Origin of the sequence: Nannocystis bainbridge, from assembly GCF_028368995.1 — a bacterium.
Classification (GTDB): Bacteria; Myxococcota_A; Polyangia; order Nannocystales; family Nannocystaceae; genus Nannocystis; species Nannocystis bainbridge.
The window spans coordinates 1556106-1671448 of record NZ_JAQNDL010000002.1; the positions used below are offsets into that span (position 1 = coordinate 1556106).

General features: G+C 72.5%; 92 protein-coding genes, 1 tRNA gene and 1 pseudogene (2 of these 94 cut by a window edge). 46 read left to right on the forward strand and 48 right to left on the reverse strand.

Annotation, left to right across the window (positions count from 1 at the left end):
* A protein-coding gene (locus POL25_RS23770; RefSeq protein ID WP_272088434.1) for a hypothetical protein crosses the window boundary here: on the reverse strand, positions 1–1213 show its 5' portion. Its footprint begins 476 nt before the window's first position; the window shows 1213 of its 1689 coding nt (coding positions 1–1213); the start codon lies at positions 1211–1213; the stop codon falls past the left edge of the window.
* 12 nt (positions 1214–1225) lie between these two features.
* Entirely contained in the window at positions 1226–2086 is an 861-nt protein-coding gene (locus POL25_RS23775; protein WP_272088435.1) for a hypothetical protein, read from the reverse strand.
* A 91-nt stretch (positions 2087–2177) separates the two neighbouring features.
* Here POL25_RS23775 and POL25_RS23780 point away from each other — a divergent pair, with 91 nt between their 5' ends.
* Both POL25_RS23780 and POL25_RS23785 read left to right on the forward strand, forming a co-directional pair.
* Positions 2178–2663, forward strand: a complete 486-nt coding sequence (locus POL25_RS23780) for a protein kinase domain-containing protein (protein WP_272088436.1) — start codon at positions 2178–2180, stop codon at positions 2661–2663.
* A gap of 102 nt (positions 2664–2765) precedes the next feature.
* Entirely contained in the window at positions 2766–4778 is a 2013-nt protein-coding gene (locus POL25_RS23785) for a protein kinase domain-containing protein (protein WP_272088437.1), read from the forward strand.
* A 94-nt stretch (positions 4779–4872) separates the two neighbouring features.
* On the opposite strand, the gene POL25_RS23790 is transcribed toward POL25_RS23785, so the two are convergent.
* The 3 genes from POL25_RS23790 to POL25_RS23800 form a co-directional block, all read right to left on the reverse strand.
* The gene (locus POL25_RS23790; RefSeq protein ID WP_272088438.1) at positions 4873–5745 is read right to left on the reverse strand and encodes a hypothetical protein; all 873 of its coding nucleotides are present in this window, start codon (positions 5743–5745) and stop codon (positions 4873–4875) included.
* A 416-nt stretch (positions 5746–6161) separates the two neighbouring features.
* Positions 6162–6593, reverse strand: a complete 432-nt coding sequence (locus POL25_RS23795) for a hypothetical protein (protein WP_272088439.1) — start codon at positions 6591–6593, stop codon at positions 6162–6164.
* Positions 6590–6892: a hypothetical protein gene (locus POL25_RS23800; RefSeq protein ID WP_272088440.1), complete on the reverse strand. Its 303-nt coding sequence runs from the start codon at positions 6890–6892 to the stop codon at positions 6590–6592. Before POL25_RS23800 ends, POL25_RS23795 begins: the two co-directional genes overlap by 4 nt.
* 113 nt (positions 6893–7005) lie before the next feature.
* Between POL25_RS23800 and POL25_RS23805 the strand changes: the two genes are divergently transcribed.
* Complete coding sequence (locus POL25_RS23805) at positions 7006–7314, forward strand: hypothetical protein (RefSeq protein WP_272088441.1); 309 nt, start codon at positions 7006–7008, stop codon at positions 7312–7314.
* A complete protein-coding gene (locus tag POL25_RS23810; RefSeq protein ID WP_272088442.1) occupies positions 7314–7457 on the forward strand; it encodes a hypothetical protein in 144 nt (47 codons plus the stop codon). Before POL25_RS23805 ends, POL25_RS23810 begins: the two co-directional genes overlap by 1 nt.
* Positions 7458–7691: 234 nt before the next feature.
* Here the strand turns inward: POL25_RS23810 and POL25_RS23815 are convergent, their stop codons facing one another.
* The 11 genes from POL25_RS23815 to POL25_RS23865 all read right to left on the reverse strand — a co-directional run bounded on the left by POL25_RS23815 (position 7692) and on the right by POL25_RS23865 (position 15949).
* Positions 7692–8129, reverse strand: a complete 438-nt coding sequence (locus POL25_RS23815; protein ID WP_272088443.1) for a hypothetical protein — start codon at positions 8127–8129, stop codon at positions 7692–7694.
* Positions 8130–8260: 131 nt separating this feature from the next.
* Positions 8261–8797, reverse strand: coding sequence for a hypothetical protein (locus tag POL25_RS23820; RefSeq protein ID WP_272088444.1), 537 nt, complete (start codon positions 8795–8797; stop codon positions 8261–8263).
* A 4-nt stretch (positions 8798–8801) separates the two neighbouring features.
* Positions 8802–10139, reverse strand: a complete 1338-nt coding sequence (locus tag POL25_RS23825; RefSeq protein WP_272088445.1) for a replicative DNA helicase — start codon at positions 10137–10139, stop codon at positions 8802–8804.
* Positions 10140–10153: 14 nt separating this feature from the next.
* A complete protein-coding gene (locus POL25_RS23830; protein ID WP_272088446.1) occupies positions 10154–10816 on the reverse strand; it encodes an RNA polymerase sigma factor in 663 nt (220 codons plus the stop codon).
* Entirely contained in the window at positions 10810–11592 is a 783-nt protein-coding gene (locus POL25_RS44970) for a helix-turn-helix domain-containing protein (RefSeq protein ID WP_373372105.1), read from the reverse strand. The genes POL25_RS23830 and POL25_RS44970 overlap by 7 nt, the downstream gene beginning before the upstream one ends.
* Entirely contained in the window at positions 11559–12575 is a 1017-nt protein-coding gene (locus tag POL25_RS23840; RefSeq protein WP_272088448.1) for a hypothetical protein, read from the reverse strand. The genes POL25_RS44970 and POL25_RS23840 overlap by 34 nt, the downstream gene beginning before the upstream one ends.
* A complete protein-coding gene (locus tag POL25_RS23845) occupies positions 12575–13381 on the reverse strand; it encodes a protein phosphatase 2C domain-containing protein (RefSeq protein WP_308477900.1) in 807 nt (268 codons plus the stop codon). The genes POL25_RS23840 and POL25_RS23845 overlap by 1 nt, the downstream gene beginning before the upstream one ends.
* 2 nt (positions 13382–13383) lie before the next feature.
* Positions 13384–13731 carry a hypothetical protein gene (locus POL25_RS23850; RefSeq protein ID WP_272088450.1) on the reverse strand — a complete coding sequence of 116 codons (348 nt, stop codon included), beginning with the start codon at positions 13729–13731 and terminating at the stop codon, positions 13384–13386.
* A gap of 75 nt (positions 13732–13806) precedes the next feature.
* A complete protein-coding gene (locus POL25_RS23855; protein ID WP_272088451.1) occupies positions 13807–14298 on the reverse strand; it encodes a hypothetical protein in 492 nt (163 codons plus the stop codon).
* A gap of 26 nt (positions 14299–14324) precedes the next feature.
* Complete coding sequence (locus POL25_RS23860) at positions 14325–15767, reverse strand: tyrosine-type recombinase/integrase (protein WP_272088452.1); 1443 nt, start codon at positions 15765–15767, stop codon at positions 14325–14327.
* 105 nt (positions 15768–15872) lie between these two features.
* Positions 15873–15949 (reverse strand) — tRNA-Arg (locus POL25_RS23865).
* A gap of 175 nt (positions 15950–16124) precedes the next feature.
* Here POL25_RS23865 and POL25_RS23870 point away from each other — a divergent pair.
* The 3 genes from POL25_RS23870 (at position 16125) to POL25_RS23880 (ending at position 19455) form a co-directional block, all read left to right on the forward strand.
* Entirely contained in the window at positions 16125–16736 is a 612-nt protein-coding gene (locus tag POL25_RS23870; RefSeq protein ID WP_272088453.1) for a hypothetical protein, read from the forward strand.
* A gap of 83 nt (positions 16737–16819) precedes the next feature.
* Positions 16820–18478: an MYXO-CTERM sorting domain-containing protein gene (locus tag POL25_RS23875; RefSeq protein ID WP_272088454.1), complete on the forward strand. Its 1659-nt coding sequence runs from the start codon at positions 16820–16822 to the stop codon at positions 18476–18478.
* Between the two features lie 401 nt (positions 18479–18879).
* Entirely contained in the window at positions 18880–19455 is a 576-nt protein-coding gene (locus POL25_RS23880) for a hypothetical protein (protein ID WP_272088455.1), read from the forward strand.
* 90 nt (positions 19456–19545) lie between these two features.
* Here POL25_RS23880 and POL25_RS23885 read toward each other — a convergent pair whose 3' ends face one another.
* A complete protein-coding gene (locus POL25_RS23885; RefSeq protein WP_272088456.1) occupies positions 19546–19842 on the reverse strand; it encodes a hypothetical protein in 297 nt (98 codons plus the stop codon).
* A 295-nt stretch (positions 19843–20137) separates the two neighbouring features.
* Here POL25_RS23885 and POL25_RS23890 point away from each other — a divergent pair, with 295 nt between their 5' ends.
* The 3 genes from POL25_RS23890 to POL25_RS23900 all read left to right on the forward strand — a co-directional run bounded on the left by POL25_RS23890 (position 20138) and on the right by POL25_RS23900 (position 26219).
* Positions 20138–21274: a leucine-rich repeat domain-containing protein gene (locus tag POL25_RS23890; protein WP_272088457.1), complete on the forward strand. Its 1137-nt coding sequence runs from the start codon at positions 20138–20140 to the stop codon at positions 21272–21274.
* A gap of 158 nt (positions 21275–21432) precedes the next feature.
* A complete protein-coding gene (locus POL25_RS23895) occupies positions 21433–22602 on the forward strand; it encodes a metallophosphoesterase (RefSeq protein ID WP_272088458.1) in 1170 nt (389 codons plus the stop codon).
* Positions 22603–22856: 254 nt separating this feature from the next.
* The gene (locus POL25_RS23900; RefSeq protein ID WP_272088459.1) at positions 22857–26219 is read left to right on the forward strand and encodes a serine/threonine-protein kinase; all 3363 of its coding nucleotides are present in this window, start codon (positions 22857–22859) and stop codon (positions 26217–26219) included.
* Positions 26220–26328: 109 nt separating this feature from the next.
* Here POL25_RS23900 and POL25_RS23905 read toward each other — a convergent pair whose 3' ends face one another.
* On the reverse strand, positions 26329–26550 hold the full coding sequence (locus POL25_RS23905; RefSeq protein ID WP_272088460.1) for a hypothetical protein: 222 nt from the start codon (positions 26548–26550) through the stop codon (positions 26329–26331).
* Between the two features lie 21 nt (positions 26551–26571).
* On the opposite strand from POL25_RS23905, the gene POL25_RS23910 reads away from it, so the two are divergent.
* Together POL25_RS23910 and POL25_RS23915 are read left to right on the forward strand one after the other, a co-directional pair.
* On the forward strand, positions 26572–27306 hold the full coding sequence (locus tag POL25_RS23910; protein WP_272088461.1) for an ADYC domain-containing protein: 735 nt from the start codon (positions 26572–26574) through the stop codon (positions 27304–27306).
* A 39-nt stretch (positions 27307–27345) separates the two neighbouring features.
* A complete protein-coding gene (locus POL25_RS23915; protein ID WP_272088462.1) occupies positions 27346–28812 on the forward strand; it encodes an AMP-binding protein in 1467 nt (488 codons plus the stop codon).
* Here the strand turns inward: POL25_RS23915 and POL25_RS23920 are convergent.
* Positions 28799–29272: a hypothetical protein gene (locus POL25_RS23920; RefSeq protein WP_272088463.1), complete on the reverse strand. Its 474-nt coding sequence runs from the start codon at positions 29270–29272 to the stop codon at positions 28799–28801. The two genes, POL25_RS23915 and POL25_RS23920, sit on opposite strands and share 14 nt — an antisense overlap.
* Before the next feature lie 103 nt (positions 29273–29375).
* Between POL25_RS23920 and POL25_RS23925 the strand changes: the two genes are divergently transcribed.
* Positions 29376–30644, forward strand: coding sequence for a DUF4215 domain-containing protein (locus tag POL25_RS23925; protein WP_272088464.1), 1269 nt, complete (start codon positions 29376–29378; stop codon positions 30642–30644).
* A 78-nt stretch (positions 30645–30722) separates the two neighbouring features.
* Here the strand turns inward: POL25_RS23925 and POL25_RS23930 are convergent, their stop codons facing one another.
* A complete protein-coding gene (locus tag POL25_RS23930; protein ID WP_272088465.1) occupies positions 30723–32159 on the reverse strand; it encodes a TIGR01777 family oxidoreductase in 1437 nt (478 codons plus the stop codon).
* Between the two features lie 421 nt (positions 32160–32580).
* On the opposite strand from POL25_RS23930, the gene POL25_RS23935 reads away from it, so the two are divergent.
* The 3 genes from POL25_RS23935 (at position 32581) to POL25_RS23945 (ending at position 37239) form a co-directional block, all read left to right on the forward strand.
* Positions 32581–33432, forward strand: a complete 852-nt coding sequence (locus POL25_RS23935; RefSeq protein WP_272088466.1) for a sterol desaturase family protein — start codon at positions 32581–32583, stop codon at positions 33430–33432.
* Positions 33433–33535: 103 nt separating this feature from the next.
* On the forward strand, positions 33536–36064 hold the full coding sequence (thrA, locus tag POL25_RS23940; RefSeq protein WP_272088467.1) for a bifunctional aspartate kinase/homoserine dehydrogenase I: 2529 nt from the start codon (positions 33536–33538) through the stop codon (positions 36062–36064).
* Positions 36064–37239: a radical SAM protein gene (locus POL25_RS23945; RefSeq protein ID WP_272088468.1), complete on the forward strand. Its 1176-nt coding sequence runs from the start codon at positions 36064–36066 to the stop codon at positions 37237–37239. Before thrA ends, POL25_RS23945 begins: the two co-directional genes overlap by 1 nt.
* 230 nt (positions 37240–37469) lie before the next feature.
* On the opposite strand, the gene POL25_RS23950 is transcribed toward POL25_RS23945, so the two are convergent.
* The 3 genes from POL25_RS23950 to POL25_RS23960 form a co-directional block, all read right to left on the reverse strand.
* Positions 37470–38690 carry a hypothetical protein gene (locus POL25_RS23950; protein ID WP_272088469.1) on the reverse strand — a complete coding sequence of 407 codons (1221 nt, stop codon included), beginning with the start codon at positions 38688–38690 and terminating at the stop codon, positions 37470–37472.
* A 93-nt stretch (positions 38691–38783) separates the two neighbouring features.
* The gene (locus POL25_RS23955) at positions 38784–40034 is read right to left on the reverse strand and encodes an MYXO-CTERM sorting domain-containing protein (RefSeq protein ID WP_272088470.1); all 1251 of its coding nucleotides are present in this window, start codon (positions 40032–40034) and stop codon (positions 38784–38786) included.
* A 444-nt stretch (positions 40035–40478) separates the two neighbouring features.
* Positions 40479–42050, reverse strand: a complete 1572-nt coding sequence (locus POL25_RS23960; protein WP_272088471.1) for an MYXO-CTERM sorting domain-containing protein — start codon at positions 42048–42050, stop codon at positions 40479–40481.
* 166 nt (positions 42051–42216) lie between these two features.
* Between POL25_RS23960 and POL25_RS23965 the strand changes: the two genes are divergently transcribed.
* Complete coding sequence (locus tag POL25_RS23965; protein ID WP_272088472.1) at positions 42217–43971, forward strand: ATP-binding protein; 1755 nt, start codon at positions 42217–42219, stop codon at positions 43969–43971.
* 81 nt (positions 43972–44052) lie between these two features.
* Here the strand turns inward: POL25_RS23965 and POL25_RS23970 are convergent, their stop codons facing one another.
* From POL25_RS23970 to POL25_RS23980, 3 genes are read right to left on the reverse strand one after another with little or no spacing between them, the layout of a single operon-like run.
* Positions 44053–44535 carry a hypothetical protein gene (locus POL25_RS23970; RefSeq protein ID WP_272088473.1) on the reverse strand — a complete coding sequence of 161 codons (483 nt, stop codon included), beginning with the start codon at positions 44533–44535 and terminating at the stop codon, positions 44053–44055.
* A 49-nt stretch (positions 44536–44584) separates the two neighbouring features.
* The gene (locus tag POL25_RS23975; protein WP_272088474.1) at positions 44585–45325 is read right to left on the reverse strand and encodes an SDR family NAD(P)-dependent oxidoreductase; all 741 of its coding nucleotides are present in this window, start codon (positions 45323–45325) and stop codon (positions 44585–44587) included.
* 47 nt (positions 45326–45372) lie between these two features.
* The gene (locus POL25_RS23980) at positions 45373–46710 is read right to left on the reverse strand and encodes an FAD-binding oxidoreductase (RefSeq protein WP_272088475.1); all 1338 of its coding nucleotides are present in this window, start codon (positions 46708–46710) and stop codon (positions 45373–45375) included.
* 47 nt (positions 46711–46757) lie between these two features.
* Here POL25_RS23980 and POL25_RS23985 point away from each other — a divergent pair, with 47 nt between their 5' ends.
* The 4 genes from POL25_RS23985 to hxsB all read left to right on the forward strand — a co-directional run bounded on the left by POL25_RS23985 (position 46758) and on the right by hxsB (position 49713).
* Positions 46758–47369, forward strand: a complete 612-nt coding sequence (locus POL25_RS23985; RefSeq protein WP_272088476.1) for an NADPH-dependent FMN reductase — start codon at positions 46758–46760, stop codon at positions 47367–47369.
* Between the two features lie 135 nt (positions 47370–47504).
* Entirely contained in the window at positions 47505–47984 is a 480-nt protein-coding gene (hxsD, locus tag POL25_RS23990; protein WP_272088477.1) for a His-Xaa-Ser system protein HxsD, read from the forward strand.
* Positions 47981–48208 carry an HxsD-like protein gene (locus POL25_RS23995; RefSeq protein WP_272088478.1) on the forward strand — a complete coding sequence of 76 codons (228 nt, stop codon included), beginning with the start codon at positions 47981–47983 and terminating at the stop codon, positions 48206–48208. Before hxsD ends, POL25_RS23995 begins: the two co-directional genes overlap by 4 nt.
* Complete coding sequence (hxsB, locus tag POL25_RS24000; protein ID WP_272088479.1) at positions 48205–49713, forward strand: His-Xaa-Ser system radical SAM maturase HxsB; 1509 nt, start codon at positions 48205–48207, stop codon at positions 49711–49713. The genes POL25_RS23995 and hxsB overlap by 4 nt, the downstream gene beginning before the upstream one ends.
* Positions 49714–49804: 91 nt before the next feature.
* On the opposite strand, the gene POL25_RS24005 is transcribed toward hxsB, so the two are convergent.
* The 5 genes from POL25_RS24005 to POL25_RS24025 form a co-directional block, all read right to left on the reverse strand.
* Positions 49805–50077: a hypothetical protein gene (locus tag POL25_RS24005; RefSeq protein ID WP_272088480.1), complete on the reverse strand. Its 273-nt coding sequence runs from the start codon at positions 50075–50077 to the stop codon at positions 49805–49807.
* A 70-nt stretch (positions 50078–50147) separates the two neighbouring features.
* Positions 50148–50912 (reverse strand): MFS transporter, encoded by a 765-nt coding sequence (locus POL25_RS24010; RefSeq protein WP_272088481.1) that lies wholly within the window; start codon positions 50910–50912, stop codon positions 50148–50150.
* 15 nt (positions 50913–50927) lie between these two features.
* Complete coding sequence (locus POL25_RS24015) at positions 50928–51896, reverse strand: DUF4215 domain-containing protein (protein WP_272088482.1); 969 nt, start codon at positions 51894–51896, stop codon at positions 50928–50930.
* A gap of 162 nt (positions 51897–52058) precedes the next feature.
* The gene (gene rlmKL, locus POL25_RS24020; RefSeq protein ID WP_272088483.1) at positions 52059–54293 is read right to left on the reverse strand and encodes a bifunctional 23S rRNA (guanine(2069)-N(7))-methyltransferase RlmK/23S rRNA (guanine(2445)-N(2))-methyltransferase RlmL; all 2235 of its coding nucleotides are present in this window, start codon (positions 54291–54293) and stop codon (positions 52059–52061) included.
* Positions 54294–54424: 131 nt separating this feature from the next.
* Positions 54425–56269 (reverse strand): SpoIID/LytB domain-containing protein, encoded by a 1845-nt coding sequence (locus POL25_RS24025; RefSeq protein ID WP_272088484.1) that lies wholly within the window; start codon positions 56267–56269, stop codon positions 54425–54427.
* Between the two features lie 315 nt (positions 56270–56584).
* Between POL25_RS24025 and POL25_RS24030 the strand changes: the two genes are divergently transcribed.
* Both POL25_RS24030 and POL25_RS24035 read left to right on the forward strand, forming a co-directional pair.
* Positions 56585–59800, forward strand: a complete 3216-nt coding sequence (locus POL25_RS24030; RefSeq protein ID WP_272088485.1) for an FG-GAP-like repeat-containing protein — start codon at positions 56585–56587, stop codon at positions 59798–59800.
* Positions 59797–60882 (forward strand): hypothetical protein, encoded by a 1086-nt coding sequence (locus POL25_RS24035; protein WP_272088486.1) that lies wholly within the window; start codon positions 59797–59799, stop codon positions 60880–60882. The genes POL25_RS24030 and POL25_RS24035 overlap by 4 nt, the downstream gene beginning before the upstream one ends.
* 153 nt (positions 60883–61035) lie before the next feature.
* Here the strand turns inward: POL25_RS24035 and POL25_RS24040 are convergent, their stop codons facing one another.
* Together POL25_RS24040 and POL25_RS24045 are read right to left on the reverse strand one after the other, a co-directional pair.
* Positions 61036–61611: a hypothetical protein gene (locus POL25_RS24040; protein WP_272088487.1), complete on the reverse strand. Its 576-nt coding sequence runs from the start codon at positions 61609–61611 to the stop codon at positions 61036–61038.
* A 72-nt stretch (positions 61612–61683) separates the two neighbouring features.
* The gene (locus tag POL25_RS24045) at positions 61684–62373 is read right to left on the reverse strand and encodes a Bax inhibitor-1/YccA family protein (RefSeq protein ID WP_272088488.1); all 690 of its coding nucleotides are present in this window, start codon (positions 62371–62373) and stop codon (positions 61684–61686) included.
* Positions 62374–62468: 95 nt separating this feature from the next.
* Between POL25_RS24045 and POL25_RS24050 the strand changes: the two genes are divergently transcribed.
* The 5 genes from POL25_RS24050 to lnt all read left to right on the forward strand — a co-directional run bounded on the left by POL25_RS24050 (position 62469) and on the right by lnt (position 68764).
* A complete protein-coding gene (locus tag POL25_RS24050) occupies positions 62469–63044 on the forward strand; it encodes a hypothetical protein (RefSeq protein WP_272088489.1) in 576 nt (191 codons plus the stop codon).
* 435 nt (positions 63045–63479) lie between these two features.
* Positions 63480–64226, forward strand: coding sequence for a phosphoadenylyl-sulfate reductase (locus POL25_RS24055; RefSeq protein WP_272088490.1), 747 nt, complete (start codon positions 63480–63482; stop codon positions 64224–64226).
* Between the two features lie 94 nt (positions 64227–64320).
* A complete protein-coding gene (locus POL25_RS24060; protein WP_272088491.1) occupies positions 64321–65217 on the forward strand; it encodes a metallophosphoesterase family protein in 897 nt (298 codons plus the stop codon).
* Positions 65218–65245: 28 nt separating this feature from the next.
* Positions 65246–67054 (forward strand): aspartate--tRNA ligase, encoded by a 1809-nt coding sequence (gene aspS / locus POL25_RS24065; RefSeq protein WP_272088492.1) that lies wholly within the window; start codon positions 65246–65248, stop codon positions 67052–67054.
* 3 nt (positions 67055–67057) lie between these two features.
* Positions 67058–68764, forward strand: coding sequence for an apolipoprotein N-acyltransferase (gene lnt / locus POL25_RS24070; protein WP_272088493.1), 1707 nt, complete (start codon positions 67058–67060; stop codon positions 68762–68764).
* A 198-nt stretch (positions 68765–68962) separates the two neighbouring features.
* Here the strand turns inward: lnt and POL25_RS24075 are convergent, their stop codons facing one another.
* Positions 68963–69802 (reverse strand): class I SAM-dependent methyltransferase, encoded by an 840-nt coding sequence (locus tag POL25_RS24075; protein WP_272088494.1) that lies wholly within the window; start codon positions 69800–69802, stop codon positions 68963–68965.
* Positions 69803–69920: 118 nt separating this feature from the next.
* Between POL25_RS24075 and POL25_RS44975 the strand changes: the two are divergent.
* From POL25_RS44975 to POL25_RS24085, 3 genes and pseudogenes are all read left to right on the forward strand, one after another.
* Positions 69921–70199, forward strand: a pseudogene (locus tag POL25_RS44975) (FG-GAP repeat domain-containing protein); the annotation flags it as partial.
* Between the two features lie 49 nt (positions 70200–70248).
* Positions 70249–72033 (forward strand): FG-GAP repeat domain-containing protein, encoded by a 1785-nt coding sequence (locus POL25_RS24080; protein WP_272088495.1) that lies wholly within the window; start codon positions 70249–70251, stop codon positions 72031–72033.
* Between the two features lie 88 nt (positions 72034–72121).
* Positions 72122–73006 carry a hypothetical protein gene (locus POL25_RS24085; protein WP_272088496.1) on the forward strand — a complete coding sequence of 295 codons (885 nt, stop codon included), beginning with the start codon at positions 72122–72124 and terminating at the stop codon, positions 73004–73006.
* Between the two features lie 152 nt (positions 73007–73158).
* Here the strand turns inward: POL25_RS24085 and POL25_RS24090 are convergent, their stop codons facing one another.
* Complete coding sequence (locus POL25_RS24090; RefSeq protein WP_272088497.1) at positions 73159–74028, reverse strand: hypothetical protein; 870 nt, start codon at positions 74026–74028, stop codon at positions 73159–73161.
* Between the two features lie 399 nt (positions 74029–74427).
* Here POL25_RS24090 and POL25_RS24095 point away from each other — a divergent pair, with 399 nt between their 5' ends.
* Together POL25_RS24095 and POL25_RS24100 are read left to right on the forward strand one after the other, a co-directional pair.
* Positions 74428–78138: a serine/threonine-protein kinase gene (locus POL25_RS24095; protein WP_272088498.1), complete on the forward strand. Its 3711-nt coding sequence runs from the start codon at positions 74428–74430 to the stop codon at positions 78136–78138.
* A gap of 310 nt (positions 78139–78448) precedes the next feature.
* Positions 78449–79342, forward strand: coding sequence for a hypothetical protein (locus POL25_RS24100; RefSeq protein WP_272088499.1), 894 nt, complete (start codon positions 78449–78451; stop codon positions 79340–79342).
* A gap of 138 nt (positions 79343–79480) precedes the next feature.
* Here POL25_RS24100 and POL25_RS24105 read toward each other — a convergent pair whose 3' ends face one another.
* Positions 79481–81175, reverse strand: coding sequence for a choice-of-anchor L domain-containing protein (locus POL25_RS24105; RefSeq protein ID WP_272088500.1), 1695 nt, complete (start codon positions 81173–81175; stop codon positions 79481–79483).
* Between the two features lie 231 nt (positions 81176–81406).
* On the opposite strand from POL25_RS24105, the gene POL25_RS44980 reads away from it, so the two are divergent.
* From POL25_RS44980 to POL25_RS24125, 4 genes are all read left to right on the forward strand, one after another.
* Positions 81407–84115, forward strand: a complete 2709-nt coding sequence (locus tag POL25_RS44980) for an amidohydrolase family protein (RefSeq protein ID WP_272088501.1) — start codon at positions 81407–81409, stop codon at positions 84113–84115.
* A 34-nt stretch (positions 84116–84149) separates the two neighbouring features.
* A complete protein-coding gene (locus tag POL25_RS24115; protein ID WP_272088502.1) occupies positions 84150–86300 on the forward strand; it encodes a HEAT repeat domain-containing protein in 2151 nt (716 codons plus the stop codon).
* 503 nt (positions 86301–86803) lie between these two features.
* Positions 86804–87367 carry a sigma-70 family RNA polymerase sigma factor gene (locus POL25_RS24120; RefSeq protein ID WP_272088503.1) on the forward strand — a complete coding sequence of 188 codons (564 nt, stop codon included), beginning with the start codon at positions 86804–86806 and terminating at the stop codon, positions 87365–87367.
* 47 nt (positions 87368–87414) lie between these two features.
* Positions 87415–87930: a TlpA family protein disulfide reductase gene (locus tag POL25_RS24125; RefSeq protein WP_272088504.1), complete on the forward strand. Its 516-nt coding sequence runs from the start codon at positions 87415–87417 to the stop codon at positions 87928–87930.
* Positions 87931–88121: 191 nt separating this feature from the next.
* Here the strand turns inward: POL25_RS24125 and POL25_RS24130 are convergent, their stop codons facing one another.
* On the reverse strand, positions 88122–89102 hold the full coding sequence (locus POL25_RS24130) for a response regulator (RefSeq protein ID WP_272088505.1): 981 nt from the start codon (positions 89100–89102) through the stop codon (positions 88122–88124).
* Positions 89099–91864, reverse strand: coding sequence for an ATP-binding protein (locus tag POL25_RS44505; RefSeq protein ID WP_272088506.1), 2766 nt, complete (start codon positions 91862–91864; stop codon positions 89099–89101). The genes POL25_RS24130 and POL25_RS44505 overlap by 4 nt, the downstream gene beginning before the upstream one ends.
* Positions 91865–91969: 105 nt before the next feature.
* Here POL25_RS44505 and POL25_RS24140 point away from each other — a divergent pair, with 105 nt between their 5' ends.
* The 8 genes from POL25_RS24140 (at position 91970) to POL25_RS24175 (ending at position 101768) form a co-directional block, all read left to right on the forward strand.
* Positions 91970–92686, forward strand: a complete 717-nt coding sequence (locus POL25_RS24140; RefSeq protein ID WP_272088507.1) for an NUDIX hydrolase — start codon at positions 91970–91972, stop codon at positions 92684–92686.
* Positions 92687–92805: 119 nt separating this feature from the next.
* Positions 92806–93918: a hypothetical protein gene (locus POL25_RS24145; RefSeq protein WP_272088508.1), complete on the forward strand. Its 1113-nt coding sequence runs from the start codon at positions 92806–92808 to the stop codon at positions 93916–93918.
* A 166-nt stretch (positions 93919–94084) separates the two neighbouring features.
* A complete protein-coding gene (locus POL25_RS24150) occupies positions 94085–94813 on the forward strand; it encodes a hypothetical protein (protein ID WP_272088509.1) in 729 nt (242 codons plus the stop codon).
* 434 nt (positions 94814–95247) lie between these two features.
* Positions 95248–95757, forward strand: coding sequence for a hypothetical protein (locus tag POL25_RS24155; RefSeq protein ID WP_272088510.1), 510 nt, complete (start codon positions 95248–95250; stop codon positions 95755–95757).
* A complete protein-coding gene (gluQRS, locus tag POL25_RS24160) occupies positions 95754–96683 on the forward strand; it encodes a tRNA glutamyl-Q(34) synthetase GluQRS (protein WP_272088511.1) in 930 nt (309 codons plus the stop codon). Before POL25_RS24155 ends, gluQRS begins: the two co-directional genes overlap by 4 nt.
* A 108-nt stretch (positions 96684–96791) precedes the next feature.
* The gene (locus POL25_RS24165) at positions 96792–99005 is read left to right on the forward strand and encodes a prolyl oligopeptidase family serine peptidase (protein ID WP_272088512.1); all 2214 of its coding nucleotides are present in this window, start codon (positions 96792–96794) and stop codon (positions 99003–99005) included.
* A gap of 358 nt (positions 99006–99363) precedes the next feature.
* On the forward strand, positions 99364–101004 hold the full coding sequence (locus tag POL25_RS24170) for a vWA domain-containing protein (protein ID WP_272088513.1): 1641 nt from the start codon (positions 99364–99366) through the stop codon (positions 101002–101004).
* A gap of 269 nt (positions 101005–101273) precedes the next feature.
* Entirely contained in the window at positions 101274–101768 is a 495-nt protein-coding gene (locus tag POL25_RS24175) for a hypothetical protein (protein WP_272088514.1), read from the forward strand.
* A 21-nt stretch (positions 101769–101789) separates the two neighbouring features.
* On the opposite strand, the gene POL25_RS24180 is transcribed toward POL25_RS24175, so the two are convergent.
* From POL25_RS24180 to POL25_RS24195, 4 genes are all read right to left on the reverse strand, one after another.
* The gene (locus POL25_RS24180; RefSeq protein WP_272088515.1) at positions 101790–103016 is read right to left on the reverse strand and encodes an ATP-grasp domain-containing protein; all 1227 of its coding nucleotides are present in this window, start codon (positions 103014–103016) and stop codon (positions 101790–101792) included.
* 461 nt (positions 103017–103477) lie between these two features.
* Entirely contained in the window at positions 103478–104263 is a 786-nt protein-coding gene (locus tag POL25_RS24185; RefSeq protein ID WP_272088516.1) for a ribonuclease III family protein, read from the reverse strand.
* Positions 104260–105339, reverse strand: coding sequence for a tRNA 2-thiouridine(34) synthase MnmA (gene mnmA / locus POL25_RS24190; RefSeq protein WP_272088517.1), 1080 nt, complete (start codon positions 105337–105339; stop codon positions 104260–104262). Before mnmA ends, POL25_RS24185 begins: the two co-directional genes overlap by 4 nt.
* A complete protein-coding gene (locus POL25_RS24195; RefSeq protein WP_272088518.1) occupies positions 105336–106529 on the reverse strand; it encodes a cysteine desulfurase family protein in 1194 nt (397 codons plus the stop codon). The genes mnmA and POL25_RS24195 overlap by 4 nt, the downstream gene beginning before the upstream one ends.
* A 112-nt stretch (positions 106530–106641) precedes the next feature.
* On the opposite strand from POL25_RS24195, the gene POL25_RS24200 reads away from it, so the two are divergent.
* Positions 106642–108621, forward strand: coding sequence for a GspE/PulE/PilB domain-containing protein (locus POL25_RS24200; RefSeq protein WP_272088519.1), 1980 nt, complete (start codon positions 106642–106644; stop codon positions 108619–108621).
* A gap of 463 nt (positions 108622–109084) precedes the next feature.
* Here the strand turns inward: POL25_RS24200 and POL25_RS24205 are convergent, their stop codons facing one another.
* From POL25_RS24205 to POL25_RS24230, 6 genes are all read right to left on the reverse strand, one after another.
* Positions 109085–110008, reverse strand: coding sequence for a hydroxymethylglutaryl-CoA lyase (locus tag POL25_RS24205; RefSeq protein WP_272088790.1), 924 nt, complete (start codon positions 110006–110008; stop codon positions 109085–109087).
* 58 nt (positions 110009–110066) lie between these two features.
* Positions 110067–110675, reverse strand: a complete 609-nt coding sequence (locus POL25_RS24210; protein ID WP_272088520.1) for a flavin reductase family protein — start codon at positions 110673–110675, stop codon at positions 110067–110069.
* Between the two features lie 137 nt (positions 110676–110812).
* Positions 110813–112360 carry an outer membrane protein assembly factor BamB family protein gene (locus POL25_RS24215; RefSeq protein ID WP_272088521.1) on the reverse strand — a complete coding sequence of 516 codons (1548 nt, stop codon included), beginning with the start codon at positions 112358–112360 and terminating at the stop codon, positions 110813–110815.
* Positions 112357–113250, reverse strand: coding sequence for a tetratricopeptide repeat protein (locus POL25_RS24220; protein WP_272088522.1), 894 nt, complete (start codon positions 113248–113250; stop codon positions 112357–112359). Before POL25_RS24220 ends, POL25_RS24215 begins: the two co-directional genes overlap by 4 nt.
* Positions 113251–113651: 401 nt before the next feature.
* Complete coding sequence (locus POL25_RS24225; protein ID WP_272088523.1) at positions 113652–114437, reverse strand: ABC transporter permease; 786 nt, start codon at positions 114435–114437, stop codon at positions 113652–113654.
* A gap of 199 nt (positions 114438–114636) precedes the next feature.
* Positions 114637–115343: the 3' portion of an ABC transporter permease gene (locus POL25_RS24230; RefSeq protein ID WP_272088524.1), read on the reverse strand. Its footprint extends 100 nt past the window's final position; the window shows 707 of its 807 coding nt (coding positions 101–807); its start codon lies off the right edge, out of view; it ends in the stop codon at positions 114637–114639.

A 115343-nucleotide genomic window follows, 5' to 3' on the forward strand; every position in this document is an offset into this window, starting at 1 on the left:
GGGGCACGACGACGCCACGTGAACGAATCACCTGATCGATGTCGTGTTTCCCGCTGCTTGCGCCGACCACCCACGCGACGCCGTCGGCGACGACGACGTCGAACGCGAGGTCGTCGAACTCGTGCGGCTCGACCATGTCGTTCGGCGGCAGGTAGTCCCACAGCTTCGCGCTCGCCGTGGCCACGTCCTCGCCGCTCATCCGCCAGTACACGACGTCCATGTCCCCGAGGCCCGATCCGCCGAACCCCACCGCGAAGAAGCCGCCGTCGTCGGTCACGCCGATGCCCCGCACCGTGGCGCCGGGCTCGGTCGGCGCCTCGATGCCGGTCGCGTGGCCGTCGGCGTCGAGCAGGACGATCCGCGGCTGCCACTTCTTGTTCGGGTTCACGACGTTCATCGCCACCCACATCCAACCGTCGGCCCGCACCGCGATCGCGTCCGCCGAGCCCTCGCGCGTGTCGAGAACGATCGTCCCCTCGGCCCACATCTCGCCGCCGTTGGCCGCCGAGCGCTTGCGGATCGCCGGCTTCATCACGCCCTCGACCTCCACCGCGCCGACCTCGATCAAGTCGCCCTCGGCCGTGGCGGCCGCCCGTCGCGTCGTCGAGGCCGGCGGGGCGAGCACCGCCCAGGCTTGCCCGCCGGGCGCCGGCGTCGACACCGTGAACGGCACCGGCGGCCAGCTGGCGGCCAGCGGCCCGTGGGTCGCGCTCACCTCGACCACGTGGTCACCGTTGTCCACGGAGCCGTAGCACGGCGCGAGGCCCAGCCAGACGCCGCCGCCCTGGTCCTCGAACGGCAGCAGCTCGACCCCGTCGAGCGTCGCGCGCACGGCGGTCGCGTGCTCGACCTCCACCAGGACGTCGACGGGCCCGGCCAGGTGAACAGCGGCGGGCACCTCGACGCCGAGGATCCGCGGCGGCAGCAGCTCGGCGTCGCCGACGCTGCCGGCCTCGGCGCCCGTGGTCCCCGTGGACGCGTCGACCGTCGCGCCGTCGCTCGCCGCGCCGTCGCTCGCCGCGCTGTCGGACGCGCTGCTGTCCGTCCCGCTCGTCGGCGAGGTCGGCGGTGCGCCCGTGGTGCTTACTGTCCCGTCGGCCATGTCGGCCGCCGCTGTGAGCGCATGGAAGCCCGGATAGTCGACGAAGCATGCCGACGTGGCGACGGTGGCGACGGCGAGGACAAGAGCGGCAGGGGCACGGCGGGCGGTCATAGGGAGCCTCCGTCAGAATTGATACACCAACGCGGCGCCCGTGGCGCGAAGTCGCGCGCGTGAGTGTGCGCGCGGGCGCGCAAGCAGGACGGCCAGGCCGGCGGCGAGGCTCGCCCCGGCGGCGAGGCCGAGGCCGAGGGCGAGAGGTCCCAGGCGCCGGTAGCGGTCGTTCGCCTCGACCCCCGCGGCGAGCTCGGCGTCGGTCGGAGGTCGCTCGGCCCCCGTGTAAGCCGCGTTGATCGCGTCGATGTCCTCGCCCGCGTTGCGGCGCGCCACGAGGCTCGCGGCCATGCCGACGACCAAGGGCGCGGTCAGCCCCGCAAGCGTTCCACCGACCGCCAGGCGAGCCACAGAGGGCCGAGGCGGGGGGGGACTCGCCGGCGGGGCGGCCGGGCCCTCCGGAGCTGGCTCCTTCTGCGGCTCGGGCTGGACGGCGACCGCCGGCGGGCACTCTACGTCCTTGAGCCCGTCGAGCGCCTCGGCCTTGAGCCCGCCCGCTGGGTCGGCGACCTCCGCCGGGGGCGGCGGGCTGCGCTGCAGGACCAACTCCGCGTCGGCCAGCATGGCGCACAGGTGCAGCCGGGCGTCGCCGGGGACCCGCTGCGCCGCGAGCCGCCGGGCGGCGCCGGCGTACATGAGCAACTCGGCGACGGCGTCGGCATCTTCCGCCACGGCGAGCCGCTTCTCGGCGAGGGTCGCCGCGGCGACGAGCGCCTCGACCGACGCCGGCGTCGTTGTACTTGCAGGATCCGCTGCCACGATGGCCGCGAAGATCGCTGCGTTGTCCGACTCGGGCGACAGCGGCGAGACGGGCGGCGCGGCGAGGCCAGGACCGGCGAGCACCAGGGACACGAGCGCGGCGCGGGCGGGCATGGCCATGTCATCGCCGACTGGCCCCGCGCTGTCTATCCCCGCCTGAGCCGACCGTTGACGACGCCGCGAGGTCGACGGCAGGCTGGCGGCCATGCCCCGCCGCGCCTTGGAATGGAGCGACCCGTCGCGCCCGCCGACACCTCGGGACGACCATACCGGCCGTGTCCTCGCCGATCGCTACCGCCTCGAGGGGGTGCTGGCTCAGACCACGACCTCGACGATCTACCGAGCGCACGACAGCCGGGGGAGCGCTCCTGTGGCGGTGAAGCTCCTTCACCCTGAGATCCACGTCGACCCCGCCCGCGTCGAGCGGTTCAAGCGCGAGGCCAAGTTCCTCGCCAACTTGCGGCACACGCACCTCGCCGACTTCATCGACACCGACAGCACGCCCGAGGGACTGCTGTACATCGTCACCGCTCTTATCGATGGGCGTCCGCTTGTGGAGTGGTGCAGCGGCGACGCTCGGCTGGACGCCGAGACCGTTTGCCGGATAGGCGTGCAGGTCGCCGAGGGCTTGGCCTACATGCACCGGGCGGGCGTGCTCCACCGCGACGTGAAGGCGTCGAATATCATCTAGCCCAAAGACCAGGTCGCAAAGCTCATCGACTTTGGGCTCGCCAAGCTCACCGCGAGCGCGTCGCTTGAGCTCACCCCGCTGCGGCACCCGACAGTCGCCGGAGTGCCGCTCGGGACGCCCGGCTACATGCCGCCGGAGGCGGCCGAGGTCGTCGACGCGCGAACCGACGTGTTCGGCCTCGCCCGCACCCTGTACCGACTCCTGACGCACCTGCCCGCCCAGTCGTGGCCCGAAGGGCTGGACCAGGTGCCCGAGCCGTTGGGCAGGTTGGTGCGGGAAGCCGGCGATCCGCGGGCAGACCTTCGCCCCGCGACGATGGAAGAATTCCGCGGCCGACTCCACGCCGCCCGCGCGCACGTGGTCCCTACCCCCGCCATGCGGCCGGCGCGTCACCTGTGGCCGGTGCCCGCCGACCGCAAGCCGGCGCCACACTCGGAGTCCGGCAACACCGCGACCCCGGCGGGCGACCCGTGTACGACCAGCCCCGCCTCGCAGCTCTTCGAGCGGCGTCTCGAGCTTCGCTTGCGGCTGCGCGCGGGTTCCACGGGCCAGACCTGGCGCGCTTACCACCACGCCCTCGGCGGCGACGTGGTCGTCAAGATCGTCCCGGCTGCCTTGGCGGAGGGCGAGGCGGGCGACAGGCTCCGGCGCGAGGCCGCCGCGCTGTTCAAGCTCCAGCACACCGCGTTCCCTCAGGTCTACGAGAGCGACAGCGCGGAGGCGGACGGCTCGCTGTACCTCGTGGAAGAGTGGATCCGGGGCGAGACGTTCGGCGACATGATGAAGCGCGGGCGGCCCGATCTCCTTCTCGCCGTCGAGCTCGTCGCGCAGGTGGCCGAGGCTCTCGCCCTGGCTCACTCCCGCGGAGTCATCCACGGCGACGTCCACCCGGGCAACTTCATGATCGAGCTCGAGGAGGCCCAGCCACCGCGCGCGCGAGTGATCGATCTGAATCACTGCGTCCTGCTGGACCACTTTTTCGCGCTCTCGGCGGAGCGCTTCGCCACGCCGCCGCACCTGCGCCCCTCCTACCGGCCCAAGCCGGGCGGGCTGCCGGCGTTCCTGCCCCCCGAGGTAGCGAGGGGCGGCCGCCAGACCGCGCTCAGCGATCTGTATGGGCTCGGCTGCGTGCTGTTCTCCCTCATCACGGGCGCCCAGGTGCCCGCGACCGAGCTATCAGCGATCCTCGACGCCGGCGCGCGCGAGGAGTACGGCGAGCGACTCGCGGCGTACCTCGCCGATCGTTTGCCCGACCTCGAAGAGTCCGAACTGCTCGAAGTGTTGCCCGTGGTGCTCGCCCCGGAGCCGGAGCAGCGCGCGCTGAACGTGCTTGGCGCGTTGAACATGTCCGCTTTCGCCTTGGCCCTGCGCACCACCGCCGCCTCGATCCGCGAGACGCGGACGCCCGCGGACCCCGGGCGCCCGTCTCGGCCGCAGGCCAACCCGCCGGCCTCGCCTGCGGCCTCAGCTCCGCCCGCGGCTCCGCGGGGTCCGCTGGCGCGCCGGCTCCTGCTCGCCGCCGTGGGGCTTGTGTTGCTCGGCGGTGTCCTCGGCGCCGCACTCATTACCGGGTCGTCGCGGGAGGCGAGCGCGCCGGCGGCCGAGACGATGCTCGAGCCGAGCCTGCCCCCGCAGGCGCCGTCGCGGGAGGCGAGTACGCCGGCGGCCGAGCTGATGCTCGAGCCGCCCCTGCCCTCGCCCGCGCCGTCGCGCGAGGAGAGCGAGCCGGCGGCTGATCCGACGCTCGAGCCGAGCCTGCCCGCGCCCGCGCTTGGCCAGACGCCGCCGATCCCGCCCGCGCCCGCGACGTCTCGAAAAGCCTCGCGCCGCGAACGGCCGCAGGCGCCGCCCGAGCCAGTCACGATCGACGAGGCGACCGAGGCCGCGGCAGTCGCCCGCGCCGGCATCCGCGACCGCTGTGCGGGTGCGCCGAAGGTGATCGCGGTCGAGCTCGACATCGAGGCCGGGCGCGGCAAGGTCTCGCGGCTCAACTTCAAGCCGGCGGCGGGGTTCAATGCGGACAGCTGGGAAGAGTGCGTCCGCGGTGAGCTCGAACGCGTCGCGTACCCAAAGAGGGCGACGCGGTCGCACGTCGCCCTGCGGCTCCAACGGTAAGGCGAAGGGCCCGCCGGCTGCTACGCCGACGGCCCCTCATGGCGGTGACGGAGCCGGGCGGCGGGTCTCACCGCCGCGGTCGCCGACCTCGGCGTCAAGAGAGCGGAAGCCGGAAATGATGGCCCGATCCTTCTTCTCTCAGCCACAGCGTGTCCCCTTGACGAGCGACCAGACGGAAGTGAGGCGGATCAGCAAAGCGAATTTCCGGAGGCATGCTCGCCGAGAAGACGTGCAGGTTGCTTCGGATGAACTCTTCGACGTTGCGCAGCGTGTGCCGCCAGTGAATTTCACGCTGCACAATCCGCGAGCTGATGCCGGACGTCGCCGGACCTCCTCCAGGCGGCACATACACTTTACCGTTCGACAACTGGAGCGGGATCCCGACGTTCGCGGCCCGAAGTTTGGCTCGTTCGGCCGGGCTCACGGGGGACGCCAGTCCGATTACTCCTTTCATTTCGAATCGCTGGAGTTCGTCTGGCCAGTTCGACAGGACGGTCTCCATCAGATGTTCGTCGGTCCAACTGTCGTGGGGTAGGATGCCGATCATCAAGAACCTCTGCGGCTGGACGAGAGCGAACAATAAGGGGCCCGTCCTCTTGATGAACCCATCACCCTCGACGACGTCCCCGAGATGCAGGTGATGGATGCCCCAATCGTTGATCAAACGATCGTTGAAGTTGAGATCGAGGAGCCGCCTGCTGAGATGCGGGGTGAGGGGTTCGCCCGTTGTCGCCTTCCGCGCAATTTCTTGAAGCGCAGCGTCGTACTGTTGGGGGCATGAGAAGCCGCTCGCTCGCAACACCAGACGTGGAATGGCTTCGATGTCACGGAGCTTTACGTTGGCGTGCTTGAACGCGATCTGTTCGGCCGGCTCGTTCGAGGGCACGGCGTAACCTCGTCGCTGGAGATCCTGCTTGAGCAGTTCGATCCAGTCTGCATAGAGGTTCAAGAGGACTTGAGAAGGCACGGGGGGGACAGGAGCGACGGACATGGATACTCGCCGGAAAGCACTAGGCTTGCCGCGAATCTATCCGAGCGCGAAACCGTGCGGTGTCAACCACTTATGGGGCTCCCCGCCGCGGCGGGGAGCACTATTTTTATCTCCTGGGCGAAATTTTTATCTGCGAGAAGCGAATTGACGCCGTCGCCTACTTCCGGCGGGGCGTCTCCTCGCCGCTCGCCTCTCGTGCGCTAGGCGGGACTGGAACCAAATTTTAGCCCCGCAGAGGGCTCGATGGTGGACGACACGCCCCTCAAGCCGCCTAACGGCACGCTGTAGCGATCCGGCCCGCCCGTCGAGCCGGGCCGGTAGGTCGGCGCAGCCGACGAAGCGGGCCGGCGTCGACGTCGCGGGCGAGGTCCCGGTGCGAGCCGGCCGGCTCGCTACGCGTCGCGGGCGCGTGCCTGCTCTTCGCAGATCGCCACCTGCAGCGCGAACCGGGCCCTTTGAGCCCGGAGGGCGGCGATCTCGTCCTTCGCTTCCTGCAGCTCGGCCAGCCGCTGGCTGTACGAGGCTTCCAGCTCGCGGCGCCTGCCCTCGTGCCACCGACTCGCCGCCCGAGCGCCCTCGTGCGCCATCTGGACCAGCATCGCGTAGACCAAGACGATCAAGAAGAACGCCGACGCGACCGCCGCACCGATCAACGGGCCGCGCGTCATGGCGAGGCCCACGGCGAGGAGGCAGGCGGCGGGCAGCGCCACCCACCGCGCGGGGAGCACCACCCACCGCCACAGCCAACCGAGCACGTGCCAGGCTCGGACGCCGACAGCGAAGAAGGAGTCGCCGAGACGACGGGCGAACGCCCGCGCGCTCACGGTCCGTCCCCCTCGTCCTCGCGCGGCCGCTCCGAGAGATAACCGTCCTCGCGCAGCCCGTACGCCTCCCCGCAGTCGCAGACGAACAGCTCGCGCCCCGCGTCCCATTGGAGCACCTCGAAGATGTCTCGCCCGCAGCCCGCGCACTGGGCCCCCGCGCCGATCTCGTCGAGCTCGGGCGGCGCCCCGGCCACGGGGGCGCGCGCGAGGATCAAGCGCTCGGCATTGACGTAAATGTGGTGCGTAGCGTGGCCGACCCGCGAGGGGTGCCCGTTCTGTTTTTTGAAGGGTTCGCTCATCGGCGGCGACCGACGGCTCCGTCTTCGCCGAATTCACTCTGTCTCAGAAACCTCAATGTCTATTCGGACATGTCCCTGCAGCCCTGGGCTTGACGCGGAACTGGCGGCGACAGATGCTCTCCACCCACGATGAGCGTTTTTTTGAAGCCGTGCAACACCTGACCGTGGTCGAGACGCTGCTCGAAGCAGCACTGCAAAAAAACGGGCGGGTCCGCGAGAGCCTGTGGGCCATAGCCTGGAACCTCGACAGCGCGCTCGTGCAGGAGCTGATTAAGCAGGATAAGTACGCCGCTTTGGGCAGCATGACTCAAAGGCTATTTCAGGGGGTCGAGCCGCCTTCGGACGAGGTGCGGCAAGCGGCTCTGCAAGTACATCGGGACCGGCTGCAGACGGACTATTTGGAAAGACGAGGGAAGTCCTGATGCTGATGCCCGTCTCCTGGATCGACTTCGTTCTCGGCGGGTTCATGGCTCTGTATGCGGCGACGCAATGGCGCGCAGCACTTCAGACGCTCGGGTACCGTCCGACCGGCGACGGGCGACAACCGGAAGGCCCGCCGCAGTGAAACCGGCGGGCCTTTTCGCGTCGCTACGCCGCGCGCTTGGCCGCCCTGCTCACCGCCAGCGGCAGGAGCCGGACGTGCTCGTCGGTGCCGTACGGGACGACGCGCTGCCGGACCACTTCGATCGACCTGCCTTGGCGCTTTCGATGACCGTCGGCGACGCCGAGCGTCCAGCGTGCTTGCCGCCGCTGGAGCGGCGGACGCTGCGGCCCCGGGGGCCGCGCGCCCGGCCTCCGCTTACGCTGCGGCCCGGCTAAGGGCGACCGCCCGAGGGAGCAGGCGGGCGTGCTCGGCGGAGCCGTAAGGCACGATCCGGCGCTCGGTGATCAGCCTGCACTCGGTGATCTCGATCGAGCTGTCCGCCCGCAGGCGCACCTCTCCGGCACCGGCCTTCGGCGCCTCACGTCGGCCCCGGCCTCGCGTTCGATAGTGGGTTCGCGGCGGGACCATCCGGCGCAGCGCCGGCCACTCGCGTTCGCTCCCGGCGTCGCGGTCCCGGCTCGTGCGCAGGCCGCGATCGAAGCGGCTCAGCAAGGACGGCGGCATGCCGATCGCGTGGGCGAAGTCTTTGATCTGTTCCCCGGACTCGCGGAGGCACCGGACGATCGCGGCGACCCTGCCCGGGGCCGTCGTCCATCGACGCCGGCCCCGGGTGTCCTCGCGGATGCTCGCCACCTCCTCACGGGCGCGAGCGATGAAGTTTGTATTCGTAGGGACTTCTCTCATCTGTCTGTCTCTTCGGTCAGGCTGTTAGGGGTTGAAGGCGCCGGCGCGTGCTCGCATGAGCATGTCCGGCCGGACATGAACTAAGAGGCAGGGCGGACGGAGGGTTCGGGCTCGCGCTGCACCTGCTGCAGGCCCACGGGGAGCACGACGCCGGTTAGGATCCCGATCGCCAGGGGCCGGGGATCCTCGCGCTCGTATTCCTCGCCGGCCAGCTCGGCGAGCCGGGCGGGATCGGCCTCGAGCACCCACCGCGCCGCGATCGCGGCGGCCAGATTGGCCCCGAGCTCGATCCCGCGTAGCATGACCGGCTGCGCCGCCCAGGCGGCCCGCCACTCCGCGAGCAGGTCATCGATCACCTGCGTCACCCACTCCGGCGGCAGGCGCACGGGGCGGCCGAGGGCGGCCTCGATCTCTTGGGGGCTGAACTGCGGGGCGTCGTCAACCGCGTCGTCGGTCCAGGCGGCCATCTCCTTCGCGGCGGCGATCCTCGGCGGCCCGTCGCCGGCGGCGGGCCGGATCACGAAGCCACCCGTGGGGTTTCGCTTTCCCACGACCCACTTCTTCCCGCCGAGTCTCACGGCCTGTCCCTCACCGGGCGCGAATGGCTTTTCGGACATGTTCTTACAATCTCCTCTGCAGTACCGCGAAGCGGCGGAGGGCCTTCACGTAGGCCAGCCGGATCACCCCGGTCGCGCCGTGACGGTTCTTGGCGACCAGGATCTCGGCCGTGCCCGCGACCTCCGCGAGCCTTTGCCGGTTCTGGGACGAGCCATCGATCAAGTAGAGCTCTTCACGGAACACGAACAGCGCCGCGGATGCGTCGTATTCGAGCCGGCCGCACTCCCGCAGATCGGCGAGCCCTGGCCGGTGCCCTTGACGTGCCTCGCTGGCGCGGTTCAGGGCCGCGATCACCAGAATGGGGATCGCCAGGTCCTTCGACAGCCGCTTGAGGGCTCGGCTGATCTCGGCGACCTCGAGGTCGCGCCGCTCGTAGCCGCCCGGCGTCTCGGTCGCTTTGACCAGCTGGACGTAGTCCAGAACGATCAGGCCCATCCCGTCGGGGTTGAGCCGCCGCCACTCTCGGGCCCGCTCCTCGATCTGCGTGATCGTGAAGCTCTCGCAGTCGATCGACAGACGCCCGGCCGCGATCCGTTCGGCCGCGTCAAAAATCGCGTCGCTGGATTCGTCGTCCAGGATGCGGGCGGCGACCTTCTTTGCGTCGATGCCCGACTCTTGGGCCAGCAGCGCCTCGACCACCTCGGCCTCGGGCATTTCCAGCTCGATCAGCAGGACCGGCCGCACCGGATCGTCGCCCAGCTCGCGCTGGATGTTCCGGGGCACCGCGAGCGCGCGGGCGACCTGCAGCGCGAGGGAGGTCTTGCCATGCCCTGGCCTCCCACCGAGGACGTAGACGTTGCCCGGCCGCATCCCGCCGACCATCTCGTCGATCTGCGGGATGCCCCACGACAAGCGCGGCGGCGGTCCCTCTTTCCACGCGCGGAAGAGGTCGGCGATCGCATCGCGGGCCGTCCGGAGGCCGGTCCCGTCCCGGCGGGTCTCGGCCACGCGAGCCGCCCGGATCCGCAGCTCGGCCGGGTCGGCGTCGGGCGCCCCGCAGCGTTCGGCGAGGTCGAGCGCGGCGAACCGAAGCTCCCGCAGCGTACCCAGCCGCCGCAACTCGGCGGCGTGGCGCGGGAGCGTCGCGCGCGGCGCAGACGCGTCGGCGAGGCCACTCAGGTACACCAGATCGACGAGCTTGGGGTGGCGCTGGCGCAGCTCGGCGTCGACGGTCACCGGGTCGACCTGCACCCCGCGCGCCGCAAGCTCGCGGGCGGTCATTACGATCTCCGCGAGGCCGCGCGCGGTGAAGTCCTCGGCGGGCCGGAGCGTCGCCACGGCATCGAGCGCCGCGGCACCGAAGACGAGCACCGCGCCCACGACGGCGCGCTCGGTTGGCACGTGTGCCTGGCAGCTCATCGGACCCCCGTCGCCGCTCGCAGCCGGCGCAGACCCGCGGCCCGAAGCACCATCACCCAGTTACGCGACAAGCTCAGGCGGGGGGCCATCTGCGACGGCGTGTCCCCGTGGGCGTGCCACAGCACGATCTGGCGCGTGCGCGGGTCCAGTCGCGAGAACGCCTCCCGCACCTGCTCGAAGCGACGCTGGTCCTCGACTCGTTCATCGAGCGGCCGGGCGTCACGATCCGGCGGCCCGCCCAGACGTTCCTCGCACTCGCGGCTTTCGCCATCGCGGCCCCGGCCCCGCCTGCCCCATGCGCCAGGGCCGATCCGACGCGAGCGCGCCTGATCTTCCTCGGACCGCGACCACCAGGGTTGCGCCGCGCCCTCGCCGAATTGCCTCGCTTGAGCGCGCAGCGCGTCACGCAGGCGCCAGCGCGCCCACGTGGTCCAGCGCGAACCGCAGTCGGGTTGATACGAGCGTGCGGCGCTCAAGAGTGCCTCGCCGACCACCTCCTCGGCCTCGTCCGCGGCGAGGCCGATCCGCGGCGCCAGGGCGCGCGCGTGATTGAGGGCGACGCGATACACCGCGGCGACGAGGGCCGCCTCGCCGCGGCGCCGGTCTACGCGAAGCAGCGCGACCAGGGTCGCCTCGAGCTCTCGCTCCAGGGTCAGCACGGAGGGGCCTCCGCGCGGGGCCACCACGGCCGCGCGAGCAGCCGGTCGGCGAGCATGGACGCTGTCACGGTCGCCCGGGGCTCGGGCGGGGCGCCGGCGAGCCGGGCCGCCCGCCACCCGTCACGCGTCCACCAGCGCACGGCGGCGCGGTCCGGCCGGGGCAACGGCGCGAGCAGGCGGCGCAACCTCTCGAGCCCCACGTGACGGAGCACGCGCACCGCGGCGACCCGCTCGCCCGGCGCATCGGGGACGGCCGCGCCGATCGATTCTGCGGCGCGGAGCGGATCGGAGGCGCCCGCCAGCGTCCACCCGGTCATCAGGCGCCCGCCCACGCGACGCCGATCGCGGACGATCGCCCCCGCGGCTTCAAGCCGGCGCAGTTGCCGGTAAATCGTCGACCTGTCCACCCCGAGATCCTCGGCCATCGACGACGGCGTGGGCGCGGCCCAGCCGTCCGCTAGCCGCAGTCGGAGATAGGCGAGGAGGCCGTTCGACGGCGGCGCTTGCTGCTTTCGTAGGTTCGTAGCGCCAGCTCGCCGCAGGCTCGCGCGGCGCGGCGTGTCCGGGCGGACAGGTCGATCGCCGGGCCGCCGATGCCCCACACGAGCCACGGCCACGGGCCCGGGGCGACCGATCGCGTTTGGACCACATGGGGGCCGTCTACGGGCCCGAGAATCCAGACGCCCGACCCGGGCGCCGACTCCCGCCACGACTGCTTCTTCGGACCTGTCCCTTTGACCACTCACGCGCCCCCCTCGACTTGTGCGCACCGCCACGCCGCAGCGAGCCCGACATCGCGTTCCTCCCAGGGCGACATGCCGCCCAGGGTCCGCGCGAGCCGCTCGGCGACGAGGAGCGCCGACTCCAGATCCGCACACTCCCGCGACCGGAGCGCGCCGTGGCTCGTCGCCGACGCCCGCCACGGCTCGCGGGACTCCGGCGAGGCCGGCCCCCTCACCTCGGCGCGGACGCCCGCGAACACCCGCACCAGCTCGCGCGAGTCGTCGGGCCGCTGCCACCCCGATCCAGGCGCCGACCCGGGCCAGGCCAGGCCCGCCGGGCCCGCCAGATCCCACGCGCGCCGCAACGACGCCGAGACGGCCCCGTCCCCCGCGCTCTCCGCTGCGCCGACGAGCGCGAGCACCTCGGCCTCGGCCTCGGACAGCTCGGGACCGCGACGGGCGGCGATCGTCGACCGGAGGAGGCCGGCCGACATCGCGTTCCGGCTCATACCGCGATCGAGGACCGCCAGCGACGCGACGCCCTCGGCGTCGAGCGGCGTGTCCAGGTCGAGCGTGACGACGTGGCGCCCCCGGAGGCGGCCCGGGTCCAGCTCGCCGTGATAGGCGGTCTCGAAGGTGCCGAGCAGCGCCGACAGCTCGCCCACGCCCAAGGCCCTTGCGAGTTGCTCGCCGCTGCTATCCTCGAACGGCCGCGGGCCGTTGCGGCCGACGAACGCCGGCGAGCGGCGACCGACGAGCAGCGCTCGCGGGGCAACCGGCGCGGGCACTTCCCAAGCCGGCGAGCCGCCGACCTCGACCCAGCCCCACCCCGCGAGGGCCTCGGCGGCGCCCGGGGCTTGCAGGTCGACGTGGCCCAAGCCGAGGAACGCGGACAGGTCGCCACCACGGTCGCCGCCGCCGAGGTCGCGCGCGTGGGCGGGGCTGTAGCGCCCGAGCGGCGCGACGATCAGCCGCGGGGGCGACTCGGCGAGGCCGACCATCCACCAACCGCGCGCGACCAGCGGAGCGCGGACCATCACAGCATCGCCTCCGCGTGCTCCGCACACGTTGCCCGCTGGGCGGCCCACGCGACTCCGAGGTCGTCGCAGTCGTTCGGGCGGGTGAGCAGCGCCCGGGCCATGACCGGGTCGCCGCAGAACGGGCGGAGCAGCCGCTCCGCGAGCGGCGGCTCGTGGCGTAGGCCGTCGGTCGCCACGTACGCGCCGAGGACGGGCCCGTCCGCGTAGAGCATCGTCCGCAAGTCGCGGGCCGCGGCGGTCGGGCCCCGGCGAGCGTTGAGCGCGGCGAGCTCGACGTGGGTCTCGTTGAGCCGCTCGCCCGCCACGGCCTGAAAGTCCGCCCCGATCGGGTGCCGCGTCGCGTCGCCCCGGACGACGGTCGCCGCCGGCGCGACGATCCCCCAGGCCCCATCGCCCGAGCACCAGATCGCCGTCCAGGTGACCGTCACCACCGCGAGGACGATCGTTGTCGCCAGCGCCCGCGCGGCGGTCTCGCGCTGAAGCTCGCTCCAAATCCCATGCAGACCGTGATGAAGCGCCGCGCAGGCTTGCGCCCGCGTGTCGCACGGCCCGGCCCCGCGCCGCAGGGCGGCCATCGCCCCTTCCGCCGTCAGCTCGGCGGCGAGGTAGGCGCCCACGTGCGCATGCGATGCCAGACCGTCCACGAGGGTCACGCCGTCGGCGACCGCGAGCACGACACCCTCGGAATGGGATCGCATCGTCGCATGGTCCTGCGGCACGAGGCCGCGGGCGGCCTTTGCCCCCGGCGCGGTCATGCAAGCCGCGTAAAAGTCGCGGGACAACCTCAGCGGTTCCGGCCACATGGTCACGGGCTCCCGTCGGGTGAGTCGCCGGGCAGCCGCGCCGGCGCGGTGAGGGGGTCGCTCTCGACGCTTGCCCGACGGCCGTCCGCGTCGCCGACGAGGTCCGCCTCGGCGGGGTCCGCCTCGTACATCAACACGGGGAACGCCCGGATCACGTAGCGCTCTTGCGGACCGGCGGGCACCTCGGCGACGACCGCGACGATCGGCTCGTGCAGGTCGGGCAGCTCGTGATCCTCGGCTACTTCGACCGCGGCAGCGCTGGCCGACTCGGCGAACCGGATCTCGTCGATCTTGAACCTCGCGATCGTGACGCGATAGGGACACTCGGGGTTGTCGGGGCAGGAGTTCATGAGCAGCTCTTCCGGTGGGTCACGAATAGCGACACGTCGATCAGGTGTTCGAGGCTCACGACGCGGCAAGGGCATTCAGGCGCCATGCTTTTCCCCGTCCTCGCTGCGGTCCGGCCCTTCGGCCTCCGCTTCGTAAACGACCGCGGGATAGGCCCGAATGCGGAACCGCGACGGCGCCCCCCCCGGCGGCGCGACGGTCACGACCACGGGCCCGAGCACCGCGTCGAGTTCGTAATCATCGGCGACCGCCTCGGCGGCCTCCTGCGGGCTCTCGGCCCGTTGGACCACGTCGATCCCGTGCTTAGGCGCGGTGACACGGAACAGCCGCGGAGCGTCCTTCGGCTCAAGCTCAGGCAAGGCCGCGAGCGGGCCAGCGAGACGCCGCGCCCGGTAGAGGGGCACGGGCAGCACGCTGATCTCGTACATGTAACCCGGCTCGCCCTCGGCGGCCACGTTGACGTGCAGAGTAGCGAGGCTGTCGCCGAGCTCGTGTTTCTCGGCGAAGAGTTCGGCGGCCGCCTCCGGGCTCGCAGCGTCGATCGTCTCGGCGCTGTCCAGAAACGTCACTCGGTAAGGGCGGCACGGGCAGCGGGTCACGATGCCCCCCTCTTGCGCATGCCGAGGGCGGCCACCTGCTCGGCGGCCCGCCTCGCGCCCTCGCTCTCGGCTCCTTCGCCGTAGACGCGGAGCGTCGTCCGGGGGTTCGTGTGGCCAAGCGCCATCATGATCCCCATCAGGTCGACGTTGCACGCCAGTGCTCGATGCGTGAACGTGTGGCGCATGTCGTGCGCCGTCCGCCGCTCGATCCCCGCGAGCGCACAAGCTCTCTCGAGGAAGCGGTTAACCGCCGTCTCCAACGCTTCGAGCGTGCGCCCGTCGAACAGCGGCCCCTCGCCGACGAGGCGACCCTGGAAGGCGGCGACCTCCCGGGCTTCCTCGTCCAGATAGATGATCCGCGCAACGTGGGTCTTGGTCTCGGGCAGGTGGACGCGCCCCTCGGGTCGCAGGTCGGCGACCTCCGTCCGCGAGGTCTCACCGATGCGAGCGCCGCTGAAGAGCAGCAGGCGGGCCACAACTGCGGGCGCGACGTAGTAGGCGAGCGACGGACCGGTGCGTTTCCTCTGCACCCCTTCGCGGATTCGCTGGATCAGCAGAAAGTTAATGGCGTCGCGCAGAGGCGCCATGTCGGTCTCGTCCACGGGCTTTGGCCGCTCGCGGACGTTCCGGGCCTCGACGTTCTCGGTCGGATCGAACCCCAGCTTGATCCGCTTCTTCGTCGCCACGAACGCGAGCAGCGTCCGCAACCGGTGCAGGAGCAGGTAGGCCGTTCCCTTGCTCAGCTCGTGGGCCTTCTCTGCTTCGAGCGTGTTTCGCTTCGGCGAGAGGTAGTGAAACCACGCCTCCACGTTCTCGTCGTTGAGCTCGCCGAGTGGGATGTCGCCAAACAGTCGCCCCTCGGGGTCGCCGACCGGGACGTCCAGCTTGGTCTCGAGGTACCCGTAGCTCTCGGCGGTCTTCTCGGAGGCGTCCTTGCGCTGGGCGCGGCGCTCCAAGCTGTCGACCCAATGCGCTGCCGCGAGGCGCAGCGGCGACGCGATGGTGAGGGGCGCGAGCGCCCGCGGGTTCTTGGGCTTTCGCGGGCGGGGCTGCGCGCCGGGCCTCGGCGCCTGCGGCTGCGGCGGCGTTTCGCCGTCCGGCCGCGCGACGGTCGGCACGGTCTCCACGGGCAAGCCCAGGCGTCGCGCGAAGGCGCAGACCGAGCGCAACTGCGTGAGCGCGGCGTACGCGACCTTCGCCCCCCGGTGCTCCGATAGGTGCGCGTACCAGGCGAGCTCGGTCTTGGGGTTGAGCTGCTCGATCGGCAGGTCCGCGATCGAGCCGGCGGGGTCCTCGCAGCACCGCAGCTTGGGCACGAGCACGCTGCGGCACCACGTCACGGTGGTCCGCTTGACCTCGGCCGGCGTGCCGTCCGCGCGGGGAGCCGCGCGAGACTCCATGTCGGCGAGCCAGCGCGCCGTGGCTTCCCCCACGGTCATGTGCGCGACCTCCGGCGCTTGACCGTGGCGGATCTCCGCGAACAGTCCAGCCAGCCCGGCCGCTTCGATTAAACTGTCCAGCCCCCCTTGAGGGGGACTGGTTCCTGGCGCCCGCACCAGGAATCGAACCTGGGACCTACAGTTTAGGAAACTGTCGCTCTATCCAACTGAGCTATGCGAGCGGGACCGGGAGGGTGGCCGAACTGCCCCGTCTCCGCAAGAGCCGAACGCGGCGCGAGGGGGCCACGGCGGGCCCCCCGGGCGATCTTCGGGCCCGGGCGCGAGCGTCGGAGGGCCGCGACAGGGACCGGCCGGGCGGCCTTGACACGGGCGCATAATTGCGCGCTTCATGATCGTGTGAAATCGCTCGTCCTGCCCCTGGCCCTCTGCGCCGCCCTGCCCGCCTGCGACGTGACCGCGGGCTCGGAGCCCGCCGCGGCGCGATCGACGACCGTGGCGGCGCAGACGCCGTCTCGCGGGCGCCTGGTCGCCGGTGAACGGGTCGAGCGCGTCATCGCCTGGCCTGACCCGGCCTCACGCGACGAGCGAACGCGCGCGCGCCTGTCCCCCGCGGCGCTGGCAGCGGTCGCGGCCTCGCCGGTGCCGGTGCTCGCGCCCGCCGACCCGCTGTGGCGCCCGCCGCAGATCTCGAGCCCGCGGACGCCGGACGGCCCGGGCTTCGGCTTCAGCCTGGCGACGGCGGCGCCCGGGCGGACGCTGACGCTGCACGGATCGCGCCTGGCGACGCTGCTGGCCGACGTCGGCCGCCACGAGGGCCCCGAGCGGCTGCGCGGGGTCCCTGGGTTCGTCAGCGCCAACGAGGGGATCGTGACGGCGACGTGGATCGAGCACGGGGCCGCGTACGCCCTCGACCTCGAGTGCGCGTCGACCCGCGATCCCGCCTGCGCTCTGCCAGCGCTGCGCGCCGAGGTCGAGGCGCTGGTGCTCGTCGGCGGAGGTGAGCGATGACGACGCGGTGGCACATGTCCGATCGGTCATGTCAGCGTAAAGGCCGGCGAACGACATGGCTCAAGGAGCATGTCCGAGGGGTCATGTTCTTCGGGACAGTCCTGCTCGCCGCGATCGCGGGCGAAGCGGCGGCGCAGGAGCCGTTCTATCTGCCGGTCGGCGACTTGATCCCGGGCTCCGGCGAGGGCCTGGCCGATGCCACGGTGTACGCGCCGGGCATGCGGTTCCCGATCGAGGACGGGCCGGCGTACCCGAACTCGCAGGTATACCGGTCCGGCGGCTACATGGGCCCGCCCGGCAGCCAGTGCGACCCGGAGAACTACGCCTATCCGTGGCGCGACAACTACTGCGAAAAGCGCAGCTGGGACATGCCGCTGTGCCCGGCGGGCATCGGTCATCAGGGCCAGGACATCCGCCCGCCGACCTGTGAGAAAGACGTGCACTGGGTGGTGGCCGGGCGCGCCGGCGACGTGACCAATATCGGCAGTTATTCGGTGTACGTCACCAGCGTCGACGGGCAGCGCCTCGATTATCTGCACGGGGCGGTGCCGACGCTGCAAGTGGCGCTCGGCGACGCGGTGGTGCCCGGGCAGCGGCTGGTCGCGGTGTCCAACAACATGGGCGACACGCCGACGTCGATCCACCTGCACTTCAACATCCGCCAGGACATCGGCGGCGTCGGGGTGGCGTTCGTGTCGCCGTACATGTCGCTGGTCGGCGGGTACGAGGAGCTGATGGGCCTCGGCAACTCGCCGCCGGGTGGCTCGCTCGACAAGGCCGACTGCGCGAGCTTGGTCGGCTGGGCCCAGGACCCCGACGCGCCGGAGCAGTCGATCGCGGCGCTGCTGTCGTTCGGCGGGCCGATGGGCGCGCCGGGGGCGACGCTGGTCGAGGTGATGGCCGACGTGCCGCGCGACGATCTCTGCGCGCAGCTCGGCTCGTGTGCGCACGGCTTCGAGGTCGAGGTGCCGCTGTCGCTGCGCGACGGGGCGAGCCACGAGGTGCACGTGTACGCGAAGGACGACGGCCAGGGCGCCCCCGCCGAGGTGGCGCTGTCGCCGGGCAGCTTCGCCTGCGAACCGCCGCCGCTGCCGACCGGCGTGCGCCGGTGGGTCGTCGATCCGGAGTCGCTGGCGGCGTGGAAGCTGTCGCCGTTCTGGCAGATGATCGTGGCGCCCGAGGCCGCCGTGGCGGCGCTGCCCGAGGGGGCCGATCTGCCACCGCTGCCGATCCTGGCGCGCAGCCCGGCGGCGCCCGACACGACCTGGCTGATCGACCAGGGCACGCGCCGTCCGGTGACCGATCCGGCGATCGCCGCGGCGTGGCAGCTCGACCTCGAGGCGACCGAGACGTGGGCGCCGGAGCTGTTGATGGCGCTGCCCGAGGGTCCGCCGCTGCGACCGCTGCCAGTGCTGGTCCAGGGGACAGGTCCGAAGATCTACGTGCTCGACGATCCGCTGTGCATCCCCGGCGAGGAGGAGCCGAGCTGCGCGACGAACGAGAGCAGCTCGGGCGCGGAGGAGCCGACGAGCGGCTCTGCGACGAGCGAGGATGCATCTTCGTCTTCGTCGTCCCCCACCCCCGGCCCAGCGTCGGCGGGAGCGCTGCCTCCCGGCTTCGGCAGCGAGGACGGTTGCGGCTGTCGCCACGCGGAGAATCCCGGCGCGGGCTTGCTGGTGATCGCGAGCCTGGCCTGGCGCCGCCGTCGTCGCGCTGGACAGGAGCGCGTGCGCAGGACATGAGCGGACCCTTGCGATCGTCGATGTCACCGACGCACGCTCGTTGACAGGTCTCGATCGCAGGGTCCAGAGGCCACCCCGCACCGAGAGGCGTCGACAGCGCCGTGCGAGCGAGTCGCTTCGCTCGCGCTGTCGGACGGCATCGCGCGATCCGTCTCGAGTGCTGCCATGTCGTCGGCGACAGTCGGAGCGTGCTCGATCGGACGTCCCGTCACGGTCGAGCACGCTGGCTCGAGCGGCGGACGCCGGGCATTCCGCGCCGGCGCGCTCGGGCAAACCGCGGGTGCGGCGCAAGGGCGCGCAGCGGCATGCAGGAGACATCGGGCGGATCCGCACGTTGATTGCGGTGGCCGGAGTTGGGACAACGATCGAGCATGCGGTCCCGTCACGCTTCCCACGCCCCGATGCTCATCGGTCTGTCTCTCGCGCTCGCCGGGGGATTGGCGCTGTCCTACAGCGTGTCGGCGGCGCAGAAGGAATCGGCGAAGAAGGATTCGCCGGGCGCGGCGCCGGGCCAGACGCTGAGCGGGACCAAGGCGACGCCGGCGCCGGGTGCTGCCGCGCCGTCGACGACGTTGCCCCCGAAGGTGGTCGCCAACGACCTGCGCGACCTGCTGGTGACCTTCAAGGACGCGGGCGGGCTCAAGTTGCGCTCGAGCTTCAACAGCTCGCAGCTCGGGACGAAGTTCGCCTCCGACGTGCTCGAGATCGAGAGCGCGAGCGGCGTGACGGTCAGCGAGCGCGGCAAGTGGAGCTTCTCGCCGCCGACGTTCAAGGTGTCGATCGCCATGAACGCGGAGGCCCGCGCGGCGCTGGACCTGTGTCTCCGCCTCATCACCGCGCCCGCCAACGGTCGGGCGCTGACGCTCGAGTTCATGCGCTTGAACTCGCCGGCGGTCGACGCCTACTCGCTGTCGACGACGGTCCTCGACGTGATCCGCCCGCTCGAGATGGGCTTCATCAACTGTTCGCTCGAGTGACCGCGGCCCGGCTCGCCGGGGCGCGACGGGATGCGCCGGCCGGAGACGGGCTCATCCATGGTTCCCGCCTGGGAGTGTTCGCGCGCCCGTTCAGCGCACTTCCTTGCACTCCCAGACGTCGTCGGTGATCTCCCAGATCCGCTCGCCGCACGCTTCACCGGAGGCGAGGACCTCGCGCGCGTGGCCGGGAGCGAGGCGGACCTCCAGGCTCATCGGTCGCGCGGGCGTCCCGGAAGTGTCGTCCTCGCAGCGCACGCTCCAGCGCAGCTCGCAGCGGACGCTGACCTCGCAGCGATTGGCCACCCGCAGCGACATGCCGCGCGGGCTGGCCTCCGGCTCGACTTGGACGCATTCGGCCACGGACTGCGCGGCGTGGCTGGTAGACATGGAAGCGCCGTACGCGAACGACGCGCACGAAGCCACGAACAAAATTCGACGCATGACAACCCCTCGGCGCGGCGCTCGTGACACGAGGCGCGCGCAGCCCATCGACAGCGTCCCTGGCGAGAGGTTCCACGTTTTGTTCGCGCCGCGAGGGGCGTCCGCATCGGCGGGACAGGGCCGCGATCGCTCCCATGGCCTTCAGGTCATGTCCTTTGGGACATGTCATTCCCTGGACGCACGGAAATCGAAGCTCGCGAGGAGCACGCCCGCTCGCTCGATGTCCAGTAGTATGAGGCGGATGCCGACGAAGCAGCCGGTGCCAAAGACCGCGAAGAAGACTGCCGCGAAGAAGGCCCCGAAGACTTCAGCCAAGAAACCTGCGACCACGAGCCCCGCGAAGACGGCAGCCAAAAAAACAGCGACCACGAGCCCCGCGAAGAAGGCCGCCAAGAAACCAGCAGCCAAGAGCCCCGCGGAGAAGCTCGCAGCGAACCAGTCCGCCGCGAAGAAGAACCCGGCGAAGAAGCGTCCCGAGGTCGACCCGCTGCGCGAGCTCGCGTGGGACTGTTACTGTGCCTTCGACGCCGAGGATCCCACCCCGGCCATGCAGATCGAGTTCGTCGAAGGTTACTTGAGCAGCGCGAGCAGTCGCGGGCTCACCGTCGACTTCGACGCTGCCCTGCCCTACTGCGCCGAGATCCTCGAGCTCGAGATCGACGACCTGCGGGCCACCTGGGAGGCTCACGGGCGCAAGTTCGCTGCGGTCCGCGGCGCCTCCGGTGGGGCCGGCGAGCTCGACGCGCTCGTCGAGCTGTGCCAGACCGAGGGTCGCTTCGGCGCCGCCTTCGAGGACCACGCTGCCAGGGCTCTGGCCGCCGCCTGGCCGCGTCTCGGGCCCGCGTTCGCTCGGCGCCTGCTCGCCGGGCGCCAGGACCTGCGGCTGCGCAACGCCGGGCCGTTCGCCACCCTCGTCGGCTTCGAGGCGGCCACGCGCCTGCGCAGCCTCCAGCTCGACGTCACCCCCGACTGCGACCTCGCCCCGCTCGCCGCGCTCACCCGGCTCACGAGCTTGAACCTGAAGGGCAAGCGCCACGGATTCGGTCCCCTCGCCCGGCTGCCCCGGTTGACGCAGCTCGAGATCGAGGCCGACGCGACCGGCATCGCCGAGCTGGCCGACCTCCCGACCTTGCGGGTGCTCTCCCTGGTCGTCGCCGAGGACGTGTCGATCGCCAGCCTCCTCGATCTCGCGCACCTCGTCATGCTGAAGCTGCTCGCCGGCTCGCGGTCGCTCGACGAAGTCACCGCCGACACCATCGCCAGGCTCGCCCGCAAGAAATCGCGCTGGATCCGGCTGGCCGAGCACGAAGGATGGCCCTTGCAGCTCGCGGTGCCCTTCGAAAGGACCCCGGCCTTCGTCGAGATCAACCGGCGGTGACTCGCGGAGCCCTCCTCCCGATGCGCGTGGGGCCAGGTCCGACCTCTGTCTTTTGAGCCAGGTCCGCCCCTGCCCGCCGCGCCAGCGCACGCGTGCGCGGCTTCCGCAGGGGCAGACCCACGTCGGATCGGTCGCTCGCCCTGCTAAAGATCGAAGCGATGTCGGTCCCCCGGATGCTCGTGTTCCTCGGGCTCGTCCTCACCGTATCGGCGGGGATTCACTACTACCTCTGGGCCCGGCTCGTGCGTGACATCGGCTGGCCGGCGCCGTGGGGGCGCGTGCTCGGCTGGGCCATCGTCGCGCTCGCCCTCGCCTTCCCGCTGGTGCAGATGGCCGGCCGGGCGCTCCCGCGGGAGGTCGCCAGTCCCATCTCCTGGGTCGCCTACAGCTGGCTCGGGCTGATGTTCCTGCTGTTCGTCCTGCTGATCCCGGCCGACCTCGTCCGCGGGCTCGCGTGGCTGATCGAGCGGCTCGCGGGCACCCCGGCCGACCCGGCGCGGCGGCAGTTCCTGGCCCGCCTATTCGGCGGCATCGTCGGCGCCGGCGCGCTCGGGGCCGCCGGTTACGGCATCTGGTCGGTCATGCGGCCGATCGCCGTCAAGCCGGTCCAGGTCCCGCTGCCGAACCTGCCCGACCCGTTCGCCGGCTTCGTCATCGCCCAGATCACCGACGTGCACGTCGGCCCCACCATCGGCCGCGCCTTCCTCGAGGAGCTGGTCGACAAGACCAACGCCATGCAGCCCGACATCGTCGCCATCACCGGCGACCTCGTCGACGGCACCGTCGCCCGCCTCGGCCACCTGCTCGAGCCGCTGTCCCGCCTCAAGGCCAGGCACGGCGTCTACTTCGTCACCGGCAACCACGAGTACTTCTCCGGCGCCGCCGAGTGGGTCGCCCACCTCGGCACCCTCGGTGTGCGGGTCCTGCGCAACGAGCGGGTGAGCATCGAGAAGGACGGCGCTGCGCTCGACGTGGCCGGCATCGACGACCCCACCGGCGGCAATTTCTTGCCGGACCACGGGCCGGACCTCGCCGGCGCGCTCGCCGGCCGCGACCCCTCGCGCCCGCTCCTGCTGCTCGCCCACCAGCCGCGCCAGGTCCACGAGGCCGCCGAGCACGGCGTGTCGCTGCAGATCTCCGGGCACACCCACGGCGGCCAGATCTTCCCCTTCAACTTCCTGGTGCCGCTGCAGCAGCCGTTCGTGGCCGGCCTCCACCGCGTCCGCGACACCGCCATCTACGTCAGCCGCGGCACCGGCTACTGGGGCCCGCCGATGCGCGTCGGCGCGCCCGCCGAGCTGACCCGGATCGAGCTCATCCGCGCGTAAATGCGCCTGGGGTCCAGCGGCCTCACTCGTCGCCGCGGCCGAGATCGCTTCCCGAAAAAAGCGAAATCCGGGGTGAAGCGGCTGGTTCCTGGCGTCCTCGGCGCTCTGGGGCCAGGGCGTGAGACGGAGGGGATTGTCCGACATCTGGGTGCGCGACGCGGTTCACACCCCCGCGGCTTCAGGCTGGCCCCGCTCGCTGGGTCGGAGTGGGACGTACCTGTGACCGGAGTCATACTGTAGGGCTGCTCCGCCCGATGTCTCTGCCCGCTCCGAGCCCGCGTGACTCGCTCAGCAGCGCCGACTTGCATCGGCTCGACCAGGCCGCGTGGTTGCTCGCCCGCAAGGAGCCCACGCCCGATCCCGACGTCCTGCTGAGCGTCGCCGCCGGGCACGTCCTGGCGCACCCCCGGGCCGGGCGCAGCGACCTCGTCATCACCCTCGTCGCGGCGATGATCGATCGCCCGCCGGCCAGCAGCGCCCGCGACGGAGCGCGGGAGGACTGCGCCGCGCGCCGCCTGGCCGACCTGCTCGCCGAGCTCGCCGGCTCTGCCGAACTCGGCTTCGTCCAGCGGGCCATTCGCCGCGGCGGCCTCGACTTCACCCTCGCCTTGCCGGCGGCGCGCCGGATCCGTCGCGCCCTCAAGCGGGCCCTCAGCGACGGCAAAGCCAGCGACGCCGAGGTCGACGCCCTGCGCGGCCTGGCCACCGCCGGCTGGGAGTCGCTGCTCGACGCCCTCGCCCGCTCGCTCGCCCTCGACGGCGACGACGAGGTCCTCACCGACGTCGCCCTCGACGATCCGAGCGACGGCTCCGGCGCCCGGCTAGCCCGCGTGCGGGTCTTGCTCAGCCCGAGCCGGCCGATGCCGGATCTCGAGCTGCTCGCGCGCGCCGGCGAGGCCTCGACGCTGAGCCGGCGGGTGGGTCGCTTCATCCTCCTTCAGCGGATCGGCACCGGCGCCATGGGGGTCGTCTACGCCGCCTACGACGATCGCCTCGATCGCAAGGTCGCCATCAAGGTCCTGCGCCCGCAGGAGCCCAAGCACAGCGCCCGCGCCCAGCTCCGGCTGCTGCGTGAGGCCCAGGCCATGGCCCGGCTGGCGCACCCCAACGTCGTCGGCGTCCACGAGGTCGGCACCGAGGGCACCGATGTCTACGTCGCCATGGAGTTCATCCGCGGCGTCACCGTGCAGGCCTGGCTCGCCGACAAGTCGCGGACCTGGCAGGAGGTCGTCGACGTGTTCGTGCAGGCCGGGCGCGGCCTGGCCGCCGCGCACGCCGTCGGCCTCGTGCACCGCGACTTCAAGCCGAGCAACGTCATGATCGGCGAGGACGGTCGCGCCCGCGTCCTCGACTTCGGCCTGTGTCAGACCGGCGAGGACGCCAGCGGCGAGCACACCCGCTCGACCGGCTCGCTGAGCCGCGATCGCAACGCCGTCTCCGAAAAGGTCACCCAGGGTGGCGAGGTCGTCGGCACGCCCGCGTACATGCCTCCCGAGCAGTTCAGCGGCCGCCTCGTCGGCCCTGCCTCCGATCAGTTCGCCTTCTGCGTCTCGCTGTACGAGGCGCTCTACGATCAATTGCCGTTCCCCGGCGACACCGTGCACGAGCTGGCCCACGCGGTCGCGCGCGGCGACGTGCGCGACCCGCCGCGGCTGACGCGGGTGCCGGCGTGGGTCCACAGCGTCGTCCTGCGCGGGCTTCGACCTGACTCGAAGGACAGGTTCTCCGGCCTCGACGCCCTGCTGCGCGCGCTCGATCGCAAGCACGTCCTCGGCCGTCGCACCTACGTCGGCGCCCTCGCCGTCGCCGGCGTCGCGGCCCTCGCCGGCTTCTTCGCCGCCAAGACGCAGGAACCGCGGGTCGACCCGTGCAGCCACGGCACCGCCGAGATCCACGGCGTGTGGGACGGCGAGCGCCGGCGGGCCGCCGAGCAGGCGTTCGTGGCCGCCGGCCCGGCCTTCATCCACGAGGTGTGGCCGCAGGTCAACGAGCGCCTCGACCTCTACATGAACGACTGGTCGAGCGCGCACGCCGACGCCTGCGAGGCGCGTCGGCGCGGCGAACAGTCGGACGAGCTCGTCGATCGCCGCATGGCCTGCCTGGCCCAGCGCAAGGCCGCCCTGGCCGAGGCCGGCGCGCTGCTGGCCGAGCGCGACCAGACCGTCGCCGTGCACGCGCTCGAGCTCACCTACAAGCTCCCCGCCATCGATCGCTGCAACGACCTCGTCGCCCTCCAGGCCGACGTCGCCCCGCCCGACGACCCCGACGTGCGGCGCCGCGTCGCCGACGTCGAGGAGGGCCTCACCCGCGTCGTCAGCCTCGAGCACATCGGCCGCACCTCGCAGGCCCTCGAGCTCGCCGACCACCTGCTCGCCGACGCCGAGGCCATCGGCTACAGGCCGCTGCTGGCGCGCGCCTTGCTCAACCGCGGCCGCCTCTCGCTCAACCGCACCGCCATGGTCGAGCCGCAGTTCGAGATGCTGCAGGCCGCGCTGCACACCGCGCTCGCCGCCGGCGTCGACGACGTCGCCGGCGAGGCCATGGCCCACATGTTGTTCGTGCGCGGCCGCCTGCCCGGCGGGGCCGCGCGCGCGCTCGAGGACCTCGGCCACTACGCCGCCTTCATCTCGCGCCTGCCCAAGCCCGGCCACCTGCAGGGCCTCCTGCTCAACAACGCCGCGGTCGTCACGGTGGCCAGCGGCGACGTCGAGCGCGCGCGCAAGCTCTACGCCGAGGCGCTGGCGGTCAAGCGGGCCAGCAACGACGCCCCGCTCGAGATCGCCTACAGCCTGACCAACCTCGCGATCCTCGAGGACGACGGCGACGCGCGCGCCCACGACTTGGCCGAGGCCGTGCGGATCTTCGAGCGCGAGCTGGGGCCGGCGCACCCGCAGACGATCGAGGCGCGGCTGACCGCCAGCGCATACATCCGCAACCCCGAGTCCGCGCGACGGATCTTGCGGCCCGGCTGCGACGCGCTGGTCCGCTTCTCGCCGGGCGATCCGGCCTCGCGCGCCCGCTGCCTGGCGATGCTCGGTTATCTCGCCGGCGAGGCCGGCGACGCCGACGAGTCGCGGCAAGTGTTGCGGCAGGCGGCCGCGCTCCTGGACGGTGAACCGTTCGACGGCGACCTGATCCGCGGCGTCGACGTCGCGCTGATCCGGGGCTTCGCCGCGCTCGAGGGCGGCGATCACGACCAGGCTGCCCTCGAGCTGCGGCGGTTCCTCGCCACCCGCCAGGGCGACTCCTGGTGGCGCCAGCGCGAGGCCGCCGAGCTCGAGCTGGTGCTCGGCCTGCACCTGCGTGCGCTCGGCGATCGCGACGGCGCCGCCGCGGCGCTGCGGGCCGCCGTCGACGGTCTGGTCGCCGCCCGGGCCACCGCCCGCGACATCCTCGTCGAGCAGCGCCTCGCTCGCGCCCGCGTCGTGCTCGCCGACGTCTTGCTCGCCGCCCCGCGACCTGCCGCCGACGACCTCGACCGCGCCGCCGTGTCGCTCACCGACGCGATGCGCTGGTACCTCGAGAGCGGCGACGAATACGCGTGGCGACTGGCCGAGATCCGCGCCCTCGACGTCATGCTCGGCCAGCGTCGCAGCGACCGCCGCGCAGCGCCGTAGAAACATCGGCCGACGCGGCGCGTGTGGGCACGGATCACATCCGGCCTCTGCTCGAGCTTGAAAGCAGCCCGACACTGCATAGAGAGGGAGTGGAGGGATTGTCGTGAAATCAAGAAACTGTCATGGATTCGCCGTTGCTGCGGCTTTTTGCGGGCCGGTCACTGCCTGTGATATTGATAATACCCTGATAGGCGAAGAGCCTGGTGTCACCAATCCACGAATCGGCGAAAAAGGCTCCAGTTGCCCGATCTGGCAGTGCGGATTCAACGCTGCGGAGGTCTTCGGCGGCTCGATCCACGAGCTCCACCTCGGCGGTCAGGCCAACGGCCACGGGCTGCAGCTGCTGAAGGTCGTGCCCGGTCCCAAGGCCGCGGCGGCCGGCTACGACCGCCTGGATGTCGTCGGCGACGCCCTCGTCCTCCGCGACGACCGCGGCGCCGCGCTCGCCGGCGCCGCCCTGATCGGCACCCGCCTCCACCTCGGGATGGCCGGTCAGCCGCTGACGACCGTCCTCATCGCCTCCCACGATCGCGTCGCCCGCTGGGCCGACGGCGCGCCGGACGTCGACGCCTACGGCCTCGTCTATATCGACGGTCATCACATCGAGCGGAATGTTTGCACCGGGTCCTATGATTCTCCCCGGGCCCCCATCGCCCTGGTCCTCGGCGGCGAGACCTACGACATGGACGCCAAGGAGGTCCGCCCCGACCCCGAGCGGCAGTGGTTCAGCATCGCTTGCGCCGGCTCGGCCGCGGCCAAGCTGTCGCTGCTCGGCTACGGCCCGCAGAGCAGCAAGACCAGCCCCGCCCAGCGTCAAGCCACCCTCAAGATGATCACCGCCGACTACTGCGGAGACGGTCACAGCTACACTGTCGACGGCACGCCGATCCAGTGGGAGAACGTCCAGGGGACGGTCGGCCTCACCGCCGAGCCGGCCGCCATCGAGGCGGTGTGGACCGCCGCCGGGGCGCTGTGCGTCGACGAGCCGCGGATCGCCGGCACCGTGATCGACTGTTCCTTGCCGCGCTGCGGCGATTTCGACCTCGCCGACGGCGAGTGGATCAGCTACGTCCCGCTCGTGCAGTGACTTGCAACGCGGCCGGGGATTTGCGACACGCAGTGGAGCGTGGACCCTCTCTTCCCCTGCCTCGCGGCTCCCGACGGTCGCATCGTCCTCACCGTCGGCGACGACTCGTTCTCCGATCGCCAGCTGCTCGCCGCCGCCCGCCGCCACGCTCAGGCCCTCGCGCGCGCCGGAATCGCCCCGGGCGACCGCGTCGGCGTGTGGACCCTGCCGTACCTCGGCACCGTCGTCGCCCTGGTCGGCGGCGCCCTCGCCGGCGTCGTCACCGTCCCGCTCAACCCCAGGCTCGGCGAGCGCGAGTGCTCCCACATCGCCGCCGACGCGGCCCCGCGCTGCTGCTTCGCCGCCCGCCCCGCCGAGTGCCCCGAGAGTCCGCTCGGCCCCGCGATCGCCGTCTCCGAGGACATGTCGGATGCAGCATGTCCCGAGGGACATCAAGACTTTCACCGCGCCGACGAGCGCCCGCTCCTCCTCATTTACACCTCGGGCACCACCGGCGCGCCGAAGGGGGCCGTGCTCACCGCCGCGGGCGTGGCCGCCAACATCGACGGCCTCGCCCGGGCCTGGCAGTGGACCGCGCGCGACACCGTCGTCCACGCCTTACCGCTGTTCCACGTCCACGGCCTCGTGCTCGGCCTGTTCGGCAGCCTGCGGATCGGCGGCCGCCTGCACTGGCAGCCGCGCTTCGAGCCCGTCGCCCTCGCGGCGGCCGTGCGTGGCGGCGGCGTGCTGTTCGCCGTGCCGACCATGTACGTCCGCCTCGCCGAGCTCGCCGAGCGCGACGCCTCGATCGCGGCCGACCTCGGCGCCGCGCGGCTCCTGATCTCCGGCTCCGCCGCCCTGTCCGCGCGTGAGCATCGACGTCTCGCCGCGATCACCGGTCGCGGCGTCTACGAGCGCTACGGCCTCACCGAGACGCTGATCGTGTGCGCCGTCCCCACCTCGGGCCCGCCGCGCCCGGGCCTCGTCGGTCCGCCGCTGCCCGGCGTCGAGGTCCGCCTCGTCGACGACGCCCGGCGCCCGCTCGACGTCGCCGACGACGCCACCATCGGCGAGATCGCCGTCCGCGGCCCCAGCGTGTTCGCCGGCTACCTCGGCCGGCCCGAGGCCACCGCCGCCGTGCGCGACGCCGACGGGTGGTTTTACACCGGCGACCTCGCCACCCGCACCGACGACGGCGCCTATCGCATCGTCGGTCGGCGCGCCACCGACCTGATCAAGAGCGGCGGCTTCAAGATCGGCGCCGGCGAGATCGAAGCCTGCCTGCTCGAGCACCCCGACGTCGCCGAGACCGCCGTCGTCGGCCTGCCCGACGACGACCTCGGCGAACGGATCGTCGCCTTCGTCGTCGCCCGCGACCCAGCGCTCCCTCCGCCCGGTGAGCAGCTCGTCGATCACGTCGCGCGCGCGCTCGCCCCGCACAAGCGCCCGCGCGACGTCCGGTTCGTCGAAGCCCTGCCCCGCAACGCCATGGGCAAGGTGATCAAGGCCCGGCTCACCCGCCCCTGAAGCACCCCACCTCGCGGGCCACCGCCTCGACCACCGGCCCGTGTCGGTCCGCGATGTGGCGGTGCATCATCGCGTTGTAGCCACGCGCGTGGCCGACCACCCCCTCGTCGACCCCGCACGCGCCGACGTTGCGGTAGTCGATGTCGTACTCGCTGTGCAGCCGCGCGGCCAGGCGCGCGTGACACGATCGCGGGCGCTCGTACGACTCGAGCGCCAGCTCGCCTCGAGCGAGATCGAGCGCGGCGTCGAGCGCCCCCTCGTCCTCCGCGTCGGTGCTGCTGCGCGCCGCCAGGCGCGGCGCCTGTGAACAATCAGGCGGGCCGGACAATGTCCAGTCCGCCTGCGGCTCCGTCTCCACTGTCAATGTCTCGTGGCCGTGAGGGGCGCAATTGATCCCCATCGTCGCCACCACCATGCATCCTGCCACCTCGACGAACCTTCGCAGCGCGCTCGCTCGCATCGCACGTCCTCCAGGCGCCGAGACAACCGCCGCTCGCCCCGGTTCCGGCCCGTCTGCAAGCGAGCGTGTCGGCCGGCCGAGCCCGCCTGCTATCGTGCAAGGCATGCTTGGCCTGACTTGGTTGCGGGGCAGCGCGTGGATCGTCGTCGTCGCGGGCGCCGGCGGCTGCCAGATCTTGAACCCTGCCTTCGGCTTGCTCACCGACGGCGACAGCGACGGCGACAGCGCGGCCTCGACAGGACCTGTCCTTACGACCAGCAGCGAGCCGACCACCAGCGACACCTCCGCCAGCGCCACCGATCCCGGCACCACCGTCAGCAGCGAGCCGCCCCTCACCACCAGCGTCGACACCGAAGACCTCACCGACACCGGCGTCGCCAGCGAGACGACCCTCGCCACCGATCCTGTCCCGCCCAGCTGCGGCGACGGCGTCCTCGATCCCGGCGAGGAGTGCGACGACGGCGACGGCGTCGACGGCGACGAGTGCACCAACAAGTGCACCCTCGCCGAGTGTGGCGACGGCATCGTCCACGACGGCCAGGAGGAGTGCGACGCCGGCGGCGTCGATGCCGATCCGCTGTGCAACCCCGCGTGCCAGCTCGCCGAGTGCGGCGACGGCTTCATCCAGCCGCCCGAGCAATGCGACGACACCAACGCCGACGAGTTCGACGGCTGCACCGGCGACTGTCAGCTCAGCTGCGGCGACGGCGTGTTCGATCCGGGGCGTGAGGAGTGCGATGCGAGCGACCCCGGCTTCGCCGAGCTCCTCGGCCTGTGCGACGAGCAGTGCGCCCTCAAGGCCTGCTTTCGCCTCACCAACACCGACGACAAGGATTTCCTCGACTCCGGTTGGTTCGACGCCTGCGCCACCGCTCCGGGCGAGCGGATCGCCGTCCTGTTGCGCGATCCCACCGGCGTCCAGTACCTGCGGTTCGGCCACAAGCCGCCCTCGATCACCCCGTGGACCCCCTCGAAGATGACCTCCACCAAAGCGCCGCCCGAGCAGTGGAAGTTCGGCCAGCACGATCGGCCCGTGGTCCTCATCGACCTCCTTTTCGACAAGCCCGGCCCGACCCCCGACGTGCTCTACGCCTTTGGCGACGACAGCCTGCCCAAGGTCAGCGACGCTGCGACTTGCCCCTCGAGCCTCGGCGACGGCTACGCGGTGGCGATCCTGCCCCAGGGCGGCACCACCCAGGCGCGCGTGCTGCTGATGCCCTTCGTCGGCACCAGCAAGGAGCGCAACCTCGGCGGCTGGCTCGCCACCGGCCCCGGCGTCGAGCTCTCGTACGACGACAGCCCCATGCCGCTGTGCAAGGTCGAGGACCCCCCGACCCCGTTCCTCGGCACCGTCGCCGTCGCCGTGTTCTGATCGACATGCCCGCGAGGACATGTCCTCGCGGTCATGCCCCTGAGAACATGCCCGCCGGGACATGCCCGTTCGGCCGCCTCAGCCCGGGCGGGTGCCGAAGCGCAGCCGGATCGCCTGGGCCCGGTACTCGAAGATGTCGCGCAGGCGCGGGCGCACGAACAGCGCGTCGGCGATCCGGCCGATCGGTCCCAGCGGCGGCCGGTAGTAGACCGTATCGTCCATCTGCGTCGCCCCCTCCCCGCGCGGCGTGAAGCGGTGCTCGTGCCACCACGCGGCGAACGGCCCGCGCGTCTGCACGTCGACGAACCGGCGCTCCGGCTCCCACAGCTCGAACTCGGTGGTCCAGCGCCGGCGCACCGGCCCGACCTGCAGCTCGTAGTCGATGTGACGCCCCGCCTCGACGATCAGCGGTCGCGGCGACTTGATCGTCATCACCGCCGCGCGCGGCGTCATGATCCCGAGGTTCTCCGCCCGCGAGAAGAACCCGAACACCGCCGACAGCGGCGCCGCCAGCACCGTCGATTGCTGAAGCACCGTCGTCGGCGCGCGGCGGGCCAGGTACGGGCTCGTCGGCGCCATCTCGGCCCGCGCGAAGTCGGGCCGGTCACGGCCGCCGAACAGGTCGCTCAGGGCTGACGGCAGCGTCGGGAACTGGAACGTGAACCCGAGCGCCAGCGTGCGCGCGGGGATGGCCCGCTGGCTGGCGACCAGCGCGTTCGCGGCCTCGCCCTTGGCGATCCGCAGCGCCAGGTAGGGCACCGGCAGGCGGGCCTTGCGACCCAGCGACTCGGCCAGCGCCTGCGAGAAGGCCAGATTGGTCACCGGCTGGGGCGCCACCGCCAGCACCGGCCCGGTGTAGCGGGCGTCGGTCGCCGCGGTCGTCAGCAGCTCGACGAGATCGTGGAGGTGGATCCATGGGAACCACTGCTCGCCCGAGCCCAGCGGCCCGCCGAGCCCCACGCGGAAGATCGGCAGCAATTGCTCGAGCACCCCACCGCCGTGCCCGAGCACCAGCCCGAGCCGCGGCGTGCACACCCGCACCCCGTGCGCCTCGGCCTTGTGGGCCGCCGCCTCCCACGCCTGGCACATCGAGCCGAGGAAATCGTCGGCCGGGCGCGACGTCTCGTCGAGCTCCTCGTCGCCGCGATCCCCGTAGTAGCCGACCGCCGACGCCGACACGAGCACCTGCGGTCGCGGCTCCGACCTGGCGATCGCTCGCACCAGCATCTCGGTCAGCGCGACGCGGCTGTCCCAAAGTTCACGTTTGCGCGCCGCCGTCCACCGCCCGACCCCGACCGACTCGCCCGCCAGGTGGATCACCGCCTCGCAGCCCGTCAGCGCGCGGACCAGCGCCGCCTCGTCGCCTGCGGCCACCAGATCGACCTCGGCGCCCAGCAGATCGGCCGCGCGCCGCGGCGACCGCACCCAGGCCCGCACGTGGTGCCCGTCTCGCAGCAATCGGAGGACCAGCGCCCGTCCGACGAACCCCGTCGCGCCCGTGACCAGAATGTGCATGAAACCCCTGCTGTCGGCCGGGACCATGACACACGCCGGCCGACCGTCAAGCGCGCACCGACCGGACCGCCTGCAGCGCGTCCCACGGTCGCGGTCGTCGCCACCGCGAACACGAGCCCCGAGCGGCGCGACTCGCCACGATCCTCCGCACGCGCCCGACGCAGCGCAGCGAGCACGAGTCCCGGATGCGAGCCCCGCGATCCTAAGCACTGGCGAGCCATCGCCGCCCGCTCCGCTGCACGCCGACGCTCCGCGCCGCCCGCCGCGGCTCTGTGCGACGAACCTCGCCCGACGTCACCGCCGGGGGCCGGCGGCCGCCTGCGCGCACACGATCGCCGGCCGCACGCTCGCGCGCCCTGGACTGCCCGGGGACCCCCCGCTGGACAGCGCCCCTCCGATCTCATCCACTGTGCGCGCGACGATGCCTCGCCTCACCGACCTCCTCCGTCCCGCCGCCGACGCGGCCGTGTTCTCTGCCCATGGCCGCGGCTTCGCCGGCTCGGTCGACCGCGCCGTCGTCCTGCTCGCCACGGTCGCCGGCCTCGCCTGTCCTTACGGACCTGTCCTTTGGTACAAGTCACTCCTGCTCGCCTTCGCCGGGGTCGCCGGCCTCGTGCTGCTCGGGGCCGGCGGCGCCACGGTGGTCGCCGCCCTGCGCGGCCGGCGGATCCAGGGCCCGCGCAAGCGCGCCGCGCTGATCGGCCGCAGCGCCGGCGACACCGCCCTCGCCGCCTGGATCGCCGCCTGCTTCGCCGCCTGGCCGATGGCCCGCGCCGACGCTGGTGAGCCGATCGGCCTCGTGTGGTCGCTCGCCGAGGCCGGCGGGCTGTCGGCCGTCGTCTGGCAGACCCTGCTCGGCGTGCTCGTCCTCGACGCCTGGCTGTACTGGAAGCACCGCCTGCTGCACACGCGCCTGCTGTTCCCGTTCCACCGCGGCCACCACGTCTACCGCGACCCCACCCCGTTCGCCGGCTTCGCCGTCGGCCCCGTCGAATCGGTCATGACCTTCTGGCCGATCCTCCTGGTCGCGTTCCCGTGGGCCACCCATTTCGGCCCGACCTACGTCGCCCTGGTCGTGGGATTCGTGCTGCTCAATTATTATTTGCACTGCGGCGTCACCTACCGCGCCTTGGAGGCCACGCTGCCGCGCCTGTTCGTCAACACCTCGGCGTTCCACAACCGCCACCACGCCAACGCCGAGGTCAACTTCGGCGAGGCGCTGACGCTGTGGGACCACATCTGTCGCACGCGGGCCGAGGACCGGCGGCGCTAGGGCGGTGCTCGCCGGCCGCGGGCGCTCACTCCAGCACCCGCCCCGGTCGCTGGCGCCGGCGCCGCCTGCCCGTCCGGGCTCGCTTCCGATATCCTGCCGACGCATGACGCCGCAGCACGAACCCGGCCAGGCCCGTCCGTTCCGCGTGATGAAGTTCGGCGGCAGCTCGGTCGGCGCCGCCGATCGCCTGTTCCAGGCCCTCGACCTGATCGCCCGCGAGCGCGACAACGGCCCGGTCGCCGTCGTCGTCTCGGCCATGGCCGACACCACCGATCGCCTGATCGCCGCCGTCGACGCCGCCGCCGCCGGCCTGCCGGGCGACCCCCACGTCGACGCCATCGAGGCGCTGGTCGCCAACGTCGCACATGACCTCACGGACAGGCTCGAACGCGCAGGTCTCTTGAAACATGTCCCCGAGGACATGTCCTCCGCGATCGCCGAGCTGATGCGCCCGCTGCGGCAGCTGCTGCTCGGCGTCGGCCTCGTGCGCGAGCGGACCTTGCAGACCCGCGACCTCGCGCTGTCGTTCGGCGAGCGGGCCAGCGTCCTGGTCGTGCAGCGCCTGCTGGTCGCGCGCGGCGTCGCGGCCGTCGGCGTCGACGCCCGCGACTGGACCGTCACCGACGACCGCTTCGGCCAGGCCACCCCCGATCTGGCCGCCTCGGCGCTGCAGCTCGGCGCCCTGTCGGTCGCGTGGAGCGGCGCCGTCAGCGTGCACACCGGCTTCCTCGGCCGCACCCGCGACGGTCGCAGCACGACGCTCGGCCGCAACGGCTCCGACTACACCGCCGCCCTGCTGGCCCAGATCCTCGGCGCCGCCGAGCTGCAGATCTGGACCGACGTCTCCGGGGTCATGACCGCCGATCCCGAGCTCGTGCTCGAGGCCTACCCGGTCGCCCACCTCAGCCAGGCCGAGGCGCTCGAGCTCGGCGACCTCGGCATGATCTTGCACCCGCGGACCATGTCGCCGCTGATCGAGGCCCAGATCCCGCTGCGCGTGCGCAACACGGCCCGCCCCGACGATCCGGGCACCCTCATCGACGCCGTCGGCAACCGCGACGAGCGGCGCCCGGTCTGCGTCGTCTCGACCGAGGACCTCGCGCTCCTCGACCTCGAGACCCGGCGCCGCCTCGGCCACGAGCGGATCGGCGAGCGAGCCCTGCGCGCGCTCGCCAACGCCGGCGTGCCCGTGTGGGTCGGCACCTCGGCCCCGCGCGATCGGGCCTTCGCCGTCGCCGTCGCCCGCCAGGACGCCGCCCTCGCCGAGGCCGCCCTCGCCGCCGAGTTCGGCCGCGCCGCCGACGGCGAGCCGATCGACCTCGCCCCGATCCGCGTGCGTCAGCCCGTCACCCTCCTCACCCTCGTCGGCGAGGCCATGGGTCGCACCGCCAACGTCGCCGGCCGGTTCTTCGGCGCGCTCGGCCAGATCGGCGTGCTCGTCCGCGCCAGCGCCCAGGGGGCCGGCGAGCGCTCGATCTCCGCCGTCGTCGACGGCGACGACACCGCCACCGCCGTGCGCACCGTCCACGCCGCCTTCAACCTCGCCGCCCAGGAGGTCAACCTCCTCGTCCTCGGCAAGGGCACCGTCGGCCGCGAGCTCCTCTATCAGTTGACCGCCCAGCAGCGCGCGCTGGCCGAGCACCAGGACGTCCTGATCAAGCTCGCCGGCGTCGCCGACAGTCGACGCGTCGTGTTCGACCCCGGCGGCATCCCGCTCGCGCGCTGGGAGGCGCGGCTGCAGGAGTCGCATGTCCCTCCGGACATCTCGGCCCTGCTCGAGCGCCTGCGTCGCCTGCCCGTGCCGATCCTCGTCGACTGCACCGCCGAGGACACCACCGCCGTCTACGAGGCCGCGCTCGCGCTCGGCATCCACGTCGTCAGCGCCAACAAGCGCCCGCTCGCCGCCACCTGGCCCGTGAGACAGGGCCTCATGGACATGGCCCGCAAGCGCCATCGCCGGTGGGAGTACGAGACCACCGTCGGCGCCAGCTTGCCGGTGATCGACACCCTCAAGGGCCTCGTGCGCACCGGCGACACCATCCTCCGCATCGAGGGCAGCTTCTCCGGCACCCTCGGCTACCTCGCCGGCGAGCTGTCGCGCGGCGTCCCGCTGTCGCACGCCGTGCGCGACGCCCGGGCTCGCGGCTACACCGAGCCGCACCCGCGGGACGACCTGTCCGGCCTCGACGTCGCGCGCAAGGCCCTGATCCTCGCCCGCGAGCTCGGCCTCCAGCTCGACCTCGACGCCGTCGTCGTCGAGCCGTTCGCCCCGCCCGAGGCGCTCGGCCACGACGACCTCGAGCGGTTCTTCCTCGCCCTCGCCGAGCACGACGCCGCCGTCGCCGCCCGCATCGAGCGCATGCAGAAGGCCGGCCGCGTCCTCCGCTACCTCGCCCAGATCGATCCATCGGCCCCCGCCGGCGCCCCGGCCGTGCGCGTCGGCCCCGTCGAGGTCGAGCCCGATCACCCCGCCGCTCGCCTGCGCGGCACCGAGGCCTTCGTCGCCTTCACCACCGATCGCCACCGCGCCTACCCGCTGCTCGTCCAGGGCGCCGGGGCTGGCGGCGCCGTCACGGCCGCCGGCGTGCTCACCGACATCCTCAAGATCGCCATGTCCCTGCGTGGTCGCTGATGGCCAACCTCGGCTACATCCAGGTCGTCCGCCACTGCAACCACTTCTGCGGGTTCTGCAGCAACCCCGCCACCCCCTACGTCCACACCCTCGAGTCGATGCAGGCGCTCGTCGACGACCTCGTCGCGCGCGACTACTTCGGCGTCATCCTCACCGGCGGCGAGCCGACGCTGCACCCCGAGCTGCCGGCGATCGCCGCCTACGCCAGCGGTCGCGGCCTCGACGTCCGCCTCATCACCAACGGCACCCGCCTCGCCGATCCGACCTTCGCGCGCGCCCTCGCCGACGCCGGCGTGCGCCGCGTCCACGTCTCGATCTACTCCGTCGTCCCCGAGGTCGAGGCCCGCCTGCGCGGCGCCGCCGGCACCCTCGAAAAGGCCTTCGCCGCCCTCGATCGCGCCCACGAGGTCGGCATCGACGTCCACGTCAACTGCGTCATCAACCGCCTCAACGCCGACCACCTCGATCGCAACGTCCGCCACATCCTCGCCCATCACCCGCACGTCCGTCACTTCGTGTGGAACAACCTCGACCCCTCGATGGGCCGCGCCGAGGTCAACCAGGCCGAGTTCGTCCCCCGCCTCGAACAGTTCGAGCTGTCGCTCGCGCGGGCCCTGCGGCTGCTGCACGCCAGCGGCCGCACCTTCCGCGTCGAGAAGGTCCCGCTCTGCTACATGGGCGAGTTCGCGTGGGCCAGCACCGAGACGCGCAAGATCGTCAAGGGCGAGGAGCGCGTGGTCCATTTCCTCGACGACAAGCAGACCGTGCGCCAGACCGCCTGGGGCCACCTCTACGCGCCCGCCTGCGGCCCCTGTCGCCTGCGCCCGATCTGCGGCGGCCTGTTCGATCGCGGCGCCGCCTATGACCCCGCCGAGCTCGCGCCGCAGTTCGTCGATCCCGAGCCGGTCGTGCGCGCGATCCTCGACGACCCCAGCGACCCCACCGTCTCCGACCGCACGCTCTCGTCCTGGCGCGAGGAGTTCCGCCGCCACGGCGCCGCCCGCACCGCCGTCTCGGCCGAGCCTGCCGCCCCGCCGCGCGCGCCCGAGGCCCCGCCCGTCGGCCAGATCACCGTCGAGGGCGTGCGCCTGTATCAGGCCCGCCGCCGCGCCGAGGCCCGCAAGGCGGGCACCCTCGGCGTGCGCCAGGAGCCCGGCCGCGACGACGACGCTTGACCCATAGGACATGTGTGAACAAACATGTCCGATCTACCATGTCTCTTGCGCCATGGCCTTTGGCCTATGTCCTTCAGGACCTGCACATCAGAGCATGTTCTCTGGGACATGGCCCTTGATCTCCATGCAAAAGGACATGTCCGATAAGACATGTCACATGCGCGGCATCGCCAGCCGCGCCATCCGCTGCCCCTCGCCTCGCTCACCCCGTGAGTGACAGGCCGCGGGCGTCAGCAGTCCTTCGCGACCCGGGAGCGCCGCCGCGACCGCAGCAGCCCGAGCCCCAGCAGCAGCCACGCCCACGGCGCGCTCGGAGCCCGGCTGTCGCACGCGCACCCGTGCTCGACCAGCCCGTCTTGCCCGCCCGACGCCGAGTTCCCCGTCCCCTCCGAGCCGTCGCTCCCGTCCGACCCGTCGCTCCCGGGCCCGCTCGTCGGCCCCTCGGTCGGATCGCCGCTCGTCTCCCCCCCGCCGGGCCACGGCGTGCAGGCCCCCGGATCCCAGCGGTCCCCCGCTTCGCCGATCTCGCACGTATACGCCGTCGACGCGCAGGCCTCGGTCAGCGCCGCCGACGGATCGATCACCTGCTCGCCGAGCTGCGCCACGATCTCGGGCTCGCTGCCGTGGCAGACCGCCTCGCTCGTCACCACCTCGCCGGTCGCCACGTTCGTCAGCCGCACCGCCGTGCAGAACGCCACCTCGCTCCCCGCGCGCAGCGCATCGTCGAGCTCGGGCAGGCCCGGCTCGCCGTCGACCACCGCCTGCCGAACCACCAGCGCCGCCGTCGCCGGCGGCAGCCCGGTGTCGACCTTCATCTCCACCAGCAGCACCCCCAGGCCCCGCGTCACCGCGCAGAAGCCCTCCTCCCAGCCGACGCCTCCCGCCGAGCCGCAGTACGAATCGAACTGCCCCGGCATCGCCCCGTCGCAGCACACCAGGCTCGCCAGCTCTTCGCGCTCGTGCAGGTTCACCTCCGCCGTGCGCTCGACCAGCGGCGGCCCCAGCGGCGTCGAGGGCTCGGCCACGACCGTGAAGTCGAACGCGAGATCGAAGTCGAACGAGCAGTACTCGAAATTGTCGTAGTCCGGGTTGTCGACCTCGCCGGTCACTTTGTAATCACCCGGCGTCAGCGGCTCCGCCGGCCGCCACACCAGCAACCCGTGGAAGCCCGAAGCCTCGATCGCGCCGGCGATCGGCTGGCCGTCGAGCGTGACCGAAAGATCGATCGTGGCGAGCCAGTCCTCGTCCGGTTCGTCCCCGAAGCGCGCCCCCTGCAGCAGCAGCACCCCGTCGGTCGGGATGGCCCCGGCGTTGAGCGGATCGAGTGACTGCCACACCTCCGCGTACGCGCACGGGTCCGGCGTGCACGCGGAGGCCTCGTTGGGAAACACGACCGCCGCGCCGGCCAGCGCCACGGTCATCGCCTGGATCGAGGATTTTTTAAAAGCCATGCCCTCACCGGATGCACGTCGCGGGCCACGGCCCCCGAGGTCCTCGCGCCGGGGCCGCGACGCCGCGGACTCTCACATGTCCTTCGGGACATCTCACCGCCGGCGCCGACGCGGCCCCAGCAGTCCGAGTCCCAGCAGCATCCACGCCCACGAACCACTCGAGCCCCGGCTGTCGCACGCGCATCCGTGGTCGACCAGCCCGTCCTGCCCGCCGGACGCCGAGTCACCGGTGCTCTCCGAGCCGTCGCTCCCCTCGCTGCCGTCCGAGCCCTCGGTCCCCGGCCCGCCGGTCGTCGGCCCCGCCGTCGGATCGCCGGTCGGATCGCCCGTGGGATCGCCGGTCGTCTCGCCGCCGGCTGGCCACGGCGTGCACTTCTCGGCGTCCCACCTGTCCGCGTCGACCTCGCAGGTGTAGGCCGGGCCCGCGCACTGGGCCTTCAACTCGGGCGACAGATCGATGGCGTGATCGCCGAGGGACGCCTCCGCCTCCGGGCCGAACCCATGACATGTCTCTTCGGACAGCACCGTCTCGCCGGTGGCGATGTTGCGCAGCTGGACCACCGTGCAGAACGGCTTCGGGCCGAAGGCCAGCAACCCGTCGCCGAACTGAGCCGCGGTCGACGTGCCGTCGACCAGCAGCTCGCGCACCACCAGCCCCTGCGTCGCCGGCGGCAGATCGAGCTCGGCCGACACCTGCACGTGCAGCGTCCCGAACCCGCGCGCGGAGGCGCAGAACCCCTCGTCCCACTCGACGTACGTCTCCGCGCCGCCGCAGTCGAACGTGTAGGTGTAGGGCATCGCCCCGTCGCAGCACACGAAGTCCGCCAGATCGTCGCTCCTGGCCACCAGCACCTGCTCGGTCGCCGTCGTCTTCGGCGGCGCCAGCGGGGCCGACGGCTCCGCCTCGACCGTGAACCCGAAGTCGAGCATCAGCACGTCGGGCGCACAACCGTCGTAGTAGGGCTCCGCGTCGGGGTTGTCGAGGCTGCCGACCGCCTGATATGCCCCGGGCTGGAGCGGCTCCGCCGGCCGCCACACCAGCACGTCGCGCACGCCCCCCGCCTCGACCGCGCCCGCGATCGGCTGCCCGTCGCGCGTGACCGTCAGCTCGATCTTGTCGAGCCAGTCCGTCTCGGACGAGTCGCCCGAGCGCGCGCCCTGCAGCACCAGCACGCCGTCGACGGGGATCGCCCCCGGGTTGAGCGCCTCGAGCGAGCTCCAGGCGTCGACGAGATAACAGTAGTCCGGCGAGCACGCCTCGGCCTCGTTCGGCACCAGGGCCGCACCGGCCAGCGCGAGGGTCATCGCCGTGATCGAAGCAGAGTTTTTAAGCGAAGAAGCCATGCGCCGACCTTAGCCCAATCGCCTCATGCCTGCACGTATCCGCCGATGCGCGCGACGGCTCGCGCGACGCCCCTACGAACGGCGTCACCCTCACGACGCCGGTGTCAGACCATGATCGCCGGATCCGGTCGACAGGCCCCGACCACGCGCGCTCCAGTCCTGACATGTCCGTGGCGGCTGTGCCATCGGACGTGCCTGACGCGCTCACTCTCCACCATGCGATGGCGCCCGCCCTGGCCTTCGCATCATGTGTGCTCGGACATGTCCGAAGAACAATGTCTGATGCGACATGTCGTGGGGAGCATGGCCTTTCGGGCATGCTCCCAGAGACATATTCTGGGCTACATCTCGCTCGAACACGACCCGGCCGGCCCAAAAAGCCAGGCCGAACCCGATGCGCGGCGGCCTCACCTCCGCCGCCGCTTTCGCCTCCCCTCGCCGCGCTCACCCCCGCCGCGCGCGCCGGCGCAGCGGCAGCAGCCCCGCCAGCAGCAGCAGCCACGACGCCCGCGGGCCGTTCTCCGTGCGGCAGTTGCAGCCGTCGTCGTCGCCTGCGCTGTCGCCGGTCAGCCCTGTCGCGCCGGAGCCCCCGGTGACGCTCGTGACCCCGCCGCTCGGATCGACCGGTCCGGTGTCGTCGCCGTCGCTCGAGCCCGCGCTGGTGGTCGGGTCCGGCTCGCCCGTCGAAGTGTCGCCGCCGCTCGCCGTGTCGCCGCTCGTGCCCGGCTCGCCCGTCGTCGTCCCCTCGGCGGGCACCACCGTCACCGTCAGCGTCTCGCTGTCGGCGTTGCCGTACGCGTCCATCACCTCGACCTTGAAGCTGTACGTCCCGGCCGGCGGCTTGGTGACCTGGATGAAGTCCCACGGATCGTCGACCGCGCGCCAGGCCGGGTACTTGTCGTTGCACACGTCGTTGGTGCAGCGCGAGTAGCCGGTGTCGACGAAGTCGGGCGGCACGCCCTCGATCCAGCTCCACTTGACCCCGACCATGTTCTTGTCGTCGGTGATGTCGGCCGACACCAGGAACGACTCGCCGACGGTGAACACGGTCCCGTCGGCCGGCGACACGCTAAGGATCTCCGGCGCCACCGTGTCGGCCTCGCGCGCCCCGAACACCCCCAGCAGCTCGGTGTGCGAGTTCTGCTGCTCGCCCTGTCCTTCGGGACAGTAGAGCTCGTGCACGTACGTGCACTGCGTGACGCCGCTCCCGGTCGCGTGCGAGATGTCCATGCAGTCATCGCGGAACGAGCTGCCGCCGGCGACGAACGGGTACATCAGGTCCTGCTGCACGTCGGTGTGCTCGAGGCCCCAGTTGTGCGCCGTCTCCTGCGCCGCGACCTCGGCGGTCACGCCGACGCAGCTGTCGGGGAACGACAGCGACACGTGGTTGCGCTTGGCCCCGTCGCAGGCGACGTTGGCGATCCCGCACACGCCGTTGCTCTGGCCGGCGTTCTGCGACGTCCCGCCGATCACCGCCATCGTGTACGGCAGGTAGTCGGGCGGGCGGTTGGTCGTGATCACCAGGTTGAACGGCTCGTAGTAATTCTGCAGCTTCTGCAGCACCACCGCCTTGGTGTTCTCGCCGCCGGGCGGCTTGGGGAACTGCGTCTCCTTGCTGACGAGCGGCGAACAATTGAGCGCCGCGTTGGCCACCTGGGGATGGAACCCGTTGCACTTGGGCCGCAGCGTGATCCCGTCCATCGCCAGGTAGAGGATCCCCGCCGTCGGGTCATGATCGAGCGCCGGCAGCGGCAACCCCTGCTGATCGAGCAGGCTGCGGGCCAGGCTCTCGCCGTCGTAGACCAGGTTGCCGTCGCGCAGCGGAGCCACCAGCGTCGGGTCGTAGTCGGCGCCGAACAGCGATTCGAGGTGGCTGCGCGGGCCGTCGTCGGGCGCCACGGCCCACGGGGTGTTGGCCGAGAGCGGCGCTCCGGGCACGACACGAGGCGCTGCGGCCGCGTCCTCCAACGACAGCGACGCGACCGCGAACGACAGACCAGCGACGAAAGTCAACATGGTCTCACGCTACCTGCGGCAGACGCGGGCGTAAAGACCGGTCGGGGCGTGTCGGCCCCGCGCGGCCTGCATCGCCCGCGGCGGCTTCTCACCGCGATCGCGGGCGGGTACCCTGTCGCCCGGGACCGGCCCGCGCCGGCACCCGCAGCGCCTCGGGCCCACCGCAGTGACAGCCGCCGATCCCCACGTCTCGCCCGCCGTCCTGGTCGTCACCCGCGACCCGGCCCTCTTCGACGACCTCCAGAGCCTGCTGCGCGCCCGCGGTCGCCCCGTCGTGCACGTCACCGATCTCACGACCGGCTACGACCGCGCGCGGATCGGCCTGTCGATCCTCGATACGTGCGACCTCGTCGGCGTCGAAGAGGCGCTGGCCCAGCTCCCGCGGCCGATCCTCGCCCTCACCGACGACGACGGCCGCGCCGAGGTCCTGGTGGGCGCCGGCGCCAGCGACTTCGCCGTGCTCCCGTGCAGCCGCGCCGTCCTCTCGGCCCGGATCTCCGCCGCGCTCAAGCTGCGCGAGCGCGTCGTACCTGCCCTTTCGGACAGCCAAAGCTCGCTCCAGACCCTGCTCGCCAACCTCCCCGGCGTCGTCTATCGCTGCGCCAACGACGAGGAGTGGTCGATGCAGTTCATCAGCGAGGGCTGCTACGACCTCACCGGCTACTCCCCCGAGGAGTTCACCTCCGGCCGCGTCAATTTCCTCGGCCTCATTCACCACGAAGATCGCGACCGCACGCGCGAGCAGGTCCAGCAGGCCCTGACCGACCGCCGCCCGTTCCGCGTCACCTACCGCCTGCACACCGCCACCGGCGCCTGCAAGTGGCTGTGGGCTCAGGGCCAGGGCGTCGCCGGGGCCGGCAGCGAGGCGAACGCGATCGAGGGCGTCATCACCGACCTGTCCGAGCTGCGCCAGACCAAGCGCGAGCTCGAAGAGCGCGAGCTCCTGCTCGAGACCCTGCTCGCCGTCACCGAGACCGCCTACATTTTGTGTGACGAGCACGGCGCCGTCGACTACGCCAACCTGGCCGCGCAGACCTGGCTCAAGATGCCCGACAGCCGCCTGGTCGGGGCTCGCTTCGCCGACCTCTTGACCGGCCTGCCCAACGAGCTGCGCGAGGCCGTCGGCCGCGGCCGCGACTCGATCTTCACCGTCGACCACCAGGGCGGCGACTTCGAGGCCTACCACCTCGTCATGCGCAACGTGCAGATCAGCGGCCGCCCGCACACCGCCTACGCCTTCAAGCGCCTGACCCGCGAGCTCGCGCGCCAGGAGGTCGAGGTGTGGAAGAAGGTCATCCGCCTGATCGCCCACGAGATCAACAACACCCTCGCGCCGATCTCGTCGCTGCTGCACTCCGCCCGCCTGATCAACGCCGCCGAGGCCCGCGACGCCCGCCTCGACCGCATCATCGACACCATCTCCGAGCGCAGCAAGCACCTCGGCGAGTTCCTCAAGGGCTACACCCAGTTCGCTCGCCTGCCCCGCCCGCGGCTCGAGAGCACCAAGTGGCGCAGCCTCATCGACCGCCTCGACGGGCTGGTCCAGTTCAAGATCGACGCCGCGCCCGAAGACCTCAACACCGTCAACGCGGTCGACCGCAGCCAGATCGAGCAGGCCCTCATCAACCTGCTGAAGAACGCGGTCGAGTCCGGCGGCCCGCCCGAAGAGGTCACGCTGCGCCTCCGCGCCCACCGCGAGGGCGACGAGATCCAGGTCCTCGACCGCGGCCCCGGCATCCCGCCCGAGCAGCTGCCCAAGGTGCTGCTCCCGTTCTACTCGACCAAGCGCACGGGCACCGGCCTCGGCCTGCCCCTGTGCCGCGAGATCATCGACGCCCACGGCGGCACCCTCCGCATCGAAGCCCGCGAGGGCGGCGGCACGGCCGTGATCCTGTGGATCCCGCGCCTGGCAGCCGCCTGACCCGAAGAGCATGCGCGAACGGCCATGCTCGAAAGGGCATGTCCCCGAGGACATGCCCTCCGGGACACGCTCAGCCGGCGCCTACAGGTTCGACTGGATCTCCTTGAACAGGCGCTGCCACAGCTCGCGCTCGCCCTCCGGCCCCTCGAGCACCCACACCTTGTCGCCGCTGACGTCGCGCTCGCCCATGAAGACCTTGGGATCCGCGGTGACCGCCGTGCTCGCCCCGTCGCTCGACTCGAGGCGGAGGTAGTACTGGCGGGTGAAGTCGATCGCCTGCGCCGAGTAGTTCCCGCCCACCGCCATCGCGCGGATGAACTTCCGCTCGGTCTTGATGATCCCCTTCTCCTCGTTCGCCACCGCGATGGGATAACCGAGCGTCTTGAGGGCGTCGAGCGTGGCCTTGAACACCTCCGCGGGCGGGTCCGCGAAGGTATGCGTGCCATGGGTCTGGACCTCCTCCGGCGTGATGACCGAGGCCTTGCTACCGGCGCAGCCTGTGAGCAGCGGAGCCCCGGCCAGGGGCAGCGTGAGGACAATGGAACCTACGAGATTACGGAGCATCGCACCGGACGGTATCACCCGTGTCGCCCGGCGCCAATCATCGCGCCCGTCAGAACCCGATCTTGCGCATCACGAAGCGCGGCAGCCAGCGGATCACCAGCATCACCCAGCGCCAGATCGACGGCGTGTACACCACCGGCAGCCCGCCGTCGATCGCCCGCAGCACCTGCTGGGCCACCGCCTCCGGCTCACCCGCGAACGGCGGCGGCTTCAGGCCCGCGGTCATCCCCGTCTTCACGAACCCGGGCTTGACCGTCACCGTCTTCAGCCCTTGCGCGCGGAACTTGTGGTCGAGCCCCTCGAGGTAGCGCGACAGCCCGGCCTTGGCCGCCCCGTACAGCACCACAGGCTTGCGCCCGCGCTCGCCGGCCACCGACGAGAACACGCACAGCGTCCCGCCCCCGCGCGCCAGCAGCCGCTTGCGCGCGTGCTCGCAGAACACCACCGTGCCGGTGAAGTCGACCGCCAGCACCTGCTCCGCCAGCGCCGCGTCGGCCTCCATCGCCTCCTGCGTGGCGAACAGCCCGGCCGTCACCACCACCGTGTCGAACCCGCCGAGCGCCGCCTCGGCAGCGTCGAGCGCCGCCGCGAACGTCGACGACACCGCAAGGTCGCACGCGTGCGTCCCGACGACTGCGTGCTGCGGGTGTCGGGCCGCCAGGTCGGCCGCGCTGCGCTGCAGCTCCTCGGCCTCGCGCCCGAGCAAGAACAGCTGATCGCCGCGCTCGCTCATCCGTCGCGCCAGCGCGCGGCCCATCCCCTTGGTGGCTCCGAGGAACACCACTCGCATGCCCCGCGAGGCTCGCAGGTGCCGCGCACCGGCGCAAGGGCTCGCGCTCAGGGCGGGTCGCCGAACATCCGCACCGACTGGGCCGAGCGGACCACCCGCTGCGGGTCGATGCGATCACGCACCGCCAGGAACTGCGGCAGCCGCGGGTCCATCGCCGCGTAGTGGTCCGGCCGGGTGAACGCGTCCTTCGACAGGTAGATGCGCCCGCCCTCGGCGATCACCAGCTCGTTGAGCGCGTCGATCAACCTCTGCGTGTCGTCGCGGACCGCGAAGTCGACCGCGATCGAGATCCCCGGGCGGAGGAAGCTGAGCATCCCCTGCCCCTCCGCCGCCGCGTCCTTGATCACGCACAGGAACGACGCCCCGCCGCGGCGCGTCAGCAGATCGAGGAAGCGACGGGCCGCGCCGTGACCGGCCTCCTCCGGCAGCACGCACTGGTACTGCGTGAACCCGCGACGGCCGTAGATGCGGTTCCACTGCAGGATCGCGTCGAGCGGGTAGAAGAAGCTGTCGGGGTGGCACAGCTTCTTCTTCACCCGCGGCACGTGGCGCCAGTACCACATCGTGTTGAACGCCTGCGTCGTCAGCTTCCAGCGCAGCACCCACTCGGGGAACATGACCGGCAGCGTCAGCCGGCGCGTGACCGGCAGCGATCGCCCGCCCGTCTCCTCCGGCGTGGCCCAGCGCCCGCGGTCGAGCAGCCCGCGGCCCATGTGCTTGCCGCGCGACAGGCAGTCGATCCACCCGACGGTGAACGGCCACGACTTGCCCGCCTCCTTGAGGCCGGCGATGAACTGATCGATGTCGTCGACCCGCTCGGACTCGCTCCAGATCCACGGCGACGGGATCGCCTGCGTCTGGCACTCGACCTCGAGGATGTGTCCCGTGAGGCCCATCCCGCCGACGGTGGCCCAGAACAGCTCGGGGTCGCGCTCCGGTGAACATTCGACCAGGTCGCCCGAAGGCAAGCGCATGCGCAGCGAGCGGACGTGACGCGATCCGAAGCAGCCGTGGCTGTGATGGCCCTTGCCGTGGACATCGGACGCCACCATGCCGCCGAGAGTCACGAACTGCGTGCCCGGCGTCGAGCCGATGAACCACCCGCGGCGCAGGAACAAGCGGTTGAATTCCCACAGCGAGAAGCCCGCCTCCGCGCGCAGCAGCCCCGTCTGGCCGTCCCAGTGGAGGATGCGATCGGCCAGGCGCGTGCCCACGACCTCGCGGTGCGACGGCGGCGGCAGCGAAGAATCGCCGTAGGAGCGGCCGAGCCCGCGGCTGAGCACTGCCGCACGCGTCGCGCGCTCGAGATCCTCGCTCAACAATTCGCGCCCGGGCACTGCGAGGTTGCCCCATCCCGCCACTGTCGGCTCGCCGCGGTCGCTCACGCGTCTGCAGTGTAGAGCAGCGTTCGCCCGTCCGCTATGCTCGCGCCGTGCCCGCGGACAGCAGCGCCAAGATCACGATCGTAAGCGGCTCCAGCCGGCTCGAGAGCCGCGTTCACGCCGTGGTCGGCATCGCCGCCGACACCGCCCGAGCCGCCGGCGCCGAGGTCGAGGTCGTCTCGCTCCACGACCTCGGCCTCCCCGTGATGGTCTATGGCGACCGCAGCCAGGACGATCTGCCCGGCGTGCAGACGATCCGCCGCCACGCCGCCTGGGCCGACGGCTTCGTCATCTGCACGCCCGAGTACCACGGCAACATGTCGGGCTGCCTCAAGAACTGGTTCGACTTCCTCTACGAAGAGCTCGCCGGCAAGTTCGCCGGCGTGCTCGCCGTCACCGGCGGCGGCGGCGGCGACATGTCGATCACCGCGGTGAAGACCAGCTTCGCCTGGTGTCACGGCTTCACCCTGCCGTACCACGTGGCCGCGCGATCCGTCGATTTCGACGTCGAGGGCAACCTCTGCAACAACCTCGTCGCCGACCGGATCCGCCGCGTCGCCTACGACGTCGTCCGCTACGCCCCGGTCGTGCGCGGCACCTTCGAAGCGGCCCGTCGCCTCGGCCCCGGCGTCGAGGCGGGCGTCGCCGGCGCCCACACGTAGCCGCGACGCGCCTCGCCTCGCGCCACGCCTCGCCGGAGCCTCGCGCGGAGGTCGCCATCGGCCCCGCTCGCGCGTGCTGCAACTCTCGCGGCCGCGATCGTGAGCGCGCGGGCGCGTGATATCGTGCCCGGCGTCATGACCACGTCCATCGAAGGCGCCCCTGCCGGGCTCGTCGTCGCCGACGAGCAGGCCGCCGCCGTCCACTTTCTCGTCGACGAGGAGCTCTACCCGCTCCCCGCGATCTACGGCGCCGCCTACGTCTTCATCGACCGCTGTTATGTCTTTTTGGACAGGCCCGAGCCCGCGCGCGTGCGCGTGGTCCTGACCGCCAAGACGGGCGCGGCCGCCCCCGAGGCCCTGCGCGCGCTGATCGGCGAGTTCGCCAACGAGCTGCTCTCGTGCGCCTTCCGCCACCAGATCGCCCAGGACAACCGCGTCCTCATCGAGACCGCCACCATGCAGGCGCTGGCCGGCGCCATGGGCCAGCCCAGCCTCGACGACCTGGCCAAGTTCGACTTCAGCGACCAGGGCTTCGACGACCCGCTCGGGATCGCCATGTCGTGGGAAGAGAAGCACGGCCGCAAGGCGCCCAAGACCGGCGAGGGCGCGCCGTGACCGACGTGCACGAGCTCCGCTTCTCCCGTCAGCTCTACAGCGGCGAGGCCGTCGACCAGGCCGTCAAGGCGTTCGCCCGCTTCGCCGTCTTCGAGCTCGAGCAGACCGACGACGCCTGGGTCGTGCGCATGACCCCGAGCGACCCGAACCTGGCCCGTCGCCTGCGCGGCGAGCTCGGCAACCACGCTCTCGGCCTCACCGTCCAGCGCGGAGGCGCCAAGTGAACCTGTCCCTTCAGCCAGCCCCCGCGCTCGTGCAGCTGCGCCCGCGCGCCGGCACCCAGGCCTACTTCCGCTGGCGCGCCGTCGGCGACCGGGTCCTCGTCACCAACCTCGAGGGCAACTGGCTGCTGCTGAGCCAGCCCGAGTTCGCCGCCTTCCTCGAGGGACATGTCCCCGAGGACAGCGACCTCCACGCCCGCCTCAAGGCCGGCAACTTCCTGCGCGCCCACTACGACGTGCGCGCCGCCGCCGAGCGGATCCGGGCCCGCAAGAGCTTCCTCGCCGGCGGCCCCAACCTGCACATCCTCGTCGTCACCCTCCGCTGCAACGAGACCTGCGTCTACTGCCACGCCTCGCGCGCCAACATGGATCAGGTCCACACGGACATGACCCGCGAGACCGCCGAGCGCGCGATCGACCTGGTGTTCCGCAGCCCGAGCCCGTTCGTCACCATCGAGTTCCAGGGCGGCGAGCCGCTCGTCAACTTCGACGTCGTCAAGCACGCCATCGAGTACGCCGTCGACCAGAACCGCGTCCACGGCAAGCGCCTGCAGTTCACGATGGTCTCGAACTTCGCCCTGCTCGACGACGCCAAGCTCGAGTACCTGATCGAGCACCGCGTCCAGCTGTGCACCAGCATCGACGGGCCCGAGAAGCTGCACAACGCCCAGCGCAAGCTGCCGACCCAGGACGCCCACCAGCGGGCGATCCGCTGGATCACCCGCATCAACCAGGCTTACGAGGCCGCCGGCCTCGACCCGACCCTCTACCACGTCGAGGCCCTGCTCACGACCACGCGCGAGACCCTGCCGCTGTGGAAGGAGGTCGTCGACACCTACGTCGGCCTCGGCTGCAAGGCGCTGTTCCTGCGCGCCATCGACCCGTTCGGCTTCGCCGACCGCACCCGCAAGCGGCTCGAGTACCCGCGCCACGACTACATGCAGTACTACCGCCGCGCGGTCGACTACATGATCGAGCTCAACAAGCAGGGCGTGCAGATCCTCGAGCGCTACGCCAGCATCTTCCTGACCAAGATCCTGCGCGGCGAGGACCCCAATTTCCTCGACCTGCGCAGCCCCTCGGGCGCCGGCATCGGCGCGCTGGCCTACAACTACGACGGCCAGGTGTTCACCTGCGACGAGGGCCGCATGCTGCACGAGATGGGCGACGACACGTTCCACCTCGGCGACGTGCGCACCAGCAGCTTCCGCGACCTGGTCGGCCACGAGACGGTGCGGGCGATGACCATCGCCTCCAACCTCGACGGCCAGCCCGACTGCGTCCACTGCACCTACCAGCCCTACTGCGGCACCATCCCCAGCTTCAACCACAAGAGCCAGGGCTCGATCTTCGGCCGCATGCGCGAGAGCAACGTCTGCGCGGTCCACAAGGGCATCCAGGACTACCTGTTCGAGAAGCTGGCCGAGGCCGACCCCGAGACCCTGGCGATCTTCGACCGCTGGACCACCGTCCGCAGCCGCGACCACTTCGTCCAGCCGGCCCCGTGACGCCCTGCGCGTTCGGACATGTCCCCGGGGGCATGCCCGAATGAACATGGTCGATCGCACATGTCGTCTGAGCCAGACGACGCCTCGACCGTCAGCCCTTCTCCGCCAGGTAGCGGAGCCAAAAGTCGACGTCGACGATGTTGTCCTCCGCGGTGATCTGCTCCGCGGTGCGCCGCCCGAGCCGCACGTTCAGCGCGTAGGCGGCGAGGTCGGCGGCGATGTGCCCGCGTCGCAGGCACTCGAGCAGATCGTCGATGCCGACCTCTTCCTGGCTCGCGTGCACGATCGTGTTGGCCGCGGCGATATGGTCCAGCGGCGGCCGCTGGGGGTCGCGGATCGCCCGCAACGCTTCTGCCAGCTCCATCCTGTAGTCGCTGTGTTCCCGGCGCCTCGCTCGCCGGCGCGCACGGCTGTGACGGTGGCTCATGCCGCCCTCAGCGCCCGCGCGCCAGCGGCCGCACTGCCAGCGTCAGCGCCAGGCCGACCAGCAGCGCCGCTGCCATGATCTGCAGCGTCGACGCGTAGAGCTCGACCCGCGCGCCGCCCGGCGGCAGCGCCTGCAGCCGCGCCTCGCGGATCGACGTGATGAGGATCGGCCCCGCCACCCCCGCCGCGCTCCAGGCGGTCAGGATCACCCCGTGCACCGCGCCGACGTTGCGGGCCCCGAACATGTCGGCCAAAAACGCCGGGATCGTCGCAAACCCGCCGCCGTACATCGTGAAGATCACGACCACTGCCAGCTGGAACAGCTGCCACTGCCCGCTCGCCGCCAGCTGCGGGATCGCCAGGAACAGCCCCGCCTGGGCCGCGAAGAAGATCGAGAACACCGCCCGGCGGCCGATCCGGTCCGACAGCGAGGCCCAGAAGATGCGCCCGAACGCGTTGAAGCCGGCGATCACCGACACCATCGCCGCCGCCTGCTCGGGCGTGCGCTGGAACAGGTCCTGCATCATCGGCGACGCCTGGGCCAGGATCGAGATGCCGGCGCTGATGTTGATGAACAGCATCCCCCACAGCAGCCAGAACTGGCGCGTGCGGACCGCCATCGGCATCGTCAGCTCCGGCTCGCCGCCGGCCTGGATGGCCTTCGGGACATGTCCATCCGGACACCAGCCGTCGGGCGGGCGGGCCAGCGAGCGCGCCGCGATCATCATCACCACGAAGTACACCGCCGCCAGGATCCACAGCGTCTCGGCCACCCCGACCGCCCGGATTCAGCCGACGACCACCGTCAGCGTCACCGACTCGAGCGTGCCCTTGTCGGCGAACGCCGAGTCGCCGGCGCAGAAGCGCCAGGTGCCCGCGGACGGCTCGCCGGTGAAGTCGCCGAAGTCTTCGCCGGGCCCGGCGCCGGGGCTCGGCGCGAACTCGCAGACCCCGTCGTCGCGGCACACCGCCTCGTCGATGCCGAGCGAGTGGCCCATCAGCTCGGCGTCGGTCCCGTCGTTGTGGAACGTCACCGGCCACACCGGATCGATGTCCGAATTATTGATGCTGTCGGACATCCCGTCGTCGGCCTCCTCGGCGCCGCCCGGCAGGCTCATCAGCGTCAGCACCGTGCCCTCCGGGCTCCACAGCTTGAACACCAGGTCGCCGACGTGCGGGTGGTCGGCCCCGATCTTCATGCGCACGTCGTGCACCACCCCCTCCTTGGCGATCGCCAGGTCGACGCACACCATCGAGCTCTGGTTGCCGTCGTAGAGGTCACTCGGGATCATCAGGCCCAGGTTCTCCAGCACCACCTCGGTGTCCTCGCCCTGGCTCTCGAATTTACAGCTCGGATCGCAGCCGTCGCCGGGGATCAGGTTGCCGTCGTCGCACTGCTCGACGTCGTCGCGCACCAGCCCGTCGCCGCAGGCCGCCAGCTCGCACCCGGCCGTGCAGGCGGCGTCGTCGGCGTTGGCGGCCCCGAGGTCGCACTCCTCTTCGCCCTCGACGATGCCGTTGCCACACATGTCCGAGGGGCCAGGTCCGCTCGAGCTCGTCGTCGCCTCGCTCGTGGTCGGGATCGCGGGGTCGGTCGTCGTCGTCGGCTCCGTCTCCGCGCCGCTGGTCGTGCTCGTGCTCGTGCTCGCCGAGGTCACGCCGCTCGCCGACATGCCGACCGACAGCCCGGTGTCGGCCTGGTCGTCGCCGCAAGCCGAGACCAACAACAGGAACGCGACGATGCTCCGCACGTGCATGCCGCGGCGTATGGCACAGCCCCGCGCGCGTGCCAAGCGTGGCTGCCCTCGCTCGTGACGAGCCTTACGCCTGGCGACGCCGATGTCGGGCATCAACCTCTCGCGCCCATCGCCACGACGTCACCCTGATACCGGACGTGCAGGTCCGCCGGGCTCCAGGTGTCAGCGCCGCGGCGTGATGCGCCAGCACTTGTGGATCTTCGGGCTGCGCGCGAAGTCCTTGGGGATCGTCGTCGCCGACAGGTCCTCGATGTCGAGGTCGGCGAGGGCCTCCTGGTCGAGGCGGAAGCGCCGGTAGTTGGTCGAGAAGATCAGCACCCCGTCGCGCTCGAGCAGGCGCACCGCGGACCGGATCAGCTCGACGTGGTCGCGCTGCACGTCGAGCACGCCCTCCATCCTCTTCGAGTTGGAGAACGTCGGCGGGTCGAGGAAGATGGCGCCGTAGCGGCGCAGCTCGCGGGCCATGAACTCGCGGCACTCGGCCTCGACGACCCGGTGCTGCGGCCCGCGCAGCCCGTTGAGCTCGAGGTTGCGGCGGGCCCACGCGCAGTACGTGGTCGAGAGGTCGACCGTGGTCGTCGACAGCGCCCCGGCCTTGCCGGCGTAGACCGAGGCCGTACCGGTGTACGCGAACAGGTTGAGGAACCGCTTGCCGCGGGCCACCTGGCCGACCAGCGCGCGGGTGTCGCGATGGTCGAGGAACAGCCCGGTGTCGAGGTAATCGGTGAGGTTGACGAGGAAGCGCCCTGGCCCCTCGCGCACCTCGATCAGGTCGCCGGCGTCGTCGCGGCGGCCGTACTGCCCGCCGCCCTTGGCCCGCTCGCGGCGCTTGCAGACCACCTGCGCCGCCGGCAGCTCGAGCGCGTCGGGGATCACGCGCAGCGCCTCGCGCAGGCGCGCCGCGGCCCGCACCGGATCGATCTCGGACGGCGCCGCGTACTCCTGGACCAGCGCCCAGTCGCGGTAGAGGTCGACCGCGACCGCGTACTCGGGGATGTCGGAGTCGTAGACCCGGAAGGCCTCGATCCCGTGGCGCGCGGCCCAGCTGCCGAGCTGCTTGCGGTTCTTCCGCAGCCGATTGAACAGCGCCTCGCCGCCCTCGCTGCGGGTGTACGTGCGCGGCGGCGGGGCCTCGCGCGGGATCTCGAAGCGCAGCAGGTTGACCGCGATCGCCCCGTTGTAGAGCACGTGGCGCCGCTCGGCCCGCAGCCCGATCGCGTGGCCGAGCTCGAGGTCGGGCGCCAGGATCGCCGCCTTCCAGCCGCCGAAGTGGTCGCGCAGGCGCGCGCCGAGCAGCTCGTAGAGCGCCGGCATGTCGGCCCGGACCCCGAGCCGCTCGCCGTACGGCGGGTTGGTGGCGACGAGGCCCGTGATCTTCGGGACATGTCCCGAAGGACCTGTCTCGGCAGACTTGACCTCACGAACATGTCCCGAAGGACCTGTCTCCGGGGCCACCAGCTCGGCGAGCTCGCGCCGCTCGACGCGGATCCGGCCGCCGAGGCCCGCGCGCGCCGCGTTGGCGATCGCCGCCTTGACCGCCGCCGGATCGCCGTCGTAGCCGAAGATCGGCGGCACCTTGTCGATCCCGATCGCCGCCCGCGCGCGCGCCTCGGTCAGCAATTCGTCCCACAGCGCCTTCTGGTGGCCACGCCAGCCGAGGAAGCCGAAGTACTCGCGGCCGAGCCCCGGCGCGCGGTCGCAGGCCATGTGGGCCGCCTCGATCAGCAGCGTGCCCGAGCCGCACATCGGATCGACCAGCAGCGCGCCCGCGGCCGCCAGCGCCGGCCAGCCCGCGCGCATCAGCAGGCCCGCCGCCAGGTTCTCTTTGATCGGCGCCTCGGCCCCTTCTTCGCGGTAGCCGCGACGGTGTAGGCCCTCGCCGGCGAGGTCGATCGAGATCACGGCCTCGTCGTGGGATGTCTCCTGGAACATGCCCTTGATGCCATGTCCCGCCGGCTTGCGCAGGTGCACGCTGACGCGCACGTCGGGCCGCTGCACCGCGACGTCGGGGCGCACGCCGCTGCCGGCATTGAACTGATCGACGATCGCGTCCTTGACCCGCTGCGCGCCGAAGCGGGTGTGCACGATCGCCGCGTTGGCGCCGGTGAAGTCGACCGCCATCGTCCCGCGCGCCGACATGTGCTGGCGCCAGTCGACCCGCTGCACCGTGGTGTAGAGCTCGTCGGCGTCGCGCGCCGGCCCCGTCGAGACCTCGAGCAGCACGCGCCCGGCCAGCCGCGACCACAGGCACGCGCGGTAGCCGATGACCAGCGGCCCGCGGAAATACACGCCCGCCGGTTGGAGCCGGATCGCCGTCGCACCGAGCGCGCGGAGCTCGTCGGCGAGCAGCTCGAGGAGGCCTTGCGGAGCGCTGGCGAAGAAGTTGTGCTCGTTCACGTGGCGCCCGGGCTATAGCGACTTTCGCGCGCGCACGCGAGTCTGCCCGCGCGTGCGTCGACTTGCACCGCGCGTGCGAGCTGACCCCGCGGACATCTGCTGCGGTGCGCCGTCTGCGACGTGGGCCACGCTCACACCCGTCTGCGACGGCGGCGGGCGCCCGCGAGCGCCAGCAGGCCCAACAGACCTGGCGCCAGCCGATCTTCCGATCCGCCGAGCGAGCAGGCGCCGTGCTGGCCGTAGCCTGGTGGCAAGGCGCCGCCGCCGGCCGAGCTCGGGCCCTCGCCGCCGGTCGACGACGACGCGTCGCCGCCGCTGCCGGGGATCCCGTCGGTGGTCGGCACCTCGCCGCCGCTCTCGTCCCCGCCCGTGCCCGTGCTGCCCTCGCTGTCCCCGCCGGTCCCGCCCTCGGGCGGGCACAGCGGATCGGCGGGATCGCCCTCGGGCGCGCATTGCGGGTCGTCGAGCATGTACACCGCCGAACCTGTCCCCTGGACCAGGAACGGCTCCGGCCGCACATCTGTCCCTTGGGGCATGGCCATGAGGTCAGCCAGAGCGATCGCCTGCGCCGTCGCCGGGTCGAACTGCCAGGCCGCCGCGACCTCGGCGCTGGCGATGAGGCGGCGGAACCCGGCGTCGACCAGCCACAGCGTCGGGTCGCCGGCGACCTGGACCAGCGCCGGCGCGCCCGCGATCGCCTGCCACTCGGGGATCGCGTTCAACGTCGGATCGTCGACCTTCGCCATCTGCCAGAACGTCGACAGCGACCACGCCTGCAGCGCCGCCGGGTCGGGCACGTGGCGGCGCACGCCCGGCGGCAGCGGCGGCGGCGGGCAGGCGAACTGGCGCGGGCTGCCGTCGAGCTGCGCCGGTCCGTCGCCGCCGAGATCGACCCCGTAGACGTAGACCGGGTGCGATGCGCCGTCGAGCAGGCTGCGCGGCAGCGGCGACGAGAACCCGTGCGCGCACGAGCCGATCGCCATGCACAGATCGTCGCGGTGCTGGTCGGCCGTCAGCGTCACCTCGACCGCGTTGGCGTCGCCGTGCGCCGCCAGGAAGCTGACGATCGCGTCGACCGGCGCGTCCTTCTGATCCGGATCCCAGGCCCAGCCCTGGATCCCCGCCGCGCAGTCGGCCGCGTCGAACGAGCCCGCGGCCGGCTGGTTCGGCGGCACCACGCACCCTCCTTGCGCCTGCAAGATCTCGATGTCGGCGCCGAAGTAGAAGCGGACGATGTCGACGACTTTGTAGCCCTTCGTGTTCTCGAGGCAGCGCGCGCCCCACTGCGACATGCAGCCGCGGTTCTGCCCGTAACCATTGGTCCCGAGGTTCTCCGGGAACACGAACCCGAGCGACGTCTGGTCGACGTCGTAGACCGTCTTGCCCTCGTTGAAGGTCACGTACTGCTCGGTGCCGGACACCGTCGGATTGTCGGTGTCGATGCAGCTCGCCGGCTGCTTGTTGTCGCCGGCGACGTAAAAGGCGTAGGTCAGCCAGCCGTTGTAGGACAGGTACTGCCCGGCCGTCGCCGCCACCGCGTCGTAGTGGACCTGCTGCGGCTCGGCCCCGCACGTGTACACCTGGCAGCCCTGGCCGTCGCAGATCTGGCCGTCGTTGAACATCGCGTAGTAGGCCACCGAGCGGGCCGCGATCGCCTGGGCCTTGAGCGCCTCGAGGTTGGCCCCGCCGTTCTCGCAGGTGATCACGTGCGGCAGGTAATCGGTCTCCATCGCCCGCGACACCCCCTCGACGACGATGTCGCAGTAGGCCCCGCCGAGCGGGACCGGCACCGCCGTCAGCGGCTCGGGCAGCGGCATCGCCCAGTCCTGCGGCGAAGTCATGCCGCGCGGGGCGCCTGACCTATCGGACAGGTCCGAAAGACCATCCGCGAGCTCGACGCGCTCGACCTCCGCGTCCGCCCGGGCGGGGTCACAGGCCGAGAGCGACAGCAGCACGAAGAGGGCGGCGCGGGGCATGAGAGACACCTCCAACTTTCGCATGATGCCCCGGGCAGTTTCGCGCCACAAGAGAACTCGAGGTGCCGTCGAGGCCCCATCGCGTGCGCGCATCGGTCCACCCGCGGACCTCGCACCTCGCCGACGCGCCGGCCCCAGCCGGCCCCGCGCGCGACCGCGGCCGCACGAGACGCGGAGCCTGACGCCGGCCGCAGCGAGGACGTGGAGCATCACCCGACCTGCAGTTCACGCGTCCGCAGTCCAGGCGCGATGACGGGAATGCTCCGCCTGCGCTACGGTTTCCTGGTCGCTGACGTGATGGTTGCGAACCGACGCGTGACATCGCCTTGGACCTGGCTCGCGCGCGCGCTGGGCCTCGGCGTGTTCGCGCTCGCCTGCGAGCCCGCCGATCCGTGCCAGCGCACCGGCGCCGGCGCGCTGTGCCTCGACCTCGCCAATGCACGGACCTACGGCTGGGGCCTTTCCACAGCCAGCCTCGCTGTCGCCGACCTCGACGCCGACGGCGTGCCCGACATCGTCGGCGCCGGTGACGCTCGCGGCACGGTGGGCGCGATGTGGGGCCGTCCCGGCGCACATGGCGTTCAGGACATGTTCGATGGGACATGGACATCCTGGTGGGTCGGCGCGCCCACGCGCGACCTCGTCGTCGCCGATCTCGACGGCGACGGCCGGCTCGACGTCGCCACCGCCCTGCCCGAGAGCGGTGAGATCGCGGTCCTGCGCGGCCGCGGCGGGCGCGAACTCGGCGAGCCGCAGCGGATCGCCGTCGACGCGGGCCCGCGCCGGCTCGTCGCCGCCGACCTCGACGGCGCGGGGCCGCCCGAGCTCGTGGTCGTCAACGAGACCGCCGGCACGCTGACGATCGTGCGCGACCTCGTCGCCGATCCGCCGCTCGCCGTCGGCCCCGGCGCGCGCGACCTGGCGGTCGCCGACCTCGACGGCGACGGTCACCGCGACGTCGCGGTCGCCGTCACCGAGGCCGGCGCGATCCAGGTTCTGCTCGGCGACGGGCACGGCGGTCTCGTGACCGGCCCTCGGCACGCCGTCGGCCTCGCGCCCACGGACATCGTCGCCGCCGATCTCGACGGCGACGGCGCGATCGATCTCGCCACCCTCGACGTGCTCGCCGACGACGTCACGATCCTCCACGGCGACGGCCGGGCTCGCCTGCGCGCGCGCACCCGCTGGCCCGTCGATCTCGATCCGGTCGACCTCGCGGTCTCGCCCGACTCTACCGGCCAGCCTGTCCTTTACGTCCTGTCCGAAGTGACAGGCAACGTCCAGCGCGTCGACCCGCGCCGCGGCGTGGTCCTGACCGCCAGCCCGCGCACCTCCCCGAGCCAGCTGCTCGTCGGCGATCTCGACGGCGACGGCCGCGACGCCCTCCTTTATGCTCGCGGCGGCGACGGCCTCGGCGAGCTGGCGCCCGAGCGCGGCCTGCGACTCGAAGCGCTGTGGCAGCGCGAGCGCACCGGCACCGCCTTCCCGGTCGACCTCGAGGCTGACGGCGTCGACGAGCTGCTCATCGATCTCGACGATCAGCCCGAGCCCGATCCGGCGACCGAGCCGTCGCGGGTCGTGGCGCTGGTCCGCGGACCCGAACCCCTCGACCTCGAGCTCGAGACCGGCCTCGCGGACGCGCTGCAGGGCGCCGTCGCGGCCGACTTCGACGGCGACGGACGCAACGACCTCGTGCTGTGGACGCGCAGCCATACGGCTGTCCTCCTGCGCCGCCCCGACGGCAGCTTCGCCCCCGGCGTGTCTGCCCCCTACTTCGGCGAGCCGGAGGAGCACGCCGTGGTGCGCGGCGGCGACCGGGCCCGGCTCGTGTTCGCCGGCCCGGGCGGCCTCTCTTTCCTGCACCTCGGCCCCGAGGGCGCGCTCGTCGTCGAAGCCGAGGTCTCGCTGCAAGGCCGCTTCAGAGGCCTCTCCACCATCGATCTCGCCGGCGACGGTCGCACCGACCTCGTGGTCCACGTGGCGGAGTCGCTGGTGTTGGTCGAGGGCCTCGATCCCGACGCGACGCGGGTGATCGAGCTGCCCGCGCTCGCCGACAGCCGCGCGCTCGTCCTCGTGCCTGGCGACCACGCGGGGCCCGACGCGCTGGTCTGCACCTCGGACGGCCTCGTCCACGCGCCCGACCTGTTCGGTCCTTCGCCTGGCGATACGACCCTGCTCGACCCCGATCGCTGCCAGCAGCTCGGCCTCTTCGATCTCGACGGCGACGGCCGACGCACCGAGGTCGTCAGCCTGCGCTCGTCGGCCCTGCTGGGCGACCTCGTGCGCGTCCACATGACGCCGTGGCAGCGCGACGACGGGGCCTGGCGCTCGCTCGCCCCGCGGACCGTCGTCCATGTCCAGGGCTCGCCGCGGCTGATCGCGCAGGACGGCGGTCGGATGGCCCTGCTGCGCAATACGACCGCGAGCGACATGGTCGCGGAGGACATGTCCTTCGGGCCAGCTCTCCTCGCCCGCCCGCGCGCACAGCTCGACGTCTTCAGCGACGCGACGCTCGGTGATTTCGACGGCGACGGCGCCCTCGACGTGTTCGTCCGCGTCGGTCGCCCCGGCAATACCGGCCGCCTCGGCTTCGCGTTCGGCGACGGCGACGGCGGCTTCGGCCCGACCGAGCTGCGCGGCGGCCCGGGGCGCGACGACCTGTTCTCTTATCGAGCCCGCGCTGTCCAGCTCGACGACGACGCCGGCGACGAGATCGTCCTGCTGGTCCATTCGCAGGATCAGACGCGCTCGCTGCTGGTCCGCCTCGATCTCGAGGGCGGCGAGCTGCGACGGCGTGACCTCCTGCAGATCCCCTCGTTCTGGCCTGCGGAGCTGCTGGTCGGCGATCTCGACGGCGACGGTCGGCGCGACCTCCTCGTCCTCGCTACCGTACCGGGTGGCGGGCCGGCCACCGGCGGCGGGCTGCTCCCACGCGCCGCCTTCCTGCGCAACCTGGACGGGGGGCTCGCCCCTGCTCGCTGGCAGGACCTCGACGGCATCGTCGGCTTCAACTCGCAGCTCGCCGATCTCGACGGCGACGGACGCCTCGACCTGTACTCGAACGGCCTCGGCATGCAGGTCGCGTTCGGCCGCGGCGACGGTCGTTTCGGGCCCATGCGGACGTGGAGTCCGCTCGCGCCCGACGAAATCGCCGTCGCCGATATCGACCGCGACGGCCGCCCCGACGTGCTCGCCGTCGTCTTCGACTACGACACCCCGCCCCCGCACAACCTGCAGGTCCTGCACCTGCGCGGCGGCGCCACGGCCGGCCCACCGCGGGCCATTTTCTCCGGCGGTCTCAGCGTCGACGTCGCCGACCTCGACGGCGACGGCGAGCTCGAAGTGCTCGTCGTCGACCTCGAAGGCGCCCTCCAGGTCGGCCATCACCGCGACGGCACGTTCCGCTTCGAACGCCACCCGCTGCCCGGCGCTCTCGGCTACGTCCGCGTGCGTGACCTCGACGGCGACGGTCTGCCCGACATCACGCTCCTCAGCTCCGCCGCGATCACCACCGTGAGACAATTGCCGTGACCGCCCGCCTCCTGACCCTCCTCCTCGTGTTGCTCGCCTGCGACCGCCTGCCCGAGCCGCACCTCGAGGGTCAGCACATCCGCCTCGGCGCCAGCCCAGGCCACGAGCCGTGCGCCGGCAACCTCGCCCACATGGATCGTTTCATCAGCCTCCTGGCCGCCGAGCTGGGCGTGACGCCGCCGACCGGCGACGACCGCTTCACCTTTTACTGGCTCGACCAGGACGACTTCCTCGACCTCTCGCCCTGCCCGCGCGAGGTCACCGCCTGCGCCGTCTTCGGCACCGTCTACTCGCGCGCCGCGATGCTCGACCACGAGTTGGTCCACCTGCTCGACTACGGCACCGCGACCTTCTTCGGCGAGGGCTTCGCCGTCGCCTACGAGGGCCTCGGCGCCGACGTCATGGGCGGACTGCCGCCCCGCGTCGGCCGCCGCGACATCTGGGGCTCGCTGCTCTCGGTCCTGTGGTTCGGCGTCGATTACGACGACGCTGGCGCCTTCGTCGCCTACCTCCTCGATCGCCACGGCCTCGCCAAATTCCAGGCCGCGCTGCCCCGGTTCCCGATGCTCGCCTCGCGCGCCGGCATCGATCGCGTGTTCCGCGAGCAGTTCGGCGTCTCGCTCGAGGACAGCGTCGCCGACTTCATGGACGGGCGCGAGGCTTGCCCGCACATCGCCTACGATCGCAAGCTGATGGAGTGCGACGTCCCGCGGATCGCCTGGGACGGCCGGCACCACGCCGAGTATCGCCGCCTCGCCGCCGACGAGCCCGACGCCGTCGGCCCGTTCGGCGCCTCCGACCTCATGGTGCTGCGCGGCATCGACATCCCGGAGGACGGCACCTACGACCTCGACATCATCGCCGACCTGCGCGCCGACTCCCGGCCGCCGTACACCCGGCCGACGCTCACTCTTGTCGGCTGCGGCGGCTGCGACGACGAGCCGGTCTTTCACGCGATCACGGGTCGGCAACGCGTCGAGCTGCGCGCCGGCCGTCACGCCCTGCGCCTGCACAGCTCCACCGCCGCCGACATCCGCGTCGCCTGGTCGATCACCCGCGTCGACGACACGAAGCCGCGCTGAACCTCGTGGCCCTCCAAGCCGGCTCGCGCGCCAGGTCGTTCCGAGCATGTCCCGAGGGACAGTACGAAATGTCTATCGAGACATGTCTATCGGAGCATGTCCGAATGGCCATGCGACCCGTCCCTCGTACCCGCGGCCAGGGTTCGTCGCGGCTCACGACGGCCGCGGCGTCTTCCTGACCCGCTCCGCCGCCTCGCGCTCCGCCCCGGTCGGCGCCCCGGTCTTGCGCGCGCACGCGTCGATCAGCGCCTGCGCGCGCTCGCGGGCGACCCCCGGCGTCGCCTCGCGGAACGCCCGCGCCTGACAGGCTGCGAAGCGCAGGTTGTCCGCGGCCAGGCAATGGGCCTGCGCCGGATCGAGCTCGACCCCCTTCATCACCGCCCACTTCTCCGCCTCCGCCGCGTCGCCCTGGACCCGCTGCTTCACGAACCCGTCGTAGGCCGCGCGCATCTCGGCGCAGCCGGTCTCGATGTCGGCCGGCAGCGTCCCCGGCACCGTCGCCGCCTCCTCGATAGCCGCCTCGATCGCCTGCGCGCGATCGGCCTCCACCTTCTGCTTCAGCCGGCGCATGTCCTCGCCCGCCTGCCTGGCCTCGGCCGCGGGGTCGCCCTGCTTCTCGAACGCCGCGGCGATGCTCTTCGCTTGCCCGCCCGCCGGCCCTTCACCGCAGGCGAGCAGCAGCGGCGCCCCCAGCAGGGCTGCCCACGGGTGCATTCGTCCAGGTACCATCGTGGCCTCCAGCTTCGTTGCAGGCGCAACCATGCCAGAGGTCCGGGGCCGCGCCAGCCGGCGGCGACGACTTCACTGGCCCGACGTGATTTGCAGCGTCGCCAGCGTGAGGTTGACGTAGTCGAGGTACAGCTTGAGCGCCCCGACGACCGCCAGGTTCTCGCGGCGACCGTGCGTCCGGTACATCTGCTTCACGCGCTGGCCGTCGTAGGCCACGAACCCGGCGAACACCACCGCCAGCAGCGCCTGCAGCAGCACGTGCAGGCCCGGCTGGCGCAGCGCCGCCGCGTCGAGGAACATCGCCACCAGCGCGCCGATGAGGCCGGTCGCCAGGGCCGCGCCCCACGGGCTGAGGTCGCGGCGGCTGTAGAAACCGACCAGCGATCCGGCGACGAACACCCCGGCGGCGACCCCGGCGGCCGTGCCGAGCTGCTCCGCCGACACCCGCGTCGCCGAGCCCAGCCACGCCAGCGCCGCGCCGAGCAGCACCGAGAACGTGAGGAACGCGACGCGCGCGACCGTCGGCGGCAACCGATGGAGACGCGCGCCGATCACCAGCACCGCCACCGCCATCGCCGGCCAGAACAACACCCGCAGCTCGCTCGCCTGGGCCAGCTCGAGCCGCGGCTCGCTGCTCAGCGCGATCGCCGTGGCCGCGCTCAGGCCGACTCCGGCGGCCATCCACGCGTAGACCGAATGCATGAATCGGCCCACGCCGGCGTGCAGGTCGATGCCCAGGGGATCGCGGAGCCGCTCCGACATCGGACCATCTGGCCACAAGCGGCCACCCCCGTCAACGCTGCGCGGCGCCCGACCTCGCCATGGCGCCCGCCCGGCGCTGCGGGCACACTGCCGGCATGTCCACCCGCCTTCGCGTGCTTGCGACCGGCCTCGGCCTCGGCCTCGTCGCCTGCAGTTCCAACCGCGTCACCGTCGGCGGCGGGCCCAGCTATCGCTACCCGCACCAGGAGGCCTACGGGCGGACGATGACCTGCCCCGACGTGCGCCTGCCGCCCCTGCGCGACGGCAACGTCTCGCCGGACGCCGCCCGCTGTTCGTACTCGGACGCCCAGGGATCGCGCGTCGTGCACGTCGGCGGCAAGGTCCTGACCGAGGCCGACGACCCCGCCGAGCCCGGCATCGGCGTCGCCGACGTCGAGGTCGGCATCCACCGCCTCGCCGGCGTCTCGCTCAACCTCGACAACCCGGGCACGAAGATCGCCCACGCGCGCACCGACGCCCAGGGCCGCTACAGCGTCTCCGGCACCTTCCCGCCCGGCAATTATGCCGCCATCGCCCGTCAGCCGCAGGACCAGCGCTTCCTCGCCTACCGCATGTTCGTCGTCGCCGAGTCCGCGATCGGCCGCATCGACGGGGTGATGATCACCATCCCGCTCGACCAGCGCCTGGGCCCGAGCGCCCCGGCGCCGTGACAGCGAGGCTGTCTCTCGGGACATGACCCCGAGACCAGCTCCGGTGCCGCGAGCCAGGCCCCGCGGCGCGCCGTCCTCCCCTGCCTCTTCCGACATGTCCGATGCGCCAGCCCAGGGTCCGGTCGCCCGCGGCGCCCAGATAAACAGTCCCTTTGGACATGTCTGATCCGCCAGGTCAGGGCCAGGTGCGGGCCCCCGAGCGCCCCGGGGATCTTCGCCCTGGCGCCCGCGGTCGTGGTCGTGCTCGCTCGCCGCGGTCGCGCGTGCAGCCCCCGCCGTCCGCGGGTCTCGCGCTCGCCCACCCTGCGGCAAGGGCAGGTTCGCGGGCGACGACCCCTCCGCTCCCCGGCGCGCCGAGGGTGATTTGCCGTCGTGCGTGACGACGCCCGCCCCTGCCGGCGGCAGTCCGCGCCCCGATGGTGCTACAACCTCCGGGTGACGGAACGCGGATCCGACCCCGGCAGCCCCGGCCTCGCGGCAGCAAGCGACACGGCGCTCGCCGAGCTCGCGCAGCGGTCCGCGGCGCTCGAGGGTCAGCCTGCCGAGTCCATCCTCGCCTGGGTGTTCGAGCGCTGGGCCGGCCTGCGGATCGGCCTCAGCTCCGCCTTTGGGCCCGAGGGGTGCGCCCTCATCCACCTCGCGCGCGCCGTCCGTCCCGACGTCCCGATCTACACCATCGACACCGGCTACCTGTTCGCCGAGACCCTCGCCGTGCGCGAGGCCTTCCGGGCCCAGGGCGCCGACATCCGCGTCGTCGAGCCGCTCGTCACCCTCCGCGCCCAGGCCGAGCGGCACGGCCCCGACCTGTTCGCCCGCGATCCCGACGCTTGTTGCGAGATCCGCAAGGTCGAGCCCATGCGCCGCGTCCTCGACCGGCTCGACGTCTGGATCACCGCCATCCGCCGCGACCAGGCCAGCACCCGCGCCGGCACCCCGATCCTCGGCACCGCGCGGCGGGCCGACGGCGGCCTGGTCATCAAGGTCGCGCCGCTGGTCGCGTGGACGCGCAAGGACACCTGGCGCTACCTCCTCGACCACGACGTCCCCTACAACCCGCTGCTCGACGCCGGCTACACCAGCATCGGCTGCGAGCCGTGCACCGCCCGCCCGCCGGGCGACGACGAGCGCGGCGGCCGGTGGTCGGGCACCGGCAAGACCGAGTGCGGGATCCACCACCTCTGACCCTGTCCTTCGGGGCATGCCCCTTCGAACCTGTCCCTGGCGACCTGTCCGAACGAACCTGTCCTTGATCACCTGCCCTTGAGGACCTGTCCTTATGCCCCTGCGCTTCGTCCACTGCTCCGACATCCACCTGCTCGAGCTGGCGGGCAACACCCCGCAGCGGTTCTTCAACAAGCGGCTGACGGGCGGCGTCAATTTGCTGCTCAACCGCAGCCGCAAGTACAGCGGCAGCATGTTCCAGGGGATCGTCGCCGCGGCCCAGGCGCACGGGGCCGAGCGGCTGGTGATCACCGGCGACCTGACCAACCTCGCGCTCCAGTCCGAGTTCGAGCACGTCCAGCGGGCCCTCGAGGCCGTGCCGATGCCGGTCACCGTCATCCCCGGCAACCATGACGCCTACACCCGCGGGTCGGTCCGCTCGCGCCGGTTCGAGCACTACATGTCCGCGTTCATGGAGGGCGAGCGCGAGCCCGACACCGACTACCCGTTCGTCCAGCGCCTCGGCGACGTGGCCCTGATCGGCCTGTCGACCGCGATCCCCTCGCTGCCGCTCTACGCCGTCGGCCGCGTCGGCGACGAGCAGCTGGCCCGGCTCGGCCGGTTCCTGGCCAAGCTGGGCGCCGAGGGCCTGGCGCGGGTGGTCCTCATCCATCACCCGGTGGTCCGCGGCGTGGCCAAGCCGCGCCACGATCTGCTCGACCTCGACGCCTTCGGGCGGGTGATCGCCGAGCACGGGGCGGAGCTGATCCTCCACGGCCACGAGCACCGGCGCATCGAGGGCGCGCTGCCCGGCCCCGGCGGCGTGGCGGTCCCGGTCCACGGCGTCGGCTCCGGCACCTATCTGTCACAAAAGCCAGGTCGTCACGGCGCCTACGTCCTTTACACCGTTCGACCGGGTCGCGTCACCCGCACGTACCACCGCTGGGACGGCCGCGATTTCGTCGCCGACGAGCCGGACGGCCCGGTGCTCGCCGGAACCGGCTCGCACTGACCGCGAACATCGTCTACATTCCCGGGCCATGTCCACCTTGCTCGAACACGGCCGCACCCACGACTGCGGCAGCTTGCGCGCCGCCGACGTCGGCGCCAGCGTGGTCCTCTTCGGATGGGTCCACCGCCGCCGCGACCTCGGCGCGCGGATCTTCGTCCAGCTCCGTGATCGCTTCGGCATCACCCAGGTCGTGTTCGGCAAGGACCTCGACGCCGACGCCTACGAGGCCGCCACCGCCCTGCGCGGCGAGTTCTGCGTCGCCGTCCAGGGCACCGTGATCGCCCGCGGCGACAACGCCAACGCCGCCATGGTGACCGGCGAGGTCGAGGTCAACGCCACCGCGCTGCAGGTGTTCTCGCCGGCCGACACCCTGCCCTTCAACGTCGCCGACGACGACAAGCTCGACGCCAGCGAGGCGCTGCGGCTGCGGCACCGTTACCTCGACCTGCGCCGGCCCAGCCTGCAGAAGAACTTCATCCTCCGCTCGCGCCTGGCCACGCTGACGCGCATCACCCTCGCCGAGCAGGGCTTCCTCGAGCTCGAGACGCCCTACATGGTCAAGTACACGCCGGGCGGCGCGCGCAACTTTCTGGTCCCGAGCCGACTGAACCCGGGGATGTTCTACGCGCTGGCCGAGTCGCCGCAGATCTTCAAGCAGCTGTTCATGGTCGCCGGCATGGACAAGTACTTCCAGATCTGCCGCTGCTTCCGCGACGAGGACCTGCGCAACGATCGTCAGCCCGAGTTCACCCAGATCGACGTCGAGATCAGCTTCGCCACGCCCGAGCGGGTGTACGCGCCGATCGAGCGCCTGATCCGCCGCGCCTGGAGCGAGGTCCTCGGCGTCACCCTGCCCGACCCGTTCCCGCGCATGACCTGGGCCGAGGCGATGGGCAAGTACGGCAGCGACAAGCCCGACCTCCGCTTCGGCCTCGAGTTCGTCGACATCACCGACCTGGCCCACAAGTCAGGCGCCAAGATCTTCGAGTCGGCCAGGCTGGTGAAGGCCATCGTCGTGCCGGCGGCCCACAGCGAGACGCTGTCGCGCGGCCGCATCGACAAGCTGACCGAGCTGGTCAAGAAGCGCGAGTCGGGCGGCGCCAAGGGCCTCGCGTGGGCCAAGGTGCAGGACGGCGGCGCCTGGAACTCACCGCTCACCAAGTTCGTCGGCCCCGAGTTCCAGGCCGAGATCAGCGCCCGCGCCGGCGCCGAGGCGGGCAGCGTGATCCTCGTCGTCGCCGACGAGCCGCACACCGTGCACGCCGCGCTCAACGCCCTGCGGCTCGAGCTGCGCGACAGCCTCGACCTCGTCAAGCACGCCGGCGGCGACCCGTGGCGGTTCGTGTGGGTCACCGACTTCCCGCTGTTCGAGAAGAGCGACCGCGGCTACGTCAGTTCGCACCACCCGTTCACCTCGCCGCGCCTCGATCAGCTCGCGCTGCTCGACTCGGACCCGAGCCAGGTGCTCGCGCAGGCCTACGACCTCGTGCTCAACGGCAACGAGGTCGGCGGCGGCTCGATCCGGATCCACCAGTCCGACGTGCAGGCCAAGATCTTCCAGGTGCTCGGCCTGTCCGAGGCGCAGATCCAGCAGAAGTTCGGCTTCCTGCTCGACGCCTTCCGCTACGGCCCGCCGCCCCACGGCGGCATCGCCCTCGGCCTCGACCGCCTCAGCATGTTGATGTGCGAGGCCCAGAGCCTGCGCGACGTCATCGCCTTCCCCAAGACGCAGAAGGGCACCGACCTGATGACCGGCTGCCCGAGCGGGGCCGACGACGCCCAGCTGGCCGAGCTCTACATCGGCCACCGCGACCTGCCCGCCACCCCCGAGAGCTGAGCCATGTCCGAGCTCGATCCGACCTCGCCGACCGCCCCGTCGGCGTCGCTGCGGGCGGCGGTGGCGGTGTTGGATGTCCCGAAGAACATGCCCCACAAGACAGCCCTGCACCTCCGCCTGGAGCAGCTGTCGCCGCGGCGGCGCGGCCTCCTGCGGGTCCTCGCGGCCCTGCTGTGCGCCACCTGCATGGTGCTCGGCTCGCCCGACTACAACCAGTGGTACCTCGGCTTCGTCGGCTGGGTGTTCTGGCTGGCGGCGATCGAGGGCCTGGCGCCCAAGCGGGCGTTCTGGCTCGGCTGGCTGTGCGGCACCGCGACCGTGTTCTTCGGCTTCTTCTGGCTGACCGAGCTGCTGATCCGCTTCGCCGACTTTCCGACCTGGGGCACGCTGCTGGTCCACTTCATCTTCGCCGCGTTCCAGGGCCTGCAGTGGGCCGTGCCGGCGGCCGCGCTCAACTGGCTGCGCCGCCGCACCGGCCGCGACGTGCTCCTGCTCGCGCCGCTGGTGTGGGTCGCTGGCGAGGCCGTCATGCCGCACATCTTCCCGTCGTACCTGGCGCTGATGTGGTGCTGGCAGCCGCTGTGGCTGCAGGTCGCCGAGATCGGCGGCGTCACGACGGTGGGCCTCGTCCAGCTGGCGATCAACGCCGGCCTCTACGCGGCGCTGCGCGACTGGCTGCTGGCGCGCTCGCTCAACCGCCGCGCGCTCGTGGTCTTCGCCGCGACCCTGATCGGCACGCCGATCTACGGCGCGGTCCGCATGGCCCAGATCGACGCCATGATCGCCCAGTCGCCCAAGCTCAAGATCGGCGTCGTCCAGGGCAACTTCGGCATCATGGAGTGGGGCAACCCGCGCATGAAGTTCCAGATCCTGCGCAAGGAGCAGCAGGAGTCGGCCCGCCTCGAGGCCGCGGGCGCCGAGGTCCTGTTGTGGGGCGAGACGGCCTACCCGTTCTCGTACGCGCTCCCGCGCGGCGACGGCTTCGACCTGCCGCAGGCCAACCCGCGCCGGGTCCGGCGCGACTTCACGGCGCCGCTGGTGTTCGGGGTCGTCACCGCCGACCGCAAGGTCAGCGAGTTCGCGTGGAACACCGCGCGCGTGCTCGAGGCCGACGGCCGCCTCGGCGACAACTACGACAAGGTCTATCCGCTGTGGTTCGGCGAGTACACGCCGCTCGTCGACCCGCACTGGTTCAAGGAGATGGTCCCCTCCGCCTCGCACATCAACCCGGGGCCGGGCCCGAAGGCCCTGCGCGTCCACACCGGCCCCGAGGGCCAGCACGAGTGGCGCCTCGGCCCGCTGATCTGCTACGAGGACATCCTGCCGCGGTTCGCCCGCGGGGTCGCGGCCGAGGGCATCCACGCGTTCGTCAACCTGACGAACGACTCGTGGTTCGGCAAGTCCAAGGAGCAGGACCAGCACATGGGCCTCGCGGTCCTGCGCACGATCGAGAACCGCCGCGCCCTGCTGCGCAGCGTCAACGCCGGCATCAGCGTCTACGTCGACCCGGCCGGCCGCGTGCTCGAGCGCATCGAGTCGACCAACCCCGACGAGGACGGCCCGCTGCCGGCCTCCGGCTTCGTCGCCGACGTGCCGATGATCGACCCCGATTACCGCACGCTCTACACCCGCACCGGCGAGCTGTTCAACGCGCTGGTGCTGCTCGGCCTGTGCGGCATCGGCCTCCGCGGCCGCCGCCGCGCCGCCTAGGCGGTAGGTGTCCGTTCGGACATGCCCTTGGCGGCATGTCCGAAGCGCCCTGTCGCTTCGGACATGCGCCTTCGAGCATGTCCCTCGATACACCTCACCGGCGCGCCTCGGCATGTCCTTCGACATATGCGCTGCCGCCCCGCACGCTGTCTTCGCCGCAGTGATCGCGCATGTCCTTCGAGACATGCGCGCCGGCGATCAGAAGCGGTAGCGCAGCACCCGGTGCATCCGGGCGATCCGCGGCCGCTTGGCCGCCCACGCCAGCACCTTGCCCTTGAGCCAGCCGAGCTTGGCGACGTCGGGCGAGCCGATCAGCGGCCACTCGTCCATCAGCTCGAGGCCGAACACGTGGCTCTCGAGCTCGTGCGGATCGTCGAGGCCCCACACCAGCTGCGCCCCGGTCTTGCGCAGGCTGCTGTGCAGGCCCTGGCTCCGCAGCGCGCGCGGGCTGAGGGCGTCGAACAGCACCTGACCCTCGGGGAAGCGGACCACGATCCGGCGCAGCAGGTCCTCGACCTCGGCCGCGCTCAGGTACGGCAGCAGCCCCTCGGCGACCACCAGGGTCGGTCGGTCGTCGGCGATCTGGCCCAACCACGTCGGCTCGGTGACCGAAACGCCGATCATCTCGACGTGCGGCTGCTCGGGGTAGAGCCGGCGGCGCGCCGCGATCACTTCGGGCAGGTCGACCTCGAACCACCGCACCGTCGGCGGCGGCGCGACCCGGATCACCCGGCTGTCGAGGCCGCAGCCGAGGTGCAGCACCGTCGCGTCCGGGTGGGCCTCCAGGTACTCGCGCGTCCACGCGTCGAGCTGCTTGGCCCGCACCGACGTGGTGAAGCGGTCGCCCTGGGCCGACTTCAGGCGCGCGAAGTCGTACGCGATGCTTTCCACCAACCGCTCCGCCGTCTCGTCGCGGAGGATCGGATCGGGCGAGCGGCTCTCGAGCGCGCGCGCATGGAGGGTGATGAGCAGCGTCTCCTGCACCCCCGAGAGCTCGATCTTCTCGGCGTTGGGCTGCGTCGCGGCCGGCGGTATCATGGCCGGCGATGATAGCCTTGGCTTGTTGTTCGCGCCGTAAGGCGTCCCTCACACTGCTTTTGACGGTGATTTCACGGGGGGCGGCGGCCGCACCTGGCAGCCCGACCCGAACCGGGCTGTGCCGGATGATGGTGGCGGCGTCGCGCAGAAGCTCGAACTCGTCGACATCGACGGCGACGGCTTCGTCGATCTCGCGGTCGCCAACAGCCGCGGCGACGCGCTCGGCAGCGACCTCGACGCGCAACCGAACGCCCTCGTGCACAACGAAGGCGGGCTCGGCTTCTCGCCGATGCCCGGCGCGTTTGACGAGCCCGACAACGCCTACGTGATCAAGGCCGGCGACCTGAACGGCGACGGCAAGCCCGACCTCGTGGTCGGCGTCGCCTACGGCGGCCCCAGCTATGTGCTCTTCAATTTCGAGGGCGCGTTCATTCGCCGTCCACCCCGTGCCCGCGCTGGCCAACAAGCAGATCAACAGCGCCTTCACCGTCCTCGATCTCGAGGCCGACGGCGACCTCGATCTCGTCACCTTGCAGGACGGCTTCGGCGGCGGTCGCAACACCGTGCTCGTCGGCGACGGCAGCGGCGGCTTCGTCGACAACCCGGGCGCCTACTGGGCCTTCGTCGACAATCCGCCGCGCCTCGACTTCGACGCCGACAGCCTCGACTTCGACAACGACGGCACCCCTGATGTCGTCGTGCTCGGCCCGCAGCAGAACCCCGGCGAGGTCCACGCTCGCCTGCTGCGCAACGACGGCAGCTCGCTGGTCCCGACCGCCCCCGACGGCGCCGCGTTCACGCCGGGCCCCGAGCTCGCCGCCAGCTTCGGCGTCGCCGTCGCCGACTTCGATCACGACCTCCGGCCCGACCTCGCGGTCGCCGTGCGCGACCCCGAGGCCACCAACGCCGTCCTGTTCGCCGGCCCCGACGTGCCCGAAGACATCACGCCGCCGCGGGTCGGCATGCTCGCTCCGCTGCCTGACGTCGTCGAGCCCGGCAGCGAGGTGCGGGTGCGCGTCCGCGTCGACGACGGGCGCACCCCGGCGCGCTGGCACGATTTCTTTCACGACCTCGCGCTGCCGACCTACAACCTGGTCCACAGCCTCGGCATCGCCCACCTGCGGCGCCTGCCGTACGTCGAGTTCGCCTTCGATCTCGAAGATCCCGCGCTGCTCGACGCGATGCCCGACGCCGGCCCCTTCAAGCACATCGTCCCCGGCGAGTGGTACGGCGAGTCGTTGTGGCGGATCCGCTTCAGCGTGGATCCGCAGTGGAGCGTCGACCACGAGTTCTTCGTCTGGCGCGTGTGTGCCATCGACGCCGCCGGCTCTCGCGGCTGCAGCGCGGCCGCGCAGGCGACCCTCGCCGACGCGCCGGTGAACGAGTGCGGCAACGGCGTGCTCGATCGCGGCGAGGCGTGCGACGACGCCCTCGATCCGCTGTGCGACGGTTGCAAGCTGACCTGCGGCGACGGCCTGTGCATCGCCCCCGAGGACCCCGGCAACTGCCCCGAAGATTGCCCCGGCTGCGACGACGACGGCACCTGCGAGCCCGGCGAGGACGCGACCTGCTGCGACTGCATGAACTGCGGCGTGTGTGGCGACGGCGTCTGTCAGACGAACCTCGAGACCGCGATCGACTGCGCCGAGGACTGCAGCGCCTGCGGCGACGGCATCTGCGACACCCTGGAGGACGGGACCACCTGCGCCCTCGACTGCTTCGTGTGCGGCGACGGCATCTGCCAGGGCGCCGAGTCGCTCGACGACTGCCCGTGGGACTGCTCGATCTGCGGCGACTGCGTGTGCCACGGCAACGAGGACCCCGACAACTGCTGGTTCGACTGCGGCGAAGGTTGCGGCGAGCCGACCCACGGCGCCTGGTGCGGCGACAACTTCTGCGAACCGTCGGAGATGGGCTCGTGCATCGAGGACTGCGGCGCTTGCGGCGACGGGGTCTGCAACCCCGGCGAGCGCGATGCTTGCCCCGAGGACTGCGGCGTGTGCGGCGACTGCGTCTGCGACCCCGCCGAGACGCCTGGCCTCTGCCCGGAGGACTGCACCGGCATGTGCGGCGGCGACGGCTCGGCCACCACCGGCCCCGAACCCGACGCGGTCGACGACGGCCTGGCCTGCAGCTGCCGCGACACGCCCTCCGGCGCCGGCGGCCTGGCGTTCGGCCTCACGCTCTTGCTCGCCCGCCGGCGCCGAGGTGATCGTTCGGACATGTCGTGAGGGACATGTCCGTTTCGCCATGAACGATCGTGCCTGGTCGGGTCGCTGGCGCAGCGACGGTTCGGCCGATGTGGTATGCTCTTCGGCGATGACCAGGAAGCTCGCGTTGCTGGGAGTGCTGGTGTCCGGTTGCGGCGGCGCCGCGGCGACGACCGACGATGCGACGAGTGCGTCCTCGACCGCGACGGGCTCGACCTCCTCGACCTCGACCGCCAACACCCCGACGTCCGCGAGCACGACGGAGGACTCGACCGCGCCGACCGCCGGCGATTCGATGAACTTCGCGGTGGGGCTCGATCTCCCCCAGCCTGGTGTCGCCTGCGATCCGTGGCAGGACGACTGCCCCGCCGGTCTCAAGTGCAAGCCGTACGCGGAGGGCCTCGGCCCGTGGACCGACGCCAGCTGCGTCCCGATCGCCGACCCGTCGACGCCGACTGGCGAGGCCTGCCTGGAGGCCGAGTGGTCGGTGGTCGACACCTGCGAGCGCGGCGCGGTGTGCCACGGGTACCTCGGCGACCAGGAGGAGGGCCGACGCTGCCAGGAGGTGTGTGCCGGCTCGCCCGCCGATCCGAGCTGTTCTGACGCATGCTCGTTCTGCACGATGAACGGCACGGTCGCCGGCGTGTGCATGCTGCGCTGCGATCCGCGGAGCCCGAGCTGTCCCGCAGGTCAGCGGTGCCTCATCGAGCCGACGCTGCCGCGCTTCGCCTGCGGGCCCGGCGGGGAGCTGAGCGCTGCCGGCGAGCCCTGCGTGTCCCCGGATTACTGCAAAGAGGGCACCGCCTGCGTCGACGCGGCGCTGGTACCGGGCTGCGTCGAGGCGCAGTGCTGCGCGCCGGTCTGCGACCTCGCGGGCGCCGACGCGTGCCCGACCGCGCTGCCCGGCACGACCTGCGCACCCTGGCCGGTGAGCGGCCCGGAGTTCGAGGGCGAGTGCCTGCCGCCGGACCTGGGCCTGTGCTCGGCGATGTAGCCCGCGCTCCCGCGACCCGCGGCCGCGCCGCTCGAGACTCTCATGTCGGTAAGGACATGTCCCACGGAGCATGTCCTCGAGCACAGGCTCCAAAGAACATGTCCTTCCGTACAGCGCCCTCGGTCGAGCTCACGCACCGCCTACGCGCCGCCTCAGAAGCGCACCACCAGCCCGCCCGCCCGCGCCTGCACGCGGGTGCGGCCGCGGACCGCCCCGGCGATCAGCGCCGCCACGCCGGCCGTCAATAACGCGCCGGTCAGAATCCCGCCGACCAGCGCCATCCGGTTGGCGCGCAGGCCCTCCGCCACCAGCTCGGTCTTGGCCCGCTCACGGGCCGCGTCGCTGCCGCACGGATCGAGCGGGTCGTCGCCCTGGCACGGCCGGGCCGTCACGTCCTTCAGGTCCGCGTCCGCGGCGCGACCGGTCAGCCCGCCGGCCAGCGCCACCACCCCGGCGACCACCGCCGCCCCGCCGAGCCCGGCCGCCGCCAGGCCGGCCTTGCGGTCGAAGCCGCGGCGCGCCGCAGCGAAACGCGGCGGTGGGCGCGGGCCCTCCGGCGCGGCTGAACTTTGGTACATGGCCGAAAGTTCAGCCCGTCGCCCCTCGACGCCGACGCGGTTCTCGTCGTCGGTCGGGTCGAGCCCCCCGAGGTAAGCGTCGAGCGCCGCGATCCCGGCGTGCAGCCGCGCCGGATCGCCCGACTCGCGGAACGCCGCCTCCTCCGCGTCCGCGATCGCCAGGGCCGCGGTCGCGCGCCGCGGCGCGTGGCCGAACCCGCCCGGCAGCGCGAGGAACGCCCGCCGCCACAGCGCGATCGCCCCGTCGCGATCACCAGCGGCCAGCCGGGCCTGGGCCGCCGCCGACAGCGCCGCCGCCTCGTCGACCCCGTCCTGCCCCGCTCGCGGCGCGGCGCTGGCGACCCCGGCGGCCTCGTCGACCCCGGCCCGCGGGGAGGTCCCGGCGTCGCTCGCTCCCTGCCCCGTCGCGGGCGCCGCGGCGCCGCTGGATGTCTCTGGAGACATGTCCGAAGGGACCTGCGCCGCCCCCTGCACCGGCGCCGCCGCCACCGCCAGCCCGAGCCACGCCGCCAGCGCGCCCCGGCGGACGGACGGCGCTGCGCCGAAACGTGACCTGTCCCTCGGGACACATGAACGATCCCCCGCAGCCGCCGACGCGTGGGGTGCTTGGTCTTCCGACCTGTCTCTCCGACCAGGCGCCGGGACCCCACCCCGCCCGACCGGCCCGGTCGCGCCGCTCCGGACGGCGGCCGCGTCGGCGCGCGCGGGCGCCCGGACGACGGCAGCGGGGATCGCGGCAGGCACGTCGTTCGGATGGTAGACCAGCCCTCCTGCGGGACAAGGGCCGGCGGGCCGCGGGGCGCGTTGAAGCCCGGGGCAGTTTCCGGGATCCTGGTCGTCGCGGTGGCAGGCGCAAAGTCCACGGTCCGCACGGGCCGGCAGTTCTCGAGCCTCGAGCAGGCCGACACGGCCACGCCGCCCGCCTCGTCGGTGTCCGCGCCGGACGACGCGCGTCACCTCAGCCGGCTGGCCAGCGAGGCCCGGCGCGGCGACGCGCTCGCCCCCGAGCGGCTGGCGATGGAGGCGATCAAGGCCCGCCTGTTCCCCGGCGAGGTCGCGCCCGCCAAGATCGGCCGCTTTACCGTCCTGCGGCAGATCGGCGCCGGCGGCATGAGCGTCGTCTACGCCGCCTACGACGAGCGCCTCGATCGCAGGATCGCCGTCAAGCTGCTGCGCTCCGGCGAGGCGGCCGACAACCAGGCGCGGCTGCTGCGCGAGGCGCAGGCGATGGCCCGCCTGGCCCACCCCAACGTCGTCGCCGTGCACGAGGTCGGCGCCTGGGAGAACCAGGTCTACGTCGCCATGGAGTTCGTGCGCGGGCCCAACCTGCGCGACTGGTTGCAAGCTGTCCCGCGGGACATCCGCGAGATCCGCGAGGTGTTCGTGGCCGCCGGCCGGGGCCTCGCCGCCGCCCACCACGCCGGCCTGGTCCACCGCGACTTCAAGCCGGCCAACGTGCTCGTCGGCGACGACGGCCGCGTGCGCGTCGGCGACTTCGGCCTCGTGCGTCACGCCGGCGACGAGCCGCTCGAGCCGCCCGCGCCCGCACCTGTCCCTTCGACCAGCATCCTCAGCGCCGGCGCGCGGGTCGAGCTCTCGACCACCCTCACCCAGACCGGCGCGATCCTCGGCACGCCGGCGTACATGTCCCCCGAGCAGCACCTGGGCCGGCCCGTCGACGCCCGCAGCGACCAGTTCTCGTTCTGCGTCGCCCTCTACGAGGCCCTCTACGGCGCCCCGCCGTTCGCCGGCCGCGACCTGTTCGAGCTGGCCCGCCGCGTGCTCGCCGGCGCGGTCTCACCTGTCCCCGAGGACAGCAAGGTCCCCGCCTGGCTGCGGCGCGCGCTCGTCCGCGGCCTCGCCGTCGATCCCGCCGCGCGCTGGCCCAGCATCGACGACCTGCTCGACGAGCTCGAGCGCGATCCGGAGCGGGCCTGGCGGACCCGCCGCAGCGCCGCGCTGGTCGGCCTCGCGGTGGTCGTCGTGGTCGTCGGCCTGCTCGTCGTCGCGCGCGAGCGGGCCGACGCGGCCACGCAGGCCCAGCGGGCCGAGGCCGCCGCCGATCGCCAGCGGCGGACCGCCGAGGACGAGCGGGCCGCCGCCGAGCAGGAGCGCGACCGGGCCTTCGTCGACGCCAAGGCCCAGCTCGCCGAGGCCCAGCGGGCCCAGGCCGCCCTCAAGGACGCGCTCGCGGCCGCCGAGGCCCAGCGCCTCAACGCCGAGGCCCACGCCGCCCTGGCCGAGCACGCGCTGGGCGAGGCCGAACGGCGCCGGCGCGAGGCCGAGGGCCAGCGCAAGGAGGCCGAGCGCCAGACTGGCCGCGCCGTCCACGAGGCCGCGCGGGCCCGCGACGCCAACCGCCTGGCCCAGGCCCTCGCCGGCGCGCGCGGCGATCCGACCACCGTGCTGGCCCTGCTGCGCGAAGTCGAAGATCCGGCCGCCGCGTCCGGGTGGGTGCCCGCGGCCGTGTCGGCGCTGCTGCACCCGGTCAGCGTCGCCGTCCTGCGCGGCCGCGGGGCCGCCCTGCAGGTCGCCGCGTTCAGCCCCGACGGCGCCCGGATCGCCGCCGCCGGCGAGGATCGGCGCGTGACCCTTTGGTCATGGCCCGAAGACCATGTCCTGAAGATCCACGAGCACCAGGGCCCCGTGCGCGCCGTCGCCTTCGCCCCCGGCGGCGCGCTCGTCAGCGGCGCCGAGGACGGCGCGGCCGTGTGGCAGGATCCGCCGCTGCGCCTGCCCGCGTCGGCCGGCGCCGACCTGCGGGCCTTCGCCCTCGCGCCCGACGGCCGCACCCTCGTCACCGGCGGCGGCGACGGCCGCGTGCGCGCTTGGGACCTGGGGGCCGCGCCGCCGCGCCCGCGCGAGCTGGCCCGCCACGAGGGACCTGTCCATGCGGTCCTGTTCGACAGGACAGGTCACCTCGTCGCATCCGCCGGCGCCGACGGGGCCGCGCGCATCGTCGACCTGCGCGCCGGTCCTCCGCGCTCCCTGGCCCACCCGAGCGGCGCCGTGCGCAGCGCTGCGTTCAGCCCCGACGGCCGCAAGCTCGCCACCGGGGCCCAGGACGGGCTCGTGCGGGTGTGGGACACCCAGGGCTCGGGCGCGCCGGCGCTGCTGCGCGGACACGCCGACGAGGTCGTCGCCCTGGCCTGGAGCCCCGACGGCGAGCACCTCGCGTCCGCCTCGCTCGACCGCAGCGCCCGCCTGTGGACCGCCGCGGGCGCCCTCCAGCGGACCCTGCGCGGCCACGACGGCCGCGTCTACGCCGTCGCCTGGAGCCCCGCCGGCGAGCGCCTCGTCACCGCCTCGCAGGACGGCACCGCCCGCGTCTGGCCGGTCGCCGGCGCACCTGTCCCCGGGGACATGCCGCTGGTCCTGCGCGGCCACGGCGAGGCGGTGGTCGCCGCCGGCTTCAGCCCCGCCGGCGACCACGTCGTCACCGCCTCGCGCGACGGCACCGCCCGCGTCTGGCGGGTCCGCGGCGGCGATCCGCTGGTCCGCGCCGTCGCGCTCGGCGGCCCCGTCGATCACCTGGTCTGGACCGCCGCCGGCCTGCACGCCGTCCGCACCGACGGCCGCGGCTTTCACCTCGCGTCGCGGGACATGCCCGATAGGTCAGGCCCCAAAGGACATGTCGAAAAGGACATGTCATCCTCGCCAGACGAGTCCCGCGCGCGCCCCAGCCCGCTCGCCGGCGGCCCCGCCCCTTCCATGTTCCTCGGGCCAGGTACGAACGGACATGTCCTCACCATCACCCGCGCCGGGGCCCTGCAGGGCTGGGACGACGCCCGCCGGCCGCTGCGGCCGCGCCCGCTCGACCCCGCGGCCGCGGCCGCGGCCGTCACCGCCGACCTCACCCTCGCCGCCCTCGCCGTGCCCGACGGCGCCCGTCTTTTCGACCTGTCCGATGGGACATCTCGCGCCCTGACCGGCCACCGCGGCAGCGTCACCGCCCTGGCCTTCTCGCCCGACGGCAGCAGGCTCGCCACCGGCGCCGCCGACCGCACGGCCCGGCTCTACGACGTGCGCGACCTCGCCGCCCCGCGCGAGCTCGGGCCGCACTCGGGCAGCGTCACGGTCCTCGCCTTCTCACCCGACGGCCAGCGGCTGGCCACGGGCTCGTGGGACCGCCGGGTCCGGATCTGGCCGCTCGACGGGTCCGCGCCGACGATCCTCGAGGAGCACAGCGGCCCGGTGCGCGCGCTCGCCTGGCGTCCCGACGGCGCCGCCCTCGCTACCGCCAGCGACGACGCGACGGTGCGGGTCTGGCCGCTCGACGGCCGCGACGAGCCGGTGGTCCTGACCGGCCACCAGGGCCCCGTGCGCGCCCTCGCGTGGTCACCCGCCGGCCCGCACCTCGCCTCGGCCGGCGACGACGGCCAGCTCCGCCTGTGGTCGGCCGACTTCGCCCCCGCGACCCTGCAGGCCCGCCTGCGCGCCGCCTCGCCGGTGTGCCTGTCGGCGCGCCAGCGCGGCCAGCTGCTCGGCGAACCCCCAGCCCTCGCCGAGGCCAACGCGAGCGCGTGCCAGAGCGCGCGCGAACCGGCGCCGTGAGGCGCATCCCTGACTCGCGCGCCCGCGGACGCATTCCCGGACGAGGAAGCGACGCGCGCCGTCCTTCGCAAATTCGTGCGCCTGCCGACGCAATTTCGAGACGATGGGGCGATACGCATCGCCCCTCCGCAAACTCGATCGCTCCGGCCAGCACACCCGGGCGACCTCGAGCTCGCGGGTCGTGGACTCGAGGCGACACGCTCGCGCTTTCTCGAATTCGCCTCGGCGACATCTCGGTCCTTCATGGGCATCCGCCCGCGCGAACGCGTCCAGTGAACGTCACCGCCCCGGCGTGCTAAAACCTCGCCCCATGCATCGTCGCAGCGCCGCCGTCGTCACGATCGTCGCGCTCGCGCTGGCCGGCGCCCCCGCGCCTGCCCGCGCCCAGCAGCCCGCGGCCCCCGCGTACGAGCCCGCGCCGCCGCCCACGCAGGAGGTCGTTCGGATCGCCGAGTCCGCGCCGCCGCCCCTGCAGGAGCCGCCCCCGCCCGCGGCCTACGACACCGTCATCCTGCGCGACGGCAGCGTCCTGCGCGGCACCATCCTCGAGCTCCACCAGGACCGCGAGGTCATCATCCAGCTCACCGGCGGGCTGCGCACGATCGCCTGGGCGGACATCGCCTCGACCACCTTCGCCGGCGCGGCGACAGGTCCCCAGGGACAGGCTCCGCAACCTTCGGGACATGTCCCTGCGGACAGCCTCGCCGTCGCCGTCGCGCCCGAGGACGAGGTCGCGCCGGGCCCGAGCCGGCCGCGGATCTTCATCGAGGTCACGCGCCCGGCCGACGTCCACCTGCTCGAGGGCACGCCCACGGCGAACAGCAACACGCAGATGGGCCGCGGCCCCCGCACGGTCTGTCGCGCTCCGTGCGGCAAGGTCATCGACGGCCGCGCCGGCTACCCGTTCCATTTTGGCGGCGACCGGGTCATGCCGTCGTCGACCTTCTTCCTCAAGGATCTCGAGGGCGAGTACGTCGCCCGCGTCCAGCCCGGCCGCCGCGGTCTCCTCATCGGCGGCATGCTGCTGTCAGGCTACGGGGCCGGCGGCGCGCTGGCCGGCGGCATGCTCACCGCGCTCGGCAACGACCGCGACCGTCGCACCGTCGGCAGCGTGATCCTGGGCGTCGGCCTGGCGATGCTGATCGGCGGCATCGCCATGGCGATCCGCGGCACGACCCGCTACAGCCTCACGCGCCGCCGCTGACGCCAGCGCCTCACGTGCCTCCGCGGTGACGCGCCGCCGCTGATGCCAAAAGTCCGAAGGGACATGTCCGAGTAGACATGTCCCTTCGGACCTTGCGCAACGGTCATGCGGCCGCGGCCGCGAAGCCCGGCGCGCGCGTCAGCCCGGCGTCACGCCCGGCTCGGCCGCCTCGAGCGACCACTCCCACGCGTCGAGCAGCACCAGCGAGTCGAAGATGTGGCCGCCGGTGTCCCAGATCGCCAGACGAATCTCCATGATCTCGCCCGGCTCGACGTTGCCGCGCAGCGTCAGCCAGCCGGTGCCGCCGCCGATCATCGTCTGCGCCGGCTCGCAGGTCGAGTTGTCCTTCTGGTCGAAGCCGGTGCCGATGAGCTCTGCCGTGCTCTCGCAGCCGTTGTAGTCGGAGGTCGGGACGCCCTGGGCCGCGCAGCCGACCTCGCCGCCCTGGCACTGGGTGAACAGGCCGGCGGCGACCTTGACGAGGTTGACGCCGATCGGCCACAGCGTCTTGCCGTCGTCGTAGATCGCCACGTTCTTGTCGTCCGGGTTGCCGTCGGCGTCCGAGTCGACCAGGGCGACGAAGAAGTCGTTGTACTGGCTGCACACGTACTCGGGGTACTCGGCCGAGAAGAAGTACATCTTGGTCGAGAACGACTTGGCGTTGGTCGGGACCCGGATCCGCAGCTTGAGCATGATCGGGTCGTTGGCCGACGGCACCAGCGGCACGTTGCAGCCGGGCGGGTTGGGCAGCTTGCCGCCGATCGCCGTCCACCAGTCCTGCGGCGGCGGGCTCGAGGTGCCGAGGTTGGCGCCGCCCTCGAACTTCACGAAGTTCGGCTTGGTGTCGTTGGCGTCGGCGGCGTGGCCGCTCGACAGGATCATCAGGCGGCTGTGCTTCTGCGGCGCGATCGTGTCGCCGAAGCCGGCGCGGATCGAGCGCGACGCGGCCGCCGGCAGACCTGTCCCATCGGCCAGGCTGAACTTGCCGCCGATGACGCCCCAGGTCCGGTCCTTCGGGTCCGCCGGGTTCTCGACCGTCATCTGGCACAGGTCGAGCGCGCGGGCGTAGTCGAGGGGATCGGCCGAGTCGCTGGCGAGCGCGGCGTCGCAGCTCGGCGCCTCCTCGTCGACGGTGCCGTCGCAGTCGTCGTCGACGGTGTTGCCGACGAACTCGTAGGCGCCCGGGTTGACCCGCTCCGGATCGGAGCACGCGCCGCTGGCGACGTCGCAGCAGTCGCCGCTGCACACGCCCCAGCCGTCCCCGTCCTCGTCGGCGTCCTCGTCGACGTCGCCGTCGCAGTCGTCGTCGATCTCGTTGCCGCAGGCCTCGGGGGCTGGCCACACCGCGCCCTCGCACGCGCCAAAGCCGAGCCCGCCGTCGAGGCAGGTCCGCACCCCGGACACGCAAGCGCCGACGTCCTGGGTGCCGTCGGGCCCGCCATAGCACGGCTCCTCCTGGCCCGGCTCGCACGGCTGGCTGCACACCCCGGCCTCGATGTCGCACTTCGGGCCGTCCGGGCTGTCTTTACATTCCTGGTCCGAAGAACATGGTGTTCCGGACATGCTCGTCGAGTCGGTGACGACGCTCTCGGTCGTCGTCGTGGTGGTCCCGGCCGTCGTCGGCTCCGGCCCCGTGGTCGGCTCGGCGGTGGTGACCTCGCCGGTGCCCGTGGTCGTCACGGGCGCCGTGGTCGCGCTGCCTGCCGACGACTCGGTCGCCGAGGCGAACCCGTTGGTGGTGGCGTCCTGACCGCCCCCGCAGGCGAGGAGCGCCCACAGCGGCAGCGTGGTGACGGCCGCAGACGGCCCGGTGATTCGTGGGTAACGAGACATCGCGTGCACCTCCGGGCTCGCGGGACGCGAGCGCGCAAGCTATGCCAAAAAGCCCCTGCAGGTGCACGAGGCCCGGTCTTCCGTCAACTCACGCGTGACCCCGGCGTGACCGCTGGGCGGCGGGCCCTCGAGGGCGTGACACCTCGCTGTCACTTGCTCCTGCAACGGACACTCGTTCATGACGGCGTCGTCATTGCGCCGCGGGGAACGAACCGGTTATCGTGGCCCCCGATGCATCTTGGGACCCGATCCAGCCTGGTATTGCTGGCGAGCGCGATTTCGCTCGCGGCTTGCACCGACGATACGAGCACGCCTACCACTGAGAGCGACTCGGACACTTCGACGACCGGCACCAGCGCCGGGCCCGGCAGCGACACCGTCGTGCCGACGACCACGGATCCGACGACTTCCACGTCCACCGTCGGGCCGACCACTGTGGGCCCGACCACCGAGACCGGCACGGTGACCGAGACCGGCACGATCACCGAGACCGGCACCGCCACCGACACCAGCACGGGCACCGACACCGACACCGACACCGACACCGACACCGGCGGCCCGGTCGACGGTGTGATCGAGTGCGACGCGCCGCCGCTGGCCCCGCCGGCCGAGGGCACCTGTGAGGTCCTGTCCCAAGGGCCAGGCGGCACCCTGATCCGCGGCACCGTGCTCGCGCCCGACGCCGTCTACGAGAACGGCGCCGTGCTGGTCGACGCCTCGGGCGTCATCGCCTGCGTCGGCTGCGACTGTCTCGATCTGCCCGCGGCCCAGGACGCGACCCAGCTCGGCTGCGCCCAGGGCGTCATCTCGCCCGGCCTCATCAACCCCCACGATCACATCAGCTTCGCCGCCAACAAGCCGATCGGCGAGGGCAAGGATCGCTACGAGCACCGCCACGACTGGCGCGTCGGCAAGAACGGCCACCAGAAGCTCACTGTCCCCGGCGGCGCCGACTCGGCCGAGATCCTGGCCGCCGAGTTCCGCTTCATCATGAGCGGCGCGACGTCGGCGGCCGCGGCCGGCGGCAAGGCCGGCCTGCTGCGCAACCTCGACATGGGCCTGCTCGAGGGTCTGCCGCTCCCGGTCGCCAACAGCGACACCTTCCCGCTCGGCGACACCAACGGCTACCAGAACGCCTCGATGTGCGGCGGCTACCCCGGCGTCACCTTGACCTCGGAGATCGAGGACGAGAACGCCTACCTGCCGCACATCGCCGAGGGCATCGACGACTTCGCCCGCAACGAGTTCGTGTGCCTCAGCGCGGGCATGAGCGACGTCATCGCCAGCCAGACGGCAATCGTCCACGCGATCGGCCTCACCGCCGAGGACAGCGCGACCATCCATCCCGACCGCGCGCGCGTGGTCTGGTCGCCGCGCTCCAACATCGTCCTCTACGGCAACACCGCCCAGGTCACCGTCCTCGACAACCTCGGCGTCCCGCTCGCGCTCGGCACCGACTGGGTCGCCTCGGGCTCGATGAACATGCTCCGCGAGCTCCGCTGCGCCGACGAGCTCAACACCACCTACTACAACAATCACTACAGCGACCGCGACCTGTGGAGCATGGTCACGCTGAACGCCGCCCTGGCGACCGGCAGCGAGGGCGCGATCGGCCTGCTGCGCCCCGGCTACGCCGGCGACATCGCGGTGTTCGACGGCGCCGAGCTCGAGCGCCACGCCGCGGTGGTCCGCGCCGAGCTCCCGGGCGTCGTGCTCGTCATGCGCGGCGGCCTGCCGCTCTACGGCGACACCGCGGTGATGGCGGGCTTCAACGGCATGAGCTGCGAGGACATCGACGTGTGCGGCCGCTCCAAGACCGCCTGCGTCAGCGGTGACACCGGCGGCGTCACGTACGCCCAGATGAAGGCGGCGATCGAGACGACCTACCCGATGTTCTTCTGCGGCACGCCCGACGCCGAGCCGACCTGCGTGCCCTCGCGTCCGGGTGAGTACGACGGCTTGCCGGTGGCCGACGACCTCGACGGCGACGGTCTCGCCGACGCCGACGACAACTGCCCCAACGTGTTCAACCCGCCGCTGCTGATCGAGCCCGGCGTGCAGCCCGACGCCGACGGCGACGCCGCCGGTGACGCCTGCGATCCGTGCCCGCTCGACAACACCGACAGCTGCACCATCGTCGACGCCGACGACATGGACGACGACGGCGTGCCCAACGGCGCCGACAACTGCATCCGCATCGCCAACGGCGACCAGGCCGACGGCGACGGCGACGGCAAGGGCGACTCGTGCGACTCGTGCCCGTCGGCCAACCCGGGCTACGCGCCGTGCCCGACCTCGATCGAGGCCATCCGCGATCCCAGCCACCCGGAGCATCCGGCGGACGGCGCGGTCGTCAACGTGCTCGGCGCCTACGTCACCGGCATCCGCCCGGCGACCGGCAGCTCGCGCGGCTTCCACATCGAGACCGGCACCCAGGCGCCCTTCACCGGCATCTTCGTGTTCACCGGCAACGCCTCGCCGCCGGTCAAGGTCGGCGACAAGGTCGACATCATCGGCACCTACGAGCAGTACTTCGGCCTCGACGAGATCTCGTACCCGCAGGTCTCGATCGTCGAGACCGGCAACGTGCTCCCGTTCGACCCGCTGCCCGCCGAGCCGGCCGACATCGCCACCGGCGGCCCCGATGCCACCCGTCTGCAGTCGATGCTCGTGTCCGTCGACATGCTGACGATCACCGTCGTCAACCCCGACGCGCCGATGGACTTCGACGAGTTCGCGGTCACCGGCAACCTCCGCATCGACGACCAACTGTCGGACGCGGTCAAGGACATGCAGCTCAACAACGCCTGCCCCGTCGGCACCCAGATCGAGTCGATCGCCGGCGTGCTCGGCTTCAGCTTCAACAACACCAAGCTGCAGCCGCGGGTGAAGAGCGACATCGTCCTCGGGCCCAACAACATGTGCAACCCGTGGCCGTAGCGCCGCAGGTCGCGCTCGCCTAGACTCGGGCCCGGTGCCGCGTTCTCCGGGCCGCTCCCCCCTCGCCTCGGTCCCGTTCGGGCCGGGGCGTTTTGCGTCGCACGACGCGGGCCGCTCGCCTGGCGAACCATCGCGCGGGAGCACGGTCCGCGGCTCCACGTCGCCGCGCGCTCCGGGCATCGCCTCGCCGTCGCGCTCGCGCACCCTGCTCGCGCTCGCCGGCCTGTGCAGCGTCCTGCTACCGGGTGACGCATCCGCCGAGCCCGCGCGGCGCTGGCCGCTGTGGCCCACCGAGGTCTCGCGGGCGGCCGAGCCGCTGATCGGCGCGCCCGAGAGCGAGCTGCGGCTCGTCCGCGACAGCCGACGCGTCGCCGCCGTCCGCGACCTCGACGGGTTCGCCACCCCGCTCGTCGCCCCGATCCTCGTCACCGCGCTCGAGGACCGCTCGAGCGCCGTCCGCCGCGAGGTCCTGCAGTCGTGCCTCGAGCGGCAGCTGCTCGCCTGCGCCCCGGCGGCGCGCAAGATCTGGCAGACCGAGCTCGATGACGCCGCGCTCCGCGTCGCCGCGCTCCGCGTCGTCGTGCTCGCCGCCGACCCCGAGCGCCTGCAGCTGTTCCTCACCGCCCTGCGCGACCCCGACCCCCTGATCCGCGCCGAGTCGATGCGCACCTTCGCGGCCGCGACCTGGCCCAAAGACCAGCTCGCGCTCGTGCGCACCAACCTGATCGCCAAGCTCGCCGATCCGACCCCGGAGGTCCGGCGGGCCGCCGCGCACGGCCTCGGCGTGCTCGGTCCCGACGACCCGCGCACCGGCCGGTCCGACGGCGCCCTGCCGCTCACCCGCTTGCTCGTCGACCCCGATCCGCAGGTCCGCCAGGACACCGCCGACGCGCTCGCGCGCCTGCGCGACAGCCGGGCCGCGCCGGCCCTGCTGCGCGCGCTCCAGGTCGGCGACGAGACCTACGTCGGTCGCAGCCTGCTGCACGCGTTCGCGGCCTTGCCCGGGCCTGCCGGCAAGCCCGGCGACGGACCCGACGGCCTCGACGTCGACGCCGAGCTGCTGCGCCTGCTCGACGCCCCGCCGCGCAACCTGCTGCCGCGGCACGTCGCCGAGGCCATCGCCCGCCGGCGCAGCCCTGGCGCCGCCCTGGCCGAGGGCCTGGTCGCCCGCCTCCGCGAGGACGCGCTGCGCCAGACCGAGGCGCACACACTGCGTCAGCCCGCGCTCGACGCCCTGCTCGGCCTCGGCGAGGCCGCCCGCCCGGCCCTGACCGCCGCCCTCGCCCGCGGCCTCGAGCCGCCGCTCGAGCGAGAGATCCGGCGCCTGCTCGCCGCCCTCGATCCGCCGCGCACCGCCGCCCTGTTCGCCGCCCCGTGGCCGGCCGACGCCGACCGCGAGGCCTGGCAGCGCGCCCTCGGCGAGCCCGACCCTGCCGGCCGCCTGCGGGCCGCCGCGGCTCTCGGCGCGCGCGCCCCCGATTGGCTCGGCGGCGCCGCCGGCCACCGCCTCGAGCTGGCCGGCAGCCCGGAATTGCGGCGCCCGTGGCTGCTCGCGCTCGCCGGCGCCCCCGGCTGGACCGCCGTCGACGACGCGCTGGCGCTGCGCCTCGCCGTCTGGGCCGACGACCCGACCCTCGCCAGCGCCGATCGCTGCCTCGCCGTGGCCGCCCTCGCCCGCCTGCGCCACGGCGGCGCCACCTTCCTGCGCGCCGCCGCCCGCCAGGCCGCCGCCGCCGACCCGGGCGTGCGCGCCTGCACGGCCGCCGCGCTCGCCTGGGCCTCGCCCCGCCTCGCCGACCCGCTGCTCGCCGGTCTCCTGCGTGACGCATCGGCGCGCGTCCGCACCAGCGCCGCCCTCGCGCTCGCCTGCCGCGACCGGCCCGACCCCGGATTCGCGCCCCAGCTGGCGCTGATGGCCGCCCGCGACCCCGAGCCGGCCGTCCTGCGCGCCGTCGAACTCGCCCGCGCCCCCGAGCCCTGCGACAGCTGGGGCCTCGTGATCGCCCCGCCCGGCGAGGCCGGCCCGTGGCTGCCCCTGCGGCTGCGCGGCCACGAGCTCCAGGCTCCGGCCGAGACCGTCGGCAGCCTGCGCTTCGCCCTCGGCCCCGGCCTGGCCGCCGCGACCCTCCGTGACCTGCCCGGCCCGCCGGTCGAAGTCACGAGCCCGCGGATCGGCTTCGACTGACGCGTGCCCGCTCCTCGCTCGCGCCGGCGCTGCGGACCGGCCTCGCTGCCGCTCCGCCGCAGGCGCACCTTCACAGTCGCCCGCTTCAGTCACGGCGCGTCCCGATCGCGTCGCCGCTTCGAAGGGAGCGCACCTTCACGTCACGAGGCGAGGAACCGTCTTCGCGCTCTTATCGGTCGGTCGGCGGGCTGCGTGGCCTCGTCGGCGACCACTCTCGCTGCGGGCCGCCACGCGGCACCCGCTGTCACGGCGCTCAACGTCCGTCCTCGCGCCGGCCCTGTAAAGAAGATCGGCCTCGCGCTCCCCTGCGGCCCTGCCACCCCGGCGTTGCGAATCGTGTATCGCAGCCCCCGCGGACCTCGGGCCGTCGGCTCGAAGTCATCAAAAGTTGCTTTCTCGCCAAGAAAGCAATCGTCCAAGGCTCCCCGATCCTCCCCCTTCCGGCAACCGCTGGCAATCACAACCTTTTTCGTCTGGACTCAGTCTTGCTCATTAGGTCGGGCATGCGAGCCGTGACCCCTGCCGACGAGTTCCTGGCCCAGATCAACCCTCACCTGCCGCGCCTGACCAGCGTCGGCATGCGCCTCACCCGGCAGCGCAGCGAGGCCCAGGACCTGGTGCAGGAGGCCCTGACCAAGGCGTGGGCCAACTGGCACCGCTTCCGGCCCGGCGGCAGCCTCGGCGCCTGGCTGTCGCGGATCCTGGTCAACACCTTCATCTCGCGCCACCGCCACCAGCGCGTCGTCGACGTCACCGCCAGCCGCAGCGACATCGCCGAGCACATGTTCGACGCCGCCCGGATCGACGCCTGCAGCGCCCCCGAGGCCGCCTGGCACGCCGAGGGCCTGTCCGACGAAGTCGCCGCTGCGCTCGCCGCTCTGCCGCCGAACTACCGCGAGGTCGTCGAGCTCGTCGACCTGCACGGCCTCGCCTACCGCGAGGCCTCCGAGCAGCTCGGCTGTCCGCTCGGCACCGTGATGAGCCGTTTGCACCGCGCGCGCCGGCTGCTCCGCGACCAGCTCTCGGACTATGCTCAGCAGCACGGCCTCGCCGCCGCCGCCGCCTGATGCTCGCCCCTCGATCGCGCCGCTTCCTCGCCTGTCTCTTGGGACTGGTGCTCTCCTCCGCCTGCGAGGGCAAGCCCGGCGCCGGCGCGACGGCCAGGACCGGCGGCGCCGCCCCGGTGCTCGCCCTCGGCGCGCCGGTCCCCGCCTTCGCCGGCACCACCTTGCGCGGCGAGCCGCTCAGCCTCGCCGACCTGCGCGGCCGCGTCGTCCTCCTCAACGTCTGGGCCACCTGGTGCGACCCCTGCCGCGAGGAGCTGCCCGACCTGCAGGCGCTGCACGTCCGCCACGAGCCCGAGGGCCTCACCGTCGTCGGCGTCAGCACCGACGCCGCGCGCGACGCCCGGACCCTGCGCAACATGGTCGCCGGCTTCGGCCTCACCTACCCGATCGTCCACGACGAGCGCAACGTCGTCAGCGGCCCGTTCCAGGTCATCGGCTACCCGGCCAGCTACCTCGTCGACCGCGCCGGCAACCTCCGCTGGCGCCGCGACGGCCGGATCCCCACCGGCGACCCCGAGCTCGCCGCCGCCCTCGCAGCGGCGCTGGCCGAGCCTGCGCCGTAGAGCATGTCCGTGCGGACATGCCCTCGCGGACGTGTCGCTTCGGACATGTTCACAAGGCCGCCCGCGCGTCCAGGCCGACCGAGCCTGCGCCGCAGAGCATGTCCGTGAGGACATGCCCTCGCAGACATGTCGCTTCAGACATGACCGCGAGGCCAGCTCACTCGCGCAGCGGCGACCGCCGCGCGAGCGGCTCACACTCCGAGCAGCTCGCGCACGCTGCCGGCGACCGCCGCAGTGGGCAGGCACATGCGGGCCCCGGCGGCGCGCGCGGCCATGCGGATCTCGTCGGTCGGCGCGTCGTGGACCGCGATGATCTGCGGGTTGCTGGGCCCCGCGGCCAGCTTGGCGATCACGTCGGTGCTCTTGAGGTCGGGCACCGTCATGCTGAGGATCACGTAGCGCGGCGGCGCGGCCTGGGCGACCAGCAGCGCGTCGGCGCCGGTCTGGGCGGTCTTGATCTCGAGCGCCGGCGTCGCCCGCTCGAGCTCCTCCTTCACCTTGGCGCGGAAGTCGGCGTTCTGGGTCACCAGCAGCACCTTCGAGTTGTCGCGCGCGTCGTTCGACGGCTCGATGCGGGGCTCGTCGCGCAGGTGGAACGCCTCGACCACGCGGCGACGGACCTCGGCGACGTCGAGCGGCTTCTTGAGGCAGGCCGACGCGCCGGCCGCCAGGATCCGCTCCATGTTGGCCTCGGTGTAGTAGCCGGTGATGGCGATGATCTCGGTGTGCATCGTCGACGCGTCGCGCTTGAGGCGAGCGCACACCTCGAAGCCGTCGACGCCGGGCATCATCAGGTCGAGGAAGATGAGCTGCGGGCGGAACGTCGCCACCAGCCGGCCGGCGTCGAACGCGTCGCGGGCGACCTCGACGTCGAACTGATGCGACAGGTCCTTGAGGACATCCCGCACCAGGTCGAGCACGACCGGCTCGTCGTCGATCACGAGCAGGCGGCCGACCTCGTCGCCGGTCGGCACGGTGAACGGGATCCCGCGCTCTTGACAGACGCGCTCGAGATCCTCGCGCCGCACGCGGCGGTGGCCGCCCACGGTCTTGAACGCCGGGATGAGGCCGTCCTCGATCCAGCGGATCACGGTGGTCGGCGTGACGCAGCAGATCCGCGCGACGTCGTGGGTGGAGTAGGTGTCTTTGACTGGAGTGCGTCCGCGGCTCATACGCTGGGGGGCTGCCCTTCGGGGGCGTCCGGGAGGTGGATCGTGAAGGTCGTACCCAGCCCGGGCTGCGACCTCACGAGGATATCACCTCCGTGGTCCTTGATGATTCCGTAGGAGATCGCAAGCCCGAGGCCGGTGCCCTTGCCGATGTCCTTGGTGCTGAAGAACGGGTCGAAGATGCGGTCGAGGATCTCGGGGGGGATCCCGCAGCCCTCGTCGGCGATCTCGAGCACGACGCGGCCGTCTTCCCGGTCGAGGCGGATCCGGATCCGGCCGCCCCGCGGCATGGCGTCGACCGCGTTCGAGAACAGGTTGAGGAGCACCTGCTCGAGCTGATCGGCGTCGCCGACGAGCATCGCCTTCGGCAGCCCCGAGCGCAGGACCCGGACGTTGTGCATCCGCCACTGGTACTCGCCGATGCCGATCACGCGGTCGATGAGGCCGCTCAGGTCGACGGGCCGGCGCTTGCCGCCCTCGCGCTGGCGCGAGAACAGCAGCACGCCCTCGACGATCTTGCGGCAGCGCTCGCCGCTGGCCGCGATCTTCTCGACCTTCTCGCGCACGTTCGGGTCGAGCGGCTTCTCGAGCAGCAGCCGGCTGTAGCCGACCACGCCGCTGAGCGGGTTGTTGATCTCGTGGGCGATCCCCGCCGCCAGCAGGCCCACGGCCGCGAGCTTCTGCGTGCGCAGCACCTGGTCCTCGAGCGCTCGCCGCCGCCGCAGGTCGAGCGCGACGAGCACCGCGCCGGCCCCCGGATCGTCGGCCCCGCGCAGCAAGCGACCCTCGAGGTGCAGCGGGATCTCCTGCCCGCCCTCGGCCAGCACCGCGACCTCGGTGGCGATCGCGCCGGTCGACCGCAGGCTCGTCCACAACGTGTCCCATCGGGCAGGTTCGGCCAGGCGCGCCACCTCGACCCCGAACTTGCGCCCGCGGGCCGCCTCGGCCGACACGCCGAGCAGCTGCTGGCTGGCGCGGTTCCACGTCACGACCCGCCCGGCCGCGTCGATCGAATTGATGAGCACGCTGGTCTGGTCGAGCAGCAGCGCCTGATAGTCCGCCAGCGCCTCGGTCTCGATCATCAGGCGACCGCCCTCGAGCCCGAGCGCCAGCTGCGGGGCGAGCAGCGCCAGCAGCCGCAGCGGCGTCGCGTCGCGCGGCCCGGCGCCGGCCAGCACGAAGAACCCGGCCACCCGCGGATTGGCCCCCAGCGCCAGCCGGAGCGCGCTCCTCCGGCCCTCGAGCTCGCCGAACCACCGCCGGTGCGTGGGCTCCGTCGCGTCGATCTCGACCACCGCCGGGCCGCTGCCCCACGCCGCCGGCGGCTCGCTCTCGACGGGCAGCGTCGACACCCGCGGCGCGCAGCCGGTCCGCAGCGTCCACCGCTGCCAGCCCTCGCCGACGCGCGCGAGCACGACTCCGCGGGTGAACCCGAGCGAGTCCATGATCGCCCCGCAGGCCGCCGCCACGTTGTCGTGCGGCCGCGCCGTCGACACCAGCAGGCGGTCGACCTGGGCCAGCAGCCGATCCTCGAAGTCCTGCTGCCGGCGCTCGCGGAGGTCGCGGAGCAGCGCCACCGTCGGCGCCCCCTCCTCGCGCCCGCCCGCCAGCGACAGCTCGACCGGCAGCGGCGCCCCGTCGAGCCGCCGCAGCTCGATCTCGCCATGCCAGTTGCCGACCCGCGCCTGCGTCAGCGCCTCGCTCAGCGCCCGCGCGGCCGCCGGCTCGGCCAGCTCGAGCAGGCTGCGCCCGCCCAGGTGCGGCCCGCTCCTGGCCTCCGAGTCCTGTCCCGAAGACAAGGTCTTTCCGGACATGCTCTCTGCGCCAGGTCGCGTCCGCGCCAGCGCCCCGTCGGCCGCTGCCTGAGCCCCTGAAACCGCGCTCCGACCCGCTCCGGCGCCGGTTCGCGCCGCCTCGTCAACGGTTCGATCGGCGGCATGCGGCGCCGCGCTCGCCGCCCCGCCTGTCCACACCGCGTCGTCGCCGTCGCTCGCGCGTGACCGAACGGACATGTCCCTCGCGCCACCCGCCGCTCCGGCGCGTGACCGATCGGACATGCCCGTCGGGCCAGCCACGCCCCGGCCGGGCCGCGTATCCACGCCGCCGGCACGTGACCGATCGGGCATGTCCGTAGGGCCAGCCGAGCCGTCCGCCGTCTGCCCCGAAGACACTGTCCGTTGCGACATGTCCTCCACGCCAGGCCGGACGCGGCCGCGCACGTCGCCGGCGAACAGCACCCGCGCGGCCGGGTTGGCGTGCACGATCATGCCCGCGCCGTCGAGCAGCAGCAGCCCCTGGTCGAGCGCCTCGAGGCAGCGGGCCAGCGCGCGGCCGACGTCGGGCGTCTGCGACCGCTCGGGCGCGGTGAACGTCAGCAGCACGTTGTCGCTGGCCAGCTTGCTGGCCCGCACCGCGCACGGCCACGTCCGGCCGCGGCCCGGCACCAGCGTCAGCTCGAGCGAGAAGCTGTGGCCCGCCGGTCGCCCGCGCAGGCCGGTGAAGGCTCGCCCGAACGCGCTGCGCTCGCTGGCGCGCGCGATGTAGCCGAGGAACGGCTCGCCGCCGAGATCGTGGGCGGCGAGGCCCTCGGCCAGCCCCGGGTTGGCCGCCAGGATCAGACCCGCGGGCGTGAGCACGGCGGCCGGCATCGCCAGCGCCGCGACGATCTCGCTGTACGCGCCGAGCGCGCCGTCGGAGCCGAGGCGGACTGTGGCTTCGGCGTCGCCGAGGCGCGGCAGCGAGGAGGTTTTGGAGCCCTGGACCACGAGTGCGGCGGCATGCTTAGCAAAATTCCCCGCCTGGTGCCCGGGGTCGAGTTCGCGCAGCGCCGTCTCGCGCCCCCCGGCCACCCCTGCTAGTCTGCCGCGCCGATGACGCTCACCGACCCTGGCCGCCTCGCGGGCGTGCGGCTCGCCGCCACCGTCGTCCTCCTGCGCGAGCGCGCCGCCGGCGATCCCCAGGTCTTCATGCTCCGCCGTAGCGCCCGGAGCCCGTTCATGCCCGACACCCTGGTGTTCCCCGGCGGCGCGGTCGACCCCGACGACGGCCCCGAGGGCAGCGACGAGGCCTTCGACGCCGCCGCGCGGCGCGAGTGCCGTGAGGAGGCCGGCGTCGCCCTCGAGGCCCGCGACCTCCACTGGTTCGACACCTGGCTCACCCCCGCCGCCGAGCCGCGCCGCTACTTCGCCCGCTTCTATCTCGCGCGCCTGACCGAGGGCGAGTTCGAGGACGCCGCCGCCGACGGCCACGAGACCCACGAGGGCCGCTGGGCCACCCCGGCGGAGCTCCTGGCCGCCTGGCAGCGCGAAGAGGTCGACCTCCCGCCGCCGACGCTGTGCACCCTCATGCGCCTGGCCGACGAGCGCCGCGCCGGCCTCGTCGGCCTCCCCGCCGCCCTCGTGCACGAGCCGATCCTCCCCAAGGGCCTCCTCCAGCCCGACGCCGACGGCGAGGCGCGCCTCGTCGTCGTGCTCCCCCACGACCCGGCCTACCCCGAGCTGCCCGGCGACGGCGTGCCCGCCCCCGCCCGCGTCGCCGACCTGCCCCACCGCCTCGTCCGCGCCGGGAGGACCTGGCGCCTGTGCTGACCCTTCGGCCATGGCCCCCGCGCCATGCTCTTCGGGGCATGTCGCAAGCGACAGGCGCGAACAGCCATGTCCGAAACGACATGTCCCTCGCGCCAGCCACCGCAGCTGACCGCAGCGACATGTCCCTCGCGCCAGCCTCCGCCATGCGCCTCTCGACCTGCCTCCTCGCCCTCCTCCTCGCCGCCTGCGGCCGCACCGAGCCCCAAGGTCCGCGCTCCGCCACGGCGCCCGCCGGCGCGCCCGCGCCGACCGACGCCGCAGATCCGGCCGCCCCTCCCGCGCCCGTCGTGCCGGCCGCGCCCGCGACCCCCGACGAGCGGCGCGTCCTCGCCTGGCTCGACCCCGACTCGCCCGCCGTCGCGTACATGCGGCTGCCCGCCGACCTCGAGCCCGAGGCGCTCGGCGAGCTGTTCGCCTTGCCGCCGCGCGCGCTCGCCCTGCTGCGCGCCCCGCTGAGCCTCGAGTCCGGGCTCGCCGCCCTCGTCGGCCCCGCCGCCCCGCCGCCCGAGCAGTGGCTCGCGCGCGACCTCGTCGTCATGCAGCCCGTGCTCGCCCGCGGCCCCTACCTCGTGCGCCGCCTGCTCGCGCCGCGGGCGGACGTCGAGGCCTGGCTGCGCAGCGGCGGCATGCAGGTCGACACCGTCGAGGGCCTCGCGGTGTGGACCCCCGGCCAGTCCGCGCCCGAGGCTCCGGTCGACGGCGCCCCCGGCCTCGCCCCCTCGCTCGTGTTCCCTTGGCGGCTCGTCTTCCTCGCCGACGATCTGGTCGGCGCCTTCTCCCTCACCGAGATGGGCAACGGCCTCGGCCCGCTGACCGCCGCCCGCGACCTGCCTCCGTCCGATCTCACGCGCATGATCGGCGAGGTCGTCGCCGCCGACCCCGCGCTCCTGCTCGAGCTGTACGTCCAGGGCGCCATGCTCCACTTCGATCTCAGCGACGACGTCGGGGTCGCCAAGCTGTCCCTGCGCCGCCTCGTCGAGGCCGACGGCGCGCGCTCGTTGCCCCGCCACGACGCCGCCGGCATCGACGGCGAGGTCATCCTCCAGCCGCTGGGCGACGTCGCCGACGCCGCCGCCGCGCTCGAGGCCCGCGCCCCCGCCGGCGCCGCCACCGACGTCCTGCGCGACCTCTACAAGGCCGTCGCCTACAGCCAGGACGGCCCGGTCGTGCGCGGCCGCCTGCAGCTCGCCGCCGACGACCTCGCGCCCCTGCGCCGCGGAGGCGGCCGTTGAGCGCGCCGCGCCCCGGGCAGCGCGGAGGCCCTCGGTGAGCCCCGCGCTCTCCGCTCCGCGCGCCCTCGGCCTCCTCCGGTCGCGCCTCGCCCTGCTGCTCGCGCTCGCCGCCTGCAACGCCCCACCCGCCGGCGATCCGCCCTCTTCGCGACCTGCCCCCACGGCCATGTCCGAGACGACAGGCCCGATCGCCCAGGTCCCCGAGGACATGTCCAAACAGACATGCCCACAAGTGCAGGATCCGATCGGCGACCTCGAGTGGATCCCCGCCGACGCCCGCGTCGTCGCCCTGTTCGACCTCGGCGACCCTGGCGTCGACGACGCCGCCGCCGAGCTCGCGCGCGCCAGCGCCACCACCCCCGGCATGCCCGTGGTCGCCGCGCTCGGCCTCGGCTTCGTCGCTACCCAGCTGCACATCCTCCGCCGCCAGCTCGCCGACGCCGCGCTGACCCCCCGCGAGCTGCTCCTCCTCCACGATCCGGCCGGCGCCGTCGTCTGGATCGTGCGCGTCCGCTGCGACCTCGCCGTCCTCCAAAACACCCTCGCGCGCGCCTGGGGCGTCACCAGCCGCACCACCGCCGCCGGCCCGCTCGCCGAGCCCGACCCCGCCCGCGGCTTCCCCCACGACCTCGTCTTCCTCGGCGACGATCGCCTCGCCCTCGTGCCCGCCGGCGCCGGCGGCAAGCTGCGGCGCTGGCTCGAAGGCCAGGCCGGCCCGCCCGACCTCGGCGAACGCCGCGGCGAGACCCCCGGTCAGGCGCTCGCTCGCCTCGATCCCGCCCCGATCCGCGTCGTGCTCGCCGGCCGCGGCTTGCTCGCTGGCGACGCCGCCAGCGCCCCTCGCACCGTCCGCGCCTGGCCGGACCGCGTCGCCCTCGACGCCGCCCCGCCGTGATCCGGACCTGGCCGATCGGCCAGGCCACCGTCCTCCGGACCGCGCGCATCTGCCCGACCGGACAGCCCCGCGCTCGCACGCGAGGCTCCGCGCCTCACAGGACATGCCCCCTCGGACATGTCTTTCAAAGCATGCCCCTTAGAACATGTTCGATCGAACCCGACACCGCGTGCCGCGCCCGTGACCCATCGCACCGGCGCGCGCGAGGTCGCTGCGCGCGCACCGGGCCGCGCGGGGGCTCGGACCCGCGACCTGGGCCTGCCTCGTGAACTGCGTTCGTCGCCTGTTCGCCCGGCCGCGGGCCGCCGCGGCCGGATTTGCCGCAAGGGCGCGCCCACGTGGCCTGCGGGCCCCTTTGCGCGCGTCCTCGCTCAGGTATAGTGGAGGGTATGCCTGTCGACCCGGGCCCGAGTGCACCTTCATCCTCTGCCGCCATGTCCGTCGCCGCCGTGCTTTCCGGAGGCTCCGGTCCCTGGCCCAGCCACCCGCCCGCGCTCGCCGACGACGTCAACTCGATCGACGCCATCGTCCGCGCCATGTACGCCTCGGTCTCGTTCACCGAGGGGCGGGGCCCCGACGCCGAGCGTCTCGCCAGCCTGTGCGTCCCGCACGGCCGCCTGATCAAGGTCCACGCCAACAACATCGACGACATGAGCGTCCCCGAGTTCGTCGAGCGGGTGCAGACCCGGATCAGCGAGCAGGGCCTGCGCGGCTTCTCCGAGCGCGAGCTGTTCCGCCGCACCGAGGTGTTCGCCGGGATCGCCCACGTCTTCACCACCTACGAGAGCCGCACCGACGACGGCGGCGCCGACCACCTGCTCTACCGCGGCATCAACAGCATCCAGCTGCGCCACGACGGCCGGCGCTGGTGGATCCTCACGATCCTCTGGGCCGACGAGCGCGACGACTCCCCGATCCCCGCGGCGTATCTTCCTCGCACATGAGCGCGGTCCGCGGTCGCTACGCTCCCAGCCCGACCGGCCCGCTGCACCTCGGCAACGCGCGCACCGCCCTGCTCGCCTGGCTCGACGCCCGCGCTCGCGGCGGCGCCTTTGTCATGCGCATCGAGGACGTCGACTTCACGCGCGCCCGGCCCGAGTTCGAGGCCCAGCTCCTGCTCGACCTGCACTGGCTCGGCCTCGACTGGGACGAGGGCCCCGACGTCGGCGGACCGTCCGGCCCCTACCGTCAGAGCGAGCGCGGCGATCGCTACGCCGCCGCCCTCGCGCGCCTCGAAGTCTACCCGTGCACCTGCACCCGTCGCGAGCTGCGCGCCTTGCCGGTCACCAGCATGTCCGGAGAGCCAGTGTACCCGGGGACATGTCGCAAAGGACAGTCGAACCCCGGCCGTCACGCCGCCGTGCGCTGGCGCGTCCCTGGCGGCAGCGTCGACTTCGTCGATCGCCTGTGCGGCGAGCACCGGCAGGACATCGACCGCGACGTCGGCGACTTCGTGCTGCAGCGCGGCGACGGGGCCTGGGCCTACCAGCTCGCCGTCGTCGTCGACGACGCCGACATGGGCGTCACCGACATCGTCCGCGGCGCCGATCTGCTCGACAGCACCCCGCGGCAGCTCCACCTCCTGCGCGCGCTGCACCCTGACCTGCCCGCCCCGCGCTTCGCCCACGTCCCGTTGATCCTCGGCGCCGGCGGGGCCAAGCTCAGCAAGCGCGATGGGGCGCCCGACCTCGGGGCCCTGCGCGAGGCGGGCGCATCGCCGGCGCGCGTCGTGGCGGCGCTCGCCCGCAGCGTGGGCCTCGTGCCCCCGGAGGTCCGCGAGATCCGGCCCCGCGAGCTCTTGACCACCGTTCAGGCCGACGATCCGCTCGCGCGCATCACCTCGCAGCCCCTCGACCTCGCCGGCCTGTGACGGACGTCCTCGTCCGCCCCGTGAGTCGCCCGACGTTGCGCCCGCGAAGCCTTGTCCGCGCCGACCCGGGTCGATAAAACCCGAATCCTCCCCGGAGTCTCTTCGCCGATGCATCGCCGCCTCTCGCCCCTCGCGTGGTTCACCGCCGCCCTCGCCCTCGCCGCCTGCAAGCCTGCAGCCACCACCGCCGGGCCCACCGACGCCTCGCCGGGCGACGGCAGCGACAACGGCGGCTCCGCGGCCGGCCCCAGCTCGGCCTACACCTACCCCAGCACGCGCAAGGGCGACACCGTCGACACCTACCACGGCGCCCAGGTCGGCGACCCGTACCGCTGGCTCGAGGAGCTCGACACCGACGAGACCCGCGCGTGGGTCGAGGCCCAGAACAAGCTCACCTTCGGCGTCCTCGGCGGCATCCAGCAGCGCGACGTCATCCGCAAGCGCCTCACCGAGCTGTGGAACTACGAGCGTTACGGCGTCCCCTCCAAGGAGGGCGGCAAGTACTTCTACAGCCGCAACGACGGCCTGCAGAACCAGAGCGTCCTCTACGTCGCCGACAACCTCGCCGCCGAGCCGCGCGTCCTCCTCGATCCCAACACCCTCTCGCAGGACGGCACCGTCGCCCTGTCCGGCACCGCGATCAGCCAGGACGGCAAGTACATCGCCTACGGCCTCGCCGCCGCCGGCAGCGACTGGCAGGAGTACCGCATCCGCGAGATCGCCACCGGCAAGGACCTCGACGATCACCTCAAGTGGATCAAGTTCAGCGGCGCCGCCTGGACGAAGGACAGCAAGGGCTTCTTTTACAGCCGCTATGACGCCCCCAAGGACGGCGAGGCGCTCAGGGGCAAGAACGAGTTCCAGAAGCTCTACTACCACAAGGTCGGCACCGCCCAGGACCAGGACATCCTCGTCTACGAGCGCAAGGATCACCCGCAGTGGGGCTTCGGCGGCGAGGTCAGCGACGACGGCCGCTGGCTCGTCATCCGCGTGTGGGAGGGCAGCGCCGACAAGAACGCCCTGTTCGTCCAGGACCTCGCGGGCGGCGTCGGCAAGAAGCCCGTCGTCGAGCTGCTCGGCAAGTTCGACGCCGAGTACACCTTCGTCGGCAGCAAGGGCAGCAGCCTCTTCATCCAGACCACCCAGGGCGCTACGCGCGGCAAGCTCGTCGCCATCGACCCGACCAAGAAGAACGCCGGCGATCCTGCCGCGTGGAAGCTCCTCATCCCCGAGGCTCCCGAGACCCTGCGCGGCATCAGCCACGTCGGCGGCAAGCTGATCGCCTCGTACCTCAAGGACGCGCGCAGCGAGGTCCGCGTCTTCAGCGAGGGCGGCAAGCTCGAGCGTGACATCACCTTGCCCGGCCTCGGCACCGCCGGCGGCTTCGGCGGTCGGTCGAAGGACACCGAGACCTTCTACGCCTTCACCAGCTACACCTGGCCGACCACCATCTTCCGCTACGACCTCAAGACCGGCACCAGCGAGGTCTTCCGCCAGCCCAAGGTCGCCTTCGATCCGAGCAAGTACGAGACCACCCAGGTCTTCTACACCAGCAAGGACGGCACCAAGGTGCCGATGTTCTTGACCCACAAGAAGGGCCTCGAGCGGACCGGCCAGAACCCGACCTACCTCTACGGCTACGGCGGCTTCAACGTCGCGCTCACCCCCGGCTTCTCCGTCCCCGACCTCATGTGGCTCGAGCTCGGCGGCGTGCTCGCGGTCGCCAACCTGCGCGGCGGCGGCGAGTACGGCGAGTCCTGGCACGAGGCCGGCACCAAGCTGCACAAGCAGAACGTGTTCGACGACTTCATCAGCGCCGCCGAGTACCTCGTCGCCGAGAAGGTCACCTCGCCGGGCAAGCTCGCCATCGGCGGCCGCAGCAACGGCGGCCTGCTGGTCGGCGCCGCCATGACTCAGCGCCCCGACCTGTTCGCCGTCGCCCTGCCCGGCGTCGGCGTCATGGACATGCTGCGCTTCCACAAGTTCACGATCGGCTGGGCCTGGGTGTCCGACTACGGCTCCTCCGACGACGCCGAGCAGTTCAAGGCCCTGCGCGCCTACTCGCCGCTGCACAACCTCAAGTCCGGCACCAAGTACCCGGCCACCCTCGTCTACACCGCCGATCACGACGACCGCGTCGTCCCCGGCCACAGCTACAAGTTCGCCGCCGCGCTGCAGGCCGCCCAGGCCGGCGACAAGCCGACCCTCATCCGCATCGACGTGCGCGCCGGCCACGGCGCCGGAAAGCCGACCAGCAAGCAGATCGACGAGTGGACCGACCTCTGGGGCTTCGTCGTCCACAACCTCGGCATGACGATCTAGCCCGCGCCCTCGCGCCCCGGAGCCCCGCGATCTCGCCGAGGTCGCGGGGCTCCTGTATTTTTGGACATGCCCTCGAGAGCATGTTCCAAATGACATGTCCGATGCGACATGCATCTCTTCATGCCGCGCTAACTTTGGGCAAGCGCTTTAGAGCATGTTCCGAATGACATGTCCGATGCGACATGCAGCTCTCCATGCCGCGCGCACGAAAGCGGCCTGATGCGCTCTCCTCGATGCGTCCGCTCGGCGCGACCCGACGAGGGTCCCCGACCCCGGCCGTCCGCATCCGCGGCCGCACCGTTCGCGCGCGCGCCCGTAGATCCATCCTCTCGACCGCCCGTTGCCGGGGCGAGCCACCATGCCGATCCGCCTGCGCTCCCTCGCCTGTCTCGCCGCGTTCACCTTCTTCATGCCCGCCGCCGAGGCAGCCCCCGACAAGGAGCGCGAGCGCCCGCACCGCATGAAGGCCTACGACTTCTCGGCCGACACCTTCGCTGGCGAGATGCTCGCTCCCTCGCCCGCGATGGGGGCCACGCCCGGCGGCGCCCAGGACATCCAGTTCTTCCGCGATCGCGTCAAGGCCGGCGAGGTCCCGCACCCCAACACCTTCACGCCCGAGGGCCTGTTCAGCGAGCACGACCTCCCGCTCGCGGCCGGGCGCACCTGCGATCAGCTGCTCTGCACCGTCGGCGAGGCCACCGGCGCCGCCTTGCTCGCCCAGCCCGACGTCCAGTACCTCGCCCAGCTCGGCTTCAGCTCCGGCCTCGATCCGAAGACCTTCAAGCGCGCCCCGCTCAACCTCGTCGCCGTCATCGACAAGTCGGGCTCGATGTCGGGCCAGCCGCTCGACCTCGTGCGCGAGAGCCTCTACCGCGTCCTCGATCAGCTCGGGCCTGACGACCAGCTCTCGATCGTCCTCTACGGCGACCGCGCCCACGTCCATCTGGCCCCGACGCCCGCCCGGGACAAGCGCGCGATCGCCAGGCACATCGCCGACATCGAGAGCGCCGGCTCGACCGCCATGGAAGAGGGCCTGCGGGTCGGCTACGAGCTCGCCGGTCGCAGCGGCAAGGGCTTCAAGGGCACCACCCGCGTCATGCTCTTCACCGACGAGCGGCCCAACGTCGGCGCCACCGACAAGCAGAGCTTCATGGGCATGGCCCGCGACGCCTCGCACGGCGGCATCGGCCTTACCACCGTCGGCGTCGGCGTGCAGTTCGGGGCCGAGCTCGCCACCGCGGTCAGCAGCGTGCGCGGCGGCAACCTGTTCTTCTTCCCCGACGCCGCGCGCATGTCGAAGGTCTTCCGCGAAGACTTCGACACCATGGTCACCGAGCTCGCCCACGACCTGAAGCTCGAGGTGAAGCCCGCCGCCGGCCTCAAGATCGCCGGGGTCTACGGGATCCCCGGCAAGGCCATCGAATGGGCCCCCGGCGGCGCCATCCGCCTCAGCGTCGAGACCATCTTCCTCAGCCGCAAGAAGGGCGCCATCTTCGTCGGCTTCGGCCCCGCCGATCGCAACTTGCCCGGCCCCAAACAGGCCGTCGATCGTCCGCTCGGCCAGGTCAGCCTCGCCTACACCGAGGTCGCCGCCGGCAAGCCGCGCAGCTCCACCGTCGACCTGTCCTACAAGCCAGGTGCGAACGCCAGCGTCGGCCTCGTCCGCGGCGCGCGGCTCGTCGATCAGGCCACCGCGCTGGCCCGGGCCGCCGCCCTCCACCACGAGCAGAACGACCAGGAGGGCGCCTACCAGCTCGTGCACGCCCTCGCCTCGCTCTACCGCCAGGACCGCGATCCCGAGCTCGCCGAGGAGCGCACGCTCGTGTTCGCCCTCGAGCGCACCTTCGCCAAGCTCTCGGGCCACGCCGGCGAGCCCTCGCCCGCCGCTCCCGCCGTCGATCGCGTCAGCGGCCTCCCGCCCGCCCCGTCCTCGCGGCGCTCGCCCGTCGTCACCACCGGCCCGCGCAAGAACCTGCTCGATCGCATCGACCACCCGTGAGCCGCTCGCCGGCATCCACCAGCCAGGTCTCACGCGCCATACCGGCCTCTCTCGCGCACGCAACGACCCGACCCACCTCAACCGTCCGACCGGGCTCGCCTCTCGTCACTGCGCGCGTCGACCGTGAGCCGCGCCTCGGTCGGCCGCTGCGCACCGCGATCTCCCGCACCGAGCTCCGCGCGCGCAGCGACCAGGCACCTCGTGTCCCGACCGCGCTCGGCACGCGGCGGTCGTTTGCCCCGCGCGGCCCGCGGCGTTACGCTCCGCGCGTGTCGACCCGCGCCGCGCTGTTCTCCTTCGTGCTTGTGACCTCGGCGGTGCTCGGATGCACCGGCGCCGGCAAGGCACCTGCCCCTTCGGACATGGCCCCGAAGACATCCACCGCCACGGCAGGCGGCGGCGACCTCGAGGGCTTCCCGCTGTCCCGCCTGCGCTTCGAGCACAACCCCGTCGAGCCGCTCACGTTGCCGGAGCCGCTGAACGAGGCCGACCTCAAGGCTCGCGGCGTGCAGAGCCACCGCGTGCTGACGGCCACCAGCCCGCAGGTGTGGCTCTACGTGTTCGAGTTCGCCGACCAGAACGCGATGTTCGCCGCGCTGCAGGACCCGCGCCTGCTCCTGCCGGGCGAGCCGCCGTACTACCCTGCCACGGCGTTCACCGGCCGCTGGCTGCTCGTCACCGGCTTCCCCTCGGAGAAGCCGGTCTCGCCGGAGATGGAGGCCGCGCGCACCATGTTCCTCGAGCGCTGGGCCGGCCAGGAGTGATCCTCGCCCCGGCGCAGTCGCTCAGCCGAGCACCACGCGCACCGACTTGACCAGCGCCCGCAACGCCGTCACGACCTCCTCGGTCGTCTCGCCCTTCACGATCGCGTAGCCCTCGCCCTCGTAGCCGGACGCGCGCGGCTGCCCGACCTGCGGCAGCTTGCGGTCGACCACCCACGGGCCGGCCTGCTCTTGCGCCTCGGCCAGGCCCTCGACCGCGCGGACCACCTGCCCCGGACCTTGCCCGCGGAAGAACGCCGTGCCGGCCGCGAACTGGCGCGGCGGCGCCTCGAAGCGGTCGAACACCATCAGCTCGGCCCACTTCTGCCACATGTCGACCCCGTGGCAGAGGCCCATCATCGGCATCAGGTGCACGCCGGGCGGGCGGGCCGCCACCTCGCTGATCACCATCGAGCCGTCGGGGCGGAGGAACCACTCCATATGAGTGAGCGCCGTGCCGACCCCGAGGGCCTGCAGCGCGCGCACGTTGAGCGCGCGGAACGTCTGCGCGTGCGGCTGCAGCTGCTCGCGCGGCAGCAGCACGCAGTACTGAATCCACGGGTTCTCGAGCACCTGCAGCGGCCCTGGCAGGTAGTAGCTCGACGAGTGCCACACCGGCCTGCCGTCGATCGTGATCGTCTCGAACGTGTGCTCCTCGCCGCGCACGAACTCCTCGGCCTGGGCCGGGTTCGACGGCGTCACGAACAGCTCGGCGAGCGCCGACGCCAGCGACTCGTCGTCGGTCGCGCGGACCGTCGCCCGCGAGCCCAGGCCCGCCGGCGGCTTGAGCACGACCGGGTAGCCGACCTCGCGCACGAACGCCCGCGCCTCCTCGGCCGAGCCGATCAGCGCCTGCCTCGCCACCGGCAGCCCCGCCTCGCGCAGCTTCGCCTTCATCCGGTTCTTCTCGCGGAAGTTGCGGGCGATCGCCTCCGTCATGCCCGGGATCCCCAGCTTGTCGCGCGCCACCGCCAGCGGGGTCTGCATCTGCTCGAGGAACCCGATCAGGCGATCGACGCGCCCCCACCCGGCCTGGAACGCCTTGCCCGCGGACACCAGCTGCTCGGCGTCGAGGCAGTCACGGACCTGGTAGTGCCCGACCACGCGACCGCGGTAGCGCTCGGGCAGCGTCGCCTCGGACTCGTGGGTGATGAGGCCGATCCGGACATCGGGCAGCGACGTCAGCGCGTCGAGGCACTGCAGGATGTTGGCGCTGTAGAACGGGGCGACGTAGAGGACGTGGGCGGGCATGCGCGGCCGCGATCATGCCAGATCCACCGCGACCCGGCGACGCGCTCGGTCAGCGAGAACCGCCGGTCGCACGCGATCCCGACCGGTCGATGACCGCGGGAGCCCAGCCTCGGCCCGCAAAACGACGTCTCGCAGCGGCGCGTGGCGGTCACGGGACCGGGGCGATCCAGGCCGTGGTCCGGCGCCCTCCGACGGTCCCCGACCCGGCGCAGCCTCCGATCGGCGAGACCTGCCCGCGTGGCCGATCCTGCGAGCGAGTCGCGGCGAGCCCTCGACGGTCCTGCGCGATCTTCCGCCCGCCCGGCGCAGCCGACCGTGCTCTCGCCGGCGCCGCGAGCCCTCGCGTGCCCCACATGTCTGTTTCGACATGTCTCCGACGACATGCCCTTATCGACATGCCCTCGGCGACATATTCCCCACGACATGCCCGATCGGACACTCCGCCTACCCGCCAGCCAGGCTCACCCGAGCTCGCCGCGGTCGATGCGATCGAGCGCCGTCTCGGCCGCCGCCGACTCGGCCGCGCGCAAGCTCGGGCCCTCGCCCTCGGCCAGCGCCACGATCAGGCCGTCGGAGCACGTCACCTCCGCGCGCACCCGCCACAGCGAGCGGTCGTGCGCCGGGCGGTCGCCGAGCGGCACGTAGACCGGCGGCCGCCGCCAGCGCGCCTGGGCCCACTCCTGCAGCCGCGCCTTGGCCGGCTTGCCGTCGTCCGGGCGCAGCGCCGCCAAACGGGGCCCCAGCAGCGCCTGAAACACCACCCCCGACGACGCCAGCGGATCGCGGCCGGCCGCGCGCGCGTCGAGGAACGCCGCTCCGAGCACCGCCTCGGCCGCGTCGGCCAGCGACCCGTCGTGTTCGCGCAGCTCCGCCTGCCGATGCGCCACCCACAGCGACGGCCCGAGATCGAGCCGCCGGGCCGCCTCGGCCAGCGCCGGCTCCGACACCAGGCTCGCGCGCAGCCGCGTCAGCACCCCCTCGGGCAGCGCCGGGAAGCGGCGCCACAGCGCCTCGGTCGAAAGCAGGGCCAGCACTGCGTCGCCGAAGAACTCGAGGCACGCGTTGCTCGGCCAGCCCGCGCGCGCGTGCTCGTTGACCCACGTCGGGTGCGTCAGCGCCACGCGCAGCAGCGCCGGGCGGGTGAACGCGTAGCCGAGCCGCGTCTGCAGCGGCGCCATGCGGGCCTCGTTGTCGGGCCAGGTCGGCGCCCCGCGGCGGTCGGGCAGATCCTCGAGCAGCTCGGTCATGCGCCGGTCTCCGCGATCCAGCCGCCGCCGAGCACTCGGTCACCGGCGTAGATCACCGCGGCTTGCCCCGGCGCCGCCGCCTGGACCGGCGTTTCGAAATGGATCGTCGCCCGCTCGCCCGCCAGCTCGACGCGCGCCGGCGCCGGCCGCCCGCGGTGACGGATCTGGACCTCCGCGCGGACCGTCGCGTGCTCGCCCAGCGGCGCCAGCCGGCGGAAGTCCGCCAGCGTCAGCGCGTGCGTCTCGAGGTCCGCCGCGTCGCCCACCACCACCTGGCGCTGCGCCGGCAGCACCCGCAGCACGTAGCGCGGCGACGTGCCCGGGATCCGCAGCCCGCGGCGCTGGCCGATCGTCACGCGGTGGATCCCGCCGTGCGCCCCGAGCACGCGGCCCTCGGCGTCGACCACCTCGCCGGGCGCCAGCTCCTCGGTCGCCAGCCCCAGCGTCGCCGCCCGCGCCTCCACCAACTCACCGTGATCGCGGCCGCCGACGAAGCACAGCTCCTGGCTGTCGGGCGTGTCGGCGCTCGGCAGCCCGAGCGCGCGGGCCTTGGCTCGCACCTGGTCTTTGAGCCATGTCCCGAGCGGAAACTGCACCCCCGCCAGCAGCGCCGGCGGCACCGCGAACAGGAAGTACGTCTGGTCCTTCGTCGCATCGGCCGCGCGCAGCAGCGCCCCGTCTTCCAGGCGCGCGTAGTGGCCGGTCGCCAGCGCCTCGGCACCGAGCGCGCGGGCGCGGGCCACCAGCGGCCCGAACTTCACGTGCTCGTTGCAGCGGACGCACGGGTTCGGCGTGCGGCCGCGGGCGTACTCGCGGGCGAAGTCGTCGATCACCTGGGCCGAGAAGCGCTCCTGCTCGTCGACCGTGTAGTGCGGGATCCCAAGCAGCGCGCACACGTCTCGCGCCTGATCGATCTCCGCCGGCGAGCAGCACGACCCGCCGCGGCCCTGGCGTTCGTGCCCGCTGGCGTCGTAGAGCCGCATCGTCAGGCCCACCACTTCGTGGCCCGCCTCGACCAGCAGCGCCGCCGCCACCGACGAGTCGACCCCGCCGGACATCGCGCACACGATCCTCATGACGGCGTCACCTCGCGCCAGTCGCCGCCGCCCTCCGCCCCGCGCACGCGCGCGATCGCCTCGGGCAACGCGGCCAGCAGCGCTTCGACATCCTCTTCGGTGTTGCCGGCGCCGAGCGAGATCCGCAGCGCCGAGCGAGCCGCGGCCGGCGTCAGCCCCAGCGCCAGCAGCACCGGCGACGGCTCGGGCGTGCCCGAGCTGCAGGCCGCCCCGTACGACACCGCGATCCCTGCCAGGTCGAGGTTCATCGCCAGCAGCTGCCCGTCGCAGCCGGCGAACCCGGCGCTCACGGTGTTGCCGACCCGGCGCTCGCGATCGCCGTGGACTGTCACATCGGACATGTCCGAAAGGCCAGCCCGCAAGCGTTCGGCCAGTCGGGTCACGTGGGCGTGGCGCGTCGGCAGCTCGGCCGCGGCCAGCTGCGCCGCGACGCCGAACCCTGTGATGCTGGCGACCGGCTCGGTCCCCGCCCGGCGCCCGCGCTCTTGCTGGCCGCCGAGCAGCAGCGGATCGATCGCCAGCCGGCGGCGATGGACCAGCGCGCCGACCCCCTTCGGGCCGTAGATTTTGTGGCTGCTGACGCTGAGCAGGTCGAGATCCCAGCCATGAAAGTCGAGGGGCAGCTTGCCGAACGCCTGCACCGCGTCGCAGTGGACCAGCGCCCCGGGCGCGAATTCGCGCACCACGCGGACCAGCGCCGGGATGTCGTAGGCATTGCCGAGCACGTGATTCGCGGCAGCGAGCGAGACAACTCCCACGTCCGGGTTCTCCCGGAGGGCGGCGCTCAGCGCGTCGGGCTCGATGCGGCCATGGGCGTCGACCGCGACCAGCGCCAGCGGGTGTCCCTCACGCTGCAGCCGGCCCGCCGCCGCCAGCACCGCCGGGTGCTCGAGCGGCGAAGTGAGCAGGCCAAAAGGCCGCCCTGCGGCCCGCAGCGCCCTCGCAGCGCCGATCAGCGCCAGGTTGTCGGCCTCGGTCCCGCCCGACGTGAAAGTCACCTCGAGCGCCTCGGCCCCGAGCGCCCGGGCGACCGCGCGGCGCGCCTGTTCGACGGCCGCCCGGGCCCGCTGCCCCGTGCTGTGCACGCTGGCCGGGTTCCCCTGAAGGAGGGGGTCGGTCAGCGCGGCGATAACAGCGTCCCGGACCCGGGGATCGAGGGGGGTCGTCGCGTTGTGGTCGAGGTAGCGCACCCAGGGCCGGCTATAGCACGAGGTCCGGCGCCGGGAGCCCCGGTTTAGCCGGCTTGTTGACGGGATGGGCTCCGGCGTTGAATCATCACAGCGCGTGAGTCTCCTCGGGACCATGATGGTGAGAGCGGGCCTGCTCTCCGACGAGCAGTTAGCCGCGGTACAGGCCACAAGCGCCGAGCGCAAGCTCTCCTTCGTCGAAGCTCTGCTTTCGCACAGCTTCGCCGATGAAGACAGCGTCGTCGGTTTCCTTCACAGCAAGCTGATGATCCCCAAGGTGGGCGCCAGCATCCTCGACGGCGTCGATCGATCGGCGCTCGATCGGGTCCCCGGTGAATTGGCTGCGCGCCACGCCGTGCTCCCGATCTCGAGCGACGAGACTGGCAACCTCACCCTGGCGATGGTCGACCCGACCGACATGAAAGCGGTCGACGCCATCTCGGCGCACACGGGCGCGTATCTGGTTCGCGCGGTCGCGCCGCTGCGAGTCATCCGCTCCTCGATCACGCACCACTACGGGATCCCGGCGCCGACCTTGCCCTCGCTGCAGGCGACCAAGCCGGCCACCGCCGCGACCCCGGCCGCGGTCATCCCCGCCGGCGCCTCCGCACCTGGCTCGAGCACCAGCCGCGCCCCCTCGGCCGCCGTCAGCTCGGCGCCGACGGTGACGCCCCCGACCATTGGCACCCCGCCGAACGGCGCCCTGACCGTGCCTTCGCCGCCGGTCGTCGAGCCCGTCGCCGCGGGCGCCTCTCGCCCCTCCGCCCCCAGCGGCGCCGCGATCCGTCCGGCCGCCGTGCTCCAGCCCTCGGCCGTGCTCATGGCCGGCGCCCCGCGTCCGGCCGCCGTGTTGCCGGCCGCCGCCTTCGCGCCCTCGCCGTACGGCATCCCCGCCCACGCCGCCGCGCCCGTGGTCGCATCGAGCGCCACCGCGACCGTAGTCGCACCTGTCCCTTCGGCCAGCCCGCCCGGCAGCGGCAGCCTCGCCGCGGCGCTCACCGCCACCCCGCCGGTCGCCACCTCCCCCGCGAGCAACGGCGTCTCGTCGGTCGGCGCGACCAACCTCTCCGCCCCCAACCTCGCCGCCCCCAACCTCGCCACCCCGCCGATCGCCGTACCTGTCTCTTCGGCCAGCTCGGCCCCGGGCAACGTCACCCAGCCGTTCGCCTCCTCGAGCATCACCGCGGCGATGCCCGCCGCACCTGTCTCTGCGGCCAGCTCGACCACGGGCAGCGTCGCCCAGCCGTCCACCGCCGCGAGCGTCCCCGCCGCGGTCGCCATCGACGCCGACACCGTACCTGTCCCTGCGGCCAGCCCCGTCAGCGAGCCCGAGGCGCCCGTGCCGACGATCGCTGGCGCCATGGCGACCCTGCGCCCGGCCGAAGAGATCGACACCTCGCGCGGTCGCACCGAGCCCGGCACCGAGAGCGCCGCCGAGACCCTCTCCGGCGCCCCGCGGCCCAGCGACGACCTCGACATCCCGCTCGACGACCTCGAGAGCAACGACCGACCCGGCACCTCCGGGCCCGGCGAGGCGACCTTCGACGCCGCCAAGACCCAGACCTGGATCCCGCCGAGCTTCACCGCCGCCAACGAGATCATCCCGCTGTCGCCGGAGGCGTTCCACCGCCTGCTGCCGCGCTTCGCCACCGTCAAGTCGCGCGACGAGGTCACCGACCTGCTGCTCGATTTCCTCGCCGAGGGCTTCTCGCGGGTCATCATGTTCGTCCACGTCAAGGGCGAGATCCGCGGCCGCGACGCCCGCGGCGAAGACCTGCTGGTCGAGGCCGTGCGCCAGATCCGGATCCCCGCCGGCGGCCCCTCGGTGTTCTCCGGCGTCATCGAGCGCCGCCTCCCCTACTTCGGCGCGATGCGGACCGACACCCCGATCGACGCCGCCTTCTTCTCGGCCCTCGGCGGCGTCGAGGGCGTCATCCTGGTCCTGCCCGTCCTCCTGCGCGAGAAGGTCCCGCTGATCGTGTTCGCCTCGGGCTCGAGCAACCCCGTCGACCCGCGCAGCCTGCACGAGCTGACCCACGAGGTCGCCGCCGCGCTCGAGCGCATCATCGTGATCGAGAAGGCCCGCGGGAAGTAGCCGCGCCGGCCCCGGCGCGCATGTCGAAGCGGGCATGTCCAAACGGACATGCCCGTTTCTCTATGTCCGTTCGCGCATGTCCTCACGGACATGCGCGAAGCGACATGTCCGAAGGCGCAGACTAGTGTGCACGTGAACTCTGTCGCTGCCGAAGCAGCACCAAGCAGCGCCGCACATCGGTAACGCAGCGTCGGCTCGCACCAGAAGCGCTTCGATGCCGAAGCAGCGCCAAGCGTCACCGCAGTCGCAGCGTCGGCTCGCACCAGAAGCGTTTCGACGCCGAAGCAGCGCCGCACACAGGCGCGCAGCGTCGGCCCGCACCAGAAGCGCTTCGATGCCGAAGCAGCGCCGAGCAGCGCCGCACACAGACGCGCAGCATCGGCTCGCACCGGGGTGCGTCGATGCCGAAGCAGCGCCAAGCGTCACCGCAGTCGGAGCGACGCCTCCCGAGCGCCCCACCCGCTCAAGCGAGCGGCTTGCCGACGCGCGCGCAGTGCCCGAGGTGGGCCTTGAGGTACTTGCTGGGCAGCTCGCGGGCGAGATGCCCGCCGAGCCGCGCGCTGATGGCCACCAGCCGGTCGAGATCGATCCCGGTGCGGCAGCCCATCCCGTGCAGCATGTACACCACGTCCTCGGTCGACACGTTGCCCGACGCCCCGGGCGCGTACGGGCAGCCGCCGAGGCCGCCGATCGCCGAGTCGACCGTGCGGATCCCGAGCTGCAGCGCCACCGTGATGTTGGCCAGCGCCGTCCCGCGCGTGTCGTGGAAATGGACCGCGAGCTGATCGAGGCGGACCCCCGCGTGCAACAGGCCGTCGAGGATGTACTCGACCTGGCGCGGCGTGCCGACGCCGATCGTGTCGCCGAGGCTCAGCTCGTAGCAGCCCATCTCGAGCAGGCTCGAGCCGACGCGCAGCACCTGCTCGAACGGCACCTCGCCCTCGTAGGGGCAGCCGTACACCGTGCTGACGTAGCCGCGGACCGTCATCCCGCGGGCGCGCGCCTCGGTCACCACCTCGCGGTAGGTCGCCAGCGCCTCTTCCGTGGTCTTGTTGATGTTCTTGCGGTTGTGCGTCTGCGACGCCGCCATGAACACCGCGATCTCCTGCATGCCCGCGCGCGAGGCCGCGTCGAGGCCGCGCAGGTTCGGCACCAGCGCGCTGTAAGTGACGCCCGGCTTGCGACGGATGCGGGTCGCCACTTCCATGTGATCGGCGAGCGCGGGGATCCAGCGCGGGTTGACGAAGCTCGTCACCTCGATGCGCTTGACCCCGGCGTCGACGAGGCCCTCGATCATCTCGATCTTGCGATCGGCCGACAGGATCGTCGCCTCGTTCTGCAGCCCGTCGCGCGGCCCGACCTCGTAGATCGAGACCTCGGGCGGCATCGATCCGAACAGGCGCGTCGGCTCGACGGTGTCGGTTCCGGAGGGACGTGCGGACGAATCAGTCACTGGCCTTGCTCCCGGGCGCCTGGGGGCGCAAAAGCTCGAAGCGATCCGTCGTGCGAGTGTACGCGATCCCGCCGAGGCGGCCGATCGACTGCAATTGCCCCGGGTCGATCGGCAGCAGGCGGCCTCGCGCATCGCGCCGCAGCAGCTCGCTGGCGACGGAGAAATGCACCACCTCGGCCACGACCAGCGTGGCTGACGGTTTTCCGGGGGCGCCGTCCCCCAGCGGAAGCGCGTGCACGAGCTTGCACTCGAGACAGGCCAGCGCTCCCACGACGCGAGGAGGCGCAACGACCGCAGCCGCCTCGGCCGCGATCGCGCACGCCTCCCACTCCGAAATCTCGGGCGAAAACGGCGCCGACGTGGCGTTCATCGCCGTGGCGAGGCCATCGGACACGTGGTTGATGACCATCTCGCGGGTCGCCAGCACGTTCGCCAGCGTGTCCTTCATGCGCCCGTCGGGCCACCACGACACGCTGAACACCACCATCGGCGGGTGCGAGCAGACGGCCTGGTAGTAGCTGAACGGCGCCAGGTTGCGGCGGCCGTCCTCGCTGACGCTCGACACCCACGCGATCGGACGCGGCGCGACCAGGTCGGTCATCAGCCGGTACGTCTCGGCGGCGCCGAGGCTCGGCGCGGGGATCTCGGTGTGTCCGGGGATGCTCTTGTGATTAGCAGAAAAGGCCGGCGACCTTCCGCGCCAGCCCCGTCTGGACCCTCACATCCGCACCTGCGGCCTCACCTGGCCGAAGGGACAGACTCGACCGCGCCGCGCACGAAGCCTCGCGCTTCGTCCTCGACCGTGCGGAACACCACCAGCATCCCCCGGTTCGACATCGTGTAGAAGCGGCCCAGCTCGGCGTCGTAGACCGGCGGGCCGGAGATCCCACTGCCGGTGTTGAGGTTGGCGAGGTACTCGCCGGTCTCGACGTCGTAGGCGAGCAGGCCGTCGTCGGAGTGCGCGATGAAGGCGATGTCCCCGACCACCAGCGGCGTCTGCACGAACCCGGGGTTCAGCTGCTGCCGCCAGCGCACGCGGCCGCCGTGCTCGAGCGCGAAGACCCCCTCGAGCGCCGACGCCACGATCATCAGACCACGCGGACCGGCCACCACCGTGCCCGCCCCGCGCAGCGGCCGGTACCAGCGCTGCAGCCCGTCGGCCAGCGCCAGCCCGTACACCCCGGTGCTCTGCCCGGTGACCACGAGCTCGCCGCGGTCGGTCAGGATCAGCGGCGTGCCGTCGGCGTCGACGAAGTCCCCGCCCGCCGGCGGCGCCGCGTTCGCCAGCCACATCGGCTCACCCGACTGGGCCCCGATCGCCGCGACCTTGCCGTTGCTGAAGCCGGTGAAGATCGTCCCGGTCGGCGGGCTCGATGGCGCACCGTTGGCCGCTTCGCCCCCGAGCACCGCGCCAGCGGGCGGCGAACCACTCGCCGGTGCGCTCGCCGAACCACTCGCCGCTGCGTTCGCCGGAGCGCTCGTCGAACCACTCGCCGACGCCTTCGCCCCGCCAGTCTGGACCGGCACCGCGGTCTCGCCGTCGCCTGCGGGCGAATCGCCGGTCGTCTCGCTGGGCTCTTCCTCAGCCTCAGCCTCGGCCGGCTCGCCGAGCACAGCCTCGGCCCCGATCCCGGCGGCGGCGGCCGCCTGATCCGGCGTCTGCGTCACCACGCCTTCGCCCGCCAGGTACGACAGGCCCGCGTGCCCGTGGACCGTGAATTCGGTCGGGTACGGCTGCTCGTACTGCCAGCGCCACGCGCCAGTCTTCAGCTCGAGCGCGAACACCTGGTCGCGCGAGTTGACGACGAACACCGTGCCCTCACGGACCAGCGGCTCGTTGCGGATCGTGCCCAGCGTCGAGTAGCTCCACCGCGTCTTGCGGGTCTCGAGCTCGATCGCCAGCAGGTCGCCGTTGTCGGTCCCGAGCAGCATCAACTCGCCGTCGAGCGCCAGCTTCGGCACACTCGAGATCGCCCCCGGGAACTGCTGCTCCCACACGACGTCGCCGGTCTCCATCGACAGCGCCAGCAGCGAGCCGGCGCGCGTGCCGACGTAGATCAGCCGGCGGCCCGGATCCGGCGCCACGCCGGCGAACTCGTCGGGGTTGAGCACGCCGTAGTCGTGCAGCGCGATCTGCTGCACCCGGGCCAGCTCGAGGTTCGCGCGCGCCCCGGGCGTCAGCTCCGGGTGCGGCAGGACCGTGCGGGTCTCGCCGGCACATGCCCCGAGGGACAGGGCCAAAGCGACATGTCCCAAGAGACAGTGGAGCCGGGCGGCGGGCGTCACGGGGTCGGCGCTCCCGGTGCGTCCATCACCTGGATCGGCGATTCGGGCGTCGGTTGACCGGCCAGCGCCTGCGGGTCGAGCTCCTCCAGCCGCTTGCGCACGTCGTTCTGGGCGATCGACGGCTGCTGCAGCGGGTACTCGGCGATGTACTGGCGATAGACCTCGAGCGCGGCGTCGGTCTTGCCCTGGCGCTCGAGGATGCGGCCCTTCTGCCACAGCGCCATGTCGCGGTAGAACGCGCCCTTCTGGCCGGCCAGCGTCTCGAGCTCGGCCAGCGCGCCGTCGAGGTCGTTCTGGGCCTCGCGCGCGAACGCCAGCCCCTCGCGGGCCGAGAACAGCAGCGGATGACCGGCGCCGGCCTGGCCGAGGAACTCGCGGTACAGCGCCTCTGCGCCCGCCGGATCGCCGGCTCGCAGCAGCCCGGTCGCGCGCACCAGCTTGCCGTTGAGCGCCGCGTCGCTGCCGGCCGCCGTCGCGTCGAGCTCGTCGAGCGCCTTGGTGACCGCCGCCGAGCGCTCCGCCTCGTCCTTGACGATCGGCGCCACCGGCTTGCCCTTGTTGGCCCCCAGCAGCAGCGCCGGATCGCCGACCTCGGCCTCCGACTCGTAGCGGGCCGCCGTCGCCAGCGACCGCGTCGCCGTCGCCGACGCCGTCTGCCGGCTGTTGTAGACCACGACGACGACGACGAGCACGGCCAGCGCCGCGACCACGACGCCGATCACCAGCCCGCTGCGCGCCTTGGCCGTGCGCCCTGCTTCCTTCACCCCGGTGACGAAAGCGTCCTCCTGCGGGCCGCCGTCGCCACCGCGACGCTTGCTGCGGCTGTGGTCCCACGTCGGCAGCTCCATGCGCACGCCACCGGTCGCTGGCGCCTTGTCTTCGTCGCTCACTGGGGCTGTCTACCGGGCCGTGGCGCCTTTGTCCACCATCGCCGCCCAGGCCCGCCCCTGACCGCTGTCGGGACTTCCCGCCCGCCCTCGCCGCACCTCGCGCAGGCCCCGGAGAAGCTCTGGAGAGCCGCCTTGGCGCCCTCTGCGCCAATGGCGCAACTCCTCGGGTAGCTGTTCCGGTGTGACTTCCATGAAGCAAGCGGCGATCGCCTCACGCGGCGCAGCCGGCCGGCCGACCGCAGCCGATCGACCTGCCCGCCCTTCGGGGCCGGCCCCCGCGCCGCCGCGACGGAGATCCTGTCCCACAAGACATGTCCCCGAGGACATCACCGAGGTCGCTCCACCAGCGCAGGCGAACCCCGCGAAGGCCTCGCCTGCGCTGCGCACGGCCGCCCGCCCCGTCAGCTCGACGCCGACGTGTACCCCCGCACCGACCGCACCCACGCCAGGCGCGCCACCACCAGCAGCGTCGCGCTCACCGCGGCCAGCTGCGCCACGGTCCCCCACGACAGCCGGCCGAGCAGCGCCTCGGCCGGGTAGCTCGTCATCACCAGCAGCGGCACCACGAACGTGAAGAGCACCCGCAGCAGCGGCGGGAACACCTGCGCCGGCCAGCGCCCGAAGTCCATCAGCGCCTCCATCACGTGCGTCAGCGCCTGCAGCTGCAGCGCCTGGAACGACGCGCAAAGCACCAGCACCCCGAACGCGTAGAGCGCCACCACCCCCGCCACGCCGGTCGCCAGCCCGGCCGCCAGCCCCGCCGCCGTCACCTCCACCTCGCCCAGCCACAGCCCCGCGATTACCAGCGCCAGCCCGCCGACCACCTCGACCAGGTGCCACGGCTGGAACGCGCACGTCAGGCACAGCACCAGCCCGTCGGCCGGTCGCAGCAACACGTAGTCCAGCGTCCCCTTGAGGATGTGCGTCATGCTCGCGCGCAGCGCCGGCTGCAGCAGCGCCGTGAACGTCCCCGACAGGACGGTGAAGCAGCCCGTCAGCACCACCAGCTCCCAGCGGCCCCAGCCCTCGACCGCCCCGAGGTGCTCGACCGCGACGAACAGCGGCGCGATCCCGATCACGCTCCAAAGCAGCCCCAGGAGCCCCTCCGTCCAGAACCCGAGCCGGTACTGCAGCGCCGTCAGCGTGCTCATCTCGAGCTGCGCCCTCACCAGCCGCAGATAGAACATGGCCCGAGAGCCATGTCCTTTCGGACCTGCCCGGTCCGCCCCGCTCACGCGCCCCTCCTCGGAGCGGGATCGCATGGCCCCGAAGACATGCCCGAAAAGACATGTCCCAACAAACTCGTCCTCCTGTCCAAACGGACAGCCCGGGACGCGACCCAAACGCGCTCAGTTAACCTGTCCGCCAGGACATGTCCCGCAGCGCTCACGCCCCGACCCCCTCGTACGCCCGCACTCCGCGCCGCCACAGCACGGTCGCCAGCGCGCCGAACACGGCCACCCACAGCGCCTGCAACAGGAGCCCGTGCGTCACCGCGGCCCCCGTCGCGCGACCGATCGCCAGCTCCACCGGGAACCCCAGCGACGCGTGGAACGGCAGCGCGCGGATCACCTCCGCCAGCCCCGCGGGGTACAGGCTGGTCGGCACCGCCGCCCCCGACAGCACCAGGTAGAGCCCCAGCCACACCTCGAACAGCGCCGTCGACTCCGTGACCCAGAACGCCACGCAGCCGATCGTCACGTGGACCCCCAGGTTGAGCAGCCACGCCAGCGTCAGCGACAGCCCCAGCGCCAGCAGCGAGCCGGGGCTGGGCCACCCGAGCCCGCCCGTCAGCGTCAGCACCAGCACCCCGATCGGCAGCGCCAGCGCGCAGCGGATCGGCAGCGCCGCCAGGTTCTGGATCGCGTGGTAGAGCATCGGCGACATCGGCCGCATCAGCAGCGTGTTGAGGTCGCCGCTGCGGATCTGCGCCGACAGCTCCCACACCACCCAGCTGGCCGTGAACTGGCGGACCAGGAACGCCGCCACGAAGTACGCCACGAAGTCCGGGCGCGCGTAATCGCCGATCGGTCCCGACGCCGCCAGCCCCGACCACAGCGACAGCGACACCAGCGGGAACGTCGTCGTCAGCA

Bases quoted from the DNA above. Each gene is read 5' to 3' on its own strand.
- POL25_RS23775 (WP_272088435.1), bottom strand. From the start codon at position 2,086: ATGCCCGCCCGCGCCGCGCTCGTGTCCCTGGTGCTCGCCGGTCCTGGC.
- POL25_RS23780 (WP_272088436.1), top strand. From the start codon at position 2,178: ATGCCCCGCCGCGCCTTGGAATGGAGCGACCCGTCGCGCCCGCCGACA.
- POL25_RS23800 (WP_272088440.1), bottom strand. From the start codon at position 6,892: ATGAGCGAACCCTTCAAAAAACAGAACGGGCACCCCTCGCGGGTCGGC.
- POL25_RS23805 (WP_272088441.1), top strand. From the start codon at position 7,006: ATGCTCTCCACCCACGATGAGCGTTTTTTTGAAGCCGTGCAACACCTG.
- POL25_RS23810 (WP_272088442.1), top strand. From the start codon at position 7,314: ATGCTGATGCCCGTCTCCTGGATCGACTTCGTTCTCGGCGGGTTCATG.
- POL25_RS23820 (WP_272088444.1), bottom strand. From the start codon at position 8,797: ATGTCCGAAAAGCCATTCGCGCCCGGTGAGGGACAGGCCGTGAGACTC.
- POL25_RS23840 (WP_272088448.1), bottom strand. From the start codon at position 12,575: ATGGTCCGCGCTCCGCTGGTCGCGCGCGGTTGGTGGATGGTCGGCCTC.
- POL25_RS23845 (WP_308477900.1), bottom strand. From the start codon at position 13,381: ATGTGGCCGGAACCGCTGAGGTTGTCCCGCGACTTTTACGCGGCTTGC.
- POL25_RS23850 (WP_272088450.1), bottom strand. From the start codon at position 13,731: ATGAACTCCTGCCCCGACAACCCCGAGTGTCCCTATCGCGTCACGATC.
- POL25_RS23860 (WP_272088452.1), bottom strand. From the start codon at position 15,767: ATGACCGTGGGGGAAGCCACGGCGCGCTGGCTCGCCGACATGGAGTCT.
- POL25_RS23875 (WP_272088454.1), top strand. From the start codon at position 16,820: ATGTTCTTCGGGACAGTCCTGCTCGCCGCGATCGCGGGCGAAGCGGCG.
- POL25_RS23880 (WP_272088455.1), top strand. From the start codon at position 18,880: ATGCTCATCGGTCTGTCTCTCGCGCTCGCCGGGGGATTGGCGCTGTCC.
- POL25_RS23885 (WP_272088456.1), bottom strand. From the start codon at position 19,842: ATGTCTACCAGCCACGCCGCGCAGTCCGTGGCCGAATGCGTCCAAGTC.
- POL25_RS23890 (WP_272088457.1), top strand. From the start codon at position 20,138: ATGCCGACGAAGCAGCCGGTGCCAAAGACCGCGAAGAAGACTGCCGCG.
- POL25_RS23895 (WP_272088458.1), top strand. From the start codon at position 21,433: ATGTCGGTCCCCCGGATGCTCGTGTTCCTCGGGCTCGTCCTCACCGTA.
- POL25_RS23900 (WP_272088459.1), top strand. From the start codon at position 22,857: ATGTCTCTGCCCGCTCCGAGCCCGCGTGACTCGCTCAGCAGCGCCGAC.
- POL25_RS23920 (WP_272088463.1), bottom strand. From the start codon at position 29,272: ATGCGAGCGAGCGCGCTGCGAAGGTTCGTCGAGGTGGCAGGATGCATG.
- POL25_RS23925 (WP_272088464.1), top strand. From the start codon at position 29,376: ATGCTTGGCCTGACTTGGTTGCGGGGCAGCGCGTGGATCGTCGTCGTC.
- POL25_RS23930 (WP_272088465.1), bottom strand. From the start codon at position 32,159: ATGCACATTCTGGTCACGGGCGCGACGGGGTTCGTCGGACGGGCGCTG.
- POL25_RS23935 (WP_272088466.1), top strand. From the start codon at position 32,581: ATGCCTCGCCTCACCGACCTCCTCCGTCCCGCCGCCGACGCGGCCGTG.
- thrA (WP_272088467.1), top strand. From the start codon at position 33,536: ATGACGCCGCAGCACGAACCCGGCCAGGCCCGTCCGTTCCGCGTGATG.
- POL25_RS23945 (WP_272088468.1), top strand. From the start codon at position 36,064: ATGGCCAACCTCGGCTACATCCAGGTCGTCCGCCACTGCAACCACTTC.
- POL25_RS23950 (WP_272088469.1), bottom strand. From the start codon at position 38,690: ATGGCTTTTAAAAAATCCTCGATCCAGGCGATGACCGTGGCGCTGGCC.
- POL25_RS23955 (WP_272088470.1), bottom strand. From the start codon at position 40,034: ATGGCTTCTTCGCTTAAAAACTCTGCTTCGATCACGGCGATGACCCTC.
- POL25_RS23960 (WP_272088471.1), bottom strand. From the start codon at position 42,050: ATGTTGACTTTCGTCGCTGGTCTGTCGTTCGCGGTCGCGTCGCTGTCG.
- POL25_RS23970 (WP_272088473.1), bottom strand. From the start codon at position 44,535: ATGCTCCGTAATCTCGTAGGTTCCATTGTCCTCACGCTGCCCCTGGCC.
- POL25_RS23975 (WP_272088474.1), bottom strand. From the start codon at position 45,325: ATGCGAGTGGTGTTCCTCGGAGCCACCAAGGGGATGGGCCGCGCGCTG.
- hxsD (WP_272088477.1), top strand. From the start codon at position 47,505: ATGACCACGTCCATCGAAGGCGCCCCTGCCGGGCTCGTCGTCGCCGAC.
- POL25_RS24005 (WP_272088480.1), bottom strand. From the start codon at position 50,077: ATGGAGCTGGCAGAAGCGTTGCGGGCGATCCGCGACCCCCAGCGGCCG.
- POL25_RS24015 (WP_272088482.1), bottom strand. From the start codon at position 51,896: ATGCACGTGCGGAGCATCGTCGCGTTCCTGTTGTTGGTCTCGGCTTGC.
- POL25_RS24025 (WP_272088484.1), bottom strand. From the start codon at position 56,269: ATGCCCCGCGCCGCCCTCTTCGTGCTGCTGTCGCTCTCGGCCTGTGAC.
- POL25_RS24040 (WP_272088487.1), bottom strand. From the start codon at position 61,611: ATGGTACCTGGACGAATGCACCCGTGGGCAGCCCTGCTGGGGGCGCCG.
- POL25_RS24045 (WP_272088488.1), bottom strand. From the start codon at position 62,373: ATGTCGGAGCGGCTCCGCGATCCCCTGGGCATCGACCTGCACGCCGGC.
- POL25_RS24050 (WP_272088489.1), top strand. From the start codon at position 62,469: ATGTCCACCCGCCTTCGCGTGCTTGCGACCGGCCTCGGCCTCGGCCTC.
- POL25_RS24060 (WP_272088491.1), top strand. From the start codon at position 64,321: ATGCCCCTGCGCTTCGTCCACTGCTCCGACATCCACCTGCTCGAGCTG.
- aspS (WP_272088492.1), top strand. From the start codon at position 65,246: ATGTCCACCTTGCTCGAACACGGCCGCACCCACGACTGCGGCAGCTTG.
- lnt (WP_272088493.1), top strand. From the start codon at position 67,058: ATGTCCGAGCTCGATCCGACCTCGCCGACCGCCCCGTCGGCGTCGCTG.
- POL25_RS24075 (WP_272088494.1), bottom strand. From the start codon at position 69,802: ATGATACCGCCGGCCGCGACGCAGCCCAACGCCGAGAAGATCGAGCTC.
- POL25_RS24085 (WP_272088496.1), top strand. From the start codon at position 72,122: ATGACCAGGAAGCTCGCGTTGCTGGGAGTGCTGGTGTCCGGTTGCGGC.
- POL25_RS24090 (WP_272088497.1), bottom strand. From the start codon at position 74,028: ATGTCTCCAGAGACATCCAGCGGCGCCGCGGCGCCCGCGACGGGGCAG.
- POL25_RS24100 (WP_272088499.1), top strand. From the start codon at position 78,449: ATGCATCGTCGCAGCGCCGCCGTCGTCACGATCGTCGCGCTCGCGCTG.
- POL25_RS24105 (WP_272088500.1), bottom strand. From the start codon at position 81,175: ATGTCTCGTTACCCACGAATCACCGGGCCGTCTGCGGCCGTCACCACG.
- POL25_RS44980 (WP_272088501.1), top strand. From the start codon at position 81,407: ATGCATCTTGGGACCCGATCCAGCCTGGTATTGCTGGCGAGCGCGATT.
- POL25_RS24120 (WP_272088503.1), top strand. From the start codon at position 86,804: ATGCGAGCCGTGACCCCTGCCGACGAGTTCCTGGCCCAGATCAACCCT.
- POL25_RS24130 (WP_272088505.1), bottom strand. From the start codon at position 89,102: ATGAGCCGCGGACGCACTCCAGTCAAAGACACCTACTCCACCCACGAC.
- POL25_RS24140 (WP_272088507.1), top strand. From the start codon at position 91,970: ATGACGCTCACCGACCCTGGCCGCCTCGCGGGCGTGCGGCTCGCCGCC.
- POL25_RS24145 (WP_272088508.1), top strand. From the start codon at position 92,806: ATGTCCCTCGCGCCAGCCTCCGCCATGCGCCTCTCGACCTGCCTCCTC.
- POL25_RS24150 (WP_272088509.1), top strand. From the start codon at position 94,085: ATGTCCGAGACGACAGGCCCGATCGCCCAGGTCCCCGAGGACATGTCC.
- POL25_RS24155 (WP_272088510.1), top strand. From the start codon at position 95,248: ATGTCCGTCGCCGCCGTGCTTTCCGGAGGCTCCGGTCCCTGGCCCAGC.
- gluQRS (WP_272088511.1), top strand. From the start codon at position 95,754: ATGAGCGCGGTCCGCGGTCGCTACGCTCCCAGCCCGACCGGCCCGCTG.
- POL25_RS24165 (WP_272088512.1), top strand. From the start codon at position 96,792: ATGCATCGCCGCCTCTCGCCCCTCGCGTGGTTCACCGCCGCCCTCGCC.
- POL25_RS24170 (WP_272088513.1), top strand. From the start codon at position 99,364: ATGCCGATCCGCCTGCGCTCCCTCGCCTGTCTCGCCGCGTTCACCTTC.
- POL25_RS24180 (WP_272088515.1), bottom strand. From the start codon at position 103,016: ATGCCCGCCCACGTCCTCTACGTCGCCCCGTTCTACAGCGCCAACATC.
- POL25_RS24185 (WP_272088516.1), bottom strand. From the start codon at position 104,263: ATGACCGAGCTGCTCGAGGATCTGCCCGACCGCCGCGGGGCGCCGACC.
- mnmA (WP_272088517.1), bottom strand. From the start codon at position 105,339: ATGAGGATCGTGTGCGCGATGTCCGGCGGGGTCGACTCGTCGGTGGCG.
- POL25_RS24200 (WP_272088519.1), top strand. From the start codon at position 106,642: ATGATGGTGAGAGCGGGCCTGCTCTCCGACGAGCAGTTAGCCGCGGTA.
- POL25_RS24205 (WP_272088790.1), bottom strand. From the start codon at position 110,008: ATGCCGCCCGAGGTCTCGATCTACGAGGTCGGGCCGCGCGACGGGCTG.
- POL25_RS24210 (WP_272088520.1), bottom strand. From the start codon at position 110,675: ATGACCGACCTGGTCGCGCCGCGTCCGATCGCGTGGGTGTCGAGCGTC.
- POL25_RS24225 (WP_272088523.1), bottom strand. From the start codon at position 114,437: ATGTTCTATCTGCGGCTGGTGAGGGCGCAGCTCGAGATGAGCACGCTG.